This window comes from Methylocapsa acidiphila B2 (assembly GCF_000427445.1).
In the GTDB taxonomy this organism is placed as follows: Bacteria; Pseudomonadota; Alphaproteobacteria; order Rhizobiales; family Beijerinckiaceae; genus Methylocapsa; species Methylocapsa acidiphila.
Genome location: NZ_KE386496.1, coordinates 2433504 through 2548846 on the forward strand (window position 1 = coordinate 2433504; position 115343 = coordinate 2548846).

Sequence of the window (115343 nt, forward strand, 5' to 3'; positions counted from 1 at the left end):
AAAAGCCGCCGTTGCCGCCGCCGCCGCCGAGCGATTGCGCGAGAATGCCGAAGGAATTGGCGCTCACGGTCGTGATGTTGCTATAGCTCGAAACGAGAACGGGGCCGCCGGAGCCGCCCGTGCCACCCGTGCCGCCAAAGGCCACGGAAATCGAAGCGTCTGGCGCAATGCTGCCAGCAATCGCGAAGCCGCCATTGCCGCCGCCGCCGCCGATCGACTGCGCAATCAAGCCGGTCGAGTTCAGGCCTTCGGTAAAGATCTCGCCTTTCGTCGTAATGTTCACCGAGCCGGCGCTATTGCCGGAGCCGCCCTGGCCGCCGCCGCCGATCGCCACGCTGAAGACTGGATTTGCGCTAAGCGAGACGGCAAAGCCGCCGTTGCCGCCGCCGCCGCCGATCGACTGGCCGACGATGGCGGCTGAATTGTCGCCATAGGTATGAACGGTGTAGGCGGTCGCGAGGCCGACGTTAGCGTTGTCCAGGCCGATAGAAACGGTTCCGCCTTGGCCGCCGGCTCCGCCCGAGCCGCCAAAGCTGGCGCTAATGCCGGGGCCGACTGCAATCGAGCCGCCGCCGTTGCCGCCGCCGCCGCCGATCGATTGCGCGAGAATGCCCTGAGACCCGGCCGACGCCGCGCCATTTGTTCCAGTAAAGATATCGCCCGAATTCGTGACGTTGACTGCGCCGCCGTCGGCGCCGGCGCCGCCGTTGCCGCCCGCCGCGAAGAGACCGGCGGCTGTGCCGCCATTGCCGCCGCCGCCGCCGATCGATTGAGCGATGATGCCCGCCGCCAGCGCGCCCGCCGTCGTCAAGGTCCCACTATTGGCGACGCCAACCGTGCCGCCCTGCGTCGTGCCGGACCCGGTTCCGCCGAGCGCGACGAGGCCGCCAGCGCTGGCGCCATTGCCGCCCTGCCCGCCGATCGACTGCGCCTCGATCGCGATCGAGCCGGCGCCGAAGGTCGAAATCGCGCCCGTGTTGGTCACGGTGACGACGCCGCCATTGCCGCCGGCGTTTCCGTTGCCGCCCAAAGCGACGAGGCCGATGACAGTGCCGGCGGAGCCGCCGCCGCCGCCAATCGACTGGGCTAAAATGCCCTGCGCGGAGTCGCCGTGGGTTATGATCGTCCCATTCGCGGTGACTGTGACGGCGCCGCCATTGCCGCCTGTGCTACCGTTGCTGCCGCCCGAATAGAACAGGCCGAAACCGCCGCCGCCACTGCCGCCGCCGCCGCCCAAGCTGCGCGCCTGAATGCCGTAAGCCGCCTGGCCAAATGTCTCGATGAGCGTGTCCGCGCTTGTCGTGACGGTCGCGACGCCGCCCTGGCCGGCCGCGTTGCCGCCGCCGGGGCTGAACACGAGACCGCCGCCGCCGCCGCCGGCGCCGCCCGCGCCGCCCTGGCTGAAGGCGCCGACGCCGACCGAGTTGTCTCCGGTAGTGATGATCGTACCGCCAGTGAAGTGCGCGGTCGCATCGCCGCCGAAGCCGCCGGCGCCGCCATTGCCCGCGTTGCCACCGACAACGTAAGCGCTGCCGCCGTTGCCGCCGTTGCCGGCGAGGCTCGCCGCGGCGACGCCGGAATTGTTGGCGCCCGACGTGGTTGCGTTGCCGTTCAGGGTGACGCTAACGAGACCGCCATTGGCGCCGGCCGAGCCGTTGCCGGCGTCTCCGAAGACGTAGGAGTTGCCGCCGTCGCCTCCATTCGAGCCGCGCGACACGCCCTGGACCGCTGCAATGACTCCGTTTGGCGCACCCGCGCCCGGAGTGATCGTGAACGGCGCGCCAGCGACGTTAACCGTGAGCGTCGGACCGGCGTTGCCGGTTGGGCCGCCGGTCGCGGCGCCCGTGGAGACGCATTGGGTGCCGGCCGGGGCGCCCGAATTCACCGTGCATACATCGGGGCCATTTGTGCCTGGAATGATGGTGCAGTTGGTGGAAGGATTGCCCATAGAGTCTTCACACGTGGCGTGCGAGCTCGTGCCGGATCCCGGAGCGGCTCCGACGCCGGTGAGCGCCACCGAGCTAAGGTTTTGCGAAAGGGTGTTGACTTCGAGATCGTTGATCGGCGGCGATGAAAAAATCGCGCTTCCACCATTGGCGTCGCCGGTGCAAGTCTCGGTAGTTCCGTTTTGCGTGCACAGCGCCAGGGTCCGCGTCGGCGCCAGCATGGCGGTAAAACTGATTGCGCTGATCGCGGCGAGAATGACGTTGTATGATCGCGAGGGCTGGGAAAGCGCGACGGGCGACACACTGTCTCTCAGATCTAACGTCTGGCGCGATTTCATGACGCAACCCCCCGGTTGAAATTCATCTTTGAATAATGATTAGTTTGGTGCTGTCGAATGAATAAATACGTTAGAGCGATTCCACTAGCTCCTATAGGCGCGCCGAGGCGATAAACACGCTGCGTTGTAAAATGGCCACAACCACTTCATGGCCCTCCATCGCGTGGGAAATTGTTCCGCAAATTGGCCGCCGCTCCGCCAACGAGAAACAACGGCGATACGAGATTTCCGAGCAAAACGAGGCTGCCGCAGCGCAATTCGCTGCGTCAACCAAAGCAATAAGATCAGTTGAAAAAAGATCCTATCCGACTTTCCGCTCTACACCACGCGCGCGAACACAAGGACGTCGACTTGCCGCGCGCCGGCGCGAAGCAAGGCGCGAGAGGCCGCGTTAACCGTTGCGCCGGATGTCAGCACGTCGTCGACGAGAATGATTGAGCGGCCCTCGACGCGCGCCATCCGTTCGGCCGGCACGCGAAAAGCGCCCTGCAGATTGATGGCTCGTTGCGTGCGCGATAGCCCGACTTGGGAGGGCGTCGCCTTCACCCGCGCAAGGACAAAGGGATCGACAGGGACGCCGCTCGCCGCGGAGACGCCTTGCGCCAGAGCGTTGGCCTGGTTGAAGCCGCGCAGGAAAAGCCGGCGCCGGTGCAGGGGGATCGGAACCAGGAGATCAGCCTCCGCCAGAATCTCCGTCCCCGCCCGAGCCATCCAGGCGCCGAGCGGACGAGCGAGCTCGAGCCGATCGTTATATTTGAGGCGGTGGACGAGGCGCCGGATGGGACCGTCCTCGAAACGGGCCACCGCGCGGGCGCGGCCGTAGACGGGCGGGTCCGCCACCGCCTCCGGCGAGAGCAGGCCCTCGGCCCCGAGATCGACCGCAAAGGGCGTCCCGAGGCGCTCGCAATAAGGTCGCTCGATAAAGCGCGCCTGGCCCCAGCAGGAGGGGCACAATGAATCGGGCGCATCGGTGGCGGCGCGGCAGCTGAGGCAGGCGGGTGGAAAAATGAGGTCGAGCGCGGCGCGGCGACACAGGCGCAAAAACGCCCGGGCGCTTGCGGCGGAGCCGGTTCTGGCGCGCTCCCAACTCCATCCCAACGCCGAACGCGGAACAAGGAATTCCAGACTTCGGCCTGCCGCTTGTTCGGCCTCTTTGCCCTTATTCCGGTTCATGATCGATGTCTTGCCAGCCGATCGGCGTCCTCCGCCGGAGTTTTTGGCGGAGCTTAATCTTGTCTTGACTATCAACTAAAGTCAGCCAGTTTTTGTTAGCTAAATCTGAACTGGAGGGGAGGCGCGCCTTGGCGAGAAAACTCAGTTTGGCGGCGCTGATCCTTCTGGCCGCTGGGGCCTTCGGCGACTGCTGGGCGCAGGAAGGGAAATCGCCATGGGGCGAAGCGGCCGGATATTATCCCGGGCAAGCGCAAGGCATTCCCGCCGCGCAGCGGACGCGATGGCTCGAATGGATGCGGGCTCATGCCGGCGAGATCGACGCCATCGGCGCGAAGATCAATGCGATCAAGGCCGGCGGGCGGACGCCGGGCTGCTTCGGCCGGCCTCTCTATGATTGCGTCGCGAGCCTGGCCCAGACTCTTGTCGTCACCGATTGGTATCAGACTTCGCTCATGTTCTACGAGCCGCAGACGGACGTGAACGGCAAGCCCATTGTCCTGAAGGGCCTTCAAGTGACGACCTATCTGCCCGGCGTCAAAATCGACAATGCGACGCTGGACCAGAATTTTCTGAAAATCGGATTCTCCGAGGCCAATCTCGTCAATAGACTTGCCTTTGGCTTCGATGCGAGCGCGCGGACGCAAGAAGAATATGACCGGACGGGCGTCTTTGAGCTTTTTTCAGCTGTGGCCAAGGATCGCTGCCCGGCTGTGACCCGGAACGAGCTGGCGCGGTTTATCGAGAACAAGCTGAAGCCGGCCCTGCGGCCGGTCAAGGAGCGGCGTCTCGTTGGCGTCAGCGACGCCAAACGCTTAGATTCCCCCTTCGAATCATTTTGCGGCCGCGAGCTGCAATTGAGCGTGGCCGAGGCCCATTCGACCCGCTTCAAGAAGAGCGCAAATCCGACCGGCGAATTCGGCGGATCGGTGATCTATATTCGTTAGGACGCCGCCGATCGTTGCGGAGCGCGAAATCCCGTTTCAATCAGGCGAGCCTTTGCGCTAGAAACTTACAGTGTCCCCGTCGCCGACGCAGATTTTCGCCCCCGCCCTCTTCCGGCGCAGGCTCGCCCGCGCCAATGCGGCGGGCGTGGGTTCGGCTGACTTTCTCTTGCGCCGCGCCATCGCCGATGTCGACGAAAGGCTCGACGTGATCAAGCGCGACTTCGCCGCCATCGCCGATATTGCGACGCCCTCGCCCGAGCTGGCCCGGCGACTCGCCGCCCGTTTCGCGACGGCCGTAGTCCTTCGCATGGCGCCGGTCGCCGAACCTCCCGTCGGAGGGCTCGCGGGCGCCATTGTTGGCGACATTGAAGCCTTGCCGCTCGCCGCCGGCGCGTTCGACCTCGCGGTCTCGGTGCTGGCCTTGCAGCACGCCAATGACCTACCCGGCGCGCTAGTGCAGATCCGCCGCGCGCTGAAGCCGGACGGGCTTTTTCTCGGCTGCCTCCTCGGCGGGCAAAGCCTGCATGAATTGCGCACGGCGCTGGCGGCGGCCGAATCCGAGCTGTACGGCGGGCTCAGTCCTCGCGTCGCACCTTTCGCCGAAGTGCGCGACATGGGCGGCCTATTGCAGCGAGCGGGCTTCGCTCTTCCGGTCGCCGACAGCGAGCCCTTGACCGTGCGCTACGCCGATATGTTCGGGCTTATGGCGGATCTGCGCGCCATGGGAGGCGCCAATCCGCTCGCCGCGCGCCTGCGGCGGCCCTCGACGCGGGGCTTTTTCCAGCGCGCGGCGCAAATTTACGCGGCCCGCTTCGCCGATCCGGACGGCCGGATTCGCGCGAGTTTCGAGCTGATTTTTCTCTCCGGCTGGGCGCCGCATGAGAGCCAGCAAAAGCCGCTGCGGCCTGGCTCGGCGAAAATGCGCCTAGCCGACGCCCTCGGAACAACTGAAATCACGCCTCGGGAGTGATCCCGCAGGAAGCTTTACTGCGCCAGCTCCCAAGTGACCGAGACCTCGGTCCGCAGGGTCAGCACGCCCGGCTCGATCGGCACGGCGCTCGCCGCCTCGCGCGGCGCGGCCTTCGCGAAAGAGGCGGCCTGAGGCGGTCCGCCGCTGTAGGGCGGCGCGGCGATCTCCAAGACGCGCCCAAGCCGCACGCCAAGGCCATTCACATAGGAGGTCGCGCGGCGCAACGCGTCACGAATGGCCTCGCCGCGCAAGGCGTCATATTTCAACTCTTTCTGCTCGTGGTCATATTCGACGCCGCCGAAGCTATTGGCGCCCTTCTCCATTAACTTCTGGGCCAAGGCGCCAGCCTTGTCGATCTGTCTAACCCGTATGCGCAGGTCGTTGCGGGCGACATAGCCGCGCAGGGTCCGCTTGGTCAGCCGGCCATTGGAGTCATTTGTCTCGTCATAGACGGGGGAAAGCGTGACGGCGACGGTCCTGACGTCCCGCGGATCGATCCCCTGAGCCTTGATCTCGCCGATGATCGCCTGCGCCGCCCGCGCATTTTCGCTGGCCGCCTCCGCCGCCGTCGGCCGCTCCGTCTCGACCCCGAGCGAAATGGTCGCAATATCGGGAACGACCTCCGCGCTCGCCGTCCCGACGGTGGTGAGCGAAGGAACCGCATCCTTCAGGGGAACGCACTGCTGTGCGCCCGCCGCGGCGGACCAGAAAAGCAAACTCATCGCGGCCGCTGCTACGCGAAAGGCGGGAAGAAGCAAAGGCGGCATGAGGCGATCCTTACCGGGCGTGAGGCGCCCCTTCGAGCGATCTTTGCAGGAGCTTAGCCTATCTTTTTAACGCATTTGCGGACACCATGCGCGCTCTCCCGCCGACGAATTCTGGAGAAATTCGCCGCATCATGGTAAAAGCCGCCGATGCAGCCCCTTCAATTCGCTGAGCCCGCCTCCCCTCCGGCGGAGCCTTTAGACATTCCCCGCCGCTCGCTTGCCGGCGCAACTCGGAGGGAGCTCGCCTCGGCTCTCGCGGAGATCGACGTTCCCGAGCGTGAGATCCGCATGCGCGCCGCGCAGCTCTGGCATTGGATCTATCATCGGGGCGCATCCTCTTTCGATCCGATGCTGAATGTGAGCAAGCATTTGCGGGCGAGGCTCGGTGAGCGGTTCACCCTGGCGCGGCCCGAGGTCGCGGCGGAGCAGATTTCTCGCGACGGGACGCGCAAATGGCTGATTCGGCTTGCGCCGAAGGACGGCGAGTCCCGCGGCGCCGAGGTCGAATGCGTCTATATTCCAGACGTCGATCGCGGCACGCTCTGCGTCTCGAGCCAGGTCGGATGCACCTTGACCTGCTCATTTTGTCATACAGGGACGCAAAAGTTCGTCCGCAATTTAACTTCGCAAGAGATCATATCGCAATTGATCATCGCCCGCGAACAGCTTGGCGACTTCCCCTGTCAGGCGCCGCCTGAAGGGGCTCCCGTCCTCTCCGACGGCTCTCGCTTGATCTCGAATATCGTCTTCATGGGCATGGGCGAGCCCCTCTATAATTACGAAAGCGTGCGAGAGGCCTTGGCGGTCATGGCGGACGGCGACGGCCTTTCCGTCTCGAAGCGGCGGATCACGGTCTCGACGGCGGGGGTCACGCCGCGGATGGAGGAACTTGGCCGCGAGACCGGCGCCATGCTCGCGATCTCGCTTCACGCTGTGCGCGATGAACTTCGCGACCGTCTGGTGCCGCTCAACAAGAAATATCCCATCAAGGATTTGCTGCAGGCGTGCCGGACTTATCCCGGCGCCTCCAACGCGCGGCGCATCACCTTCGAATATGTGATGCTGAAGGGAATTAACGATTCCCCGGCGGAGGCTCGCGAGCTGGTGCGGCTTCTGAAGGGCGTTCCGGCGAAGATCAATCTGATCCCCTTCAATCCTTGGCCCGGCGCGCCTTATGAATGCTCCGACTGGCCGACGATCGAGCGATTCTCCGACATTGTCTTCAACGCAGGCTATGCGAGCCCCGTGCGCACGCCGCGCGGACGCGACATTTTGGCGGCCTGTGGGCAGCTCAAGAGCGAAACCGAAAAGCTGCGGGCGCGGGCGCTTCTGTCAGTCGACCCCTAATCAGCGCCGCGCTTCCGAGGCGCCGACAAAAGCCAGAAGCGCGAGACCTGTCGAGATGACCGCATTCCAGCCGGCGAGCGAGAGCCCGACGATCCGAATCGCGGCCGCGTCGCAGCGAATGACTTTCACGCGTTGCAGCTCGGCGAGAAAATCCTTGACTGAAGCTGCGTGATCGAGCGGGCCGGTGCAATCGGTCGGGCCCGGCCAAAATCCCCATTCGACGCCTGCGTGATAAGCGCCAAAGCCGGCGCTCGCAGCAAAAATAAAGCTGAGCCCGGCGAAGGCCGCCGCGAGTGCAGCGTTCCGGCTTGTGGCGGCGCAATAAACGGCGACGCCCGCGAGCGGGACGCCGACGTAATAGGGCAGCCGCTCCTTGAGGCAGAGCTCGCAAGGCGCATAGCCCGCGGCCTCGAAAATCCAGGCTGACGCGATCGATCCGGCCGCGATCAGCAGGATGGCGAGGGAGATGCGAAAGGTCGCGCGCGCCGGCATGGTTGCGCTCAGACTACGCGCGCGGCGAGCCAGAACCCGACGACGACAAGGATGACGAGGCCGAGCAGGAACCAAGCGAAATATTTATCGAGCAACGCCTTGATCGGCTCTCCATAACGTTGCAGGAGCACCGCGAGAATGAAGAAGCGCGCGCCGCGCGTGACCAAAGACAGCGCGATGAAGATCGGCAAGCTATAGGCGAGGAGCCCGCTCGTGATCGTGACCAGTTTGAACGGGATCGGTGTCAGGCCCTTCAAGAGGATGACCGCCCAAAACCATTGCTGAGACGACGCGCGCAATTCATCGAAGCGTGCGCCCAGGTGATAGAATTCGATCAGCCATTTTCCAACCGTTTCGAACAAGAGCGCGCCGATAGCATAACCGAGCACGCCGCCCGCGACCGAAGCGATGGTGCAGATCAGCGCATAGACCCAGGCCCGCTGAGGCTTGGCCAGCGACATGGGGATGAGGATGACGTCGGGCGGCACCGGAAAAAAGGAGCTTTCCGCAAATGCGATCGCGCCGAGCGCCAAAGGCGCATGGCGGCTCTCGGCGAGGCTCAAGGTCCAACGATAAAGCTTTTGAAACATGTTCTTCCGCTTGTCGGGCCGGCGAAGCCGTGAGATAGGCGGGTCGCGCCGGCCTGGGAGTCGGGAGTTCGTGTAGCGCGATTGGCGGCCGTAAGTCCATGACCGAGGCGATAAAGACAGGCGCGGGCGCCAGCGGTAGGGCGCCGCAAGCAAACCGTGCTATGACGAATTTGCGGCGCGCGGCCAATGTCTGTTACGGGCCGAGAGAGGATGCGGGACGACCGACGTGCGAATGTGTCGGCTGATCGGAATGGGCATGGTTCTCGGCCTCGGCGCCTTGGCGACTCACGGTAAACCTGCGTCGGCGCGGATGGCGCGCGCCTGGCCGGATACGATGCTCGCGCGAGTCGAGGCCCTCGCCCTCATCGAGACTCTGAATGCGACCCTGCTCGCCTCTCACAGCGCGACGACGACGCTCGACCAATGGTGCGCCAACCATAAATTGGCCGAGGAGCCGAAGATTCGGGCGCACCGCATGCCGGGAATGGAGAAACCGGTCACGGCCGAGCAGCGCGAGCGGCTGCGCGTCGGCGACGCCGAGCCCGTGAAATATCGCAGGGTCGAGCTCGCATGCGGCGATCATGTCCTGTCTGAGGCGGATAATTGGTATGTTCCAAGCCGGCTGAGCCCGGAGACCAATAGGATTCTCGAGACCACCGACATCGCTTTCGGACGCGCGGTGCTCGATATGAAGCCGATCCGCCGGACCTTCGCCGTCGAGATCTTATGGAAACCGCTGCCGGACGGATGGGAGCTCGCTCCGCCGCCGCCGGACTCGCCCGGCGCCGAGCTTTCGATTCCCTGGCGGCTTTTCCAGCATCGCGCCTTGGTCTTCGGCCAGGATCAACTGCCCTTTTCCGAGGTCAGCGAGACCTATACGAGCGAAATCCTGGCGTTCGGGCCTCCCCCGTGACAACGGACGTCCATCAAAGCGGGATCGGACCTAGATCGCCGATCGTCGCCGCGCCGGGCAAAAGGCCTCGCGCTTGCGCCTCGATCTTGTAATCGCTGCGGCTTCCCGAGATCTCGAAGAGATTATAGCCGGCGCGATGACGAGGCGCCCCACGAATAGCCGAGGCGGACGGCGCGCCAACGACAGGGATCGGACCCGCAGGTCCCTCAAGCCGCGTGACGCTAAGCTTGTGATTATGTCCGTGAAGGATGAGTTCGGCGCCGACCCGTCGCATCAGGGCTTCAAAATCGCGCGCGTCGGTGAGCCCCCGGGCGATGCTCGACGCCACGCTCCGCGGCGGATGATGAAGCATGATCACGCGGACGAGGTCAGCGTCCGCCGCCTGGCGCAGCAGCGTCTCGGCCGCCGCCAATTGCTCCCGCCCGAGGCGGCCCGAGGCGATGAAGAACGGCGTCGGCGCGCCGGACGAGAGGCCAATCAGGGCGACATGGCCGCGCACGCGAAGATAGGGGAATTGTCCGCCTTCCGCTCCGTCTCCCGTCGTCCAAGGCGCGAAAGCCCGCGCGAGATCCGGCATCGAGCCGCGCACATAGGCGTCATGATTGCCCGGCACGAAGCTGACGTCCTCAGCGGGACCGAGCGTTTCGAGCCAGCTCCGGGCGAGCTGGAACTCGGCCGGAAGCCCGATATTGGAGATGTCGCCCGTCATCGCCACGTGGTTCGGGTGATGCGCCTTGAGGTCGGCGACGATTTGCGCCAGCGCGCCCATGTCATGGGCGTGGCGTCGGCCGCTCTTCCAGTTCAAATAGCCGGTGACGCGCTTGCCGATAAGCTCGCGGCCGCGCGGACGCGGCATGGGTCCGATATGGGGATCGGACAGATGGACGATTCGGAAGCTCACGCGCGCCAATATGCGATCTCGCGCCCGCGCATCAAGACGCGCCGATGAGAATGCCCGCCGCCAGCACGATGGCGCCGCCGACGACGACTTGGAAAGCCGCCTTGAGGAAAGGCGTGTCCATATAGCGCGTGCGGATGAAGGCGATGATCCAGAGCTCAAAAAAGACGACGAGGCCGGCGATCCCGGTCGCGATCCAGAATGCGTTCGGCGTGGCGTCCGGCACGAGATAAGGGAGTGTGTGCCCGACGCCGCCGAGGGCCGTCATTAGGCCGCATATGCCGCCGCGCAGCACCGGCGAGCCGCGCCCAGTGATCGAGCCGTCGTCGGACAGGGCCTCGGCGAAGCCCATGCTGATCCCGGCGCCGAGCGACGCCGCGGCGCCGACCAGGAAAGTCTGCCAATTATTATGGGTGGCGAAGGCCGCGGCGAAGACTGGCGCCAGCGTCGAGACGGAGCCGTCCATCAGCCCGGCGAGCCCCGGCTGGACATATTGCAACAAGAAAAGCCGGTCGCTTGTCTTCGCCTCCTTGGCCCGCTCGCTCTTGGTCAGGATCGCGCTTTCGAGATTGGCGGCGATCTCCTCGTGGCTCTGCTCGGTCTCGGCCAGATCCGCCAAGAGCTTGCGGACGCCGGGATCCTGCGCATGCTCGGCGGCCTTTTTATAGAAGCCGTAAGCCTCCGCCTCGCGAAGCTCGGCCTCCCGCCGGATCGTATCGAGAGACAGGTTCTTGGTGAGCCAAACCGGCGGCCGCTTGATGAAGAAATTCACGTCGCCGCGCCGAATGGGCAGCAGAATCGAGCCGAAACGCTTCTCGTAGAGATCCATCAGCATCCGGCGATGCCCGGCCTCTACGGCCGCCATTCCCTCGAACACTTTGGCCGTCGCCGGATAGCGCTCGTGAAGATCGTCGGCGAACGCCATATAGACACGATTATCGTCCTCCTCCGACGCAATCGCCAGGGCGAGGATCTCGCGTTCGCTCAAATCGGCAAACCGTTTCACGCTCGCGCTCCGAAATTCATTGCTGGAATGACTCTAAACACTGCGGATTCATTTTTCCAGCTAGGTTTTCGTCGATTTTTGCGACGAGAGCGCGAAGCCGATCGGTCGGTCTGCGCTCCCGCGTCGCATCCTTCGCGTTTCCGCACAAGGTGCGCGGCGCATATGCGCTTCCCGGCCTGGATCACAATGGTTTAGAGCAGAGACGCAAGCGAGAAGCCGATTCCCGCTTTTCCTGATTCAGTTCAACTTGGCCCATGGCGGACCTTTCCCTCATCCTCAGTCCTCAGACCCCCGCCGATCATCCGGCGATCGAAAAGCTCGACGAGCGCGCATTCGGGCCCGGGCGATTCGCCCGCTCCGCCTACCGTCTGCGCGAGGGCGTCGAGCCCGACTACGCCCTGTCCTTCGTCGCCAGGGTCGGCACGCTGCTCGTCGGGGCGAACCGCATGACTCCGATCAGATGCGGCGATCAGCCAGCTCTGCTGCTCGGCCCGCTGACTGTCGATCCGGCCTTCCGCTCCGGCGGCATCGGCGAGGCGCTGGTCATGCGGTCTCTCGAGGCGGCGCGCGCCGCGGGCCATGCGCTTGTGCTCCTGGTCGGAGACCAATCCTATTATGGCCGCATGGGTTTTGCGCCCGCGCTCGAAGGCAAGCTCGAATTTATCGGCCCCGTCGATCCGGAGCGCCTGCTCTATTGCGAGCTCGTTCAAGGCGCGTTCGAAGCCGCCCAGGGAAAGGTGCGTCGCGCCTTTCGGCCGCGCTGAGAAACGGACGCTCAGCTCCCGCGTCGGTCTGGTTCGGCGCCCGAATTTTCAGCGCCGACTCCGCAATAGGCGCACTTTTTGAATGCTTGCGTTCGGACAACCAAGCTGACACATTCCTAAAGCTCGACCCAAGCAAGATCGGCCCGACCCATGAGCGAAGAAACGTCCGTCCTCGTATTCGGCATCGACGAACTCGCCTCGGCGGTCGCCCGGAAGTTGCATTTGGCCGGCCATGCGGTCGCGATCCACCAGCCTTCGCCGCCGACGACCCTTCGCCGACGCATGGCCTTCGCCGACGCCTGGTCCGACGGGGCCTGCACGTTCGAGGGCGTGGAAGCGCGCCGCGCCGATAAAACCAAGGATTTTCTAGCGGGCTTGCGCAGCGGAACCTTCATTCCGGTGCTGTGGCATCCGTTCGACGACGTGACGTCGCGTTGGCCCTGGGACGTCCTGGTCGACGCGCGACCCAAAACCGAGAAGCCCCGGCAAAAATTGCGCGACCTCAGCGATCTCACGATTGGCCTCGGCGCTGGATTCGTCGCCGGCGAAAATTGCGACATCGTCGTCGATAGCGGCGGACGCGACCCCGGCGCCGTGTTTCGCGCGGGCGCGGCTCCAGATCATGACCCGTATGAAGCGCCTTTCGCCGATGGAGTCATGGTCAGCGCGCCGGTTCCAGGGCTTTTCCACGGCTCCAAGCTTCTCGGCGAACCGGTGGAATCCGGTCAGATTTTGGGATTTATCGGCACAACCGCGGTCATGGCTTCTGCGTCTGGCCGGCTGCGCGGACTCGTGCGCGACGGCTCCGCTGTCGCAAAAGGCGCGGCGGTCGCCGAAATTGTCAGTTCTTCTCCCAAAGCCGAATTCGTCGGAATGACCCAGAGGGACCGATTGATCGCACGCAGCGTCGCTTTCGTAATCGAGATGGAGCGCGCCGGCTATACGCCGATTTCCTTCGAGAATTTCATTTAAGCAGACTTGAGAAAAAGCCGCTTTGAGGCGGCTCGCGGCGGGCGTCAAAAAATCGACGCGCGTAGCATTTCAGCGCCAAGTCCGGCGAAAAGAATGAAGCCGGCGTCGCGATTTGAGCGAAAGAGCCGCAAAGCGCCCGCTTTATCGTCGGGATCGGTTGATCGAGCCTGCCAGGCAAGATGCAAGGCGAAGCCGGCGCCCCCTAAATGCGACGGCCAGCCTGCCCCCGCGGCGAGAAAGCTGATTTCGACGAAAAGGACCGCAAGCGCGTAAAGCGCCGCGACCCCTGCCTGGACCCGAGCGCCGAAAAAACGCGCGGTCGAGCCTATGCCCGCGAGCAGGTCGTCCTCAATGTCCTGGAGGGCGTAGATCGTGTCGTATCCGATCGTCCAGAAGATCGCGCCGAGATAGAGACAAACAGGAGCGAAGGCGAGGGAGCCGAAGGCGGCGGCCCATCCCATCAGCGCGCCCCAGGCGAAGGCCGCGCCGAGCACCGCCTGCGGCCAGGACGTGATCCGCTTCATGAAGGGATAAATCGCGACAATCCCGAGCGAAGCGAATCCAAGCCAAATGGAGAAACCGTTGAAGCTCAGGAGAACGGCCAGGCCGACGAGGCATTGCGCCGCGAGGAAAATCTTGGCCGCCCCCGGCGAGACGCGGCCGGAGGGCAAAGGCCGGCCGCGCGTGCGCTCGACCTTAGCGTCGATCTCCCGGTCGACGAGGTCATTATAGGTCGAGCCGGCGCCGCGCATGGCGACCGCTCCGATCAAGAACAGAAGAAGATCGCGCCAATGCGGCCCCTGGTTTTGGCTGACGCTCGCGAGCGCGCTCGACCACCAGCACGGCAGGACCAAGAGCCACCAGCCGATCGGCCGATCAATCCGCGCCAATTGGAGGAAAGGACGCCAGCTCTTCGGGGCCGCTCGAAAGATGAACTGGCCCGCGACGGCGTCCGGCAGCGCCGGCGCGGACTCCAGCTGAGAGCCGTCGAGCCGATCGACGGTTTGATGGGCTCGGCGCGTCTTAGTCATGCTTTTGTGAAGCGCATCCCGGAGGAAGGAGCGAGCACCCCATCCAATCGGAACGCGCTCTTGCCCGCTAGAGAGGTCCGGTCGGCAGCTTCTGAGCCGGCGCCCCGCCAGCGCCGGTCGCCTGCTGCTGTTGCGCCTTCTTCATTTGCGCGGCGGCGGCGCAAGCCTGATTGGCGACCCCGCCCGTCTTCGAGCTGCTGGCGCTAATATTTTCCAGGGCCTGATCCGGGACCGCGCACCAATCCTTATTTTTGGTCAGATAGCTAACGAGGTCACGCTCAGCGGAGACCAGCGAGCGCAATTTGGGGCAAGCGGCGATCGGATCGAGCTGGCTCTTACCGCCCTTCGACAACTGATTGAGCTGGTCAATGATCGCTTGGCGCTTCTTGGTGAGATTGGCGATGTCTTCGTTGCAGTCGCCCGCGAAAGCGGCTCCAGAGATCAGACATGCGATCAAGGCCGCGCCAAGAACGGCGGCCGCGCGCGGGGCATGCACGAGCTTATCTGCGGTCATGATCCGAGCCTCTCGCTAGCATTTTTGACGCCATACCTTTTGTTTCTTAGCAAAGCTGCGCATCAGGAGGCAAGCGCGCCGCCAGAACGCCCTGTATCCGACGGATTATTGGCCGCCGCAGGACAGGTCTCCTTCTTCGCAATTCAATTGGGCGGCGAGATCCTTCGTCCGCTGGTCGGTGAGGCGCGTCAAGCACTCGGCCAAGACCAATGGGTGCACCGAGCCTTCCACGGTGCCCATGGTCTCAAAAGCGCATTCCTGATCGCGGAACGAGATCCATGTCTTCTCGACATTGCGAAGGCTCGCCCGTCCCTTCTCGGAGATTTTCTCCATCAGCTTTTGGTAAGTTTCGTTCAACTTTTTGTCGGATTTCTTGAAATCATTGCCGGCTTGCTCATTCAGTTCCGCCTGGCTCTGGGCGATGGCAGGAGATCGCGGCGTCGCGACCAAAGCCAGCAGAAGGCAACATGCGAGAATGCGACAAGTTTTCAACATCGGCGATGTCCTAAGCCCGCGGCGCGGAAAACAGCGATTGCGCCCCAGCAATATCCCTCGTCTTGAATCATTGTCCAGAAGAGCCTAGCTGACGACGCTCACAAGACGTGAAGAAAGACGCTGATCATGGGCTTCAAATCGCGCGTCTCGGCGATCGCCGGGCTCCCTTTTAGGATCATGCATGGCGCGCCATGATTTTACCACCCGCCGCCTCTATGTCGATGCCCCTCTTGCGCTTGGGGCCCGCGTCGATCTCGATTCGGGACAGACGAATTATCTCCGCAACGTCCTGCGTCTGCCCGACGGGGCCGAGATCCTGGCGTTCAACGGCCGCGACGGCGAATGGCGCGCGGAGATTTCCGCCGAGGGCCGCAAATCCGTGGCGCTCATTCCCAAGGAGCTGACTCGCGCCCAGGAGCCGCTCCCGGATCTGCATTATCTCTTCGCGCCGCTCAAACATGCGCGACTGGATTATATGGTCCAAAAGGCCGTCGAGATGGGGGCCGGCCGGCTCCAGCCGACGCTGACCCGTCGCACCCAGGCGGAGCGGATCAATCTCGACCGGATGCGCGCAAACGCCGTCGAAGCCGCCGAGCAATGCGGCGTCATCGCGCTCGCCGAGATCGCGCCGGCGAAGCGGCTCGAGGCTCTAATCGCCGAATGGGAGGCAGATCGCCTTCTCGTTTTCTGCGACGAAGATGCGCCGACGGGCCGCCCGATCGACGCCTTGCGGCCCCTGGCCGACGCCCGCGAGCGGCGTCCCCTGGCGGTGTTGATCGGCCCCGAGGGCGGCTTCGACGCAAAGGAGCGGGACATGCTGCTCGCCATGCCCCAGGCGATGCGTCTGTCTCTCGGGCCACGAATCTTGCGCGCCGACACGGCGGCCGTTGCGGCCTTGGCCCTGGTGCAAGCAGAGCTCGGCGATTGGCGCGAAGGGTGACTTAACGGATCATTAATTCGCCCCAATGTAGGCTCTATTAGACCCCGTCAAATCGGGAAGCGATTCGTTTAGGCATTACATGATCTCGCGCAAGTTTTTCGCCTTCATTTGCTCCACGGCGGCGGGCCTTCTCGGCGCCGGCGCGGTTGCACAGGCAAGCGACCTCCAATCGGGCGATTCGGCGCGGGCGAACGCCCAATGCGCCGCCTTCGGCCCGGGCTTCGCTGCGGTCGACGGCGCCGACGCTTGCGTCTGGGTCGGTGGCCATGTGCGCCTCGAGGTCGGCTCGCGCATGGCGAGCGCTCCCGACAATGGCTGGGCGTCGGGCGGGGCCACGCCGGCGGCCATGCGCGTCAATGACGACGATGCCGACACTAGGGCAAAGGCGCGCGAGCATATGCGCGTGCGCGATCGCGATCAGGCCAAATCGAGCGACGCCTATCGCTGATTGGACGGCCGGCTAAGCCCGGCTTGGAGCTCGTTCCGATTGCGCAAGCCGCGCGGACACGATGCCTCGTCTCGATCGCGATCTTCTCTCCCTACTGAAAAGCGTCAGAAAACGCAGTCTTCAAAGGCCGGCTCGACGCTCCCGCCCCAACTTGTCTTATAGGCCTCGATGAGACGCTCGGCTTCGGTGCGCCCGGCGGCGACCGCGTCGAGCGGATCGAGGAAATAGGCTTCGTCGCGGCTCAATGCGTCGCGCCGCCCCCGCGCGGCGAGTCCGGCGCGCGCGATCGCCAAGGCCTCGCGGGCGACGCCGCGCAGCGGCCGCCCGGCAACTTGCGCTTCGAGCCCGAGGCGCGGAACGTCCGCCCGCAATTTGTCGCGCGCCTCGGCGCTCCATCCCTTGACGAGATCCCAAGCGGCGTCGAGCGACGACGGCTCATAAAGAAGGCCTGTGAAAAAGGCCGGCAAGGCGGTCAGGAACGGGCGCGGCCCGACATCCGCCCCGCGCATTTCGAGATAGCGCTTCAGCCGCACCTCGGGAAAAATCGTCGAGAGATGATTGGCCCAATCGGAGAGGACGGCGCGCTCGCCCGGCAGGCGCGCGAGCGTCCCATTGAGCAAATCGCGAAAGTTCGAGCCCGCAACATCGTGATACAGGTCGTCGCGCTTGACAAAATAGAGCGGCACATCGAGGGCGTAGTCGACATAGCGCTCGAAGCCCATGCCATCCTCGAAGACGAAAGGCAGCATCCCGGTGCGGGCCGCGTCCGTGTCGCGCCAAACCTCCGCGCGCGCGGACAGGAAACCATTCAGCTTGCCGTCGGAGAAGGGTGAATTGGCGAAAAGCGCCGCCGCGAGCGGCTGCAAGGCGAGCGACAGGCGAAACTTCTTGACCATGTCGGCTTCGCTCGAGAAGTCGAAATTGGCCTGGACAGTCGAGGTGCGAAACATCATGTCGAGGCCGCGTTCGCCGACCTTAAGCATATAGCGGGCCATAATTTCATAGCGCTGCTTCGGCATGACCGGGGTGTCGGCGAGGCGCCATTTGGGGCTCATGCCGAGCGACAGAAACCCTATGCCGAGTGGTCCGGCTACGTTTTCGAGAGCGGCGAAATGCCGATCGAGTTCGGCCTCGGTTTCATGAATGGTCGACACGGGCGCGCCAGACAGCTCAAATTGGCCGCCCGGCTCGAGCGAGATCGCGCCGCCGCCCACCTCATCATAAAGCCCGATAACGTTGTCGCCGTCGCGAATTTCGGTCCAGCCGAGAGCGGCCTCCATCCCCTCGAGCAGGGCGCGGATTCCAGTTTCTCCCCCATAGGGCACCGGAGAATGATCGGCGCGGCGGAACGGAAATTTTTCATGCTCCGTGCCAACCCGGAAAGCTTCCGGCGGCTTCGAGCCGGCCTCGAACCAAGCGACAAGCTCATCGCGCGACGCGATAGGCGTGGAATCCGATACGTCGCGAGCCATTTCCAAACTTTCAGTTGCGCAATCGCCGTCCAGCCCGAACAGGCTGGGTCGAGACCGCGATGCAAGATCTGATCTCGATCCAGCCGCAAGGCTCCCGCGAGCCGCCGAAGCCGCGATCTGCGATCGAGCTTCGAGCCATCGCGCCGAGGTTTCCGAGCGAGAGGACGGACCTTGCCGATCCGCCGCCGGACGCTTCATAGGCGGGCGGGCGATCCGGCGCAATGAGCCCCCACGATCGAAGAGGCTTCCGCTGCGCCGACGCGGCGATTTCTCGACCCGGCCATGCTAAACGCCGGGGGCATGACAAGTTTTACGCCCCCCCTTCCGATCGACGCCGTCCTCGACGAGATCAAGGCCGCGCTCGCGGCGCGCGTCAAGGCGGTCTTGGTCGCACCGCCCGGCGCCGGCAAGACCACGCGCATCCCGCTGGTCCTGATGGACCAGCCCTTCGTCGCTGGCCGCAAGATCCTCCTTCTCGAACCTCGCCGCATCGCCGCGAGGGCGGCAGCCGAACGCATGGCCGCGACGCTCGGCGAGCGCGTCGGCGCGACCGTCGGACTGCGGGTGCGCGCCCAATCCCTGGTCTCGGCGCAAACCCGCATCGAGGTCGTGACCGAGGGCGTGTTCACGCGAATGATTCTTGACGACCCTTCGCTCTCCGGCGTCGCCCTGGTCATTTTTGACGAGTTTCACGAACGCTCGCTCGACGCCGATCTTGGCCTCGCCCTGGCGCTCGACGTCGCCGGCGCGCTCCGCGACGATCTGCGCCTCCTCGTCATGTCGGCGACGCTCGACGGCGCCCGGGTCGCGCAACTTCTCGACCAAGCGCCGGTGATTTTGAGCGAGGGACGCGCGTTCCCGGTCGAGACGATCTATCTCGGCCGCGACCCGAATGTCCGGATTGAGGCGGCGGTCGCCGCCGCGACCCTGCGCGCGCTCAGCGAGCAAAGCGGCTCCATTCTGGCGTTCCTTCCCGGCCAAGGCGAAATCAATCGCTCCGCCAGCCTTTTGGCCGAGCGGCTCGGCGATTCCGCCGTCGAGATCGCCCCACTTTACGGCGCGATCGACAAGGCGGCGCAGGACCGCGCGATCGCGCCGGCGCGGCCGCCACGTCGAAAGATCGTGCTCGCGACCTCCATCGCCGAAACCTCCCTGACGATCGACGGCGTCAGGGTCGTCATCGATTCCGGCCTGACGCGAACGCCGCGATTCGAGCCTGATCTCGGCTTGACGCGGCTGGAGACGGTTAGGGTCTCGCGCGCGGCCGCCGATCAGCGCCAAGGCCGCGCCGGACGCACCGAGCCCGGCGCCTGCTATCGCTTGTGGGAGGCGGAGGCGACCGGCGCGCTCGCGCCCTTCTCGACGCCGGAGATCCTTGCAGCCGACCTTTCCGGGCTTGTGCTCGATCTCGCCCTTTGGGGCGTTCGCGACCCATCGAGCCTTCGATGGCTCGATCCGCCGCCGTCTCCCGCCCTCAAGGAAGCGCGCGCGCTGCTGCGCGAGATCGGCGCCCTCGACGGCGAGGGCGCTCTGACCGATAAAGGCCGCGCCATCGCCGGGATCGCCGCCCCGCCTCGCCTCGCCGCCATGATCGTCGGCGCCGCTCAGGAAGGCGAAGCTCTCGCGGCCGCCGAGGTCGCGGCTCTGGTCGTCGAGCGAGGCCTCGGCGGCGATTCGCCCGATCTCGCCCTGCGCCTGGAGCGCTTTCGGCGCGAGCGCTCGCCGCGCGCCGAGGATGCGCGGCGTTTGGCGCGCGGCTTTTCCGCCCGCGCCGGCGGAAAACCGAGATCGCAAGCGCCATGCGAAAGCGCGATGGGCTGCGGCCTCCTGCTCGCCCGCGCCTTCCCCGACCGCATCGCCAAGGCGCGCGGCAAGCCGGGCGAGTTTTTGATGGCGAATGGCCGCGCAGCCCTGCTCGAGCCGCAAGAGCCCCTTGCGCGGGAACCGTTTCTCGCCATCGGCGAAATCGCCGGCCGGGCCGGCGCCGCGCGCATTCTGCTCGCCGCCGCGCTGGACTTGTCAGAGATCGAGAAAGTCGCGGGCAACCAGATCGCGATCGAGGATGAATGCGCTTTCGATCCTGAGCGGGCCGCGCTGCGGGCGCGTCGCCGGCGTCGGCTCGGCGCGCTGATTTTGAACGAGCAAAACCTGCCCGTCGCGCCGGGGCCGAAAAGCGCCCGCGCGCTGGCGGAAGGCGTCGCTGCCCTCGGGATCCACAGGCTTCCTTTCAGCAAGAGCCTGACTCAGTGGCGCGATCGGGTTCATTTTTTGCGCCGAAGCGAAGGCGACGACGCCTGGCCGGATCTCTCGGACGCGGCGCTCGCCAAAACCGCCTCGGATTGGCTTGCGCCATTCGTCGAAGACAAGACGGCGCTCGCCGAGATCGGCCCAGACGCTCTGGAGCAGGCTGTGAAAAGCCTTTTGCCATGGGATCTGCGCCGGCGCCTCGACGACGAAGCCCCGACCCATTTCGACACACCTGCAGGTTCGCGCGTCCCGCTCGACTATTCAGCCGAAACGGGGCCAACCCTCTCAGTCCGGGTGCAGGAGTTATTCGGCCTCACGCGCCATCCGGCCATCGCCAAAGGCCGGGCGCCATTGACGCTGGAGCTCCTCTCCCCGGCGTCGCGCCCGATCCAGATCACGCGCGATCTGCCGGGCTTCTGGAAGGGCTCCTGGGCGGCGGTGAAGGCCGAGATGAAAGGACGCTATCCGCGCCATTCATGGCCGGACGACCCGGCGGCCGCCGCGCCGACGACGCGCGCCAAGCCGCGCGGCGCATGATTACGGCTTCTCGCGCCGAGCGGGATGACGCCGAACCGCATCCCGATCCACATCACGGGACTCGACGTTGCGATGATTTCGAGTTCATCGCAACGTCGAGCTTCAAACCGAAGCGTCAGCTCTTGACCGGAGCCGTTCCGCGGCCGACGCCGGCATAGATAAAGTCGCGCCGCTCGAGCTCCGCCGGCTCATAGATATTGCGCAGATCGACGAGGATCGGCGCGGTCAGGAGCGATTTGATGCGGTCGAGGTCGAGCGCGCGGAACGCATCCCACTCGGTGACGATCACCAGCGCGTCCGCCTTGTCGCAGCAGGAATAGGGGTCGTAATAATAAGTGAGGTTGTCGAGGACATGGCGGGCTTGGTCCATGCCCTCGGGATCGAAGGCGTTGATTTGCGCGCCGCCATCCTGAAGCGCGGTGATGATCGAGATCGCCGGCGAATCCCGCATGTCGTCCGTGTTCGGCTTGAAGGTGAGCCCGAGCACCGCGATCGTCTTGCCGCGCACGGATCCGCCGAGCGCGGCGAAAACCTTGCGGGCCATGGCGCGCTTGCGCTGATCATTGACCGCAGAGACCGTCTCGACAATGCGAATCGGCGCGCCGAAATCCTGAGCCGTCTTGATCAAGGCCTGCGTGTCCTTGGGAAAGCAGGAGCCGCCATAGCCTGGCCCGGCGTGAAGGAATTTTGAGCCAATGCGCTTGTCGAGGCCGATGCCGCGCGCGACATCCTGCACATTGGCGCCGACCTGCTCGCAGAGATCCGCGATCTCGTTGATGAAGGTGATCTTGGTGGCGAGAAAGGCATTGGCGGCGTATTTGGTCAGTTCGGAGGTGCGGCGGCTCGTGATGACGAACGGCGCCTGGTTGAGGTAGAGCGGCCTATAGACCTCCTTCATAACGGCCTCGGCGCGCTCGTCGTTGACGCCCACGACAATGCGGTCGGGCCGCTTGAAATCGTCGATCGCAGCGCCTTCGCGCAGGAATTCCGGGTTGGAGACGACCGCGAATTCAGCGTCCGGACGGGCTTCGCGAATGATGCGCTCGACCTCGTCGCCCGTGCCGACCGGAACCGTCGATTTGGTGACGACGACGGTGAAGCCGTTGAGCCCCGCGGCGATGGCCCGCGCCGCTTGATAGACGAAGGTCAGATCCGCATGGCCGTCGCCGCGACGGGACGGCGTGCCGACCGCAATGAAAACCGCCTGCGCGCCGCTGACGGCGGCGGTGAGATCGGTCGAGAAGGACAGGCGCTGCTGGCGAACGTTATTGGCGACGAGCTCCTGCAAGCCCGGCTCGTAAATCGGCATCTTGCCGGCCTTCAGCGCTTCGATTTTTTTCTCATCCGTGTCGATGCAGCTGACAGTATGCCCGAAATCAGCGAGACATGCTCCCGAGACAAGGCCCACGTAGCCGGAACCGACCATAGCGATATGCATTTTTGACCCCCAGAAACCCAAGACGAGGGCAGCCTTAGCACGCCCCGAAGAAGACTTGAAGCAACCATGAGTTCGGACGTGTTACAGAGGCATGACAGAACTATCCTGGACGCGCAGTTTGCGGCGGCCGCGTCTCGGAGACTTGGACAAATCGAGCTAGACCATGTGTTCTGGCTGGGAGGGCCGCCCTTTTTTGCTACGTGCGTTGGCTCACGAGAACTTTGCGGCGAATCGATCCATGATCCTGAAGACGATCGACGGAGATCGGAAATTGGGCGCGGAAATGGGCCGAACGCGCTCTTCCGCCGCCGAGACTGCTGACAGAAAGGGCGGCTAGCGCATGGCGGGAACATTGCAACCGGATCTCTGCATCGTCGGCGGCGGCGCCAGCGGCCTCGCGCTCGCGGCCGCCGCGTCGTCCCGCGGACTGTCCGTCGTCCTCGTCGAAAGTGGCGAGATAGGCGGCGACCGCCTGGCGCAATGGGTCCCGAGCCTCGCCCTTTTGGCGGCGAGCCGCAGCAACGAGCCGAAGGTTGATTTCGCGCAGGCCCGCGCGCAAATCGCCGCCGCCGTCGCCAGGATCGCGCCGAATTATTCCGTCGCTCGGCTTGAAGCCTGGAACGTTCGACTCATCCGCGCGCGAGGACGGTTCACGCGCCCGGACACGCTCGACGCCGCCGGGACGACGATTAAGGCCGGCCATTTCGCCGTCGCGACAGGCGCCGGGGCCAAGATCTTGCCCGTGCAGGGGCTCGACTTGGTCAGGCCCCTGAGCTGCGCGGAGCTTTGCCGGCTGGAAGAGGCGCCAAGTCGGTTGATCGTGATTGGCGGCGATCCACAGGGGATCGCGCTGGCGCAAGCGATGCGCCGGCTCGGGGCAGAGGCGGTGATTCTGGCGCCCGAGAAGCTGCTGGCGCCGCTGGACGAAGAACTCGTCGCGCCGGTTCGAGATCAATTGGCCCGCGACGGCGTCCGTGTCCTTGAAAATATCAAAATTCACAGGCTGGAGCCGCTGGCGGACGGCCTTTGCGTCGTCTTCGTGCGCGCTCCAAACGGTGACGCCCCCCCAGCCAAGGTCGAGAGGGAGACGATCGAAGGCTCGCACCTCCTGATCGCCGGCGGGCGAATCCCGGTCGTCGAGGGTGTCGGCCTTGGGGCGGCGCGGGTGCGCTATGACGCCGCAGGCATTTGGGTCGATGCCGAACTGCGGACGCGAAACCGACGGATCTCCGCGATCGGCGCCGTCGCTAAAGGCCCTCGGTCGGCCGGCGCCGCCGACAGTCACGCGCAGATCGTCCTACGGTATCTCCTTCACCCCGGATTTCGGCTCCCCCTCGAGGGCGCGCCATTCCCTACGGTCGCCCGAACCATCATGACCGACCCCGAAATCGCCGTGACCGGCCTTTCGGAGGCGGAAGCGCGGGAGAGGCGGCGCGCCATCCGCGTGCTGCGCTGGCCCTTCTGCGAGACGGATCGCGCGCGCGTCGACGGCGCGGCGAGGGGTCATGTCAAGCTGATCACCGCCGCAAGCGGAAAAATTCTCGGAGCGGGAATCGTCGGACCTGCGGCAGGGGAGTTGATCAATCTCTGCACGCTCGCCATATCCAAGGGGATGAGCGCCACAGATCTAGCTTCGATCATGGTTCCCTATGCGTCGCTAGCCGACGCAGTGCGTCAGGCCGCCGCGGCGCAGGACGGCAATGAGCGGCCGGGGCTTGCTCGAGGCCTCTTGCGCCTGCTCGGACGGTGAAGGCTATGAGCGATCTCGCAATGCCTCCGGGCGATCGGCTGGCCGCGCCGACGGCGCGACGCGCGCGGGCGAGCCGCGTCCAGATCCGATTCGGTCTCACGACCCGGCTGCTTGTCCTGATGGCGGCTTTTGTGATGGTCGCGGCGACATTGATCTATCTGCCCGCCGTCGCCACCTTTCGTGACTTTTGGCTGCGCAACCGGCTCAGCGCGGCTTATACGGCTGCGCTCGTGCTCGAGGCGGCGCCGCACGCCATGGCGCCCGAGCACCTATCTCGGCAATTGCTCGACAGCGTCGGCGCGCGGATCATCGTTCTCAGCGTGCATGGGACCAAGCGAATCCTGGCCGCCAGCGAATTGCCCGCCGCAGTCGACGAAGTCTATGATCTGCGCGAACCGACTTTCTTCTCTTCCGTCGTCGGTGCGATCCAGACGCTCGCCGCGCCAAACGGCCGCTTTCTCACCGTCGTCGGCGAGGCGCCCATGGGCGGCGAATCGGTCGCCATCACCATGGAGGAGGGTCCGTTAAAGCGCGCGATGGCGGGCTATTCGCTTCGCCTTCTTGCAAATACGCTCGTCATGTCGGCAGTCGTGGCCGGCCTTGCGGCCGTCGCCTTCCATCGCATGATCTTGCGGCCGGTCCGACGCCTGACGGACAGTCTCGCCGGCTTCGGCGCCGATCCCGAAAACGCGTCCCGGATCATCGTACCGTCCGGCGGCAATCACGAGATCGGCGAAGCCGAAGCCGAGCTCGCCGTCATGCAAGAGGCGCTGGCGCGCGAGCTGAACCAGAAAAAGCATCTTGCCGCGCTGGGCCTCGCCGTAGCGAAGATCAACCATGACATGCGCAATATGCTGGCCTCGGCGCAGCTCCTCTCCGACCGTCTCGCCAATGTGACGGATCCACTAGCGCAACGGCTCGCGCCCAAGCTTGTCGCGACGCTCGATCGGGCGATCCGCTTTTGCCAGGCGACCTTGGCCTATGGCCGCGCCGTCGACGAGCCGCCGAAGATGCAGCGCTTCGCTTTGCGCCCGGTGGTCGTCGACGCCATCGAGAGCCTGGGCCTCGAGGGACGGACAAGCGTCGAGATCCGCAATGAGCTCGGCGAAGATTACGAAATCGTCGCTGATCCAGAGCAGATTTTTCGGGTGGTCATGAACCTTGTGCGCAACGCCGTCGAGGCGCTTCAGAGCGCGGGCCCTGCGCCGGAGCAAAAGGCGCTGGTTCGCGTCACCGGCTATTGGGAGCCGGAGGCTGCCGTGATTGAGGTCGCCGACAATGGCCCGGGGGTGCCTGCGGCCGCGCGGGCGAAGCTTTTCACCGCTTTTTTCAGCTCGAGCCGCGCCGGCGGAACCGGCCTCGGCCTCGTGATCGCGGCCGATCTTGTCCGGGCGCATGGCGGCGAGATCGCGCTTGTTCCACCCGCCAAGGATCAGCCTTTCGGCGCGCGGTTTCGCATTACCCTTCCGCAGCGGGACGCGAACGGCGCGGTAGAATCGCTTGATCGATGAAGGCATGCTTTTTAGGCTGCGGCGGACGTCCCGACGCCCAATCGAATTTCCGCACGCCATGCTTTCTTGGCAAAAGCGCTATTGCCAGGATCGCCCAGAGCCGGTAAACCACGCCTCGCTCGAACCGCGATCCAGGCTCACGCTCGGATCGACCGACTGGGTCGTGCGATCACGCCCGACCGTCGGAATTGGGGTCGCCACCAGAAGCGCCATATGCTTCAATGTCGGCGAGCGTCTTTTTCGTGTGGTCCGAGTGAAGCTCGGATGCGCATTTCAGGGGAAGACGTAAATCACAGGCGCCCGTAGCTCAGCTGGATAGAGCACTAGACTACGAATCTAGGGGTCAGGAGTTCGAATCTCTTCGGGCGCGCCAGTTTTATCAATGACTTGCTATATGGAGACCGTTTGAAAGCCAATTGATAAAACGGTTTTTCAAACGGTCTTTTGCGGGAGATCGACTGCGCCAGTCTTTAGGAATTCGTTTGGCTTTTCGCGTTGCGCAACCAAAGCCAATTCCCAACCCCGTGCCAAGGTTGGGGTCGAGGGTTTTGAATCCCTCCGCCCACTCTAGATTTTATCAAGAAAATCACGCAAAACCTTTTTCACGGACCAATCTGAGCGCCATTCAACGCATTTGAACGGAAATCGCCGGATAACGTGGCGCAGCTTGGCGGCATCGCGCAGTAGACAGCCTTCGCCCATCCTTCAGCACGCCATCGTCTTACGCCTATGCAGTTTTGCTCCTTGCCGCGATGACAGACGCCCGATCGTCGGTCGACTTGGCACGTCAACCTTCACAGCTGGCGGTGACCGGCGAACACGGGGGCCATGCAGGTCACTAGCCGTTGATGGTGAACTCTGGCATCCTCTGCCTTCCCATCGATTCGGAGCCCTTTTGATGCCGGATGAGATCCTGACCCTGGCGGAAGTGGCGCAGTTGCTGAAGGTCGCCGACAAGACAGTGTACACGATGGCCCAGCGCGGCGAGGTTCCCGCCTTCAAGGTCCGCGGACAGTGGCGCTTCAAGCGCGACGATCTCGACCAATGGATCGAGCAGAAGAAGCTATCCCAGCGCGACCACGACAAACCTGATGGCGGGCACGGATGAACCGACGTGTCCCCGATGGGTGCCGGCGATGATGACGACGGACTGCCAGGCGAAGTATTTCGCCTATGACCTCACGCGTCGGTATGCGCCTGACAGCGCCGAGCGTATGGCAGGCGCGGTTGCGGGCGCACAGGTCGATCTCAATCCGCATCAGGTCGACGCCGCGCTGTTCGCCTTTGCCTCCCCGCTCTCCAAAGGAGCGCTGCTGGCTGACGAGGTGGGGCTGGGGAAGACGATCGAGGCGGGCCTTGTCATCTCTCAACGCTGGGCGGAGCGAAAGCGCCGTATCCTGATTATCGCGCCGTCCAACCTGCGAAAGCAGTGGCACCAGGAACTGAGCGAGAAGTTCTTCCTCCCATGCGCCATCCTGGAATCGAAGTCATACAACCAGGCCATAAAGGGCGGTAACTACCGGCCGCTTGACCTTGATGGAACAGTCGTCATTTGTTCCTACCAGTTCGCACGGAGCAAAGCGGCGGACGTCCACGCCACCCCCTGGGATCTCGTGGTCATCGATGAGGCCCACCGCCTTCGTAATGTCTACAAGCCGTCGAATGTCATCGCGAACACCCTCAAGCAGGCACTCGCCCAGAAACAGAAGCTGCTTCTCACCGCGACGCCGCTGCAGAATTCGCTTCTGGAGCTTTTCGGCCTCGTCAGTTTCATCGACGAATATACGTTCGGCGATCTCAAGAGCTTCCGGGAGCAATTCGCGAACGCCGCACCCGACCGGGTCTTCAATCTCCTGCGTGAGCGGCTGAAGCCGATCTGTCATCGGACGCTGCGGCGCCAGGTCACCACTTACGTCCCCTATACGCGCCGCTATCCGATCGTCGAGGAATTCACCCCCGAGGACGGCGAGGACAAGCTTTACGATCTCGTCTCGGAATACCTCCGCCGGGACAATCTGCAGGCCCTCCCAGCCAGCCAGCGGTCGCTCATGACGCTGGTCCTTCGCAAGCTGCTGGCGTCCTCCACATTCGCGATCGCTGGCGCGTTGACATCGATTTCGCGCCGTTTGCAATCGAAGCTCGATGACGACGCGGCACTCGGCTCCGCCGAAGAGGATTTGGCTGAAGACTATGAGGCGCTCGATGAGACGGAAGATGAATGGACCGAGGATGACAAGCTCGAACCCCTGACGGCCGCTGACCGCAAAGCGATCGAAGCCGAGATCGCTGATCTGACGGGGTTTGCCAAGCTTGCCACCTCCATTGATCAGAACGGTAAGGGCAAGGCTTTGCTGAAGGCGCTCGGCGTCGCCTTCGCCAAGGCGGAGGAGCTCGGCGCCGCCAAGAAGGCGATCATTTTTACGGAATCGCGCCGCACGCAGGCATACCTCCTGCGCGTATTGGCCGACAGCCCGTATGCCGAGGGCATTGTCCTGTTCAACGGCACCAACACGGACGAGCGTTCGAAGGAGATCTACGCCGCTTGGTTCGCCCAACATCAGGGCTCGGATCGTGTCTCCGGCTCCCGCACAGCCGATATGCGGTCAGCGCTGGTGGATTACTTCCGCGACAACGGCCGCATCATGATCGCGACCGAGGCCGGCGCAGAAGGCATTAACCTCCAATTCTGTTCACTCGTCGTGAATTACGACCTGCCCTGGAATCCCCAGCGCATCGAACAGCGGATCGGCCGCTGTCATCGCTATGGCCAGAAGCACGACGTCGTCGTTGTAAATTTTCTCAACCGCAAGAACGAAGCTGATAAGCGCGTCTATCAGCTGCTCTCGGAGAAATTCAAACTCTTCGAAGGCGTGTTCGGCGCGAGCGACGAGGTTCTCGGCGCGATTGAGTCGGGCGTCGACTTCGAAAAGCGCATCGGGACCATCTATCAAAAATGCCGCCAGATGGATGAGATCAAGTCGGCATTCGACCAGCTGCAACTCGAACTAAGCCTTGAGGTCAACGAGGCAATGAGCCAGACGCGGCAAAAGCTGCTCGAAAATTTTGATGATGAGGTTCGCGAGAAGCTGAAGATCCGCGATGACGACGCGAAGGTCTATCTTGACCGCTTTGAGCATCTGCTGATGCGCCTGACGCAGCATGAACTGCGTTCGGATGCGGAATTTCGGAATATCTCTACGTTTGAGCTGCGGTCTCGCCCAGCGTGGACGAGCGCGCGCGATATCCCGCTCGGCCTCTATGAATTACCCAGGCGCTCGGGCGAGGCGCATCTCTATCGGCTGAATCACCCCCTCGGCGAGGCCGTTGTTGAGCGGGCAAAGGCGAGACAGCTCAACCCTGTGCAAGTCACCTTCGATTACACCAACCACGCGGGACGGATCAGCGCCCTTGAGCCTCTTCGCGGCCGGAGCGGATGGCTCAGTGTCTCAGCACTGACCATCGAGGCGCTCGACACGCCGGAAGACCATATCCTCCTGGCCGGAGTGGGGGATGATGGCACCCCCTTGAGCCGTGACGAGGCGATGCGCGTCCTGACGCTCTCAGCTTATGGCGGTGAATCGGTGGAGACGCCGGCGCCATTGGCCGACGATCTCAATGGAAGACTAGGCCTTGAGGCAAGCCAAATCCAGCGTGCCGTCTCAGAACGCAATGCGCGATTTTTCGGTGAAGAGGCCGACAAGCTGGATGGCTGGGCGGATGACTTGAAGGTCGGCCTGGAACGGGAGATCAAGGAGATTGATCGTCAGATCAAGGAGGCGCGGCGCGCCGCGACGGCGGCGGTGACGCTGGAAGAAAAGCTCGCCGGGCAAAAACAGATCAAATCGCTGGAGGCGCTTCGCAACACCAAGCGCCGCAACCTTTTTGAAGCGCAGGACGAAATCGATCGGCAGCGCGCAACACTCATTGCGCAGATCGAGTCGAAGCTAGAACAGAAGTCTGCGACTACTCCAATGTTCACGATCCGCTGGGTGCTTGCATGAGTGAAGACATGACACCATCACCACAGCTGGCCACGCGCAAGAAATCCACGGGGGAATTTGAATAGTGCCTGCGCTTAGTCCTCACCACATGTCTATGCTGGAGAAGGTCCTCGCGGCAGACTTCGTGCCACATCTACCGCCGCTGCTTGATGCCAGCAAGCCTGCTGACCAACAGGCGCGGAAGAACCTGTCTCGGGCGTTTGCCGGCTTCGCGATATCAAAACTCTGCGAAATTCCGCCCAAGGAGGCGGCAGCCTCAGTTGTCGACGATTTCGACGACTATGGGATCGATGCCGTCTACTACCACGCGGCATCTGAAACCCTTTTTGTTGTGCAGGCCAAGCTCAAGGCGTCGGAAACATTCAGTCAGGAAGAGGCGCTCGCGTTCTGCCAGGGAGTCCGCAAACTGGTCAGCCAGGACTTCTCGGGATTCAACGCAAACGTACTCAAGCGACAAACCGAGCTCGAGGACGCGGTCACGTCATGTTCGCAAATTGAGCTTGTGATTGCGCATACTGGTTCTGGGATAAGTTTGCATGCAAAGACAGCAGTAGCGGATTTGATCGCCGATGATACCCACGGTGAGGAACGTTTCAAGGGCTCGGTAACTGACTACGACGCAATCCGGGTCGTAGCAGATTTGCAGGCGGCGCAAGCCTATCCCCGCGTCGACGCTACACTGGTGTTGCAAGCCTGGTCATCCGAGGCAGCGCCGAGGCAGACGTACTTCGGTCTGGTGCGCGTTTCTGATCTCGTGAAGCTGCATGCAACATATGACAAAGCACTCTACGCGAAGAATATCAGAACTTTTTTAGGTCAAGCGACTGAGGTCAATGCGGCAATCCGGGGAACGCTCGCGAGCCAGCCGGAAAAGTTTATATATCTGAACAATGGCGTGACTGCACTTTGTGAGCGTATCGACCCGAAGGAAAACCGGAAGGCGGGCAAGCGGCTGAAGCTTACTGGTGTTTCCGTCATCAACGGGGCTCAGACAATCGCATCTTCTGCGCAGTTTGTCCAAAGCAACGCTAAACAAGATATATCCAGTGCGCGTGTCCTGATAACTTTGATCAAGGCTGATGGAGACAGCGAGTTCGGAAAGGCTGTCACACGGGCGCGCAACCATCAGAATCCGGTCCAGCTAGCCAATTTTGCCGCACTGGATGATGAACAGGAGCGCCTCCGCCGCGACCTCGCGCTATTGGGAATCCACTACGCCTACAAGGCTGAAGGCCCAGATTGTACCCACGATCCCAATCGCATTCGGATTGATGAGGCTGCGCATGCGCTGGCTCTGATGCAGCCAGATCCTCGGTTTGCAGTTTGGCTGAAGAAAGAGCCAGCGCAGCTTTTGGACACCGAACGCGATCCTTACAAGGCTATGTTTACGTCCAAGCTGACGGCGTTCCAACTGGCCAATGCTGTGCGGGTTTTTCGGTATCTGCAGAGGCGTATGGTGACAGAGGTGGCGACCGCCACTGGCGTAGAGAAGCTAACCTATAAGCATGGTGTGTTCGGCTTGGGCTTCATTCTGACGAAGCGGCTCGCAAAGGCCATTGATGGAGCCGTACTGATCGACAGCGCAAAGGTCTTAAGTGCGCTAAGCCTAGAATTTGATGCCCTTCGACAGGCATTGTGGACCGCCGTACAACCGCGCGCCGTGGCGAAGGGGCCACTAGCGCTTTTCCGAAATCAGGCTGAGGCGATCCCAATCCTTCGTGACACGATGATCGCTCACTACGGGTTGGCTGCAGACTCTGCCATTGCGCCGCTTAGGGCAAAAGTGACACCCGGCGAACTCTATCCGCAGGCCTTGTTCGCATACCTAGCGTCTAAGGCGCCGCAGATTGGGAATTTGACATGACCAAAAAGCAGAAGCTCGAACTGACATGGGTTGGCAAGGAGAACCGACCTCGGCTGGAGCCGCGCATCCTGCTCGAGGATACAGCTAAGTCATATCACGCGTCGCATCGTGTCGGTGACGACGACATTTTCGACAACCGACTAATCTTCAGTGACAATCTGCTTGCGCTGAAAGCGTTGGAGCAGGATTTCGCCGGTAAGGTAAAGTGCATTTTCATCGACCCGCCCTACAACACTGGCAGCGCATTCGAGCACTATGACGACGGAGTCGAGCACTCAATCTGGTTATCGTTGATGCGAGACCGTCTGGAGATTATCCGGCATTTGCTTTCAGAAGATGGTTCACTATGGATCACCATCGACGATAACGAGGCGCACTATCTGAAAGTTCTTTGCGACGAAATATTCGGCCGTCGTAATTTCGTTGCTAACGTGGTTTGGCAAAAGGCCTATACAGCTAATCAGACTGCAATGCACATCTCGAATGTGCATGATCATATTCTTATCATCGCAAAAAATACCGAAGTTTTCCGTTTAGGGAAAGTTTCAAGAACCGAGGACCAAAAGGCAAAATTTAGAAACTATGACAATGATCATCGAGGAGCATGGAAGGCTGAAAATCTATCTGCGGGTAAGTTTTATGCAGCAGGACAGTTTGAAATCACCGGCCCTACGGGTTTGAAATTCCTTCCTCCGAAGGGCCGCTACTGGAGGTGTAACGAGGAGCAGTACCAGCGCTGGCTTGCAGATAAGCGAATAACTTTTGGGCTTTCTGGCACCGGGCGGCCGATGCTGAAAAAATTCCTCTCCGAGATGGACGACGGCCTTACTGCTACAACGTGGTGGACCCATGAGGAGGTAAGCAATAACAAGCAAGCTAGTATTGATCTGAAAAATCTCCTGCCCGACATTCCGATATTTCAAAACCCTAAGCCGGAGCAACTTCTCAGCCGAATAGTTGAATTAGCCACGGATCCAGGCGACCTCGTCCTTGACTCCTTCGCGGGCTCCGGCACCACCGGTGCAGTCGCTCATAAAATGGGGCGGCGGTGGATCATGGTGGAGCTGGGCGAGCATTGCCACACACACATCATCCCGCGCCTGAGGAAGGTCATCGACGGCGAGGACAAGGGCGGTATCACCGCCGCTGTGGAATGGCATGGCGGGGGTGGGTTCCGGTATTTCAAGATCGCGCCGTCCTTGCTCGAGGTTGACCATTTTGGCCGGGAAGTTATCAGCAAAGCCTACAACGCTGAGATGCTTGCCGAAGCATTGTGCAAGCTGGAGGGCTTCACCTACGCCCCGAGCGATAGCGTCTATTGGCAGCACGGGGCATCGACTGAGCATGACTTCATCTACGTGACGACGCAGACATTCAGTCAAGAGCAACTCGCCCATTTGAGCGACGAGGTCGGGCCGGATCGATCCCTGCTCGTGCTCTGCTCCGCGTTCCGGGGCAATCTGGCAGCGTTTCCGAATCTCACGGTCAAGAAGATTCCCAACCATGTCAGAAGCCGCTGTGAGTGGGGCCATGACGACTACAGCCTGAACGTCGAGAACTTGCCTAAAGCTCCGCCGAAGGTTCCGAAGATGGACGCGCGAGAGGGAGAACTGTTTGCCGGGCTGTCTAAGCGGCAGACTGACCTGTTTGGCATTGAGGGGGGCAAGTGATGAACCGTCATGTCAACGCCATCGCCGGCCGCCTGAGCCTTCGCCCGCCGCAGCGGCGCTCGCTCGAAATTCTCGACCGCATTTCCGAGATCGTTCCTCCGACGAAGGGGGGTGACCTGGACGCGGCGCTCGCGGCCATTCGCAGTGAGTTCCCAACCGTCGTGGACTTTGAGCGCGAATTTCCAAGCCTTTGCTTCGCGCTCGCCACAGGTGTCGGAAAGACCCGCCTAATGGGCGCGTTCATCGCTTACCTGCATCTCGCGCACGGTCTGAACAATTTCTTCGTGCTGGCCCCGAACCTGACGATCTACAACAAGCTGATCACCGACTTCACCCAGAACACGCCGAAGTACGTGCTCAAGGGCATTTCCGAGTTCGCCATCTCGCCGCCGGTCATTACGACCGGCGAGAACTATGAGAGGCAGATCGCGAGCGGCGGAAGCCTGTTCCCGGTCACGATCAATATTTTCAACATCTCGAAGATCAATTCCGAGGTCCGCGGCGGGCGGTCGCCGAAAATCCGCAGCTTCAAGGAGGAAATCGGCGAAAGCTACTTCGAGTATCTCGCCGGTCTCGACGACCTCGTTCTTATCATGGACGAATCGCACCGCTATCGCGCGTCGGCCGGCATCCGCGCCATCAATGAGCTGAAGCCGGTTATCGGCCTCGAACTGACGGCCACGCCCTTCGTCGAGACATCGCGCGGGCCGGTCCCGTTTCAGAACGTCATCTTCGACTATCCGCTTGGGAAGGCGATGGCCGATGGGTTCGTGAAGGAGCCGGCAGTCGTCACGCGGGAGAACTTCTCCCCGATCGGAAAATCGCCAGAGTCGATCCAGCAGATCAAGCTCGAAGACGGGGTGCGCCTGCACGAGAGCGTCAAGGTCGAGTTGGAAACCTATGCGCGCCAGGTTGGCGAACGCATCGTCAAGCCGTTCATGCTGGTCATTGCCCGCGACACGACACATGCCGCCGAGCTGATGCAGCTCATCAAATCCGACAGCTTTTTCGAAGGCCGCTATACGGACAAGGTCATCCAGGTCGATTCCAGCGTGAAGGAAGAGGAGACGATCGAGCGTCTGCTCAAGGTCGAGCACACGGAGGAGCCGACGGAGATCGTGATCCACGTTAACATGCTCAAGGAAGGTTGGGACGTCACCAACCTCTATACGATCGTGCCGCTGCGCGCCGCCAACGCCCGCACGCTCATCGAGCAGTCGATCGGGCGTGGCCTTCGACTGCCCTATGGCAAGCGGACCGGCGTGACGGCCGTGGACCGGCTGAACATCGTGGCGCACGATCGCTTCCAGGAAATCGTCGACGAGGCGAAGAAACCTGACTCGGCGATCCGGCTCCAGCAGGTGATCCTTTCCAACGATCAGCTTCAGCAGAAGACGGTCACCGTCGTCTCCCAACCGCAACTTGCCTCGAAACTGGGGATTCAGTCTGACGGTGCGGCGCCTTCAGCGGCGAGCGGCTTTCACGAGGCGCAGTCGGTTTTCAACGCCGATGAACAGAAGATCGCCAAGATCGCCTACGACGTGATCCGGAAGTTTGAGACGCAGCCGTCACGGTTGCCGAGCGTCGGCCATCTTCAGAAGCCCGAGGTGCAGGCGGCACTCCTTCGCGAGGTCGAGAGCCAGTACCGGCCCGCACAGATGGAGTTGGATGGAATCTCAGGCCAACCCGACCTGGCCGCGATTGTTGCGAAGACCGCTGAAATCGTCGTCCAGCAGACCATCGACATCCCGCGCATCCTCGTGGTTCCGAAGGGCGAGGTGAAGTCGGGGTTCCGGCCGTTCACTCTCGATCTCGCTCGTATGAGGTATGAGGCGCCGAATGAAACGCTCTGGGCGGCCCATCTGCGGACTGGCCAAATTGATCGGATCGGCGTGGGTGCCGGGACGATCGACGAACAGCGTCTTGAAGATTATGTGGTCAGCGGGCTCATCGACTTCGACGACGTCGCCTACGACGAACACGCCGACCTTCTCTATGACTTGGCCGAGCAGGTCATCCGTCATTTTCTTTCATATCTCTCGGAAGAAGATGTGCGGAAGGTGCTGCGGCTCCATCAGAAGGAGATCGCCTGCTTCGTCCATGTCCAGATGCAGAAGCACTTCTGGCAGGACACGCAGGTCGCGTACGACGTCGTGATCACGCGAGGTTTCACTGAGCTTCGAAACAGCGCCTATACCGCCGCCGCTGACGAGGCGCCCCTCGATTTTCGTATCTCGCCGTCCGACAAAAGCAACATGTCGCGCTACCTGTTTGGCGGGTTTTCCCGCTGCCTCTACCCGACCCAGAAGTTCCAGTCCGATGCCGAGCGAAAGCTCGCAGTCGTGCTGGAGAGAGAGTCGCTCAAATGGTTCAAGCCGGCCAAGGGCCAGTTTCAGCTGTTCTATCGTAGCGGCATTGAGGACCTGGAATACCAGCCGGATTTCGTCGCCGAGACGGAGACGCGCATTTTCATGCTGGAGCCAAAGGCGTCGAATCAGATGGCGGTTCCGGATGTTCTCGCAAAACAAGAGGTTGCCATCGAATGGTGCCGCCGAGCGACTGATCACGCCGCAACCTACGAGGGAAAACCATGGACCTATGTGCTCATTCCTCACGATGCCATTGCTGAGAATATGACGCTTGAGGGGCTCTCCCGGCAGTTTGCGGCGAAGGGGGGCGTTCACACCATGGAGCGGAGCTAACCCCGCTCGGTGAGGAAGCCCTCGCCAATTCCGCGGCATTATATGGCTATCAAAGTATTTCGCTTCGAAACGTCGCATTTGCGGAAACATCGCCGCTTTTTTGCCCAAAAAAAGATGCGGCTGCCTGCTCAGGTGACGCTTGCGGACCCCAATGATTCGGAAGGTTGACGCATGGTCAAACTTGTATCGATCTCGCAGGCGCTTCTGGTAGCCGAGCATCTCAGCTTCAGTCGCGCGGCGCAGGTCCTCGGCATCCAGCAATCCGCGGTCAGCCGGCGGGTGCGGGCGCTGGAGGACAAGCTCGGCGTTTCGCTGTTTGAGCGCGACGCGAGCGGAATCCGGCTGACAGAGGCCGGGCGCCGGTTTCTGGACCGGTCGCGTTCGGCGCTGGCCGAGATCGATCACGCCGTGAAGGGCGCCGCCAATGCGGGATGCGGCGCCGAGGGCGCACTGAGCATCGGGATCCTGTCGTCGCTTTCGCGCGGTTTCGTGCGTGAGTTGATTCGCACCTATCGCGAAACGCATCCGGCGATCGCCATCGATATCGTCGAGGGCTCCGCCAGCGAGCACCTTGCGCGTATAAGCGAGCGTCTGCTCGACATCGCTTTCGTCACCGGGACGCCCTCGGCGCTACACTGCGATACCCTCGTCCTGTGGGAGGCACGCGTTTTCGCTGCCCTGCCGGCGCGCCATCGCCTCGCCAAGGAAGACGCGGTCGGTTGGGAGGGGCTGAAGGACGAGCGCTTCATCGTCAGCCGGGACGCGCCCGGCCCGGAGATCCATGACTATCTTGTCCGGCGACTGGCGGATTTTGGGCACAGCCCATCTGTGGAGCGCTATGACGTCGGCCGCGAAAGCTTGATGCATCTGGTTGCGCTTGGCTTCGGCATCAGCCTCGCCAGCGAAGCGGCGACCGCGACGCGCTATCCCGAGGTCGTCTTTCGGCCGCTCGCAACCGCGGAGGATATATTGCCCTGCAGCGCGGTCTGGTTGCCGGTCAACGACAATCCGGCGCTGCGGCGCTTCCTTAGCCTCGCCCGGTCGATGTCCCTGGGCCAGCCGGCTCCGCGGGCGCCTGCGGCTTCATGACATTCCGCATTTTGGCGAAGGCGCGATCGCTGGCGATGAAGCGCGCCAATATGGGCGCGATCAGCCTGGCCGGCTGATTGATGGGCTGTCCGGTTTCTTGGGCAAGCGCATCGGCATAGGCGACGAGATCGCGATGGACGGCCGCCGGCAATTCAACGGTCAGCTTAACGGGCTTGTCATCGGCGATCGCGCCGAGTTTCAGCTTGGCCATCTGTCACTTCCTCAGCCTTGATAGGGCTCGAGCACAAGATCCCGATTGACAATCACACGCACGGGGAATCCCGGCCGGATCGTCAGGGTCGGCTGGATGTTGAGATTGCGGCCGACGATCTGCTGACCGGTCTGATTGAAGCTCTCGGACGCTCCGCGACGTATGGCTTGCGTCAGATCGTTCTGGCTGCCGCTCGTGCCGACCTCCGATCCGACGCTGAGCAGGGTCGAGAGCAAGGCCGCCTTGAACAGGGCGCCCCAATGATCGTCGACCTGATCCTCGAGCCCGGAATAGCCCGCAGTGTCCGCGCCCGGCTGGCGCTCCAGCACGATCGACTTGCCGTTGGGCAGGATGAGCCGGGTCCAGACCAGCAGCACGCGGGACTGGCCGAAGGCGACCTGGCTGTCATAAATGCCGATCAGACGCGCGCCCTGCGGGATCAGCAGCGAGCGGCCGGTCGGACTGTCGTAGACGTTCACTGAGACCTGGGCGGTGATCTGGCCAGGAAGATCGGAGCGAATGCCGGTGATCAGTGCGGCGGGAATGACCGTGCCCGCCTGCACAACGTAGGGCGATGCCGGCTCGGCCAGCCGGTCGGGACTGGTGGTGCGGCGATCCACCGAGGCATTGACGAAAGCGAGCTTGCGGTCCTGGCCGTTCTGCGCGAAGGCGGCGTCGGTCGAGGGCTGCGCGGTCTGAGCTGCTATGGCGCTCGAATCTAAAGGCGCGCCAGACGCCAGCGTCGGTGCGGGCAGCTCGCGGATGTTCGTCGATGCGAACAGGCGGCTGAGCAGCGCGGCTTCGATTTCCTGAGCGCGGCGCTGCGCTTCGGGGTCGACGGCCGGCGCGCCGGGAACGACGGTGTTCTGAGCGCCTCCCGCATTGAGCATCGGCCGGCCGAGATCGCCCGGTAGCGGCGGCCCGAGTTGCGGGGCCGACCGGGGAATGCCGGCATAGTCGCGCGGCAGGCCGGCGAGACCATCGGCGGTGGTACGATGATCGGTGCTGTAAAGCTCTTCTGGAGCCGCCCCACGGCTGCGGTTATTCTGCAAGGCCCAGAACACAGCGCCGAAAACGGCGACGAGGGCGACCGCCGCGCCGCCGGCCAGCACCTTGCGCGACAACCGAGTGACCCGCGGCCTCGCAGGCCGCAGACGCAGCGCCTCGCCGGGATCGCCGGCCCGTTGCGCCGGGTCAGCCGCTTCCTCTTTCCGGTCCTCGCTCACTTATGATCTCCCGTCCGTGCGGGAGATGCGAACGGTCTGCAGGTGATCGCCGCCAAGGCGCAGCTCGGCGGCGCCGAACAGACGGTCGACGACATAGTAGTTCTGGCGGACGCGATAATTGACGAGCTGGCCGTCGCCCTGCGGCCCGATAACGAACAGCGGCGGCGCCTCGCCCTGCGCCAGACCGCGCGGCATCTCGATATAGACCTTGGAGCCGTCGTCGAAGGCCGAAAGCGGCCGCCAGGGCGGAGCATCCCCCGTGATCTGATAGCGGAAGCGAAGCCGGGACACGTCGATGCCGGCGTCGATCGGGGCCGCGCTCGCGGCCGCCGCGTTCTGGCGTCGTAGCGCGATGAGCTGGTCTTCGGGATACTGCCAGGAGACCGAAGCCATGTAGGTCTGCTCGGTCGAACGCAGCTCGAGGAGATACGTCCGTCGATCGGTGTTGATGACGAGATTGGTCACCAGGTCCGGCCGGGTCGGTTTGACCAGGATGTGAACTTTCTTCGTCGCGCCCGCGCCGCTCTCGGTGTCGCCGATGATCCATCTGACGGTATCGCCGGCGGCGACGGGGCCGGATCCTACGAGCTGCTCGCCGTCCTGCAGCGCGACGTCCGTGACCTCGCCCGGCGCCGTATAGACCTGATAGAGGGCTCCACCCGAGAAGGGATAGACCTGCACGGCGTTGATGAAGCCGTCGCGAACCGGCTGCACGCGCGCGGCGGCGTTGGCCTGTTTGACGCGGACCGTCGGATCGCCCGGCTCCGGGGGAGCCTTGCCGCCAGGCAGAGGCTTCAATTGGCCGGGGAGCGGCAACGGCTTTCGTAGCTCCACGATCTGCACCGGGCCTGGCCGATCGGTCTGAAGAGTCGCGGGCTCGGCCACGTCGTCGAGCGCGATTTCCGGCGGCTTCTGAAGTTGCGCGCAACCGGCGAGCGCGGAAGCGGAAAGCAGTAAAGCCGCGAGGGCGTCTCTACGAAAAGCCGGAAGAGCGGGATTACGAAAAGACGGCTTCATTGCCCGAGCTCCTTCGACCAGTTGATGGCGTTGACATAGATGCCGAGCGGGTTCCTGCGCAGACGATCGGCGTCGTGTGGGGTCTGGAGCACGACGGTGAGGATGGCGGTCCAACGCTCGGTCGCGCTGAGGCTGCCATTCTCGTAGCGGCGCTGGATCCACGCGACGCGGAATGAGTCGGGCGAGGCGCGAATGACGCTGGAGACTTCGACGGAGATCTGGGCCTTGCCGAGATTGGCGAAGGGATCGTTGGTCCGCGCGTAGTCATTGAGCGCCGCCGCGCCGCGATCGGTGGTGAATTCATAGGCGCGCAGCCATTGCTTGCGCAGGATGATCGGATCGGCCGGCAGGCCGCGCACATCCTCGATGAAGTGCGCGAGGTGATAGGCGATCTGCGGATCGGTCGCCTGATAGTCCGCGCTGGCCGGCGCGATCGCCTGAGCCTGGCCGAGCTTGTCGACCTGCACCACCCAGGGCGTGATCGTGCCGCTCGCCGATTGCCAGATGAGACCGCCCGCGAGGCCGCCTGAGAGGATCAGGCAGCCGAAGGCCATCAATCGCCAGTTCTTGGCCTGGACGCGGGCCGAACCGATCCGTTCGTCCCAGACCTGGGCGGCTTTCTGATAGGGCGTCTCTGGCTCGGGGGTTCGCCCGTAGCGCACGGATGGTCGTCGGAACATGCTCATTCCCCTTCGGAGAGATCGACGGAAGCGCCGCTGCCGCCGCCATCACCGGATTTGACTGCGTGGGCAGCCGTTGAGGCGCCATGGCTGATGGTTTGCGAGCGTCTCATCCGCTTCGCCCACTCGGGCGGACCGGCAGTCGCCGAGGGACCAGCCGAGGGCGTGTCCCCGGCCGCTTCCCCCATCGCGGCCCGCCCGCCGGCTTCGAAGCTCGACTTGACGTTGGCGGCGGCGCGGCGCAACGGGCTGATGATCGCCTCCGCGCCGTTGGAGAGCCCGGCTGTCGCAACGCCGGATGCGCCCCCTGCGCGATAGGCGGCGGTCGCGCCGCCGGCGATAGCCGCGCCGCCACGGGCGGTTCCCGCGATGGCGCCACCGACAAGGCCGGCGCCGCCCGCGGCGAGACCGGCTCCGGCGACGACGATGCCGCCAGCCGCGAGGCTCGTGCCGACGGCGGCGCCGGCGCCGAGCTGCGGTCCGCCCGAGACAATGCCGTTGGCGATGCCGGGTCCGAAGATGCCGAGACCGAGCAGCGACAGCGCGGCGAGCACGATCGCCATGGCGTCGTCGATCGAGGGCTGCGCGCCGCCGAAGCCAGCTGTGAATTGGGAGAATAGAGTCGATCCGATGCCGACGATCACGGCGAGCACCAGTACCTTGACGCCCGAGGAGACGACGCTGCCGAGCACGCGTTCGGCGGCGAAGGCGGTCTTGCCGAAGAGGCCGAAGGGGATCAGCACGAAGCCGGCGAGCGTCGTCAGCTTGAATTCGATCAGCGTGACGAAAAGCTGGATCGCGAGGATAAAGAAGGCGAGCAGCACCATCATCCAGGCGAACAGCAGCACCGCGATCTGGATGAAGTTCTCGAAGAACGAGACATAGCCCATGAGGCCCGAGATCGAATCGAGGATGGGTCGGCCGGCGTCGAGGCCGACCTCTGCGATGCGGCCGGGGCGCAGAAAATCCGCTTCCGCCAATCCCGTCCCAGACGCCTTCAGGCCGAGCCCGGCAAAACTCTCGAAGACGATGCGGGCAAGGTTGTTCCAGTTGCCGATGAGCCAGGCGAAGACGCCGACGAACAGCGTCTTCTTGACGAGTCGCGCGATGATGTCGTCGTCGGCGCCCCAGGACCAGAAGAGCGCGGCCAGCGTCATATCGATCGCGATCAGCGTGGTGGCGATGAAGGCTACTTCGCCGCCGAGCAGGCCGAAGCCGCTGTCGATGTATTGGGTGAAGACCGCGAGGAAACGATCGATGGCGCCCGTGCCGCCCATGACTTACTTGTCCTCCGATTTGGGCTGATCGGCCGACACCGTGCCGGGCGCGCCGTTCGGCGGCGGGTTCGGGAACATCTGAACGGGCGAGCGTTCGGAGGGTTGAGCGCCCAGCCGGAGGAAGCGGCGGCGATTCTCGGCCCAGGCGCGTAGGCAACCAGCATCGTGCGCCCCGGCTTCGCCAAGAAGCTGGCAACGGCTCAGCTCGGCCCGGAGGGGATCGCCGTCGACTATGACCGTCGACGATGAGGAAGGGGCCGCTGGCTTTGGATCGCCGTGTTTGATCTGAACCGCGGTCACGGCAATCGCGAGCATGACGAAAGCCATCGCCGCGATCCGCGCCGCCATCGTCGGATTCAGTCGCGTCGTCATTGGTGAAACATCGTGACGGTCGTGGACTGATAGCTCGTCCCCGGCGTCAGGAAGCGGCGAAGCTGTTCTTTGGCCTGATCCTGGGCAGCGGCTTGCTGGGCGGCCTGAAGACTCTGCGCCCGACCTTGGGCGGCCACGGTTGCCGTCAAGTCCGCGAGCTGCTGGGCCTGAAGGGCGAGGATCTGATTGCCCGCCTGAGCCGCCTGAAGTGCGCCCGTCGCCGACTGGCTCGACGTGACCAGCGCCGACATCTGCGTGCGGTTCGTGTCGAGATTTCCTACGACGCCAGCCTGGACGCGCAATGCGTCCTGTAGACCGGCGACCGAGTTCTGCCAACGCTGTTGGGCGTTGGCGATCAGCGCCTGATTGGACTGGCTGGCGTTCGCGCTTCCGTAGGTGGTCTGGAACGCGCGGTCGATCTGCTGAACGTTATAGGCAATGTTCTGCGCCTGGGCGAGGAGCTGCTGGGTCCTCTGGATCGACGATTGAAGCTGTTGCAGCGAGGAATACGGCAGGCTCGCGAGATTGCGCGCCTGATTGATCAGCATCTGCGCCTGGTTCTGAAGCGAGGTGATCTCGTTCGTGACCTGCTGCAACTCGCGCGCTGCGGTCAGGACGTTCTGGGAAAAATTGCTGGGATCGAAGACGATCATTTGCGCGAACGCTGGCACCGCCAAAGCGAGCGATAGCGCGAGCGCGGTCGACGCCGCGAGATGACGCGGACGGATACGAATCATGGCTGGCTCTCCAGGTTCCCGAGGTCGGGGATGAAATCAGCCGCCCAGCCTGCATCGCGCAGGCGCAGCCAGGCGGACGTGAAGCCGTCGCGGCCATGCTCGGCGAGCAGGCGCTCGATGGCGGCCTGATCGGTCTTCGAGGACGCGGCGGTGAAGGCCAGCGCGACGTCGCCAAGCCCCAATTCGAACAGGCGATTGCCGCGCCGCGACTGGCAGTAGTAGTCGCGCTTCGGCGTCGCGCGGGCGAGGATCTCGATCTGACGATCGTTGAGGCCGAAGCGGCGATAGATGGCGGCGATCTGCGGCTCGATCGCGCGCTCGTTCGGCAGGAACAGGCGTGTCGGGCAGCTTTCGATGATGGCGGGCGCGATCGCGGAGCCGTCGATGTCCGACAGCGATTGGGTGGCGAAGACGACGCTGGCGTTCTTCTTGCGAAGGGTCTTCAGCCATTCGCGGAGCTGGCCGGCGAAGCCCTCGTCGTCAAGCGCGAGCCAGCCTTCGTCGACGATCAGCAGAGTCGGCCAACCGTCGAGACGGCCTTCGATGCGGTGGAAGAGATAGGCGAGCACGGCGGGGGCGGCGCCCGTGCCGATCAGGCCCTCGGTCTCGAAGGCCTGCACCCTCGCATCGCCGAGACGCTCAGTCTCGGCGTCGAGCAGGCGGCCATAGGGACCGCCGAGACAATAGGGCTGCAGGGCGCGCTTCAGCGCCTGCGATTGCAGCAGCACGGAGAGACCGGTCAGCGTACGTTCCTCGGTCGGCGCGCTGGCGAGCGAGGAGAGCGCGGACCAGAGGTGATCTTTGGCTTCCGGCGTCACGCTGACCTTCTCGCGCGTGAGGATGCCGGCGATCCATTCCGCCGCCCAGCCGCGTTCAGCGACGCTGTCGATGAGCGCCAATGGCTGCAAGGCGACAGGCTCGGTCGCATCCGCGGACAGGGCGCCGCCGAGATCGTGCCAGTCGCCGCCCATGGCGAGCGCCGCGGCGCGGATCGAGCCGCCGAAGTCGAAAGCGAAGATCTGGGACCAGGCATACCGGCGGAACTGCAATGCCATCAGCGCCAGGAGCACAGACTTGCCCGCGCCGGTCGGCCCGACCACCAGCGTGTGGCCGACATCGCCGACATGCAGGCTGAAGCGGAACGGGGTAGACCCTTCCGTCCGCGCGAAGAACAGCGGCGGCGCCTTGAAATGCTCATCCCTTGACGGGCCTGCCCACACCGCCGAGAGCGGGATCATGTGGGCGAGGTTCAGGGTTGAGACCGGCGGCTGACGAACATTGGCGTAGGCATGCCCCGGCAAAGAGCCAAGCCAGGCTTCGACCACGTTGACCGTCTCCACCATGCAGGTGAAGTCGCGGCCCTGGATGACCTTTTCGACCAGCCGCAGCTTCTCGTCGGCGATGCGCGGATCATCGTCCCAGACCGTGACGGTCGCGGTGACATAGGCCTGACCGATCAAGTCGGAACCCAACTCCTGGAGCGCCGCGTCCGCATCCATGGCCTTGTTGTGGGCGTCGGTGTCGAGGAGCGTCGAAGCCTCATTGGTCATCACCTCCTTGAGGATCGCCGCGATCGACTTCCGCTTGGCGAACCATTGCCGACGGATCCTGGTCAGCAACCTGGTCGCATCGTTCTTGTCGAGCATGATCGCTCGCGTCGACCAGCGGTATGGGAAGGCGAGCCGGTTCAGTTCGTCGAGGATGCCGGGCGTGGTCGCGGTTGGGAACCCAACGACCGTCAGCACGCGCAGATGCGCGGCGCCCAGCATTGGCTCCAGCCCGCCGGTCAGCGGCTGGTCGGCGAGCACCGCATCGAGGTACATCGGCGTCTCGGGGATGCGGACGCGTTGGCGCTTCGTCGACACGCAGGAATGCAGATAGGTCAGCGTCTCTGCGTCATCGAGCCAGCCGCTCTCGGGCATGAAGCCCTCGACGAGTTGCAGCACGCGGTCGGTGCGGGCGATGAAACCGCGCAGCACCACGCGCGCGGCGGCGCGCTCGGTGCGCGCGCGGCCCTCATAGAGGAAGCGCTCGGCGCGGGCGGCGTCTTCTGCCGGCGGCAGGTAGAGGAAGGTCAGGAAATAGCTCGACTCGAAGTGGACCCCTTCTTCCTCGAACTCGGCCTTGCGTTCGGCATCGACCAGCGCCGAAGCCACGTCGGGAAAGCGGCTCTCCGGATAATGGAAGGCTGGATGACGCTGGGCCTCGACGAAGACGGCCCATCCCGAGCCCAGCCGGCGCAAGGCGTTGTTCAGCCGGCCGGCGACGGCGACGAGTTCCGCCGGAACGGCGGAATCGAGATCCGGCCCCCGAAACCGCGCCGTGCGCTGGAAGCTGCCGTCCTTGTTGAGGACGACGCCTTCCCTGACGAGCGCCGCCCAGGGAAGAAAATCCGCGAGCCGGGTGGTGGGGCGGCGATATTCGGCGAGGTTCATCATCGGGCGACGTCCATGATGTGCGGCCTCAGACGGTCAGATGACCGGGGATGCGCAGATGCCGGCGCACCACTTCGACGAACATCGGATCGCGCTTCGCCGCCCAGACGGCGGTCGCGTGGCCGACGACCCACAGCAACAGGCCGGCGATCCAGAGGCGCAGACCGAGGCCAAGAGCTGCGGCCAGCGTGCCGTTGAGGATCGCCACGGCGCGCGGCGCGCCGCCCATGAGGATCGGCTCGGTCAGCGCGCGGTGGACCGGGACCACGAAGCCGGGGACGGGCTGCTCGCCAGTGAGGTCTTGCATCAGATCAGGGCCCCGCCGCCGAAGGAGAAGAAAGACAGGAAGAAGCTCGACGCGGCGAAAGCGATCGAGAGACCAAAGACGATCTGGATCAGCCGGCGGAAGCCGCCCGACGTGTCGCCAAACGCCAGAGTGAGGCCGGTGACGACGATGACGATCACCGCCATGATCTTGGCGACCGGCCCCTCGACCGATTGCAGGATCTGATTGAGCGGTTGCTCCCACGGCATGTTTGAGCCGGCGGCCCAGGCGGGGATGCTGGTCAACGTGACGAAGCCGACGGCGGCGACCGTCGCGATATGCTGGCGGATGAGGAATGGTCGACGGATCATGACGGGTCTCCTGCGCTTGAGAGGGCATAGTCGCCGGCCGGTCCCAGCCCGGTGACGTGGACGAGTTCGGCGAGACGGCGCTCCGAGCCGCGACCAGCGAGCACGGCGACCACATCGATGGTCTCGGCGATCAGCGCGCGCGGAACGGTGACGACGGCTTCCTGGATGAGCTGCTCGAGGCGGCGCAGCGCGCCTATCCCTGAGCCGGCATGGATGGTGCCGATGCCGCCGGGATGGCCGGTGCCCCAGGCCTTCAGGAGATCGAGCGCCTCGGCGCCCCGCACTTCGCCGATCGGGATTCGGTCGGGGCGCAGGCGCAGCGACGAGCGCACAAGATCGGAAAGCGAGACGACGCCATCCTTGGTGCGGAGCGCCACGAGGTTTTGCGCCTCGCATTGAAGCTCGCGCGTGTCCTCGATCAGCACCACGCGATCGGCGGTCTTGGCGACCTCGGCCAGAAGCGCATTGGTGAGCGTCGTCTTGCCGGTGGAGGTGCCGCCGGCGACCAGAATGTTTTTGCGCGCGGCAACCGCCGTGCGCAGAATCGCTGAATGCGCCTGGCTCATGATCCCGGCGGCGACATAATCGTCGAGGGTGAAAACGGCGACGGCAGGCTTGCGGATCGCGAAGGCCGGAGCGGCGACAACGGGCGGCAGAAGCCCCTCGAACCGCTCTCCCGTCTCGGGCAATTCCGCCGAGACGCGCGGCGAACCGGGATGCACCTCCGCGCCGACATGGTGCGCCACAAGCCGGATGATGCGCTCGCCATCGGCGGCGGAGAGGCGCTCTCCCGTGTCGGCGAGACCGCTGGACAGCCGGTCGATCCAGAGCCGCCCGTCGGGGTTCAGCATCACTTCGACAATGGCGGGGTCTTCGAGGAAGCTGGCGATCGCCGGTCCGAGCGCCGTGCGCAGCATGCGCGCGCCACGAGATATCGCCTCGGACTGGAAGGAATGAACCGCCACCTGCGTCCCCGGTCTTGCGGGCTGCGACGGGCGGCCCTGGATCGGGGATGATTAGAAAAGGCAGGACCTCGGGCGGCGCAACAACGCTATCAGAGGCGTAGGGCGCTGGCGGACAAAGACAGGGGGGTGGCGGAGTTGCTCGGATTTATTCATCATCGATGGTGGCCGAATGGATGATCTCTTTCGTTGTCGCAGCGGACATCGGCCTAGTTGCGAGTGACTCCTCCGTTTGACCCTCGGGCCCCGTTCGGGCCACGCGGGATGGTGATCGTGTCGCGCCGATTGTCGTCGTTTAGCTAAGCAGCGCTGCTCCCCATAAAGCGGACACCGCAATTGGCGGGATGAACAAGGCCGTTTCGGGTGGAAACCTGCCTATCGCAGCTCAAGTTTCGATGATAGACTAACCGCGCGTCGAAAGCATTGGACTAATAAGCATGTCTAGAAGCAACAGGTCTATGTTTCAATGGCTTTTTCCTATCGGGGAAGGTGAAGGACCAAGACGCCGAACGACAATCGCCGCCTTTTTCATCGGCATGACACTGCCCGCCATCGTAGACCTACTAGTCCAGCACACGGAGCAGTCCCTTCCTGGTGATTTGATGCAGTTGGTTGTCTCCGTCACAGCCGGAGCTGTGTTGACACTGCCACCGCTATTCTTCTTCTGTAAACCAAGGGATCCGGCCTTGAAATGGCCAACAGTTGTAATTGGCTTGGGTTACATAATGATGGCGGTACTTTATGCGCTGAAAATTCTCAGTACTTTGAATGTACAAGGTGCCGTGTTGTTTACTACAAAGATTGGATATGATCCATTAACCGATGCTATTTCATCAATGATATTTGTCTATGCGTGGTTTTTGTTCTCACAGACAGAACCAGATCAGGGAACTAAAAGAACCGAACGTTTCATGATTTTCGTCATGTCCCTAGCTGTTCTCGTAAGCGGTGCATGGAAGTTTTTTGGCGACTGGCGTGACGATCAGCAAATGATCGCGATCGCTAGACGCGCACTGAATTTCAGTAACGGTGCAGTTTTCCTTTGCTTATACACTCAAATGCTTCGGATATTACCGCCACCAGATCCCATCAGCCGCTTTATTATTCTTCTCTATGGCTGCGTTCAGATTGAAGCAGATATTCGAGATTGCTTAGGCGCCTGCTCAAACTTATCAGAGGACGCGGCTGCCATCATCGTCGGTTGGATCCTTGTGATGGGGAAAGTTTTATTTGCCCTTTATGTAGTCTACTGTTTTCTTGAGGCCAAGCTTATAAATAGAGACTATGGGAGTTCCCTAAGTGAGGTCGGTGTTACTCGTCACTGATTCGATCTATCCGAAGACCAAAAGGCATATCGAAAAAATCCGGTCTCTAATTGGAGACGATCGACTTTCTGTCTTGTTGATTCGGGATAAGGGAGATCCTTTTTTTCAAAGAACGGGCGAGTACCTCAGCGATCTCGAAGTGTTGATCGAGGAGGTCGACTCACTAGAATCGCTTTACCGGTTTTTCGCGTCGAACACGACGCCAGCTGACGAAATATCTGTCTTGGCGCTGAACCAATCCGCCCTCCTCCCGGGATTGGCAGTGTTGGCGGTGCTGGGGCGATCGTTTCGACCCGGAATACTGGAGTCGTGTGACAAAGGTATCATGCGGTCCAGGCTTCAACCGGTTCCGAATCTAAGATTGGACCACTACGTCGTTCTTGGCGACGACGTGCCACCAGCACGCGCGCCATTTGAGCCAGGCCCCTACATTGTGAAACCCTGCCTTGGTACGAGCAGCCGCGATGTTTACCGGGCACAGAGTTGGGACGAGATCCGCCGGGTCATTCCCCTCTGGCAGGGATCCTGTAAATGGCTTCCTGACTGGATCGGAGCGTTGCTAGGTCTGACAAGGCCTTCAATTGGCGCGTTTATCGTAGAGCGTTTCATCGAGGGAACCGAGTTTTCAGTTGACGGCTGGATCGGTGATGACTTCGATGCGATTGTACAACAAAAGCTTTGGACTTTTGAACAGCCATTCTTTGGGGATGGCCTCACAATTTCTCCTCCTGCCTGCTCTGCCTGTCTGCCGGCGGATTACAATGCTCTGAAGACTCGCGAGGACAACATTGTTTACTTTGCGAGATCCATTCTCGAGGCAATTGGGTTGCGGAATGGCGTCTTCCACATCGAAGGCCGCGAATGTCGATCGAGCGGTGCGCTGCGCCTGATCGAGGTGAATCCCCGCGCCCCAGGCGGATCGTTATGGAGATCCGCTCTCCTGCGAATGAATTGCGACCTCGAATTGATGGATGCGGCGCTTCAGCTCGGTTACCCTTACCCAAAGTTGGCGGACGCTCCCGCTAAGCACGTACTGCATTATCCATTTTACGCCATGCAAAGCGGAACGCTACAGGACTGGGGTGGTCTGGACGGACCCTTCAGGCTGCCTAACCTCAAGATCGACAAAGTCGCCACTTTGAAGCAATCTTTCTACTCAGATCGCGTTCGGGAAGAGGCTTACCTTGCTTTTGCGGTGACGCACGATGACACTCTTGAGGCTCTCCTGGCTCAAGGACAAGAGATCCTGCGTCTTCGTCGCCCACAAATCCTCCAAAACCCACTCATGGGGACCTAGTGCGAGAGCCACGCGCTCCGCTCCGTGTGCGATTTTTATCGAGCGAACGCCGCCATTTTCGCCCAGTGCGGTCTTTCCGTATAATGAATGAGCGATGCTAAGCTGAAAGATTAATCTGATCCAACGGATGGTTAGACTAGGGTCGGACTTGCCCTCGCAATTTTCACGACCCGACGTCTGCTTGTTGCCCTTGGGCACTCCAAGCGGCCAATCTAGTTTCGGGCTGACCCGGTCCAAGATCGCCAATCATCTTTCCTCGCCTGTCTTGCCCTCTACATCTTGCGGAATCTCATCGAGCAGGCTTTGGCCCTTCTGCAGCCGTCGGCCGAGCGCCTCGATGAAGCCTTCGTAGCGCTCACGGCCCTTGATCTGAGCGGCTGCTTGCGCATCGCTTGGCAGCGGCGGCGTGATCGTCAGCCAGAAGCGGATGAACAGCGCCAGCGTCTCGGTCGAGATACCGACATTGCGTTCAAGCCGCTGGACCTGCCGGGACAGCCGGTCGAGACGGCGGGTGAAGGCGGCCTCGCGGAGATCGACGCCGTCCGGTGACAGGAACGATGCGACAGCGGCCTCAACGATGGCCGAGCGCGACAGGCCTTTGCGGTCGGCAAGATCCGCGATCTGCTTCAATAGTTCCGGCGGAAAATAGACGTTCATCCGGTCGCGCATAGGCCATCCTTCACAATTCGAGGCCGTCGCCGGGATCGAGCGAAGCCTGACGCGCGAAGCCGCGCATCTGCTGGCGGAGCACTCGGGCCTGACGCACCGTGTCTTCCGGTTCATCGTCGATGACGGCGAATTCCTCATGCGGCGGCGGGTTCGCCGTCTCCTTTACGATCGCCACATGATCAGGCAGTTCGGGCTCCCGGCGCAGGCCGCCATTGGCGGCGTCCTCGGCTTTCTCGAACTCGGTGATCAACGAGATTGACGGCTTTTGTGGCGCGAGCGCGGACCAGCTATCGGGCATTGGCGGCTCTGATGTCGGGACGGGCTTGGGCGGCGGCAGCACGCGCTCGGTCAAGCGCTTGTCCTCAAAGTATCGCGCCTTCTTTGCCCGGATGGGCGGCGTGCCCGCGAGCATGACAATCTCGTCGGCGGGCGGGAGTTGCATCACCTCGCCGGGCGTGAGCAATGGCCGTGCGGTCTCGGACCGCGAGACCATGAGATGCCCAAGCCAGGGCGAGAGCCGATGCCCGGCATAGTTCTTCATCGCCTTCATTTCGGTGGCGGTGCCAAGCGCATCTGAAACGCGCTTGGCGGTGCGTTCGTCGTTGGTCGCGAAGCTCACGCGGACATGGCAGTTGTCGAGGATCGAATTGTTCGCGCCGTAGGCTTTCTCGATTTGGTTCAGCGACTGCGCGATCAGGAACGCCTTGAGGCCGTAGCCCGCCATGAACGCCAGAGCGCTCTCGAAGAAATCGAGCCGGCCGAGCGCGGGAAACTCGTCGAGCATGAGCAGAACGCGATGACGACGATTCCTGGCGTGCAGGTCCTCGGTCAGCCGCCGGCCGATCTGGTTGAGGATTAGTCGGATCAGTGGCTTGGTGCGGCTGATGTCCGAAGGCGGGACCACGAGATAGAGCGTCGCTGGGCGATCGTCAGCGATCAGGTCGGAGATGCGCCAGTCGCAGCGGCGTGTGACCTGCGCGACCGCGGGATCGCGATAGAGGCCCAGGAACGACATGGCGGTGGAGAGGACGCCGGAGCGTTCATTGTCGGATTTGTTCAAAAGCTCCCGCGCCGTGGACGCCACCACGGGATGCGGCCCCGCTTCGCCCAGATGCGGCGTGGTCATCATCGCCTTCAGCGTCGTCTCGATCGGACGCTTCGGATCGGAGAGGAAGGCGGCGACGCCGGCCAGCGTTTTATCCGCCTCGGCGTAAAGGACATGCAGGATGGCGCCGACCAGCAGTGAGTGACTGGTCTTCTCCCAATGGTTCCGACGCTCCAGCGAACCTTCGGGGTCGACCAGCACGTCGGCGACGTTCTGGACGTCGCGAACCTCCCACTCGCCGCGGCGAACCTCGAGCAAAGGATTATAGGCGGCGGACGCCGCATTGGTTGGGTCGAACAGCAGCACGCGCCCATGCCGCGCGCGGAAGCCGGCGGTCAGAGTCCAGTTCTCTCCCTTGATGTCATGGACGATGGCCGAACCCGGCCAGGTCAGCAGCGATGGGACGACGAGGCCGACGCCTTTGCCGGAGCGCGTTGGTGCGAAACACAGGACATGCTCCGGCCCGTCGTGCCGGAGATAGTCCCGCTCCAACCTTCCCAGGATGACGCCGTCCGGACCGAGCAGCCCGCCGCTCTTCATCTCGGCGGGCGTCGCCCATCGCGCCGAACCGTAGGTCTCGACGTTCTTCGCCTCGCGGGCGCGCCAGACCGACATGCCAATGGCAACCGCGATCGAGATGAATCCGCCCGAAGCTGCCATGTACGCGCCCTCGACGAAGATCGACGGGGCATAGGCGTCATAGGCGTACCACCACCAGAAGAAGGCAGGCGGCAGATAGACCGGCACGCCGCGCGCCAGCTCGAACCATGGTCGGCCAAGCTCAGGCTGGAAGCCGAGCCGCCACGCCGTCCACTGCGTCGCGGTCCAGATTGTGACGAGCACGATCAGGAAGACGACGGTGATTTGGCCCCAGAGGATTTTGGTGGCGGACAGCGCTTGGCTCCTTGATAGCGAATGTCATCAAGGTCGGTAGTCAGCGCCACGGATTACAAGATGTCTCAGTTGCAGATCGCAGGTTCGACGGCGGCAGCGAATAGATACAGGGAATGGCGTAAAAGGCCCGGAGATCGCTTGCGGACTCAAGGCGGAAATTCGGCTCACCGTTCTCGATGGACGTTCGTGAAACTTCTCGGACATAATAGTCGTCCGCTTTCGGGAAGGCCGGTGTCAGAACGATAGGCCTCGGCCTACAAATCGATTCAGAACATCCGCGACTGCTTCTTCGCCAAAGCCTGTGTTGAAGACCGGCTTCCTGGGCAGGATCAGCAGGGAAATGGTGGCGTCGTAGCGGTCGGCGAAAATGGTCATCTCGCGAACGGGTTCGAAGCGCCGCCAGACGCCTGGACCCAGTTCAACGCCGACCGGTCCTGGTTGGGCCGCGGGGCCCAACGCCGCAAGGGAGCCGCCGGGCAGCTCCATGCCCGTCTCGAAGAAGACGCCGGACTTCTTCGCGGCGTCGCTGCGCCGGCCCCAAAGGACGTTGCCGTCGCGGGCGTAGATCAGGACGGCGCGCTCCTCGGTGAACTGGATCCACTTCAACGCCGCGGCCGTGAAGGAGACACGGTAGCGATCCGCGCAATGGCCGAGCAGGTCGAGCGTCATGATCTGATCGGCAATCTGGGCCCGATAGTCGGTGATGGGCATCAGCAGATAGGAGGCGAACTCATCGGCCTCCTTCTCCAGCCGGCGAGCCGCTGCGTCGGCATCGAAGCCCAAGACGGCTTGGGCGGAGCATTGGAATCCCATCGCGCGAAGATGGCGATGGTTGAGGTAATGCCCAAGCTCGTGACCGAGGGTGAAGTTGATGCGGCCCAGTACGTCGACCTCGGGATTGTAGAGGATCGCCCATTCGCCGCTCTTGGGCAGAGGAAACAGAGCGCCCTCGAAGGCCTGGCCGACAGGGGCGGCCTTCACGTCTCGGATCGGATCCGGGAAACGTTTAGAGTACTCGAGCGCGATCGTCCGCACATCGACGGGGAACCGATCACCCCAGACGGTGACCAGGAAGTTCGCCCAGGCGATGGGAGAGGTCGGCTCGCGCATGCTCAATCGTCATCCAGCAGTTTCAGGATTTCGGCGATCTTGGTCTTCACGTCCGGACTGGCACCCTGGTACTTGCGGAAGAAAGCCTCGTCCCGCTCGTCGACCGTGGCTTCCGTACGATTCTTGTCCAACAAGTACTCCGGCGTGACGCCGAGCACGGCGGCGATCTTGTTGATCTTTTCGGCCGATGGCCTGGCCGTAGGCTTATTCTCCAATTCCCAAAGGTAGCTCTTGCTGGCTTCGGCCTGCGCAGCGAGCTCCTCCAGCGACAGGCCCTTTTCCTTTCTCAGTTCTCGAAGTTTTCGCCCCATGGCGGATGACGGCATAGACGCGCTCCATGGCTACATCCGCGTGGCAGGCAGCGGACAAATTCGGTATACCGACCATTATCGTACTTGACAAGCGGATTTCAGAATACCAATATAAAACCGTTCGGCACTCCGAATGGCGCGGTGCCGGTCAGAGTATCCGCGGAGATCCATTATGAGCATCATCGAGATTGCCGACGAAGCCCCGGCTAAGCCCGGGGACCATGAAATCGACGTCGCTAACGACCGCTTCGAAACGCGGACGTTGACCTTGGAGCCCGCCCACGCGACCGGGCAGGGTCTGATCCAGGCCTTGGGGTACGAGCCGGCCGAGGCCTACATCGTACTGCGCTACCGGCCCGATGGGTTTCTCGAGGAGATAGGTCTGGAAGAGCCGATCGATCTGACCGAGCCGCGCGGGAACAGCTTCTTTGTCAACGAGGCCTCGGAGATGGCCAATCTGGCCATCGGAGGGGTGCGGCTCACCTGGACGCAGAGCGTGGTCACCGGTTGGACAGTGAGGCATCTGGCCCGCCAGGCTGACAGCGATCTCGAAGTTGTCTTAGAGCGTGAGAATGAAGCCCCGGTCGTCATCGGGGATGAGGACGAGGTCCGGCTCAGTCGTCCTGGCCTGGAGCGGTTCCATCTGCGTCCGCCCACCGAGGTCACCATCGAAGTGAACGGCCAACCCGTGAAAATCCGCCGCGGGCGTCGCACCGGCGGGGAAATCAAGGCGGCTGCCATCGACCAAGGCGTGAAGATCCAAGCCAGCTTCACCCTCTCCGCGGATTTGCCCGGCGATTCCAAGCTGATCGGCGATACCGATCACGTGCGGATCAAGGGCGGCGAAAAGTTCCTTGCCATCGACGACCACGATGACAGCTAAGGAGGCGGTCATGAAGCCGGAGGTCGAGAAAGCGGTCGCGGCTATCCAGAACCATTATGCGTCGCTGTGCGTGGAAGTGTTTGAGAGCGCCTGCGGCGGCGCCTATGTGCTGATCCACGAAGTTCCCCTCGGGTCGCCTTACGCACAGGCGACAACCTGGATCGGCTTCTTCATCACCAACGCCTGCCCGTTCGCCGATACCTATCCTTTCTACGTTCGGCATGACCTGTCGCGGCGGGATGAGGCGGCGCTAAAGGTTCCCCTGCACATCAACAACAGCTGGGCGCCCCAGCTGCCCGGCTTCACCGCGCGGCCGGCCGTCATGGTCTCTCGCCGCCAGAACCACACCCATTGTTGGGGTCTCGAGACCCCGCTCCTCAAGCTGCAGAAGGTGATCGCGTGGATGCTCAAGCAATAGGTTGTGGTTGGTCGCTGCGCATGACGCAGTTCCTCTACGATGATCTGCACGCCCATCTGTTTCCAGGCGACGGAGACGAGCACGGCGCCGTGATTGAGGCGGGCCTAGCGACACTCGGCGGTCGTCAGGTGTTGCTGGCGCGACGGCTCTGGAAAGCGGCCGGCGGAGTCGATTGGTTGCCAGGCACGCGCGGCTATCGAATGATGCCAGCCGCCTATGTCACCCGCCGCATTCGAGATTGCCGCGCCCAGAGGCTCGTCTATCTCGCCGTCCACAATCACGGCGGACGAGGATCCGTTGCCTTTTCTAGCGTGGATCTCGCGACGCACGAGCGCGGATTTCCGGCGCTGCTGGATGTGATGAAGGGGGTTCCAGTCGGCGCCTTGGTATTCGCCGAGGACGCCATCGCCGGAGATATCTGGACGTCCGACGGCCGACGGCATGTCCTGCAAGAGGCCGTCGTGGTGGGACCTACGCGGCGACGGCTAACGCCGGTGCCGGATCTCCACGGCTATGGTGTCGATACGCGCTTTGACCGTCAGGTCCGCCTATTCGGCGAGCGCGGTCAGGCGGTCCTTGGCAGAGCCAAGATCGCGATTGTGGGCCTGGGTGCGCGCCGACAATTAAACTGTCCGGTTCAACGACAACTATCTTGGCCGGTAAGGTCGTCCGCCAGCGCCGGTTGAAGGGAGGGGCGAGCCCCCGACCGGAGATCGGCGCTGGCGGACGACGGCGCTGTTAAACTCCCTTCTGGGGGCATCTGCCGCTCGGCGTCGAGGGTGGTATCGCGGCTCAATCAACCAAAGATTGAGCTCGATGCCGAACCCTCATATTTCCGACAGACAGGTGATGCGCTACATGGCTTCGCGTTCACAGCACCATAATCAGGCAGCCGCCGCGGCAATGGCCGGCATCAGCGAGCGCTCAGCGCGCCGCATTGACAAAGATCCGCGTTTTCCGTCCCAGAAGAAGCAGCCGCGAACTTGGCGAACCCGCCCGGATCCACTGGAGACTGTCTGGCCGCGGGTTCTGGAGATGCTCAAAATCCCCGGCATCATGGCGGTGACGATTTTCGAAGAGCTCCAGGATGAGCTCGGCGCCGAGGTTCTCCCAGACAGCGTCCGCCGGACGCTTGAACGCCGCATCGCCAAATGGCGCGCCCTTCACGGCGCGGACAAGGAGGTTTTCTTCCCTCAACGCCATGATCCCGGCCGCCAGGCATTGTCCGATTTCACCGTCGCCGACAGCCTCGGGGTCACCATCGTCGGCGAGCCCTTGCCGCATCGCCTTTATCATTTCCGGCTGGCCTTCAGCGGTTGGGAGCACGCGCAAGTGATCCTTGGAGGCGAGAGCTTTTCAGCCGTCGCCGAGGGGCTGCAAGATGCGCTTTGGAAGCTCGGAGGCGTCCCGGAAGAGCATCGGACCGACTCGCTGTCGGCCGCCTTCAAAAATCTTGACCGTGACGCCCAGCTCGATTTCACCAAGCGTTATGACGAGCTGTGCCGGCATTACGGCATGAAGGCGACCCGTAATAATCCAGGCGTGGCCAATGAGAACGGGAGCATCGAGGCGGCCAACGGCCATATCAAGATCCGCCTCGACCAAAGGCTCCGGCGGCGGGAGAGCCGAGATTTCGTCAGCCTTGAAGCCTACCGCGCCTTTGTCGACGGCGTCTGCAGCCGTTACAACGCCCGTTGCGCGACGCTCGTCGCGATCGAGCGCGAGAAGCTCGAGCCCTTGCCCAAGCGCCGGACGACCGACTTTGCTACGGTGACGGTGAAAGCGACGCGCAATAGCACCATCAATGTCGATCGAGTCATCTACTCCGTCCCGTCTCGCCTGATCGGACACATGATCGAGGTGCATCTCTTCGACGATCGGCTTGAATGTTTCCTTGGGCCGGATCCGGTCATGCGCATGGCGCGGGTGAGAACGGACGGCAAGCGCGCCCACTCCATCAATTATCGTCACCTGATCGGCTCGCTCCGGCGCAAGCCGCAAGCCCTTCGATATCTCGTCTATCAAGAAGCTCTCTTCCCGAGCGCCCCATATGCCCGTTCGTGGGCGGCTCTCGACGCCGGCTTGGCCCCCAGGCATGCATGCCGAACCATGGTCGGATTGCTCGTTCTGGCAGCATCCGGCGAAGCCTGCGAGACGGCTTTGGCCGCCCGGCTCGACGCCATCCTTGACGCAGGCCTGCTACCCGACCTCGGCGAGCTCAAAAAGGAATTCCAGACCGCGCCACATCAGTCCCGCGACGTCACCATCCCTCCGCCAAACCTCGATGACTATAATCTGCTGCTGCCTTCCGCGTGCGAGGTGCGGCCATGACCGACACGACCATTCTTCCTTCCTTGCTGGCCACCCTTCGGCTGCCCAGCATCGCCCGCAATTGGAAGCGGATCACCGAGGTCGCCAATCGAGATGGATGGTCGGCCGAGAAGCTGCTTGCCACGCTGATGGAGATCGAAGTCACCGAGCGGGCGTCACGGCGCATCCAGCGCTATCGTGATCAGTCCGAAGCGCCAGCCGGAAAAACCTTCGCCAGTTTCGACTTCAAGGCCGCGCCGGGCGTGCGCAAGCAGCACCTTTTGGCGCTGGGCGCCGGCGGAGACTGGATCAAGGATGGCGACAATCTCTTGGTTTTTGGTCAAAGCGGCACCGGCAAAAGCCATGCCCTGGCGGCCATATGCCATACGCTCATTGATGCTGGAACCCGGGTTTTATTCAATCGAACCATCGACATCGTTCAACGGCTGCAGATCGCGCGCCGTGACCTCTCCTTGGTCAGCGCCCTCGAGAAGCTCGACAAGTATGATCTCATCGTGCTCGACGACCTCTCGTATGTTCGAAAAGATCAAGCCGAGACCAGCGTCTTGTTCGAACTCATCGCGCATCGATACGAACGCCGCAGCATCGCCATCACCGCCAATCAGCCATTTTCGGCTTGGTGCGAGGTTTTTCCAGATGCCGCAATGACCGCGGCGGCCGTCGATCGATTGGTCCATCACGCAACCATCATCGAGATGAATGGCGACTCTTACCGAAAGCGCTCCGCTGTCCGCAGAACAACGAAGGAAGAACCCGGCGCATCGGAATAGCCATGCGCGGCCAAACACCCTCGCATGATGGAAACATAATCGCCGGCCACAGAGCGTCTGCCAACATAAACCCGTGCTTTGATCAGCGACAGTTAATGTAGTTGTCGCTGCGCTAACCTGTTGCCAAACGACAATTAGATTGATACCTCTATCAGCGCTACTCGACGATGGCCCCTGCCGGCCAGTTTAATTGTCGATGACCGGCCATCATAATTGTCGTGTGTCAGCCTGGGTGGCGTTGGCACCTTGCTCGCCGAGTACTTGGGTCGTTTGGGGGTCGGCGAGATCGTCCTGGTCGATCCAGACTATGTCGATCCCACCAATCTCCCGCGCTTGGTGGAGGCAACAAGTTGGGACGCCATGAGCTGGCTCGTCGCTCCGAATCGCCCATCGTGGATCCGCGCCGTCGGTCGGCGTCTCGCCACGCCGAAGGTGCGCCTGGCTACCCGGATCATCCGAAAGGCGAATTCGCGAGTCCGGGCCCGGCCGTTTCAGACGGATATGGAAGATGCGGCGGCGCTCGAGGCGATCAAGGGCTGTGACTACGTCTTTCTCGCTGCGGACAGCCATAGGGCACGGCTGCTGTTCAACGCGCTGGTCCATCAGTTCCTGATCCCCGGCGTGCAGCTTGGCTCGCGCATCCGGTCCGACGCCGCGACCGGCGCGTTAGAGCATGTGCACACCGTGGTCCGATGGGTATTGCCTGACTGCGGTTGCCTCGTCTGCAACCAGGCGATCAATCCGGCGCGCCTGCAGGAAGAGAGCATCTCGGCCACCATGCGGGCGCGTCAGAAATACACTGACGATCCCGATATCGTAGCGCCTAGCGTTATCACTTTGAACGCCATGGCGGCCGCGCAAGCTGCCAACGACTTCTTGTTTTACATGACTGGCCTAGCTCGCCCTGACGCCTTCGACGGCTATGTGCGGTCCCATCCGTTGCGCCGCCGTCTGGAGATGCTGGTGCCACGCAAGGATACGGCTTGCCCGGACTGCGGCGCCTCGAGCGAAAGCCGGTTTGCGCGCGGCGACTGCGCCGCGTTGCCTTTGGTTGATTGACCGACCCCTTGTCAGGTGACAGCTAGAGTACGTTCGTCGTCCAAAGCCCCGACTTTATGAGGAAGTCCAGGCTGCGCAGGCGTTCAAGCCGGTCTGATAGCCGTAGGACGCGCCGTATACAGCTCAGCGCAGTCCCTCGTTGCGTCGGGCCAAAGGAACGCAAATTACAATGACACCTTGACGCGAATCTTTTGTTCTCTATATGTTCTGACACCAGGCCATGCGGATGTTGGAAAAATGCACGATTCCAAAATCAAATATTTTGATCGGCCGAGTTGCAGACACTGTAATCACAAGTGGTTGCCGGGCCATGGCAAAGTTGATGGTGTTGAATACTGCAATAAATGCTCAGATAATCGCAAGGTCCACGCCAATTCGGTCTTGGAAAACCGGATATTGAAAGCTTCAGATTTCCTTGGAAATTATCTCTTGCCGCGGCGAATGAGGCCAGGCCGCTAAGTTTGAGATTCGAAGAATTTCGTCAATTCCTTCAGAGCAGCGCTTCTTGTTAGCGGCTTCGTTGATCCGCCAAGTGTGCGGTTGATACCGCTTCCCAATGGCTCGCTCCAAGCCTTCCATTTGGACTTCTTGGGTATTGAGATATCCCATACCACTGAGATTTTCCGTGTTTTCGAGTTGCGTTGCCACCGCACTTCAGTCGGCCCAACTACGCAAAGCCAGCTCGGTTGCGAGGGAAGCGAACTTAGCGCCGCGAAGACGTCGGTCGCCGTCTGGTGGCGCTGAACGGGATCATCGCGAAGCATCTTTCTGATCGGGCGACGCCAATCGGCTGGAATATGTGGCAACCAGACGAGTGAATCGGCGTATCTGCCGTTAGCGACGACAGTTCTTGGCGTCGACCCTTGTTCATACCATTGACGGCCATGAAGGAGTCGATACAGCGTCATGCCTAACGCCCAGATGTCAGTCTTAGCGCTGGTGCCGTTTCCCGCCCAAACTTCCGGGGCAATGTGGTCGGCGTATCCAGCTTGCGAGCCATAACCAAGAATGAGATTGTCTGTGACAAGACCGAAATCTCCGAGCTGGGCAACCCCCTTCGAGTTGATTAAGAGGTTCCCCGGCTTAATGTCTCGGTGGAGCATTTCGCGGCTATGAAGTGCCTGAAGCCCTGACGTAATCTCCGTTGCCACCCTCAAGACCTTATCGATCGATATGGGTCCATTGTCGTATGGTTTCTGGAGAGAACCACCGCTGCAATACTCCATTACACAGAGCATCGCATCGTCCTTGTGTTCACCCAAGTGGTAAACTTGCACGACATTGCGATGGGTCGCCTTTTTGAGGTGCTGAGCCTCCTTCAGCAAATTATCTTTTCTCTTCTGCCATTCTTCGGGCGATTCCGTTGCGTCCCGAGCGATCACTTTGACGGCAACTTCCCCGTGAACGGGGTCGTTGGCAAGAAATACGTCCCCGAAATGACCCGAGCCGATGTGCGTACCCATTTTAAGATTGGAGGTGAGGACTGTCATTACCTAGTCCTTTGCCGCAAGCAGTAGCAGCGCAGCATCACGACTGCCTGCTCTTAATGCCACGCCCGCGATCGCCGTCGTCCAGAAGCCGTCGTCTCTTACATACTCGTCGAATTTGCGCGAACCAAATGTCTTGCTGATCTGAGCCTTCGCAATGGTCGAGACCTCCGTCGCTGACGCGGCGGCAGCCATGACAACGCCCCGAAGTTCGGCGGCGTCTAGATGGCTTTTACCCGAACCGCTTTGGGATACTGCGCTGGCTTTGATGACGACACGGCCTATCTTGTGGTTGGAGATATAGTCTGAGACCTGGCCATGTACGACCGCGTACGCTGCGGCCCGGTCGCCCTTTTGAAGTTTTAGCGTCTGGTCAGACTTTATCAGCAATGGTTTCCCTGTTTCCACTGAAGCATCTACCAGCGTGATTCTGTCGCCCGAAACGGCGATACCTACCCAACGTTCCAAAATAGGTTCCTCCCCAAAGCTGTTTATGGCTCAGTTCGCCCTTTTCGCGAAGAGGGGAGTGGCGCATTAGGAGGCTATTTCATTTCGCCAGCTGGCGAGGGGGAAAATTGGTGCGAAGGCGTCGGACTGTCAGGCGTTTCGCGCTCACAGGCCCCCTTTTCGCCGCGGAGGATAGTGCCGGTTCGACGCTCGCCGTCAAGCAACGCTAGGGAACGTCCGCTCATAGGTTAGATTCCAACGTCGGCAACTGGTGCATCTCGGCTATCGGTACGTTTGATCCCAAGGTCCGGAAACAACCCAACTGCGCCATTCTGGAGCATTTACAATCCGAGCCCCCGTTTCCGTCCGAAGCTCCATTCAATTCCACCGCCGTCCTTCGCCACGCCGGCGACATGGCGGCCTAGCTGCCTCTCCAGCGGCGGCGCCCAGGGCACGAGCTGGAAGCCGAGTCCATTGTCGATCATCGCGAATCGGCCGGAGGAAAGCGTTAGGCGCTGCCGACATGTGCCGGAGACATGCTCACCAGCGGCCGACTGGACATAGGGCAACCCCGTCTCGGCCGACAGCTTGGCCCCGGCGGCACTCAGTTCGCGCCTTCGCAGCGTGTCGAGGAGATCACGCTGAAGGATGACGCGCCGGCCCTGCCGACGCGCGAGCCCTTCGTCGGCGAGATGCTCGGCCCGAGCCGCCATCGCGTCGCGCACCTCCTGTCCGAACCCGCCCATGGAGAGCGGCATCGGCTGACGCTCGACCAGCCGATGATCGAGCCATGTCGCGCCCGGCGCCGTCACTTGCTGGGCGAGGTCGAAGTCCGAGCGATTGGCCAGCACCAGCGTTGGCTGCCGGTCGTCGGCGCCCTCGAAACGGCGCACCTCGACGATGCCGCCGATCGACGGGGAATGATCGAAGGCCTCGACCCCTCGGAAACGGACATGGTGGGCGCGGCCATCCGTGCCGTCGATCACGGCATAGGCTTCCCCAGTCAACTCATCAAGGAGGCCCTTGTCCATCAGCCGGCCGATGATCGGGGAAGCCGCCGCGCCAGTTTCGATGACATAGTCGCCGATTCCGCGGTCCAGCCCTCGTTCGGTGAATGCGCGGTGCATGGTCTTGATGATGTCGCCGCGCATGCCGAGGTCGCGCAGGCTGCGTTCAGCTTCGAGCCCGACCATCCATTCGCCTGGACCGGCGGGTGCCGCGAGCCCCATCTTCTCCAGATGCTGGAGCCGGCCAATCATCAGACGGCGGGTTTCGGGGTCGCTCGAACCCGGATGGTCAGCGCGCAGGTCGATATAGCCGGTCTCGTCGGCGGCAATTCGGATCTCGGCATCGAGCCGCGTCCAGCGCTCGGCGCCGACCTCCCGCTCGAGCGCAGAGCGGATCTGGAGCTCGGGCTTGGGACCGAGTTCGATCGATGCAAGCTCCTCGGCCCGAGAGCGCAGACCCCGGCTGATATAGTCGCGGGAGATCACGAGGTCCTCGCCGTTTTGATCAACGCCGCGCACCAGAAGGTGAACATGAGGATTGTCGGTGTTCCAGTGATCGACGGCGACCCAATCGAGCTTCGCGCCAAGATCGATTTCCATCTGCCGGGCGAGGTCCCGGGTGAAGGCTCTGAGGTCGGTCATCTCGGCCGCATCTTCGGGCGAGACGATGAAGCGGAAGTGATGCCGATCATCCTGGCAGCGGTCGGCGAAGGCGGCATCATCGGCGCCGTCGGTCTCGGCATCGAACATGCGCGCCTTCTCGTCGTCCCGGGTGACGCCCTCGCGCTTGAGATAGGAGAGATGCGCCGACATTGGAGCGGAGCGGAAGCCACGGCCCTGATGACGCGCGATCCGCGCCTTCACCATGACGCGGCGGCCGGCCCTGAACAGGCGGTTGCGGCTGAAGGCGATCCGGCCGCGGCCGAAAGTGGAGCGACCCAAGCCGCCGCGCTTGCCGGCGCCGGTCTGGGACGCCTGATGGCCAGCCTTCTTCGCGGCGCGCAGCACCTGATTGATGAAGCTCTTGGGCCTGCCCGCGCGGGCGCCACGGATGCGTCCAGGCCGGATGCGAAAATCCTCGCCGCTGCCGCTCATTGGCGGCCGCCGAACTGTGGGAGGTATGGGGCAGTGCCGCAAACCTCGTTGAAATCGTTGATCTTATGCCATGGAGCGGCACACGACCCGACCGACCGGCACGGAGAAAGACAAGCCCTATCAAGGGCTTGGATGGCGACCGGAGAGCCGCTTTTATCTTGCCGTCTTTTGGTCGTGCGCCCCTGATCTCTGTAAGCGTCCGGTTCTCGCACATCGAATTGGGGGTGCGTTGGCGGTCCATTTCGGGTTCCTTCGTGCATTGGAGGATCTCCGGTGGCGTCGAAACATTTTGAGAACAAAGCTCGGCAGGCGTGGTGGTCGGTCCACATCGAGGCATGGCAGCGGAGCGGCCTCGACCGGACCAAATATTGTCGCCAGCATCGGTTGACGAAGCATACGTTCGATCGCTGGCTGCGGTATCTGGAAGGCGAGGAAGCCGCACGTAAAGCGAGGGAACTCCCGCAAGAACAGCGTCGTCAGCGCCGCCGTCGAGGCGCCTCTCCGCTGTGCACGTCGAAGCGGTCGACCGCCGTCCAGGCGTTCTGGGCGATGCATGTCGAAGCGCTGAACTGGAGCGGATTGGCCGCCGCCCATTACGCCGCCGCGCATCGGATCTCGGCCCACAGTCTGCGCCGCTGGCGCGATCTGCTGGAGTCCGGCGAGGTGGAGGTCGACTGGCGCGCCCGTCTTCATCCGAGCGCCCGCCCGCCAATAAGCACTAGTGCTAAGGGTAGTGCTAACGATTGCGCGGCCGAATCCGGCTTGACAGCCGCATCGGACGATGATCCGCGGACGCCAGAAAAGCAAACCCGCCGCAGCTTCAGCGCAGAAGAAAAGCTGGCGATCGTGCTGGAAGCCGAACGCGCCGGCGAGACGGTATCGTCGGTCGCACGGCGGCATGGCGTGGTTGCTAGCATGTTGTTCCGGTGGCGCGCCGACCTCAGCTTCGGCAAGAACAAACGCGCGAAGCTGGCAGCTGTGAAAATGGCCGATGGCCAGACCAGCACATTGGCTGCGCCGCTTGTGCTGCATAATCTGTTGCAGCCGCCCGACGGCATGACGGCAGTCGAACTGGGTGACGGGCGTCGCGTCTTCGCGCCGATCGGCAGCGATCCGGAAGCCGTCCGGCAGCACGTTCTCAACCGGGAGGCGGCGCGATGATGATCATTCCGGCCGGCGTGAAGGTGCATCTGGCGCTGGGCTACACCGACATGAGGAAGGGCATGGACGGGCTCGCGATGCTGGTTCAGGATACGCTGAAGAAGGATCCGTTCTCGGGCCATCTGTTCGCCTTCCGGGGAAAGAGGGCGCAGATAATCAAGATCCTTTTCTGGGACGGAAACGGAATGTGTCTGTTCACCAAACGGCTCGATCAGGGCGGGTTCGCATGGCCCCGGATGGCAGGCTTCGAAGGCTCCATTACTCTGTCTCCAGCACAACTCGCCATGCTGATCGAAGGCATCGACTGGCGCATTCCCGAGCGCGTCTGGAGACCGGCGATCGCCGGTTGAAAAAGTGCCAAATCCCGAGCCGCTCAAGGCACTATTGCTTGGGAAACAAGGCGCCTTGAAGTAGAATCGGGCATGCGGCTCGATCTCGAAAACCTGCCCTCCGACGTGGACCTCCTGCACCGGCTCGTGCGCGAGATGGCGAGCGTCGTCGAGAGCCGCGATGGCGAGATCGAACGTCTCCAGTCCATCATCAAGAAGCTCCAGCGGGCGCAGTTCGGCCGCCGTTCCGAACGCCTTGATCCCGATCAGCTGGCGCTCGCGCTGGAAGACCTCGACAGCGACATCGCCCGCATCCGGGAGAGCCGTCCGAGCATCGAGAAGCAACCATCCGAGCGGCCATCCCATCGCAAGCCGCTGCCCGATCATCTGCCGCGCGAGGACGTTCTGCTCGACATCGGCGACGCGGTTTGTGCGTGCTGCGGCGGCGTGCTCCATGCGATGGGCGAGAGCGTCAGCGAGATGCTCGACTGGGTTCCGGCGCAGCTTCGCGTGATCCGCGTCACCCGCCCGAAATATGCATGCCGTGTCTGCGAGACGGTGGCGCAGGCGCCCGCGCCGGAGCGACTGATCGCAGGGGGCCTGGCGACGCCGGCGCTGATCGCGCAGGTGTTGATCGCCAAATATTGCGATCACACGCCGCTCTATCGGCAGTCGCAAATCTTCGCCCGGCATGGCGTCGATCTGGCGCGTTCGACGCTGGCCGGATGGGTCGGCGGCGCCTGCTGGTGGCTCGAAGCTCTGCACGAGCGGCTGTGCAAGAACGTGTTCGCCTCCGACCATCTCTTTGCCGACGACACGCCGGTTCCGGTGCTCGATCCGGGCCGCGGACGCACCAAGACGGGGCGGCTGTGGGTCTACTCGCGTGAGCAACGGCCGTGGGCCGGACCCGAGCCGCCAGCGGCGGTCTATCTGTTCGCACCCGACCGCAAGGCTGAACGGCCGGCGTCGCATCTCGAGCGCTTCAAGGGCGTGCTGCATGTCGACGGCTATGCCGGCTTCGAGCGATTGGCCGCCAACGGCGACATCGCGCTCGCCGCCTGCTGGGCGCATACGAGGCGCAAGTTCTACGAAGTCGCCGAGGCTACGGACTCGCCCGTGGCGGCCGAGGCTTTGCGCCGGATCGGCGAAATCTATGCCGTCGAGGCGGAGGTGCGCGGACAGTCGCCGGCGCATCGGTTCGCGGCCCGAAGGGGCCGATCGAAGCCTGTCGTCGATGCCCTGCGCGCCTGGCTGGAAGCCCAGCTTCCGCGCATCCCTGGACGAAGCACGTTGGCCGAGGCGATCCGCTACGCGCTCTCGCGTTGGGATGGCCTGACCCGATTCCTGCACGACGGCCGCGTCGAACTCGACACCAATCCGGTCGAACGCGCGATCCGTCCCGTGGCGCTCGGCCGCAAGAATCATCTGTTCGCCGGCAGCGATGGCGGCGGCGACCGTTGGGCGATCGTCTGCTCGCTGATCGAATCCGCCAAGCTCAATGGCGTCGAACCCTACGCCTACCTCGCCAACGTGCTCCAGAGCATGGTCAATGGACATCCCATCAACCGGCTCGACGAACTGCTGCCGTGGGCCTGGAAAGCCGGAAATCCTGTCAAGACCTGACGTCATGTGCAAACTCCGGACGCGTACTGATCTCTTCCCCCCACCGCCAAGCCTGCGATGAAGTCCGCGAGAACCCGGTGGGACGCGCCGGCGCTCATCGCACTGGCTCCCGGGCAGAGACTTGCACGAAGAGGCTGTCCGAACGCGGCACGAGGGCGGACACATCGACAACGCGACGGCTGTTGGACGGGTGGTTCGGTGGCGCCGGAGGCGATGCCTGGTCGACGGCCGGCGCGCTGTCATCTTGCCCGATAAAGAGCGGCGCTGCTGTCCATGATCGCGCCGCGGTGGCGACAAGAACCGTGTGATCGATGCGGTCATCGTCGATCAGAGGCGCGAGTCCGGCGACATAGGCCCGCGTCTCGGCCGGCAGCGGTCGACCGGTCGCCAGATGGTTTTCATATCGACCAGGACCGGCGTTATAGGCGGCCAGAAACCCCGGCGATCCGTAGCGATCGTGCAGTTCCCGGAGGAAGGCCGCGCCGGCAAGAATGTTGTCGCGCGGATCGTATGGATTCGCGCCGAGACGGAGACGGACGCGCAGAAGCATCCAGGTCGACGGCATGATCTGCATCAGGCCCATCGCGCCTTTCGGAGAGGTGGCGTGGACATCGCCCCGGCTTTCGGCGCGCATGACCGCGCGTATCCACGATGCCGGAACGCCGAAACGTAGCGAGGCTTCGGCGACGAAGGCCCCGTAAGGATCGGCAAGGCGCGCCACAGAGGCCGGGTCGCTTTCCGCGTATGCCGGCGACGCGAACGGCGTTGTGATTGGCGCGCTGACCATCGCGATGGCGACGGCAGCTATGGCCGCTCTTCTATTCAGAAGCCAGTCTCCGGTGGGATGTGAGCGGGCCGCCGAGCGCGCATCCGAATGAGCGCCGACTTGTGGCCGCCCCTGACCAACGCCGCGCGCAATTGCGTCCATCGCGCCGATCGGCACTAAGGTATTGATCAACTGCCAATCGAACAAAGGAATTGGCCTTACGCGACATGGGCGCCGGGCGAGAGGTGAGCGAACGTGCATGACGTCATGCTCGCTCTTCGCGCTTCGGCGGACGGTTCCAGAGGAGATGAAAACGCGATCCCTTCGCCTCGGCCTGGAACAGGTTGGCGCGGATCGGCTGGGTGAAGACCGGATCGTTGATCAGCAGCGAGACATACGCTCCGGCCTTCTCGCCGGTGCGCTTCCAGCCCGCGCCGACCTCGGGGCCATCGGCGCTCGCGCCGTGGTGAATCCGGAAGTCCGGCGCATTCTCGCCATCGCCAGAATTGGCCGGAAAGAGAGTGAGTTCGACGTCGAGCGTGAGCGTGCGAAGTCCGCCGGAATAGCCGTCGGCCGTGCGTGTGAACGTGCCGATATGAGCCATCGAGATGTCCTTTCCTTAGCGGTGTTGCGGCGGCATCACTGGGTTGCGGCGCGCCACACGAAGCGGCCGTCGCCCTCTTCGTCGGTCCAGAGAGGCGCGGCGCTGCCGATGATCGAACTGGCGGGAAGAGGACCGAAATACCGCCCGTCCAAGCTGTCGGGGACGCCCGGGTTCATCAGAAAAACTTCGCCCAGGCGGAGCGTCCGGCATCCTTGCCAGGTGGGGAGATTACGCCCACGACGGTCACGGGCTTGCGCCTCGCCGACCTCGACATGATCGATGGTGATGCTGACCCCGTCGCGGCAGACGGTCTGTCCTGGCAGGCCGAGAACGCGCTTCATCAGCGGCACGCCGCGCGGCAGGTAGCCGCCATCGGCGAGTAAGCTTGCGGTCGGTTCCGGCGGCATATCGGCGACCAGCTCGGTGTCGTCGAGGGCGCCTATCGGTCGCAAGGCATAGAGACCGACGGGCACGCTCGCGCTGGCGTTCCAGATGAGCTTCAGTGGTGGATTGACAAACGCGGCGCCCGTCGCCGCCATCGCCGAGAGAGAGGTCGCCACGACCCATCCGAAGCTGGTCATGGCTGCGCCCTCCGCCGCAAAAGCCAGGCGTCGTGCTGCGCGCGCGTATAGGCCCGCGCCTCATACCCGGCGGTCAGACGGCTGTGGAGGTGGCGCCAGTGCTCAGGCGCGGCGTCGCTCGGATCGACGCCGATCGCCTCCACGCCATCGACCGCCTGCAGCACCCGCTCGACCTTGGGCCAGCCATCTGCGCGCAGCAGGATCTCGCCGCCGGGGCGGACGAAGGGCAGCGTCTGATAGGGTTCAGCCGCGCCGACGGCGCGCACGATGTCGATGCGCGAGACGACTGTTCCGAAGTCGTTGGAGGCCCAGCGAACGAAGGCGAAAATGCTGCCGGCCCGGAAACTGATGACGCGCCGGCGATGGTCAAGGATCTTCTCTTCGACGTACTGGCCGAAGCGAATCCAGTGCTCGATCTTCTTCTCGACCCAGGTCAGTTCGACATGAGTGAGGGTATCGGACGGGCTGATCGCGAGCGTCCCGTCACGATGCGCGGTCGACGGCGCGGCGTTATTCATGATGCGTCTCCAAGGCTTTCGGGGAATTCGCGCGCGAGCAGTTCGCGCAGCATGTCGGCGACGGTGACGCCGCGCCGGAATGCGGCGACCTTGATCCGCCCACGCAATTCAGGCGTGACGTCGATCGTCAGACGAGCGGCAAAAACATCGGCCTTCGCCGGAGCGGCAGGCAGCGTTTCCGACGCCTTGATCCAGCTCTCGGGGTCGCCGGGGCGGGAAGCGAAACCGCGTCTTGAATCGCGGCCGGTCACCGGGCGATCCTCCCGACCTCGGCGGCGAGCGCTGCAATCTCGCGGGCGGCTGGACTGTTCGAATCGAGATCGGAGACAAGGCGGCCAGTGCGAGCGGCATCGGCGAAGGCGACGCGCTGGCCGATTGTGGCCGCGAGGAGCTGCGGCTCGTGGCCGGCCAACATCTCGGCTGTCTCGCGAGCGATGATCGTGCGCGCATCGCAGCGATTGAGTACGAAGCGCGCGCCGAGCTGGGGGCGGAAGATCCGCGCCTCGTCGATCAGCTTCAGCGTCTCGCCGGAGGCCCAGCCATCGAATGGCGACGGTTGGGCCGGGATGAGGACCAGATCGGCTGCGAGCAGCGCCGAGCGCATCAGGCCGGCGACGCGGGGCGGGCCATCGATGACGACATGGTCGGCGGCGCGAGCAAGCTCGGGCGCTTCGCGATGCAGGGTATCGCGGGCAAGGCCGATGACGCTGAAGAGCCGCGGGAGTCCTTCGCGCGCCCGCTGCTCGGACCAGTCGAGGGCCGAGCCCTGCGGGTCAGCGTCGATCAGAGTGACGCGCTGTCCTTGCCGAGCCCATTGGCCGGCAAGATGCAAAGCCAGCGTGGTTTTGCCGACGCCGCCCTTCTGATTGAGGAGCGCGACGATCATAGCGCCCCTCCAGGCTTCGCGGAGAAGGGAAGCTCTGATGCGCTCGACGAATCGGATTGAGATGTAGAAACGGTTTTACGGAAAGACGTGCGTTGCGCCTGGTCCTGATCGTATCGTCCCTCCGTCCCGGCATGCGGGTCGGAGTCGTTTTCCTCAGGCGTCGCGGCAGCAGTATAGTTAGATTCTTTGTTAGACTCTAAGTTAGGGGCGCGAATTTCATTTGTACGCCCGTGGCTTAAGTGCGATTCGGGTTCCCGATAGCACGAGGGTCCGGTTCCTGATGGCACGATAGTCTCGGTTCCCGATAGCACGAGCCCGTCCACAGGTTGTCCACAGGGCACCGGCTCGAAGGCGAGCAGTACGCGACCGCCTGCTTCGACTTCGACGCATAGGGCGTATCCGGGCAGCGGCTGGCGGCGGATGATGTCGCGCAGCTCGAAGGCGAAGCGCTTGAACGGCGACAAGCTGCCGGACTTCAGGTGAAGGTGGCGGAAGTCGAACCGCCAGCCGGCGCGCTGCCGGCCGCCATGCTTGCGGACCAGGCGATAGAGCCAACGCTCCAGTCCTCCCGTCAGAGTGAAATAGGCCCGGTCGATCGTCAGCACGAGCGCGTCGTCAAGGACGGCGCGGTAGAACCAGTCGGGCACGATCAGTTCGACGCCGCCGGGATGGCCATGGCAGTCGGCGCGCTCCGTCCATTCGTTGATCCAGGAGAAGCGGTGCATCCGCCGCTCAGTCGGCTGGCGGAGCGATGTCGCAACCGTGGTCGATTGCAGCCGATCGAGCGCCGCCTTGAGCCGCTGATAATCGCGCAGCGAGGTGCCGCGGCCGATAAAGGTCAGGATCTCATAGGGCGTCGCCGCCATCAGACGGGATGTGCGAAGGCCGACGTCACGCGCTTCCACGATCTGGGAGGCGGCCCAGATCAGAACATCGGCGTCCCAGATGGTCGCCATGCCATGCTCGGGTACGGCCTCGACCCGGATGGCGATATCGCCCGAGCGGAAGTCGATCGGCGTCGTGCGGTGGGACTTGGCGAGACTGAAGAAGGGGTAGGCCATGAGGTCCTGAGCGTCTCGCGGCGCGAGATCGCCGGGGAGTGCGCGGAACAGCTCGAGCTGCTCCCGTTCCGATCTTGGGCGATGTCGCGTCGACATGATGGGAGCGGCCGGAAGGATCAGCGGCGCGGCTGGCCGGCGTAGGCCGGCGAGATGGAAGGATGGCGCTTGGCAGGGAGCACCTGACCGCCGCCCGGATCGGAGGTCGAGGCCTTGGCGCCGAGCTCGACCCAGGCCTGCAGGTCTTCCAGCCGATAGACGACGCGGCCGCCGAGCTTGGAATAGCGCGGGCCGGTGCCATAGGTGCGGTGCTTTTCGAGCGTACGCCCCGAAAGGCCGACGAAGCGCGCGGCCTCGGGCGTGCGCAGATAGCGTGGGGGAAACTGGGTCGTTGCGGCGGACATGATCGAGCCTCCGTGATGCCTTGGAAGGCCGCCGGGCATGGGCGGCTGCTGGCGATCACGGTGGCGAAGAAAGGCCGGCAAGGGGGATGGCGAAGATGAGGGGCGCCGAATTCGCTACCCCGTGCGGGAGGGCGATCTTGGGCGCAGATCGGTCACTCTCGTCGGCGCGGCCCGAGGAGATTGCGGTAGCCTCCGCGCATCATGGCAAAGCCGGTGCGCGCCAAACGGATGACCGTGTCGCGGATAGACGCGGTCTTCCAGGGTTCGGAGGCGATGCGGCTTGGGTCGAACAGAGCTTCGGCGATGGCCCGATAGCTGGCGCCATCGAGCCGGCCATCGAGCGCGCGCAAGGCCGCGACCAAACGATCGGCTCGACGAATCGGAGGACGAATCGGAGTTGGCGGCGTTCGAAGCCGACCGTGAGCCATAAGTCGCCAAAAGCGCAATGCAGCCTCGGCGCGTTGCGGGGCGCTCGCGTCGAGGGGGACGACCGCGGCCAATGGCGCGACGTTCCCCGGCGGATCAGGCGCCCAGAGCTGGTGGATCGTCCCGTCTTGTCTGACGATCAGATGCGCACCATCTTCGGCGTCACGCCGCACGACGTCGCCTGACAAGTCAGCTAACGAGATGGTCGTGGGTCTGGCGCCATCTGGCGCCGCCGTCAGGACGACGACAGACGCCAATTCGTCGGGACGCCAGAAGACGGGCGACTTATCAGCGCGTTGGTTTGGATCGGCCAGAAAATCGCAACCCCCAACACCAGGCTGGGCCGGCGGCGCCGTCATCGGCCTCGGCGCGAGCGGTCTCGTAGGCCGTTCGATAGTCGGGGTTGCGCCGCAGGAACTCCCAAGCAAGGCCCGGGGCTTCCATGGTTGTGGCGTAGTCATAGGCGGTGCGAGACCGCCAGTCCTCCCTGAACATTGGTTTGTCTCCGCTTTAGCGAATCACCGGATGCCTTGGATTGTGACGGTCGATTTGTGTCGTCAATCGGGAGCTTTGCTGGACAGGAATCGGCATAGCGTCATGCCGAAATCGGCTCGGTGGTTTTCAGGGTCGACGTAAAATCTCAAGCGTGCATTTGAGGGGAGGCTGACGTTGGAGCCGCCGCTCACCGCACTCAGCGCGGCGATCGAAGCAGCTCGCGATAGCCGTGCTCGGTCAGCCAGCGAGCGCGCGCCAGATGTGTTTCATGGGCTCTTCGGGCTCGAGCGGGCTCGCGCGCCGGGTCGAGGCCAAGCACGATGCGGGCGACCTCTTCCCAAGGCGCTCCCTCGGACGCCGCGTCGAGCAGCCGAAGATAGGTCGTCAGATGCATTCGATCATAATCGGTCACCTGCGCCTCAGACGGCGCAAAATCGGCGACCGACGAAGTGGGTGCGGGGCTCACGGTCTTGGGTTCCCTTGGCGAGGACCGGCGGTATTTAGGATATTAGCCGAAGAACTTTTCAAAAGTTCAACGAGACAGAGTGGCAGGCGTCGATACACATTATCCCGGCCATCGTCGATGATACATATTATAGTGGATAAACCTCATAGTGTGTAACCGTCCAGCCTGTCCGCATGGACATGCGGCGATTGGTTGGACGGAACGTGAAGCGCGTCAGGCTTGAGAAGGGCCTGACCCAGGAGCAATTCGCCGAGCGGTCTGGCTTCACCCAGCAATATCTGAGCGATCTCGAGCGCGGTCGCCGCAACCCGACGGTCGTGACCCTGTTCGAAGTCTCTCAAGCTCTCGGCGTCGAGCCCGTCACGCTGGTGACGCCGGATGAAGAGGCGCTGGCAGGAGACGCCCAACGTGTGAAGCCCAGGAAGAATTGATCAGCCGCAAACCGGAAAGGCGGAGAAACGCAATTCCGGCTGGCCGTGCTCCATCCTTGCGGCAATCGATTTCCTATTGGCGCATCCTGGACGCGGGGGCCGGCGTTCCTCACCGATTCGCAAGAGAACCCCCGCCCGGTTTCCCGAGCGGGGCGTCGCAGCGTGCGGCTCATTCGCCGTTGGCCTTGCGGCCGCGGGACCAGATGAGGGTGTAGCCTTCGCCGTCCTCGTCGTCGAAGAGGTTGGCGTAGATCGGCGCGATGAAGCTCGGATCGTCCAGCTTGACCGAGAGATAGTCGCGGCCCTCGTTGGAGCGCTTCGACCAGGCGGCCCCGATCTCGGCCCGGCCGACATAGATCCGATGGCTGGGGGCGTTGTCGTTGGCTCGGTTGGTCTCGGGGACGATGCGAACGTTCCTGGTCTGGACGCTCAGGGTGACGATCTCGCCCTGGAACTCGCTGCCGGACTTCTTGAAGGAACCGATGTTGGCCATGATGCTTCTCCTTGCCTGTTTCGAGCCCGCGACCACCGCGGCCTCGATGGCGATCGGGAAGCCGAAGGCGATCGACGACGCACCCGCAGCTCGGGGTCCCCGTCGCGCTTGCGCGATGGGGTGAGCCGGGCCGGAGCGCAGCGGAGGATGGCGGCGGTAGACTTTCTTGCCTCGCGAGGAATGGGCGAACCGGGGTCCCCGCGCGACTTGTCGCGTGGGGTGGAAAGCCCAGGGGAAGAAAGTCGATCCGTCCGCCGTTGCGTCTCAGGCGATCGAGGCGTAGCCGGTCTTCGGCCAGATCAAGCCATGGAGAGGCCGTGTGGTCCGCGCCCCGAACAGCATCCTCGGGAGAAGACGTGGCGGACGTCGATTGAGCAAGAGGCCCGGCTTTCCATGCGAAGAAAAGGAAACTTTGGCGTTCCGAAAAGATGACGTCACGACCCGGCAATCCGTACAAACGGCGACCCTACCGACGGAACCTCTCCCTGTCGGCCTGGAGGCGCTGGCCAACACGAGCGTTGCTGGGACCGTGGCATTCCTGTTACGCGGACGAGCGGTCATCGCTCTGAAATCCAACCGACCTACGAGCGGCGTTCGCACCATTGCGAAGGCGATCCGCCCAATCGCCAGGGTCGCCGCGCCGGCGAGAACGCCAACAACAAGCGCGTCGATGACGCACGAGCCGCTGTGGAAGGCGGCGAGGCCTGCGGTCAGGCCCGCGAAGAACGGCGGCGCGTAGACTGCGAGCGTGAACAGCAGCGAACAAAACAAACCGAGGCCAAAGACGCTCAGGACAATGCCGATGATGGTCATGGTGATCTCCGTGACAAAGGGTCAAACGGGCGCACCTTCTACCACAACCGCGTTGCTTTCGTCAGAATAGCGGGCGCGGGGTGCAGTGGCAACAAGGTATTGAAACACGCCAAATCCGTAGAACCGAGTCTCCCACACACGACTACAGCGCGGAGGATAGCCATCGATCTATAGCAATTTTTGGAACTGCCCGTTCGCTCCAAGCCAATCATCGAGGCAACGAAGCTATCGTTCGAGGTGCGCCTTGAATCATTGTATGGCGCTCAGATTTCCTCGGCAGTTGAGAGGGGCGGGCTGGTTCCTTCACGTAAACCGGCTGCGGTTACATTTTTCTCGGCAGTGTAGCTTGGCTTCAGTTTCGGCCAAAGGTACCGGACCGCCCGCGCGTATAGTCGACCCAAAAAGCGGATGTCCAAATTCACGAAACACATCTCACCCGCCTTCGTTAGTGCCAGCCCTCCTGCCACTTCGGCCGGAAGTTCATCAGAAAGTCCCGGAAGTGCGGTCGCTTCAACAACCCAGTCCCGGCTCAACGCGCCCGCAAAGTCATCAGACAGAGTTCGCAAAGACTGGAGAAGGTGCTTCCGCAGCAACGTTTGCGGCTGAAACGTGTGGAGGCACATGGTAAACAACTCAGTCACTTGTGTGTTGTCTGCATCAAACTTTGGGTCTCCTGCAGCCATCTCTAGGTTTTCTTGCCAATTGACGCACCCAACCAATCCCACCGCAGTCAAATAGCTCTGTATAGAGTCATGAAAGAATCGGACTGTGTGGGGATTTCCCGGGTCAGCTGGATTGACTTCTGCGGCTACGACGAGATCAGCTCCCATCAGCGCAGACAGAAGCTCTTTCGAGTCCTGCGAGGCGGTTGCAAATCGTATTCGCCGCTCACCAGTTTCCCAGTAGGTATCCAAGCAAAACTGCACGGCAGCGTCAGTACTCACCCCTTTGTTGGCCAAAATCTGATTAACGGCGGCGGCGTAAACATCCCGTATGGACTGCATTTCCGTTCCACGAGCCAAAAGTGCTAGACGAATCAGGATTGGCAAATAGGTGCCATCCTCGTCCCGACACGCGGCCCTGACCTCTGGAGTCAGATTGTCGAAGGACCTCCCGTAGGCCTTCACAAAATCTCTCAAAGTCTCATCGCTTAGCCTCTCAGGCTCGATCACTATCCACGATGCAGCCGCCTGCTCAATCACCCCAATGTGGGCTTTGCTCGGACGGGTAGATAATAGTAACGGGACTGTCATGCCGAAGGTGGCGAAATGCTCACGCAAAGTCTTAGCCGTGACTGTCGATTCTGTCAGCCCGTCAAGAACAAATAAAAATGCACCCGATCTTGCACTCGCTCGCAAGAGCGAGTCAGAGAAGCCGTCTTGTCCCAACGATTCTCGCATGCGGTCGTAGAGCGTAACTCCGTCCCCATCGCAGATAACGGGGATTGGCGAACGAGGATCTTTATTAGATCTTTCAACCATTAATCTTAGGACTTCTCGGACCAGCGCGCTCTTTCCACGACCGCCCGGAGCCTCAAGGATAATGCATGTCCGCTCATCGGAACGGTCAGCTGAAAAGGCGTTGCATATCCGCTCTGCTGGTGAAGCAGCGTCCCCCTCTAAGTCTATGTTGCTACTTTCCTTGATTCTAATCGGAACCGGCGTGTAACTTTCACCGTTCGCCTGCTGGCGCTCCCTCTCGATTCGATTCAGAAGTCGAGCGGAGTACGCAGCAAACAGCCTTCTTCGAACTGTGGGAATTGACGTGGCAAGACCTGCAAAGGGCCGGAATGGATCGAGGGGTTCAAGTTCTCTGAACAGCGTGGGCGACATTAGCCCCAGAACCGACCCCGCCAAAAGCGAGGCCCCGAGCAAGCCCACAAGGACGCCTGGATCCAAAAAGTCCTTTCCGACCCAAGGCGCGCCAATGGACCCAATGTAGAGGACGTAGCGGGTGAAGGTCTGCGGGCTTCCAGCAAGCCGCTTGGTGACCAGAGCGACAAAGCAGATGGCGAAAAAGACTAATACAGCGCGAAACCAGGGTCGGGCGAGAAGGGGCTCAGGATTCGTAAAGACAACTCCCGTCCAAGTCCACGATACGTTCGTGCCAAGCGGGTCCGAAAGAGTAACTCGGATCGAAGCCGCGCGGCCGTACTCGATGCGAGCCTTTGGGTCTGAGTCTTGCCCGGCGACGGCTTGAGCGAGAGGATACCTCTCTTCACCATTCGTCAGACTTGGCGTTACCCACTTCCGTTGGTGACCAGAGCCTTCTTCAGTGATAACAACCTGAAATGTTGCTTGGTCGTCTAGCAAACCCTCGACAGGTCTTGGGCCGAATTTGAGATCTCCGGAATCGCTGTTCGGTGCAAACGATATCGGACCGTCTGGAAGTGAACCAGTTGTGAGAGTGCTCCCTCCTAGTTGCAGCGCGGGACCAGGCATGCTCGCTTTCATGTCGATCAGGTAGAGCCCACCTCTCACATCGTTTGCGAACGCGTGCCGTCCATCGCGCAACGGAACAACGTCGGGCAAGTCAAGCTGATGTTGGAAAAGTGGTTGTCCGGAATTTATTGGCGCTCCTTGGCTTCGGTCCCAGTTAATGATTCCGCGCCCAGCGGCGTCATCCACATAGTTAATTAGCCAAAGGTGCCCAATGTCATCTGGCACAACCGTTGGCGCAACGAACCGGTTGACATCCTTCTCATCGTGACTCGCCAACAAGGCAAGGTGACCTATAGTTCCTGCTTCGAAATGGAATGCAAAGTCACGAGCACGAACGACAAAGGAGTGACTCGTTTGGTCCGGGAATACTTCAACAACGCCGCCTTCCATAGGATCTTGCCAAGGTGCTAAATCAACACCTAATTCGATCGTCTTCCCGACCTCTTGCACAGGTTTATCCCGCGGCAAATATATGACGTGCTGATCGTCGAGGTTTACCCCTAGCTGTGCAAGGTAACCGTCCTTTCCGAGAACTACTATGTTGTCTACAAGCGTATCCTGGAGCGCTGGGATTGGTGTGATTGAATTGGTGCCGGCGTCGAACAGCGAAGCCCCGCGCAAGGGTGACAGCGACTCCTTCCGGCCGCCCCAACGAGGGGTCGGGAAACCAATGGCCCTTGTGGCGTCAAATGGGCGTAGGGTCATTTGTGACGGCGGATTAAGCTCCAGCGGGAGGTAGCTAGCCGTCGCGGAGGCACTTTCGAGAGTCTTTTGGACGTCCACGAAATAGACAGAGGTGAGACCAGATCGGAGCCAAAAACTTCTAGCGTCGGGTGTGGGTATGATCTCAGTTATTCCATCGTGTCCTGTGGCCTGTAGTGCAGGGCCGAGAGCTAGTCTAATCGGTATGGCGCCTACGCGGGGATCTACGAGGTAGCAGTGCAGCTTATTGCCCGCATCGATAATGCCAGCGGTCACAAGCGTCGAGCCAACAACTCGTTCATCTCGATTACCGAGAAACTCAACCTTCCACGGTCCATCCAGTTTCGTGTGGCCATTCGCAAGGAAGTAGTAGTCATTCTTAAGCCAAACGGTTCCCTTCTCCTGACTAGGCTCCCGCTTTTCGGCGTGAATCCAGGTACCTTCCGAAGTTTGAAAAGTTCGAATCTGATCATAACCCGGCGGCAGTAGAAGTTCAGAATGGGAATCTCCTGACGAGAGCCCTACCAAATATGCATTAGAGGGCGCTGAGGTAGTCCCGTCGTCTACAATTACAAGGCCACGGCGTTTGTCGCCGGCGGGAAAGATTCCCCAGCGGGGTTCGATGTTCGGCAGGAACGGTGTCTGCGCATTCAGCGTGCGCCCAGACGAATCGAGGAGCCAGACGCCCTTTTTTCCGACCTCCCAAGCCCATGCGTGTGTTCCATCCTCAACCGCACTGACGCGCCAGCGTCCGCCTCTTATCTTCGATACGAGCCATCCAGATTGAGAAAACGTCACCTTCTCCTTGTCGGAAGTCGCCGGTCGGCAAGCAGACAGGCCGATAAATGCCAAGAAAGCTACGGCTGCAACCGTCAGGCAAAGGAGACGTTTGTGGCGCGTCATTTTTGCGCAGACCTTCTGAACAGGGTATCCCCGACACGTTTAGGTCGGCTCCCGGACCCAAGGGAGAGAGTAGCCGAAGCTTTGGTACCCCGGAAGCGTCGAATGCGCGTCGGTCTGCGACCCTAGCCGAAAGTGTTAGCGGTCTTGCTTGCCTGGGCTTGGTGCTTCGGGGTGGTTGGCCTCGGAAGGCTTTTACTCGCGTAGCCGACGCTGAGAGCCGATCTTTGGGTCGGTTTGGGAACAGAGGCAGGAGGTGCACCGACATGCGACCCCGCGGGACGACTATCCAGAACGGCCTTTGCGCGCGCGGCGCGGGTGACGCGTCCGGATCTATGATCGTGCCTTTGTGACGCGCCCCTCGCTGAAGCGCCACACCGGGATGCCGAGCATTCGTGCCTTGTCAGCGAGGTTCTCCTGAATGCCGGTGCCGGGGAACACCATGACCCCGATCGGCAGGACGTCTAGCATCGCATCGTTGCGCTTGAAGGGGGCGGCCTTGGCGTGCTTGGTCCAGTCGGGCTTAAAGGCGATCTGCGGCGCCTTGCGGTGGGCGGCCCATTTGGCGGCAATGAGTTCCGCGCCCTTCAGTGATCCGCCGTGCAGCAGCACCATGTCGGGATGCTTGGCGTGGACGCGGTCGAGCTTGTCCCAGATCAGGCGATGATCGTTGAAGTCGAGCCCGCCGGTGAAGGCGATCTTGGGTCCTGCGGGCAATAGCACCTCGTTTTCGGCCCGGCGCCTGGCGGCGAGGAAGTCGCGGCTGTCGATCATGGCCGAAGTCAGATTGCGGTGGCTGACCTTCGATCCTGAGCGCGGCCGCCAGGCCGAATGCATATGGCGCTCGAACTGGTCGGCGGCCTGGTCGCGGAAGAACTCCATGCTGTTCCTGCGCTCGATCAGCGTCTGTCCTTCGGCGGTGAGGCGTTCGAGTTCGACCGAGCGGATCTCGGAGCCATCCTGCTCCTTCTGGCTGCGCTTCTGTGCCTGCTCGTTGTCGTCGAGCTCGCGCTCGATCCGGCTGGTGGCGCGGCGGAAGAGGTTGACGGTCGACCAGAGCAGGTCTTCGAGATCGGGTTCGAGGCGGGTGTCCGCAAGGGTGACGACCAGGGCGTCGAAGATGTCGGCCACGGCGCCAGCGATGGTGCTGCCTTCGGGAAGCGGTCTCGGGTCTGGTTCGTCCTGGAAGGGGCGATAGCCGTAGAGCTGGAGTTCGGCGAGGACGTGATCGGTCGTGGATGAGGTGTGCGGCGGCTCGTAGCCGGTGTCGTCGTGTTCGGTCGTCATGGTGCTTTCCTTCGTCGGATCGACCGCGCCCATCGCGGCCTTCATGGTGACGAAAGGCGGCGGGCGGACCGGGCCTGCACCGCGCAGCGAAGCGGAAGCGGCCGAAGCAAAGCGGAGGATGGCGGGGGCCGGCTATTTTGCCTCGCGATGTAAAGGCGGGCTTGCCCGCCGACGGGAAATAGTCGGCCATCCGCCATTGCCGGGCCGGGCCGTTTGCCGCAAGGGTCGCCCTCTCAGAAGGCCGTGGGCGCGGGCCTCTCCGACAAGGCTGGAAAGCACCACGCCCGAATCCGAGATGAGACCGGCACCCCGGCAGACATCATTTCCCGTGCCGCTTCATGTCGCCAATTCCATGAAACGAGCGACGTCTTCCGGAGCGATCTGCACCCGCAACGCTGCCCGTAACGCATCGATGCCGAGCGTGCGGAGATCCTCGTTGAAGTCACCCAGTCGTGGCGACAGGGCTATCGCCTCGATCCCAGCCTCGGTCGCCCGGTCGATCAGGCTCGCCATGGCGCCGTCCCCGGCCGGATCGTTGTCGCGGGCGATGTAGAGCCGGCGCAGTGTCGCGGGGAACAGGATGGCGGCGAGGTGTGCGGCCGAAAGAGCGGCCACCATCGGCATGGTCGGCACGACGCATCGAAGCGACAGCATGGTCTCGATCCCTTCACCGGCCGCCAGGCAATCGCGCCCCACATCGAAACGAACGGCGTTGCCCAGGAGGTTGCCCATCGCTCTTCTCGGCGTGTCGATCGCCGCCTTGTCCCGCCTCAATGGGTCGAGCCAGGTACGATGTGCCCCGGTGATCTTGCCGTCGAAATCGGTGACGGCTGCGATCATCGCCGGCCAGGTCTCGGTCGGGGAATGCCGATCCGGACGGTAGTAGCAGCGTGGGTGGAAGCGGAGACTTCCGGTTCCGTGCAAAGCCGTAATGCCGCGTTTGCGCAAATACGCTTCCACGACTGTGCCCGTAATCGGCTGCGCCATGGCGAAAAGACGGCGTGCTGATTCCGGTGATCCCGCCGGTGCGGACGATGTTCGCCGGTCATGGTCTGGCTCCGGCGCCGATCTTGGTAGGCTGAGAAAGCGCTGAGCCTCATTGGCGACGTCGCGGAATTCGACAAGGCCGCGGTTCTCGCGGACGACGTCGAGGAGGTCGCCGTGATCGCCGGTTGCCGCGTCGGTCCATTTGCCGGCCGCACCCTTGCCGGATTCCAGTCCTTTCAGCCGGACGAATAGGGAGCGACCGGGCGCATTGCGAACGTCGCCAACCAGCCAGTACCGGCCCTCGCGGCGGCCGTTGGAGAGATAATAACGGCACACCGCTTCGGCATCGCGCGCGAGCCGGTGCGCCAGTTCGGCGGCACCGAGCGCCATCGTCACGCCGCCGCCCGCTCGGCGACGCGCGCAAGCGGATAGCGTTCCAGCACCTTCGCCAGGATCGCCGGGCCGGCCGCGTCGGTCGGGACGAACATCCTGAGCTTCCACGAGATGATCTCATGGAACAGGCCGTAGGCTCGCAGCCGGTCACGCATGGCGTCGGTGAAGCCGGTCAGTTCGATGCGGTTGGCGCCCATGACGCGGACGCGGCGAAGCTGAAGCCCTTCGGCAAGATCGAGGATGGTCCTGCCATCCATAAGCGCGGTGAAGGCGTCATCGGCCGACAGATTCGACGGGCCGGTTTCAAGCGCGCTGGCCACCCATGGCGGGGATACCTTGCGACCGACGATGCGTTCGCCGCTATCGGTCTGGAGCCGATAGACCCGGCTCGACTCGTTGGGGAGACGCTTCCAGATCGGCAGCAAGAGGCCGGCGACGATATGGATCTCGCTGTCGGTGAATTCCGGCACATCGGCGAGTTCGGCCGCCCATGCGCGGGCGAAGCTTTCGCGGTCGGCTTCCCGCCAATGCGTCTGTGGCATCATCGCCAGCGGCATGGCGGGATGCTCCATCGGCCGGATGAGCCGTACGCGGCGTTCGACCTCGCCATCGTCGAGCATCAGACTCGGCGCGGTAACCTGCACGGCGGCGCGGCCCGACTGGCTGTTGACCAGCAGCAGGGCGCGGGGATCGGAGAGCCGGCCCAGCGCCTCGTCGAGCGTGACCGGTCGGTTGCGCTCGCGCCGCGTGATCGTCAGCAGGCGGGTTTCCGCCGAGGTGCCGCGGTGGGTGTAGATGGTCTGCCGGCCGGTGACGACGAAGCTCTCCGCCGTCAGCGTCTCCAGCCCGACGTCGTAGGTTCCCGATGCGATCGCGCCCTCGATACGGGCGGTCAGGAGCTGTTCGAACGCCGTGAACAGGATGTTCTGCAGGTCGATGGTCAGCGCCAGCAGCCGATTGAGGAAGGTGGTGATCGGCGGCAACTCGTCGCGGATGCCGTTGGTGTCGGTGAGCTTCAGCCCCGTTGCGTCCTCGAACGCGCCCAGCGAGCACCCTTCGACCTTGCCCATGACCAGCAGGACATAGAGCTGGCGCAACGCGTCGCGCGCGTAGTGGCTCTCCAGATTGTCCTCAGGCCTGAACAGGCCCTGGCCGCCGGTCTGGCGCTGGCCCTTGGTGATGGCGCCGAGCGTGTCGAGCCGGCGGGCGATGGTCGAGAGAAAGCGCTTCTCGGCCTTCACGTTCGTCGCGATCGGCCGGAACAGCGGCGGCTGCGCCTGGTTGGTGCGGTTCGTGCGGCCAAGCCCCTGAATGGCGGCGTCCGCCTTCCATCCGGCCTCCAGCAGATAGTGGACGCGCAGGCGGCGGTTCTTCGCCGACAGTTCCGCGTGATAGGACCGTCCGGTGCCGCCCGCGTCCGAGAAGACGAGGATGCGCTTGGCGTCATCCATGAACGCCTGCGCATCGGCGAGATTGGCCGAACCCGCGCGGTTCTCGACGGCGAGGCGATCGACGCCCTCCGATCCGCATCTGCGGATGATCCGGCGCGAGCGGCCCGTCACCTCGGCCACCATCTCCGTGCCGAAGCGCTGAACGATCTGGTCGAGCGCGCCATGGACTGGCGGCAGCGACACAAGCTTCTCGATCAGCCGGTCTCGGCGGGCGACGGCCTCGCGGCTCTGCACGGGCTGGCCGTCGCGATAAACCGGCCGAGAGGAGAGATTGCCCTCGCTGTCGGTGAACGGCTCGTAGAGCTGGGTCGGGAAGCTGTGCGCCAGATAATCCAGCACGTATTCGCGCGGAGTGATGTCGACCTGGACGTCGCCCCATTCCTCGGTTGGAATCTCGGCGAGACGGCGCTCCATCAGCGCCTCGCCGGTCGAGACAATCTGGATCACCGCGGCATGGCCGGCCGTCAGATCGCGCTCGACGGCGGCGATCAGCGAGGGCGTCTTCATCGCCGTGATGAGATGGTTGAAGAAACGCTGCTTGGCGCTCTCGAAAGCCGAGCGGGCGGCGGATTTGGCCTGCGCGTTCAGCGTGCCCGTTTCGCCGGTGACGTTGGTCGCCTCCAGCGCGGCGTCGAGGTTATTGTGGATGACGCTGAACGCGCCCGCATAGGCGTCGTAGATGCGGATCTGCTCGTCGGTGAGCCGATGCTCGAGCAGCTCATATTCGACGCCCTCGTAGCTGAGCGAACGGGCCGCATAGAGGCCGAGCGCCTTCATGTCGCGCGCCAGGACCTCCATCGCCGCGACGCCCCCTGCCTCAATCGCCTCGACGAACTCGGCCCGCGTGGCGAAGGGGAAGTCCTCGCCGCCCCAGAGGCCAAGCCGCTGGGCATAGGCGAGATTGTGGACGGTGGTCGCGCCGGTCGCCGAGACATAGACAACGCGCGCGTTCGGCAACGCGTGCTGAAGCCGGAGTCCCGCACGGCCCTGCTGCGAGGCGGCCTGGTCGCCGCGTTCCCCTTTGCCGCCGGCCGCGTTCTGCATGGCATGGCTCTCGTCGAAAATGATCACCCCATCGAAATCGGAGCCCAACCATTCGACGATCTGCCGGACCCGTGAAACCTTCTCGTCGCGCGCGTCGGTGCGTAGCGTGGCGTAGGTGGTGAATAGGACGCCTTGCTCCAAACGGATCGGCGTCCCCTGACGGAAGCGCGACAGCGGAGTCACCAGCAGCCGCTCCTGGCCGATCGCCGACCAATCGCGCAGGGCGTCCTCGATCAGCTTGTCGGATTTCGACACCCAGACCGCGCGGCGGCGGCCCTTCAGCCAGTTGTCGAGCAGGATGCCAGCGACCTGGCGGCCTTTTCCGGCGCCGGTGCCGTCGCCGAGAAACCAGCCGCGGCGGAAGCGGACGGCGTTTTCAGCGTCGTCGGGCGCGGCCGACACGATGTCGAAGGTCTCGTCCACCGTCCACGATCCGGCGAGATGACCGCAATGGGCTTCGCCGGCGTTGATCACGCTTTCGAGCTGGGCGTCGGACAGCATGCCGTCCGCGACGACATTGGCGGGCAGGTGCGGCCGATAGCTTGGCTTGGGCGGCGCCACCGACGCCATCGCCGCCGATTGCACCAGCTTGGTGGGGTGAGCCTGAGAGCCGGGAATACGGATCGACTGCAATCCGTATCCTTCATAGAGCGCCTCGGTGATGTGACCGCCCTCGACCGGCGTCCAGTCGATGGTTTCATAAGTCAGCTCAACCGCCTCCGGCTCGGGCGTCGCGGCCGGGACGGAGGAAGGGCGTGGCGCAACGCGCGGCGGTCGTGCGGCGGCGGGACGAACCGTGGCCCGGGTGATGACCGGCGTGGCGAGCGGGAGCCTTGGCGGAACAGAATTCGCGATCCAGCCAAGCAAGGTTGCGGCATCGGGGGCGCAACTGTGCAAAGCCGGAAACGCCGTAGGATCGGGCGCGGGCAGACGGTCGATCACGGTCAGGCGCGTGTCGATGGTCGTGCCATGCTTGGCATAGACCGATCCATCGATGGCGGCCGAGAACACGATGCGCCCGCGCTCCTGCAGCCGGATGAAGGCATCGGTCCACATCGGATTGTCGGGCCCGCAGTTCGTGCCGGTGATCGCGACCAGCCGGCCACCCTCGGCAAGACGCGCGAGCGCCGAGCCGACATGGCGCAGGGCCGCGTCGGCCATGCGGCGATCAACATTCGCGAGCGCAGAGAACGGCGGGTTCATGAGCACCACGCTCGGAACGACGCCGGCGTCGAGGTGATCGTGGATGTGCGCGGCGTCAAAGCGGGTGACGGCGATACCGGGGAACAGATGACCCAGCAGCCCGGCGCGCGTCTCGGCCAGCTCATTGAGAACGAGCGACGCGCCGGCGAGCTCGGCGAGGATGGCGAGCAGCCCGGTACCGGCCGAAGGTTCCAGCACGAGATCGGCGCGCGTGATCGCGGCGGCGGCGCTGGCCGCGAGGCCGATGGCGATCGGCGTCGAGAACTGTTGAAGCGCCTGGCTCTCCTCGGAGCGGCGCGTGTGGGTGGGAAGAAGGCCCGCGATCTTGGCCAGCATCGGCAGCATGGCGGCGGGAGAGGCAGTCCGCGCAAGCATGGCGGGGCCGAACTTGCGCAAGAACAGAACGGTCGCCGCTTCGCAGGCATCGTAGGCGGTCTTCCAGTCCCAGGCGCCATCGGCGTCGGAACCGCCGAAGGCGGAGACCATCGATCCCCGGAGCGTCGGTGCATCGACACACTGGCCGCGTTCGAGATGGGGAAGGATGATCCGCGCAGCATGAGCCAGCGCGTCGGCGGTCGCCGGAGCGGGCGGCGCGACCGGGAGCGGCGCGGCCGCAAAAGCGGCCGTGGAAGCGGGATTCGTCGTCATGAAGGGAACCTCGGGAGAGCCGGAACGGGTCGAACCGAGGGGCGCTCTCTCTCGACCCCAACGGCTCAAACCCGTCCCGGCAATCCTCTCCCTCTCGGGACGTCCAAGAAGAAAAGGGCCCGGCGCTGGGCGCCGGACCCTTTGATGTCGCCCGGAAGAAAACGCCTGCTCACCCCGGGGGATCGACGAGCCGGTAGGACCGGCTCTTGATGTTGGGAATCCGATAGAGGCTGCTGGAGCCGTGCGCACGAAAGAGCACGGTGCGATGGCTGCGCGGGTTGGCGATGACCTCCAGCCGCTGGAAGCTTCGGCCATCGGCAAAGCAGAGCGGTTCGTCGAAGACGATCACCTGCCCCGCGCACGGGCTCGGCTTGGCGGCCTTCGCGCGGCGGGCGGCGATGTTTTCGCGGCAGCGGGCTCGCCACTGCAACGCATATTCGCGGTCGGTCGGCGTCAGCAGATCAAGGATCTGTTCGGGGCAATCGCACTCATACGGAACCATCGATTCTTCCATATCCTTGTAGCCGAAGATGTAGCCCTGGGGGTCGCGCGGATTGTATCGAACGAGGCAGATGGCGGCCCAGACCTCGCGCGCACCGGTGGCGATGCGGACCTGTTCCACGGCGGCATAGTAGACGCGCATGCCGACCAGCGCCGAGCGCAGCACTTTCGATACCGCGTCAGGACGCTCGGAGGTGAATTGGGCGTCGAGATATTGGCGCGGGCCGGAATGGCCCTTGAGGGATGTCATGTAGAGCCAGCCCATGGCCGTCTCCTTTCGATGGGGATGAAGACGGTGCGCGCGGGGAGCGCGGCGTCGGGGTGGGTTTGAAAGTCCCTGCGATCAGCTGACCGGAGCGAGCCGTTGTTCGGCTTTGCGGATCGCCGCGAGAGCGGCGCGAAAATCGGCGGTGCCTTGCTCCTCCGACAGGTCGCTGCATTCGACGACGGCGAGACAAGCGGCGTGGATGTCGGCATCATTGACCGCGTCGGCCGTAAGACGGGTGAGCGTGGGATCGGCCTCGATTTTGTCGATCTGTCGCCTGACGGCGTCTTCGCGGATGCGGAGCAGAACATGCACGCCGTCATCGGCGGCATCTCCATCCTTCTCCGCGAGGAAATCCTCGAGGATGTCGTTGGTGGATTTGCCTACAATCGCGTCCGCCGTGATCAGGACCGCCATGCCGCCGAAGCCGTCGGGCCGCATCTTCGAGCAGGTGAAAGACGAAACCGCGGTGACGTAGCGGAGCGTGGATGAACGCCGGACGATGTCCTGGAAGATGAACTCCCAGGACGTGCCGCTGAAATCGATCTCGATCTCGGTGTCGTCGGTGGATGCGACCGCCACGCGCTCGGCGATGTACGTGGTCGCCGTGCTGTCGATTCCCGCGGATGCATCGAACGCCGCACGAAGTTCGTCGATCGAAAGCCCGATAGCGTCGGTCGGACCGAGAGATGTGTGGAAGTACACCGCCTCGCCATCCGGCTCGGCATCGAAGATGAGGCTGAGCACGAGACGTTCGAGCGGCGTCATGTCGGCGATCGGGATCGATTGCTGAATGACGGTTGGTGAGAAGTGGTCGGCCATGTCGGGTCTCCAGAAAGGCGAAAGCCCGGCGCCCCTTCGACAGGCTCAGGAGGCCGGGCTCTTCGTTGGGTTGACGTGGAAGAGTGATCAGCTGGCGGCGGCGAAGGGATCGACGTCGCGATGGATCGGCTGGGCCCGGCCCATCCATGGCTCGGGGCGGATGCAGCGCACCCAATCCGCGAAGCTCGGGATGAAACCGAGGTCCTCGCGCACATGCTGCTCGCCGATCAGCCGCACCGGCACCACACGGCCGGTCGAAATCGTGATTGTCGGGCCAAAGAAGCGCTCCAGCATGAAGATGCCTTCGGCATGATGGCGTAGCGCTCGGTGCCGGAAATCAGCGGTGATGGCTTTCGACTCGTCGAACCACTGATGCAGCGGCAGATAATCCTCGGGCGCGCCGCCCCATTTCTTCACCGAGGAAAGCGCGTGATGATAGCAATGTCCCATTGTCGCCTCCTCAGAATACGTGCTGGGAATAGTCGGACTCCATGTGCCGCTCATTGTAGTCGAGCGTGATGGTCCGATCGGCGACGTCGAAGATGAAGTCGCCATAGGCCCCGTCGCTGTTCTCCCAGCCGTCGTGGGTTTCCTGGAGAAAATCGTAGGCAAGCCGCTCGATTGCGTCGCGGACGGACATCACCGTCCGTTCGGGCTCGGCGTGGCCCCAGACGGCGGCGGCGATCTCGACATTGCCCGGCGGCAAGGCAGCGACCTCGTCGCCGGCCTTGGCTTCGATGTCCTCGATCTGTCCGCTGTCGCCATAGCCGTCGAAACGGACGGTGACGATGGTGAGGCCGGCAGCGGCGAGCGCATCGAAGACGACCGCCTTGTTCGCGGGACGCAGTTCGGCGTTGAGGCGATCATGCTCGCCGCGCTGGACATCCCAATAGGTGAGCGTCGGGGCGGCTGTTGGGGTGATGGGGGACGGCTCGGTCATGGCATGGCTCCGAAAGCGAGAAAACCCGGCGCGATGGCCGGGCTTTCGGGTGGAATTGGGTGGAGAAACGGGTGCGGGGCGGCCGAAACCACCCCGCATATCGACAGTCACTCGGCCGCGACCATGTGCGCCGGCTCTTCGTCGGCGTCGGCGGACGCTTCGTCCTCGTCCCCCGCGAGGAAGTCCGGCAGCGCCTCGGACTCGCTGGTCGACTCGTCGGCGACGGGCGCGACCTCGACGAGACGCAGCGGCTCCGGCAGCCAACCCGTGCCGGCAAGCAGCCGCTCGGCCTCCTTGGCCATGTCGGTCTTCTTGAGGTGGTCGATGAGCTGCGCCGACTGCTCGCCCTTGGCCTCGCGCACGGCTTCGAGGATGCGCGCCTTCGGAACCCGGCCGAGATAGTTATCGACGGTCGGCGCCCAGCCGGCGGCGGCCAGGTCGAGATTGACGGTCCGGGCGAGCTGGTCGCCATGCGCGAAAGCGTCCGGACGCCGGTTCCACGGCTCCTTCACAACATTGACGGTGAGCGAGGCGCAGTGGGCCAACAGCGCCGACTGGCTGTCGCTGTCGAACGCCGTCAGCGTGTCCCACAGATCTGCCGGCGCTTCCGGCAACTGCTTGGCCCATTGCGCGTGCCGCGCATCGATCGCCTTGGCCGAAGCCGTCTCCGCCAAACCCGGCGCCTGGGCAGAGAATCCGGAGTGCTTCGCCGTGATCTCCAGGCAGGTGTTCGAGGCATAGCGGTAGAAGGCGTTGAGGCAGAGGGCGTGCAGCACCGCCTGGAAGGCGATGTGAGGACCGTTCGCCAGCGCATCCCGCAGCGCCAGGGTGCGATGGGCGGTCAACTCTGTCACCAGCCGATCCGAGAGCGGGCGGATGGTTTCGTCTTCCTCCGGCGTGTCGATCTCGGAACCCGTCGGCGCGCCGCCGATGGTGATGACGGCCCGCTGGATGGCGCCGCTGGCGGTGGCGGCGGTTTCCGGCGCATCACCATCGCCGCCCTGGACCGGCTCGACCGGCGCTTCGTCCTCGGGGCGAACGAAGCCGCGTTCGATGTGCAGCGCCCCCTCGCTGTCGATGCTGACGAAGATGCCGGCGCGAGCGATCTCGGCCGGATCGTAGCGGACGGGCCGGTTCTCGAACGCCGCGATGGCGGTCTCGATCTCGCCGAGGCGCTGATCGACCTCGTCGGGCAACTCGTCGGCTTGCGCGTATTGCTCCTCAAGCGCGTCCTGTTCGGCTTTCAGCGCGGCGAAGCTGGCGTTCTCGTCTTCGGTGAAATCGACAGTCTCGCCAGTGAGGCGGCGCAGACCGGCGGCGTGGCCATAGGGGAAGTCGGTGGCGACCGTGATCCAATTCCAACCCTCGGCCCGCAGCGTCTCGGCCTCGGCCTGGAGCTTCTCGGTCACCAGCCGATCGAGCAGCGCCGGATCCTGCAGCCAGCCGCCATCGTCATGCTGGAAGAGGTCGCGCATGATCGCGCCGCCGGCGGCTTCATAGATGTCCATGCCGACGAATCGCGCGCGGCGGTCGGAGGCCCGGACCGCGCCCTCGGTGAGTTGGCGGCGAATCAGGTACGGCTCCTTGTTGTAGGCGCGCGATACGGCGTCCCAGACCTGTTCCTGGCGAGCGTGGTCGTTGGTGACGGAGAACGCCATCAACTGCTCCAGAGTCATGCCGTCCTCTGCATAGATGTCGAGGAGCTTGTCGGAGACAGCGGCCAGGCGCAGGCGCTGCTTCACCACGGTCGGGGTCACAAAGAATCGCGCGGCGATCTCCTCGTCGCCAAGGTCCTTATCGCGCAGCGCCTGGAAGGCGCGGAACTGGTCGAGCGGATGGAGCGCGACGCGCTGGATATTCTCGGCCAGCGAATCCTCCTCGGCGATGCCGCCCTCGCGCACCACGCAGGGGACCGGCGCGGTCTTCGCCAGGCGCTTCTGCTTGACCAGCAGTTCGAGCGCCCGGAAGCGTCGGCCGCCGGCCGGGATTTCGAACATGCCGGTCTCCCGGCCTTCGGCGTCGAGAACCGGCCGGACGCTGAGGCTCTGCAAGAGCGTGCGTCGGGCGATGTCCTCGGCCAGTTCCTCGATCGAGACGCCGGCCTTCACGCGCCGGACGTTCGCCTGGCTGAGCACCAGCTTGTTGAAGGGGATGTCGCGCGAGGCGCTGAGAGTGATCTTCTGAACGGCGGTAGCCATGTCGGATTCTCCGCGACGGGCGGCCGAAAGACTCTCTCTCGACCTCCAACCCGTCACGAAAAACCCGGCCTTCCTCTTCCTCTCTTTGAGGCCGCAAACCCGGAAAGCCGCGGAAGCGGAAAGGCGGCTTTCCGGAGACCCGGACGGAATCGTCACGCCGCGTCCCGCTCGTCCGTCATCACATTGGCCTCGATATGGTCGGGCCGGAACGCCAGTAGATAGTCGGCTGCCTTCGACGCGGCGCTGGCGGCGCGGACGATGGCGCGGTCATCCTCCCGCAGCACTTCCAGCCAGGACCCGAGGTAATCGGCATGGCGCACGGTCGGCATGATGCCGAGCGAAGCGCACACGAAGGCACTGGTCATCTCCGCGACGAGCTCTTCCTTGGCGTAGAGGGCGGAGCCAAAGGCGCCCGATAGATCGCGTGCCAGCCGCGAGGGATGTCCGACCCAGTGACCGATTTCGTGCAGGGCCGTCCGGTGCCAGTTGATCGGCTCGAAATAGGCGTCTGGCCGCGGCACTTGGATGTAGTCGTTGGCTGGGCTGTAGAAAGCGCGGTCGCCGCCGATACGGAAATCGGCGCCGGTTGCGCCGATCAGGGCCTCGGCCTGGGGCAGGATCATGCCCTCGGGCACGGGCGGCGGCGCGGTGATCAGCCCGTCGGGAAGGTTCTCACACTGATCCGTGTTGAACACCGTGAACCGCTTGAGGAACGGGATGGCGCCAGGCTCGTCGCCGTCGCGTTCGGCCCGCCGGCGTTCGTCCTCTGGCGTGAAGCGATCGGCATAGACGACTGTCGTGCCGTGCTCGCCTCTGCGGACGTTGCCGCCGAGGCTCAAGGCTTGGCGGAAGGTGATCCAGCTTTGGCCGACGAACCCTCGCTCAATGACCGCGCCCCACAGAATGAGCACATTCACGCCGGAGTAGCGGCGCTGTGTTGAGGCGTTCTTCGGCATGGCGAGCGGCGCCTTCGCCGCCGCCGTCCCCCAGGGCTGGACCCAGGGCACACGACCGGCTTCCAGTTCGGCGATGATCTTGTCGGTGATTTCGGCATAGAGGCTCGTCCGGTCCTGGCCGGAACGGGCGCGAGCGGTGTGTCTGGACATCGCGGATCTCCGCGACGGGCGCCGCGAGCCTCTCTCGCGACCTTCAACCCGTCACGGCAAACCCGGTCCTCACTCTCACTCTATTTGGCGACCGGCTAGTGTGGGCGGTCGCGACGTTGCGACGCCAGCACCGCATCAGGGGCGTTGCGGGGGGCTCCCCGCAGAAGGGGTCGGACGAGACGCCCCGTGGCTCGTCCGCAGGGGAAGGCTTTCCCCTCCCGACATGCTTTAACGAAACCTCTTCTTCTTTTCGAGCAGAGGACTTATCACCGACGACGTGGATTGCGGTGTAGGCTTAGAGATCCGTCAGGTGCTTGGCGATCCTGTCCGAAAGCTGGGTGAGCTTTTGGTTCTTCAGGATACCGATGAAGTCGGAACCAGAGACGCGTCTTGCTGAGATTGCGCCGCCCATTCGCGAGGGACGTTAGGGTCAGGTCTGGGTCCTTATCACGGCGTCGACGATATCGGCGCTGGGAAGATGGCTTTCCGCGAGCACCACGAACGCGGCCGCTGTTGCCCGCTCAGTGACGATACCTTTGGCAAACTGAAAGATGGCAAATCTCGCGGGCCTCGTCTCGTCGAATGCTTATTTCCCAAGGAATTGCCCGACCGTGTCAAATACCTGTTAAAGGCCAGAGGCATGTCGGAGGACGTGTCTGCGGACTAACGCTCTTGCTCTAATCGGCTGCCGAACGAGAAGGTATGTGCTCGCTCTGCCGCGCTTTTGCTCGAACATCGGCATCAACGCTTTGCCTAGGTCGCGTTGACAAATAGGATTCCCATTAGGGCAAGTTTTTGATTCAAGGTCGCTTTCGGAAGGAGGCGGACTTGATTCGGGGATTGATGTCGGATGAGGAATGGGCCTGTTTTGAGCCCTTCGTGACGGTTCGCGGCGCGCATAGCGGGCGACGGCCGAAGGATCACCGCCTTGTTCTCGACGGGATTTTCTGGCTCGCCCGCACCGGAGCGCAGTGGCGGGACCTGCACGAACATTTCGGCAAATGGTCGTCGGTCTATCGGCAGTTCCGGCGCTGGACGCTTGCCGGATTGTGGGAGCTCCTGCTGGAAGCCCTGAACGAGACCGAGGGCGTTGGCGAGAGCGTCCAGATGATCGACTCGACCATTATCCGGGCGCATCAATGCGCAGCCGGCGCTAAAGGGGGACTCCGCGTCAGGGTCTTGGGCGCTCAAGAGGTGGCTTCACGACTAAAATTCACCTCCGCACCAACGGCGAAGGCTTGCCGATAGCCGCAGGGATCACGGCAGGCGAAGTCTCGGATTATTCGGGCTTTGACCCCTTGATGGAAGCGGAAGGACCGGAAGCCAAAGTCCTGCTTGCCGATCGCGGCTATGATTCTGATCATATTCGCGAAACGTTGGAGGAAAAGGGCGCGGCGGCGATCATTCCGACGCGCCGGAACCGCAAGGTGCAAATCCCGGTCGATGGCCACATCTACGCCTTGCGCAACCGCATCGAGCGCTGCTTCAACAAGCTCAAAAACTCTCGAAGGCTGGCGACCCGCTACGATAAAACCATCGCCAGCTATCTCGGGTTCGTCCATATCGCTGCGATCAGGATTTGGATGCGCGCATTTGTCAACAGGACCTAGGGGAGAAGTCTTCTGTTGCCTCGAGAAGCGTGCGGCGAGTGACGCCGCGGCCAAGCCAGCGGTGAAGGAGATCGTTCGTGTTGACCGCATCGCCGAGCGCCGCGAAAATCACGGTGCTGATCGCTTGTTGCTGACTACGGAGGTGATTCTCCAGCAGCTTATGACGGGTAATGTAACCGGCGTTCACACCTGGAATGGCGTGATTCATGAGAAGACGCGCATCAAATTCAGAAACGCCTGCCATCGTTGCAAGTGTACGATAACTTTGACGAAGATCATTTCCCCATTTGGACAGCACGTCACGATCTTCTTTCTGTTCCACTAAGTGTCCGACAGCACTATTTGCGGGGAATACCCACTTTTCGGCATTTGCAGGATACATTACTCGGCCGAATCGGAGAGCGCGGCTAAGGCAAAGGATCATTTCGCGCGACAGAGGAATGTCGAAAGCGCGTTTCGAACCGCCTTTCGGCTTCGGGATGCGCAGCATGCGGCGCCTTAGATCGATATGCTCCGGCTTCACTTCCTTCAAGGCGGCTGGACGGCAACCCGAAAGGAGCGTGAAGAGATGGAACTCACGTCGAATCGGATTGTCCATGGGCGCGAGCTGAAGGAGCCAGCCCTTAACGTCGGTTGCGCCCAAGGCAGTGTCACGCCGCTTTTCTCCGTTCCAATCAATCGCATTGACTGGGTTATTCGCTGGAAGTTCTCTGTTGGTCTTAAGGGCATGATTATATATTGCGCGGAGAGTCCGCATGCTTCCATTGGCGATGTAAGGGCCGTTGCTGCGGGTAATTGCGTCATGCTTCCTTGAAACCTGCCCCGGATCGTCAGCCAAATCCTTCAACGGAATATCCAGCCATTCTACGAAAATGCGTTCAACGTGGTCCCTATAGCTATCTATGGTGCCTTCGCTTCGGCCTTTGCGGACCATATGTGCGTCGCGATACCGCTCCCAAGCAGCCCGAAGCGTCACGCCAGTCGGTTGCGCGGCTGCGATTCTCGATCCGTCTGAAGAGTTCTCAGAGCGCTTCGCACTGTTTGGGTGCAGCCCGCGGCTAATCTGGAGAAGATAATCGCGTGCAGTCGCGCGAGCGGCGCGCGTCGAAACCTCACAGACATCCCCAATCGAAACCCTGATCGTCGAAGTCCTTTTTCCGCCTTGTCGCAGATCTCCTTGAACCGTAAAGGTCTTTTTCCGTTTTCCAACAACGACAAAAAAGCCTTTTAGCTCTGTATCGCGGGCGAGATACCAGCCGGATTCTGGGTTGGGTAGGCGAGCGATTGCCTTATCATTTAGGAGCAAACGGATGTCAGTCATTGTCGCTTCTAAAACGGTTTTCGGATTTTAAAACGGTATTAAAACGGTTTTGGCGAATCAAGGAGTTCTTTGGCCCATGTTCGCCAAAATACGACTGGATACGAAAGGTAGTTGAAAATAAGGTGATTTCTAGGGTTTCAGACCTAAGAGTCGTATAATAGGCGGTTCAGGCGAAATGTCCAAAATGAACTACGAATCTAGGGGTCAGGAGTTCGAATCTCTTCGGGCGCGCCAACTTCCACCGATTCCCCTCCATATTACGCTATAGCCGCTGAACATAAGCACTCGTATTTGGCAGAGGCCCGCCGTATGCTAAAGAGCATAAAAAGGCGGTGTTCGGCGGCGGAAAAGTTCGAATCGCTTTCGGTCGAGTGATTGCCACAAGAATGCATTGCGGCCTGCTATGGCGGGAACGCGTCTTCGCTTGAAGCAGGCAAGAAGCGGTCAGGGCAGGTCTGCGCTCGTCATCAAGTCGGCTCTCCCAGATGCTCCCGCATCCAGCGGGCCTCCTCGGTAGCGCTGCGTCCAAAATGCTCACGAAAATCACGGCTGAACTGGGCAGCACTCGCATAGCCGACTTGGGCTGCTACAGTGGCGATAGAGCCATGGTTGGATGCGATCATAAGGCGCGCTTCGTGCAGTCGCATCGCCTTGACGTAGCGGACTGGAGATGTGCCGGTCAGGGCCTTGAAATGGGCGTGATAGGACGGAACACTCATACAGGCTTCTGCCGCCAGTTCCGGGACGGAAATGCCCGCGGTAAACGATGCGCGAATGCGAGCGAGGCTTTCCACGATCCGGCCGGCAGGCCCCCGGTGACGCAGGGCCGCCCGAAGAGCGCCCCCCTGAGGCCCGACGAGGACCAGGTAATGCAGTTCCCGCAGAATGCCGGGTCCGAGGATCGCGCATTCGTGCGGGTCCGCAAGCGCGCTCATCGTTCTGCGCAAGAGATCTCGCAACTTCGGAGACAAGGGACTTGAGACAAGGCTCCGAGCGTGCTCTCGCGCAATATTTCCCCCGTCTTCAAGCATCACAGCGATCTCGGCAGCGAGATGCAGGTCGAATTCCACGTAGAGTGCTAGCAGTGGCATTTCAGGATTGGCTTGCGACGCCATGCGGAATGGCACTGGAACCGACACGCCGAGGTAGTGATCGGCATCGTAGCGATAGATTTGCCCATCCAGGAAGCCCTGCTTCGCGCCTTGCAGCACAAAGACCGCCCCGGGTCGATAGAGAACCGGCACATCCTCCAGAACGGTTTCAGACCGTAAGATGCGCATGCCACCCAAGGCCGTAGGGTTGTATCCAGGGCGCGGTGCGAGCTTGGATGCCTGCCAGGCAAGGTCGTCAGGTTTCATAGGATTGATCAATTTTATCAGAGGATCCGCGCTGTTTGGCGGGTCCATCTCAGATTATTTAGCAATTAATCGAAACGCACAAGCAAGGCCCAATCATGACAACCAAGACTTTCTTCATTACCGGTGCCAATTCGGGCTTCGGGTTTGCCATCGCCGGGGCAGCGCTGCGGGCGGGACACAATGTGATCGGCACTATTCGTTCCGAGGAGGCACGCAGCTCCCTGCTCGAGCGACTTCCAAAAGTCCACGCAGTATTTTGCGACATCACCGATTTCGACCGCATCGAGGGGATAGCTCAACAAGCCGAGACCGATTTCGGCCCTGTCGACGTCCTGATCAACAATGCCGGTTACGGGCACGAGGGGGTGCTGGAGGAATCTCCGTTGTCCGAGATGCAGCGCCAGTTCGACGTGAATGTTTTTGGCGCCGTCGCTGTAGCCAAGGCATTCTTGCCACGCTTCCGCCAGAGGCGTTCGGGATTTGTCGTCAACGTAACCTCGATGGGTGGCCTGATCACAATGCCGGGGATCGCCTATTACTGCGGCAGCAAGTTCGCGTTGCAGGGCATATCCGAAGTCATGCGTGCGGAGATGGCACCGTTTGGGGTGCATGTAACCGCGCTTTGCCCAGGCTCTTTCCGCACCGACTGGGCGGGGCGCTCCATGGTTCGCACAGAGCGCTCAATCGACGAGTACGACATGCTCTTTGATCCGATCCGCGAGGCGCGGCAAAAAAAGCACGGCGCACAGCTCGGTGATCCTGAAAAGCTTGTTGAAGCAGTCCTGACCCTCGTTATGTCTGAAAATCCTCCGCCTCAACTGCTTTTGGGCAGCGACGCACTTAGTCTTGTTCGTAATCGGCTTCAGGCGATGCTCCGTGAGATCGACGACTGGGAGAAATTCACCTGTTCCACGGACGGCTGAAAGCCAATCAGGTAGACCGCTGCAAGCCCCACCCAAGCGCCTATAAGCTTTGGGCTGGGGTTGCGGATAGATGCGCTCAAGCTGCCCTACGAACTTCCCGACCTGCTTCGCTGACGATGGCCCGATCCCCAAAGATCTGGCCAACCTGCTGGCCTTGCGAGGGTTCAGATGAAGCGAACGATCGCTTTCGAGGGCCTTCTCACACACCGAACGGCTACAATGGGGCGCCAATCCGCCGAAGACCTCCTATCAACGAGCGCTCAAAGGCCGCCAATTCTATGCCCAGCCACCTTTGGTACGTAGCACGACGCTACAGCTTAATGGCGGAGCGCGCGGGATTCGAACCGGCTTCGAGGAGGGCTATAGCGTAAACGTAGTTATCATCTTCACCCGGTACAGTGCGCCAAACTCATCAACGACTTCAGATGATTGCCGTACCGAATTGGCAATTGGCGCGGCAATTTCGGTTGCCGAGCCGGCGTTGTGAAGTCGCCGTCAAGATGCGCAGATGACTTTATGACCCGTGGCTAGCCACGCCGGCTTGACCAGCTCGGCCGAGCGCAGAGCTGCAGGCTCGCGGGAGGCGGCTCTTTGGGGGCGTTTTTGAACGCCCCCAACGCTAGACGGTTGAAACTGCGCTCGCAATTGCAGCCCGGGCCCAACAGATCGCGACAAACGCTATCAAGAAGCGCGCGGTCCGCGCGTCGCGCCGCCTATCGCCGGATCGCTAAAGCTGTCCTGGCCGTTTTCGACGTGACCGGCCAAAACCTGCGTGAAGTTCCCCGCTGCGTTGATCGCCACGGTGAGATCATACCAGCCAAAGGTCTCACGCAGATCGAAGCGCCTGGTGAAACTCGCGCCTGGCGGCAGCCCCATGACGAGCCTCCTGCCGGTGTAGACGTCGGTGATCGTCACGCCGCCGACGGTTGGTCCCTGGTTGGCGACCGACACGGCGATTTCGTGGCCGCTCGCTTCATAGCTGGAGTTCACCACGAAATCGTCCTTGCTCGACGTCGAGCCGACGAATTTGCGCAAGAATCCATTTGGACCATGAACCGAATAGGAATAATCGCCATTGAGAGCCCAGCTATCCGACAGAGACGCGCCGGCGCCGACCGTATAGCTTCGAGGGGTGTCGCCGGCGCGGCCTGAACGGACCTGAAAGCACACGCCGACGTTGCAGGCGTTGCTGAAATTGATCGTGAACGCTCCGTTCGCGTGATCGACATGCCCCGTCGCGTTCATCACATAGGGCAGCGCGCGCGCGCGGCGCAGGCCTGGCTCTTGTGACGGTAGGCTCTGAGTCGCCGGAGGAAGCGGGATGTAGTTGGGATGACGCTGATTGTCCGGCGGAACATAAGCTGTCGTGCTCGGCAACGCGGGAACCGCCTGATTAGGCGTCGCGAAATTAAAGGCCGTCGTCAAATCACCGCACACGGCGCGGCGCCACGGCGAGATATTCTGCTCGCGCAAGGCCGCGTTGTTCGGGCCAAAGCGCTGCTCGATGAAGCGGATGATCGAGGTATGGTCGAACAGCTGCGAATTGACGAAGCCGCCTTTGCTCCAGGGCGAGATCACCAGCATGGGGACGCGCACGCCGAGACCATAGGGCCCGGCCGGATAGTTAGCGACGGGATAGTCCGCCGAGCCGGTGAACAGCTCGCCGGTCGTATCTACAGTCGACTTGCCCAGATCCGACGAAATCGGGACGGTCGGCGGCACCATATGGTCGAAAAAGCCGTCATTTTCGTCGTAGCAGATGAAGAGGACGGTCTTGCTCCAGACGTCCGGATTGGCGGTCAATGCGTTCAGCACCTCGGAAACATACCAGGCGCCGTAATTCGGCGGCCAGTTCGGATGTTCGGTATAGGCTTCCGGAGCCGAGATCCACGAGACCTGCGGCAGGGCGCCGTTCGCGATGTCGCTCTTGAATACGTCGAACAGCGTTCCCTTCGCGCTGATATTGGTGCCGGTCTTGGCCCGATCAGCCAGGGGCGTGCCCGCCGCAGCGTTCTGGTACTGGAAGAAATAAAGCAGCGACGTATCGCCGTAATTGCCGATATAGGGGTTCGAGGTCCACCCCCAATAGCCGGCGGCGGTCAGGCCGAGGCCGACGTCCTGATAGATTTTCCAGGAAATGCCTGCCGCCTGCAGCTGCTCGGGATAGGTCGACCAGCCATAGCCCTTCTCGGCGTTATCGATGACCGGGCCGCCGCCAGCGCCGTCATTGCCGACATATCCGGTCCACATATAGTAGCGATTCGGATCGGTCGGTCCCATGATCGAGCAGTGATAAGCGTCGCAGATAGTGAAGGCGTCGGCCAGCGCATAGTGGAACGGAATATCGTCGCGCTTCAGATAGGCCATGGTCAAGGCGCTCTTGTTCGGCGCCCACTGATCATAATTGCCCTGGTTCCAGGCGGCGTGCCCGCTGGTCCAATCGTGCGGCAAGTCGGCCAGGAACTGGAGCCCGAGATTCGGCGCGGTCGGATGGTACGGCAGCACTTCGGAGGCGCCGTTGGGCTGATGCCAGACTGACTTGCCAGACGGCAATGTGACCGGATGCGGATCGCTGAAGCCGCGCACGCCGCGCAGCGCGCCGAAATAATGGTCGAACGAGCGATTCTCCTGCATCAGGACGACGATATGCTCGACGTCGGCGATGGTGCCGGTCAGGTTGTTGGCGGGAATCGCCAAAGCCCGGCCGATGCTCTCGGGCAGCGCCGCTGTGGCTGCGGTCGCGCCCATGAGGCGCAGGAAATCGCGGCGATCGCTTGTGGTCATGTCGGTCTCAACGGTCCGGGGTTGGCGTCGGCGGCCAGACATAACCCCACGATTCGACGAAGCGATAACCATCGCATTACAGTTACGTTAAAGCTTGATGAGTAATTGACGACATAAGCCGGTTCAACCCGTATAAAACCAATGTCGGACTTCGTTCTGGATCGAATGGCTTCGTCGATCGTCTCGATATTTGCCTCTCGATAATTTGCGCCGCGAGGCCGCAGGCCGCTTCCTCAGCGCCGGCGGCTCTATCGCGTCACCGAAAATCAATGTATCGGGACCCCAGCGAGACTCAGCCTCTTTCCGTCTCGCTCGTCCCTCAGGAGCACCTTCGTGAGCCGTCCTCCGCTTCCCCCTTTTTCGGCAGAATCGGCGGCGCAGAAAGCGCGCGTGGCCGAGGACGCCTGGAATTCGTGCGATCCGGCCCGCGTCGCGCTCGCCTACACGGTCGACAGCCGCTGGCGCAATCGCGCGGAGATTTTCGAGGGACGCGCCGCGATCGAGGCTTTTCTCACCCGCAAATGGGCGCGCGAGCTCGACTATCGCCTCGTCAAGGAGGTTTGGGCGTTTCACGAGAACCGCATCGCCGTGCGCTTCGCCTATGAATGGCGCGACGACAGCGGCCATTGGTTTCGCAGCTATGGCAATGAAAATTGGGAATTCGACGAGCATGGCTTGATGCGCAGGCGCATCGCCAGCATTAACGACCTGCCGATCGCAGATCGCGAGCGCAAGTTCCATTGGCCGCTCGGCCGGCGCCCCGACGACCACCCTTCCCTGTCGGAACTCGATCTCTAAATTGAACGCCGCCGCCGAACGGCGGCGAATGTCGGCCGTTTCCGCGTCGCCGGAGTCGTCCGCGCTTTCTATTCCGGCGCGGTAGGCCTTCGCAGCTTGGCCATAGCATTTTGGCCGCGCGGCGAGAAGATCGGCGATCTTGTATATGTCGGTTGGGTAAGGCTTTAGTAGATTCCACCGAGTTGCGCGATGCGTTCCGCCATTTCATGCGCGGCGATGAATTGATGCCGCAGGGCGAGGTCGATCGAACCGGCCGAGCGCGCGTTCAAAAGCTCGTTCAACGCCGTTTTGACGCTGGACTTCAAATCATTCAGCATCCCGCGCGGGGGGCCTGCTTGTCGTTTCGCCGATTTTTGTCTAGCCAGGCCCCTTAAATCTGACGTATCAGGATTGATCGTATTTTTTATTATATTCCGAGGGGCACCGGAGGAAGACCAGCGAAAGCGCCTCTCGGCTTATGGCCGTGGCGAAGGCCCGCTCCAGCAAAGAGGACGTTCGCCGCCTCGCCAATTCGCGATTTGGCGAAAGGTTCATTACCCCCGGCCTCGACGCCGACGCGGATGGGGGGAATCGCTCGGATTTGACTATGCCCCCTCGCTCCCCCATCTTCCGGCGGCGACGCCGACCGCTGATAGCGACGGGACGGAGGCCCGACGCACGCCCGTCATAGTTTCGTTATTTCACGCAAGACCGGACCCTATCGAACGGCCTGCGCATGTGAGGACCGCTGTCTATGAATGTCGTCATTGTCGAGTCGCCGGCCAAGGCCAAGACCATCAATAAATATCTCGGCAAGGACTATTTGGTTTACGCTTCCTATGGCCATGTCCGCGATTTGCCGGCGAAGGACGGCTCCGTCGATCCCGACGCCGATTTCGCCATGCTGTGGGACGTCGATTCCAAATCCGCCAAACGCCTATCCGACATCGCCAAGGCGGTGAAGGATGCCGACCGCGTGATCCTGGCGACCGACCCGGATCGCGAGGGCGAGGCGATTTCCTGGCATGTGCTCGAGGTCCTGAAGGCGAAGCGCATCCTCAAGGACAAGCCGGTCGAGCGGGTCGTCTTCAACGCGATCACCAAGGCCGCCATTCTCGACGCGATGAAAAATCCGCGCCAGATCGATGAAGCTCTGGTCGACGCCTATCTCGCAAGGCGCGCGCTCGATTATCTGGTCGGCTTCAACCTGTCCCCGGTCCTCTGGCGCAAGCTGCCGGGCGCGCGCTCGGCTGGGCGGGTCCAGTCCGTCGCCTTGCGCCTCGTCTGTGACCGCGAACTCGAGATCGAAAAATTCGTCTCGCGCGAATATTGGTCGATTCTGGCGCATTTGAAGACTGCGGCGGGCGCACCCTTCGTCGCGAGGCTCGTCGGCGCCGACGGCGAGAAGATCACGCGGCTCGACATTGGCTCGGGCCCGGAAGCGGAAGCCTTCAAGGCCGCCCTCGAGGCGGCCAAATTCTCGGTGGCGAGCGTCGAGGCGAAGCCGGCAAAGCGTCATCCATGGGCGCCGTTCACCACCTCGACCCTCCAGCAGGAGGCCTCGCGCAAACTCGGCTTCGCGCCGGCGCGGACCATGCAGCTCGCCCAGCGCCTCTACGAGGGCGCCGAGGTCGACGGCGAAACCGTCGGCCTCATCACCTATATGCGAACCGACGGCGTAGACCTTGCGCCAGAGGCGATTACGAGCGCCCGCGCCGTGATCGGCAAGGAATTCGGCGCCGCCTATGTCCCGAAGGCGCCGCGCAAATATACCGTAAAGATGAAGAACGCGCAGGAAGCGCATGAGGCGATCCGCCCAACTGATCTCGCCCGGCTGCCGGCCAAGGTCGCGCGCGCCGTCGAGCCGGACCTGGCGCGGCTTTACGAGCTGATCTGGAAGCGCACCATCGCGAGCCAGATGGAATCCGCCGAGCTCGAACGCACGACGGTCGACATTCTGGCCGAAGCCGGAACGCGCCGGCTTGATCTGCGCGCCACCGGCCAGGTGATCCGCTTCGACGGCTTTCTGAAGCTTTATCAAGAAGGCCATGACGACGAGGAAGACGAAGAGAGCGGCCGCCTGCCCGAAATGCGCAACGACGAAATCCTGACCAAGGACAGGATCGACGCAAGCCAGCATTTCACCGAGCCGCCGCCGCGCTTCACTGAGGCGACGCTGGTCAAGCGGATGGAGGAGCTCGGCATTGGGCGGCCCTCAACCTACGCCTCGACTCTCGCCGTCCTGCGCGAGCGCGACTATGTCCGCATCGACAAAAAGAGGCTCTATCCCGAGGACAAGGGCCGGCTCGTCACCGCCTTTCTCGAGGCATTTTTCACGCGCTATGTCGGCTATGACTTCACCGCCGAACTCGAGGAAAAGCTCGACCGCGTGTCGAACCATGAGATCGACTGGAAACAGGTTCTGCACGAATTCTGGGCGGATTTCTCCGGCGCTCTCGCCGGCACAAAGGATTTGCGCACGACGCAGGTGCTGGACAGCCTGAACGAAATTCTAGGCCCGCATATTTTTCCGGCCAAGGCGGACGGATCGAACCCGCGCGCCTGTCCGTCCTGCAATGACGGCCTACTCTCGCTGAAGCTCGGCAAGTTCGGCGCCTTCATCGGCTGCTCAAACTATCCCGAGTGCAAGTTCACCCGCACCCTGGCCAATGCGGAGGCGGCCGGCGCGGTCGAGGGCGAAAGGCCCGGCGTCAAATCACTGGGGTTCGACCCCGAGACCGGCGACGAGATCACTCTGCGCGACGGGCGCTTCGGCGCTTATGTCCAACAAGGCGAAGGCGAAAAGCCGAAACGCGCCTCGCTGCCGAAGACTCTCGCGCCCGGCGATTTGAGCCTCGATCAGGCGATCGGACTTCTTTCCCTGCCGCGCGAGGTCGCCAAGCATCCCGAATCCAAAGAGCCGATCCTCGCCGGGATCGGCCGCTACGGTCCCTATGTTCAGCACGGCAAGACCTATGCGAATATCGGCAAGAATGAAGATATCTTGAGCATCGGCGCCAATCGCGCGATCGACCTCATCGTCGCCAAGGAAAGCGGCCTCACCGGCCGGCGCTTCGGCAAGTCCGAGGGCGCGGCGGCGCGATCGCTCGGTGAGCATCCCTCGGGCGGCGAAGTCACCATCAAGGCCGGCCGGTTCGGCCCATATGTCAATCACGGCAAGATCAACGCCACCTTGCCGCGCGAGGCCGACCCCACCACATACACGCTTCAAGATGCGCTGGCGCTGCTCGCCGCGAAATCGACTGGCGACCGCGCCGTTCAGGGCCGCCTGCTCGGCGAGCATCCGGCGGGAGGCGCGATCACGGTCCGCGAAGGCCGTTTCGGCCCTTATGTCAATTATGGCAAGATCAACGCGACTTTGAAAAGCGGCGCCTCTGCCGATGCGATCACCCTCGAAGAGGCCATTCGACTGATCGAGGACAAGGAGGCGGCCGGAGGCGGCGCGAAAAAGAAAGGCGCTCCCGCCAAGAAATCGGCTTCCAAAGAGCCCGCGCCCAAGAAGACGGCGGCTAAATCTTCGCGAAAGACCGCCGCGAAGAAGGATGAGGCGGCGGCTGACCGCGAGCCGGCCTTTGATGAAGACGAGACGCCGCCCTTCGAGCCAACCTCTCGAAGCGAGGCGCCGCCGCTTTCGTCCAGACCCGCCGCGAAACCGGCGGCCTCAAAAACGAAGGCGACGACAACGAAGAAGGCCAAGCGAGCGTGAAAAAAGGCGCCGGCGCAATTGAGCCCGGCCAATGCGACAGCGGTCTCGTGCCGCCGCAAGACGAGGCGAGTCCCGCTGCGCTCCCCTCGCAGGCGGATATTCTCGCCTTCATCGCGCGAGAGCGAGAGGCGCTTGGCGAAAAAGCGCCCGCCAAGATCGGCAAACGCGAAATCGCCCGCGCCTTCGGGATCAAAGGCGCGGACCGGATCGCGCTCAAGCGTCTCTTGAAAGAGATGGAGGCCGAGGGCGCGATCGAGCGGCGGCGCAAGACGTGGCACAAGCCGGGCGTCCTGCCGGCGATCGTCCTCGCCGATATTTTCAGTCGCGACCGCGACGGCGATCTTTTGGCCGCCCCGGTCGAATGGGACGCGACAGAGGGCCCGCCGCCGAAGATCCTGGTTTCCATTCCACGCCGGCAAAGGCCCGGCGCGCCGGCGCCCGGCATTGGCGACCGCGCGCTTTTGCGCGTCGAATTTCTGCCAGAGGCCAAAGCCGGCGAGCCAGCCTATACGAGCCGCGTCGTCAAGCTTTTGCCGAAAGCGAAATCGCAGATCCTCGGCGTCTTCCGCGCCCATCCGGGCGGCGGCGGACGCATCCAGCCGATCGATAAGAAAAACGCCAATCGCGGCGAGCTCCAGGTGCTTCCGGGCGGCGAAGGCGAGGCCCGCGACGGCGATCTCGTCGCCGTCGAGCTGCTTCGCTCCGGCCGTCTCGGCCTGCCCACGGCGCGGGTGCGCGAAAGGCTCGGCGCGGTCGACAGCGAGAAGGCGGTGAGCCTGATCGCCATCCATACGCATCAGATTCCGAACGTCTTTCGCCCCGAGACGATCGCCGAGGCCGAGCGCGCCGCCGCCGCCGCCATGACCGGCCGTGAGGATTGGCGCGCCCTTCCGCTCGTGACCATAGACCCGGCCGACGCCAAGGATCACGACGACGCGGTCCATGCCGAGAGAGACGACGATCCAGCCAATCCGGGCGGCTTCGTCTTGCGCGTCGCCATCGCCGACGTCGCGGCCTATGTGAAGCCGGGCGCGGCCCTCGACCGCGAGGCGCTCGACCGGGGCAATTCGGTCTATTTTCCGGACCGAGTCGTGCCCATGCTGCCGGAGCGAATCTCCAACGATCTCTGCTCTCTGCGCCCGCACGAGGATCGCCCCGCGCTCGCCGCGCGCATGGTCATCGCGGCGGACGGCCATAAGCTTCGCCATAGCTTCCACCGCATCATGATGCGCTCGGCCGCGAAACTCTCCTACGCCCAAGCGCAGGCGGCGATCGACAGTCGGCCCGACGCCACGACAGCTCCGCTCTTGGATTCGGTCCTCGCGCCGCTCTACGACGCCTATAAAGCCTTGAAGCTCGCGCGCGACAAACGCGGGCCGCTTGATCTCGATCTACCCGAACGCAAGATCATCCTGAACGATGAAGGCAAAGTCGACCGCGTCGTCATCCCGCCGCGTCTCGACGCGCATCGGCTGATCGAGGAATTCATGATCCTCGCCAATGTGGCGGCCGCCGAGACGCTCGAGTCGCGCGAGCGGCATTTCATCTATCGCGCGCATGACGAGCCTTCGATCGAAAAACTCAATAATCTCGCCGAGTTCCTGGCCTCGATCGGCATTAAGCTCGCCAAGGGCGAGGTGATGCGGGCGGCGCAATTCAACGGGATTCTCGCCCGCGTCAAGGGCACGGACAATGAGCATCTCGTCAATGAAGTCGTGCTTCGCACCCAGGCCCAGGCGGAATATATCGTCCAGAACTACGGCCATTTCGGCCTCAATCTGCGACGCTACGCCCATTTCACCTCGCCGATCCGCCGCTACGCCGATCTCATCGTCCATCGCGCCTTGATCTCGGCCCTCGCCCTCGGCGGCGACGGCCTGCCCTCCTCGATGCAGGTCGAGCAATTGGCCGAGATCGCGGCGCGGATCTCCGCCGCCGAGCGCCGCGCCATGGCGGCCGAGCGCGAAACAATCGATCGGCTGATTGCGGCGCATCTTTGCGATAAGATTGGCGCGACATTCGAGGGCCGGATTTCGGGCGCGACAAAGGCCGGGCTTTTCATCCGGCTGAGCGAGACAGGCGCCGACGGATTCATCCCCGCCGCCATGCTTGGCGACGATTATTTTCGCCACGATGAGACCTTGCACGCGCTGATCGGCTCCCGAACAGGCAAGATGCATCGGCTCGGGGACGTCGTCACCGTCCGGCTCGTGGAGGCAGCGCCTCTTGCGGGCGCCTTGCGATTCGAACTTCTGAGCGAAGCGCCTCCGCGCATGCGGCCGCGCGGCCGGACGGAACGGCCGAAGCCGTCCGTCAATCGCCGCGCCAAATCGAGAGCCTGATCGAAAAGGAGCATCCCATGCCGACGGACGGTCTGGCGACCCTGCCAAGCGCATATTCCGCCGACGATACCATCCGCCGGCTGGAGGCGGCGATCGAGGCCCGCGGCCTCGCCATTTTCGCCAAGATTGACCATGCGGCGGGCGCCGCCGAAGTCGGCCTGGCTTTGCGGCCGACCTTTTTAGTGATTTTCGGCAATGCGCGCGCGGGCACGCCCTTGATGCAGGACAATCAAGAGATCGGCATTGACCTTCCCTTGAAGGCGCTCATCTGGCAAGACGCAGCGGGAAAGGCCTGGGTCGGCTATAATGATCCGGCTTGGCTTGCGGCGAGGCATCGTCTCGGCTCCGAGACCGCGCCAGCCGCAGAGGCCCTGGCGCATGGAATCGCCGCCCTGGCGAAGGAAGTCGCCGGCTGCTGAGATTTCAACATGGCTGCGCGTCCATTCGTTTAATTTGTCGAGGAGTTCCCGCTGATGTCCGCACTGGACCTGCCCATCTTTGCGCCGAAGGGCGTCGATCGTCCGCGCCGCGAGGCCTGGCCCTCGATTCGGCGCGGCTTCAAGGGCCGTTGTCCCGCCTGTGGCGAAGGACGAATGTTCAACGCCTATCTCAAGGTCAATGACGCCTGCCCGAATTGCGGCGAGGAATTGCATCATCACCGCGCCGACGACGCCCCGCCCTATATGACGATCTTCGTCGTCGGGCATATCGTCGGGACCTTAATGCTCCTGACCGAGGAATTTTCGCCGGACGCCCCGATCTGGCTTCACGCCATGGTCTGGCCGACGCTGGTCCTCATCCTCTCGCTCTGGCTGCTGCCGATCATGAAGGGCGGCCTCATCGCCCATCAATGGGCATTGCGCATGCATGGCTTCGAGGCCGCCCCGGCTCAAAAGGATCGGGTCTCGGCCGCCTAACAAACGGTTGCCCCGGCGGGGCGCTGAAAAAGGAAAGCGATCCTGGCCCGGCGAAACTTCAAAGCTCGCGACCGCAAGATCAATTGGATCGCGACGCCCGGCTCCACCAGCGCGCTCGCCTGCGCCATCGCCAGCGTTTCCATTGTCGGCGTCGGTCTCTCGTTGACCATCGCGCTCATCGCGGTCCGACTCGCCGAGCAAGGCTATAGCGCCCGCGCAATCGGCCTCAACACCGCCGCCGCCGGGGTCGCGACCTTGGTCGGAGCCGCTTTCGTTCCGGGCCTCGCCCGCCGGATCGGCGTCAAGGAGTTGCTTTTCCTCTCGCTGTTCGTCTCCGTCCTTTGCCTTGCGGTCATGGCGCTGACCCAGAATTATTGGGCGTGGCTCGGCATTCGCGCCATTTTCGGCCTCGCACTGACCGCGCTCTTCGTCGTCAGCGAATTTTGGATCAACGCCATCGCGCCGCCCGGGCGTAGGGGCTTCGTCATTGGCTTTTACGCTTCGAGCGTCGCCCTGGGCTTTGCCGCCGGCCCGACGCTCCTCGCCCTCGTCGGCACGGCGACCGCGGCGCCTTTTCTCGCCGCCATCGCGCTTTTCGCCTTGGCGGCCGCGCCGATCGTCGCCAACAGCGCCGCCGCGCCGCATATTAAAGACGCGCCCTCGGCCTCGATCCCGGCCTTTATCCTCGCCGCGCCTATCGCCGCGCTCGCCGGACTCCTGCATGGCGCGATCGAGACGGCCAGCATGGGCCTCCTGCCCGTCTACGCCCTGCGCGCGGGGCTCGCCGCCGAGACCGGAGCCGTCTTCGTCACGCTCTTCGCCTTCGGCAATGTCTTGGCGCAAATGCCGGTCGGCTATCTCTCGGATCACATGGATCGGCGTAAATTATTGGTTCTCATCGCGCTTTTGAGCCTAGGCGGCGCGCTCGGCCTGGGCTTTCTCGGGCCGACGAAGCTCATTCTATTCGGCGTCCTGCTCACGCTTTGGGGCGGGGTCGTCGGCAGTCTCTACGCCGTCGCGCTCGCCCATCTCGGCGCACAATATCATGGCGCCGATCTCGCCAACGCCAATGCCGCCTTCGTGATGCTCTATGCGCTCGGCATGCTGGCCGGCCCGCCGATCGTCGGATTTGGGCTGGATCTGCTGGCCCCGGCCGGGTTTTTCGTCAGCGTCGCGGCGCTGCTCGCGCTTTATCTAAGCGTCGCCAGGTGGCGCGCGCGCAGCCAGCGGGTCAATTCATAAGTCCGGGCCCTCGGCTGAGATTCGTCCATGGTTTATGCACGCTGAAGACGATTGATATAATTGAGGGATGTCGCAGCACAGAAATTTCGAGCCTTGCACGCATATTGCCGCCTTGCGTCATGGTCGGGACAAGAAACTAAGACCCTCGCTATAGGTTCAGATTGTGCCCTTGCGATGATGCACGCCGCTCTTGCAACAAATTAAGGCGCAATGGCAAGTCCTAGCGCGCGGCGCCATGCCGCGCCGAGCGCTATTGGACCTCTTTTCGTCAAGGCCCCGCCAGAAATATAACACAGTTATTTTGCCATAAATCTCATATAGAAGAACGCTGACTGTTCCAATGAAACGGTCACATTAGTCAATTGGTTAAGGATCTGGGCCATGAAAAGCAAACTTCGCAGCTGCCTGTCAGCAGGCGGCACGAGGCTAATCTCGCTCAAAAAATTGGTGAAAGTTGCGCCATTACTGTTGGCGGCATCTCCTGGGATCTGCAACGCCGATCCGCGATTCGATGAAGAGGGGCTGCGACAACATTGCGCCGAGACATATCATCGTGATAGCGACTATGCGAAATGCGTTATGCGCGGTTTGCGGTCGCCCCAGGTGAACAGTTTTCTCGATCACGATCCCGCCTACAAGAAGCAGCCCTTTGTCGGGTCGCAATCCTCGTCAACGACGGATTAAAACCGGAGCCGCCAAGGCGGAGCAAAACCAGGCGGTCGCCGCGGACGGAAAGCGCGATATGCTGCCTCCTGCGCGGTGGTGAGGGCCGGCGCTTCGCAAGGCATATTCCGATCGGATCGAATCAATCCTTCGACCACGAATATGCCTAAGCATTTAAAATTGGAGCAATTTCTTATTGTTCGCATGACTTCATGCGATCAGAAATCGCTCTGGTCTCGACGGCCGGGACGTTCAGGAGGCGCGGCTTTCCGCGCCTCCGAATCAGCGGATCGGCCGCCACGCCCTCCGACGCGACTTTACCTGCGACGAGCGGCGTATTTTCTGAACCTGCCGCTCAAGCGGAAGCAACCGCCAAAGAATTTGAGCTCATCCGCTTGCTTCGCTCAAATTAGCCGATGATCGGTTATAATTGATGGCCGTAATCCAAAGCTTGATGCGTTTGGAAAAAGTTCAATCTTAACCAGGGCCAACGGCGCAGGATTTCTTGACAAGCCGGGCGCGATCCGTATGGTCGCGGCTTTCCCGGAATCCCCCGAGCCTGCGGGCGGGGGCCGCGCGCCTTGCGCCGCACTGAAGGACGATTGAGAGATGGCCAAGGCCGCGATGATCAAGATCAAGCTCCTGTCGAGCGCCGACACGGGCTATTTCTATGTGACCAAGAAGAACGCCCGCACCAAGACCGAGAAGCTGTCGTTCAAGAAATACGATCCCGTCGTGCGCAAGCATGTCGAGTTCAAGGAAACCAAGATCAAGTAGGCGTTGCGCCCCAGCCCGCGCGCTTGGCGAGTTCCGCGAGATAGGCCCCCCGCGCCTGCGGCAAGGGCAGGCCGCGCGGTCCGAAAAGATCCCGCATCAGGAAAAATTCGGTCAGCCTGAACCCGTCGCGAATGTCGTCGGGCGGCGGACTTTTTGTCGTCGGCTCAATGCGCAAAAAAGCCGGAAGCGGCAAAAGCCGGTTACGATAGGGCTCGCCGGCCGCCCGCGATACGGCGCGGCCAGATTTCGGCGAGACATAGACGAGATCCGTTTCGACGCCGGTCGCGGCGCATTGCGCAAGATCGAGGCCGAATCCCGTCTCCGTCAGAATCGCCGCCTCGAAACGCACCAGAAGCTGCGGCAGATCGTCGGTATCCTCGACATGGTCGGCGATGAAACAGGCCGTCTCATAGAGCGCCGGATGCGGATCGCGCTCGGCGACGAGCCGCAGCAGGGCGCCGACAAGGCCGATCGCATGCAAGGCTTCCGCGCTCGCCATTAGCCGCGCTGTGCGCAAAGTCGTCGGCTCGACAGCAAGCAGGCCGAGATGCTCGTCGAGCCGCGCGCGCCAGACGAGCAAGGCGCTATTGCCCGCTTGCAAATAGGGTTGCATGCGCTTGGCGCGTCCGCCTTTGACAAGGCCCAAATGGCGGCCATGGGCGCGGGTCATCGCCTCGAGGATGACGCTTGTCTCCCCATGCTTCTTCACCCCGATGATCAGGCCCTCGTCCCGCCATTCCATGCAGGGAGTTCACCTTTCCTCCGGCCGGCCGCCGGACGGAGCGATGCGTTACGGCAGGAGCACGACCGCTCCGGTCGTCTGACGACCCTCCAGCGCGCGATGCACATTGACCGCGTCGTCGAGCGGATAGGTCGCGCGCAAGGGAATATCGACCGCGCCGCTGGAAATCGCGCGGAAGAGATCGCGCGCGCCCTTGTCGAGATCCTCGCGTTTCGCCGTGTAGGTATGGAGCGACGGGCGAGTGGCGAAGAGCGAGCCTTTCGCCGAGAGGAGATTCATGCTGAAGGCCTCGATCGGCCCGGAGGCCGAGCCGAAGCTCACGAAAAGGCCGAGCGGCTTGATGCAGTCGAGCGAGGCCGGGAAAGTGTCCTTTCCGACTCCGTCATAGACCACGTCGCAGAGCTGGCCTTTGGTGATGTCCTTCACGCGGGCGACGAAATCCTCGTCGCGATAGAGGATCACATGCTTGGCCCCGGCCTTCTTGGCGAGCTTGGCCTTTTCCGGCGAGCCGACCGTGGCGATGACCGTCGCGCCGAGCGCCTTCGCCCATTGGGTGAGGACGAGGCCGACGCCGCCCGCCGCCGCATGGATGAGGATCACATCGCCGGCCTTCAGCTTGAAAGTGCGACGCAGCAAATATTGCGCGGTGAGCCCCTTGAGGAGAATCGCCGCCGCGGACTCGTAGGATATGGCTTTCGGCAGCTTGACGAGGCGGGAGGATTCGACGAGCCGCTCCTCGGCATAGGCCCCGAGCGTCGCGACATAGGCGACCCGATCGCCGATCTTGAAATCCTTGACGCCTTTGCCGACCTCCACCACTTCGCCGGCCGCCTCATTGCCGGGCGTGAAGGGAAGCGCGGGCGCCGGATAGGCCCCGCTGCGGAAATAAGTGTCGATGAAATTGACGCCGATCGCATGGTTGCGGACGCGAACCTGGCTGCGCTCAGGACGCGCGAGCTCGATGTCCTCGATCCGCATAACCTCGGGGCCCCCGAGTTCATGAACGCGGACTGCCTTTGTCATTAGGTCTTGCCTATTTGAAGCGAGATGCGCCCGAGTCGCCGTTTCGCGGCTCGACGCGCCCGCATATATCATGCGGCGGTTCACCTGCGCTGACAAGTCGCCGCCCGCCGCGCGCTGAAGCGATAGCGCCTAGCAGCGATCTGGAGCGATCGACCGGCTCGGCGTTAGGCCTTGGCGGACTCGTCCTCGACCACCAGCGTGGCGGCGATCTCGGCCTCGCAGACCAGCGTCCCATCGACCAATGCGCGCCCGGCGTACCACCACATATTGCGGCGATGATTGGTCTTGGTCATGTGAAACTCGACGCGGTCTCCCGGCGTGACCGGCTTGCGGAATTTCGCTTTATCTATGCTCATGAAATAGACCAATGGGGCGGCCTTGCCAGCAAACGCATGCGCATGAATGCAAATGGCGCCCGCTGTTTGCGCCATGCCTTCGATGAGCAGCACGCCCGGCATGATCGGGCGCTCGGGAAAATGACCCTGAAACTGCGGCTCGTTCACGCTGACATTTTTCAGGCCGATCCCGAATTCATCGCCTCTCGCCTCGATGATTCGATCAATCATGAGGAAGGGATAGCGGTGCGGCAGCAGCTTCAAGAGCCGCTGAATATCGATCGTTTCAATCGTCGTGGACGCAGCCTCGGTCATCGTGCAAGCAATCCTATGTCGTTTTCGGCGACGGCCAACAGCGCCGGGCCGCGCCCCAGCGAGGTCGATCATCCTGTAGAGGAAAATGTTGCGGGGCTCCACCGTCTTGATGGATCGAAAGCGAAAGCGGCCGCGCTCTGCCGCCGAATTCTAGCCGCCCTCCGAATCGTCCGACACAACGCCGGACCGCGCCGCGATCCACGCGCCCGAGCCGACTCGCGCGTGGGCCGAGAGGCCGGCCTGCGGGCCGATCGAGACGAAATCCCCGAGCCGCGCGCCAGCGCCTATGCTCGCCTTGGCCTCGATGATGCAATAGCGTCCGATCGCCGCCTCTCCGGAGATCTGCACGAGCGCGCCAAGAAGAGCTCCTTCTCCAATCACGGTATCCCGCAGGCCGCCGCGGTCGATCGTCGAATTGGCGCCGATCTCGACATTATCCTGAATGATGACGCGGCCAATTTGCGGCGCTTTCGCGCGCTCGTCCTGGCGCTGACGCGGCTCGAATTCCTGGAGAGCGCGGCCAGCCTGACCGACCCTGGCGCCGGGATCGACAATCACGCGATTGCCAATCAGCGCATGCGTGATCGCCGCCTGGGCTCCGATCGAGCAATCGCGACCGATCCGGACATCAGGCCCGATGGCGACGCCCGCCGCGATGATCGTGCCCGCGCCTATTTCCGCGCGCGGCCCGATCACGACGCCCGGATCCACAATCACGCCGGGCTCGAGCCGCGCCTCTGGATGAACTGACGCACCGGGATTGACGCCGACCGCCGCGAACAAGGACTCTGGTCGAACCGCGGCCGGATAGAGCCTCGCCAAGGCGCGCGCAAAGGCGCGCGCTGGATCATCGGCAATGAGCGCGATCACGCCGTCCGGGACGCGATGAGCGTCGCGCAGCTCGACGAAACAGGCCGTCGCGCGCGTCGTCTCGAGCGAGGCGCCGGAGCTGAAACGATCGGCGTAGGCGAGGTCGCCGACATCGGCCTCGTCGAGGGGCGCCGCGCCAGAAATTGGAATCGATAGGTCGACCCTGGCGTCGGCCCTCGCGTCGGCGCAGGCGAGGATTTCGCCGAGCGAAAACTGCCGCTCACGGGAAAAGAATGCCGGATTGCTCATGTCGGGCCCTGAGAGCCTGATGAGGTGAGGCGTCCGTTTCAGGCCTAGAACGACTTCCCGCCGGATGGAGCCATCCGGTCGACGAGACATCGCTCAAACAGCCGAAGCATAGCCAACTTTTCGATCGACCGAATCGGCCCAATCGCTCCTATCGGACCATGCAAAAGGCGGCGTGGGAATTGGTCCCCGCGCCGCCTGTCGCGAGAATTGTCAGAAGGTGGTGCCGCCAGTGAAGCGGAAGAACTGCGTCTGGTCATATTGGCTCTTTGTAAGAGCCTTGGCGAAGTCGAACCGAATCGGCCCCATCGGCGACGCCCAGATGATCGACCCGCCGACTGAGGTGCGGATGTAAGGACTGTTGGAGCCGACGGCGATGCAAGTGCCCTGCGTGTAGTTAGGCGCGACATTATTCGGAGTGCAAACGCCATCCGAGCTGAAATTCCACTTGCCGCTATAGCCGAACAAAGTTCCCGCGTCCGCGAAAATCGCCCCCTTCAAGCCGAGATCTCTCGGAAGGCCGAAGATGGGAAACTGCACTTCCAAACTGGCGCCGACATATTTGGTGCCGCCAAGCGCGTTGCCCGACGTGTTGCCGTAGGTCGCGGCATCCGACACGTCGCGCGGGCCAATGCCGTTCGGAGCGAAGCCGCGGACGAGGCTCGGCCCCATGTTGAAATTATCGACGATGCGCAGCTGGCTCGAGCCCAAACTTTGAATATCGCCGGCCTGAAGATGGACGAGACCGACGATCTGATCTGCGATCTCATGATAGTAGCGCAGGTCGCCCGTGCTGCGGACAAAGTGGGACTGGCCGCCGGCGCCGGCCACATCCTGGCGCAGTTCGGCGTACATGCCGCCCGACGGCGATTTATTATTGTCGAGCGTATTGTAAGACAGCGTGTAGCCAACCATCGAGGTAAGGACATTGCCTTGCGCCTGCTTCAGCGCCAACGAGGCCTCGCCATTGGTCAAGCAACTATTCCAATAATTCACACTGGTTCCATTGTATCCAGGCGTCGTGCCCCAAATTGGGTACTGACAATCGTTATAGGGATGCTTGTAATCATTCGGGATGGTTATGTCGGTGTTGTAGATCGAGTAGCGCGGCGAGAAGGTGAGCTCTTCCGTTATGGGAAGGCCCAGGCGCAAGGTGCCGCCGGTCACGAAGCTGCTGTAGTAGGAATATTGCGAGACGTCAGACTTCTTGGCGTAGACGTCAAAGCCCGCCGCCATGCGGTTGCCGAGGAAATAAGGCTCGGTGAAGCTGAAGTCGACGCCGCGGGAATGCTGGCCCTCGGAGACGGCGAGCTTCACATATTGGCCCCGACCCATGAAATTCGTCTCGGTCACCGAGACCTCGGCGACGAATCCGTCGGACGTCGAATAGCCGCCCGACAAGGACAAGGCGCCCGTCGCCTGATCTTCAACGTCGACGACAATAATCACCCGATCCGGCGCCGAGCCTGGTTCGTTGGTGATCTTCACCCTCTTGAAATAGCCGAGATTATTGAGCCGCCGCTCCGCCCGCTCCACGATGACGCGATTATAGGCGTCGCCTTCGCCGAGATCGAACTCACGCCGAATGACATAGTCGCGCGTCCTCGTGTTTCCGCGGACCACGATCCTCTCGACATAGACCCTCGGACCTTCGTCGATGACGAAGGCGATGGTGACGGTGCGGGTCGCCGGGTCGCGGTCGCCGCGCGGATGCACTTGCGAAAAGGCGTAGCCGCGCCGCGCGACCTCCTTGGTCAAGGCGTCGACGCTCTTCTCGACCATATCGCCATTGTAAATTTGGCCGGCGGACAGGCGCAACAGCGGCAACAAAGACGCGCCGTCGATATCGGCTATATGCGATTCCACGACGACCGAAGCGATCGAATATTGAACGCCTTCCTCGACGGTGATGGTGATGATGTAGCCGCCCTGCGCAGGATCATATTGCGCATCGGAGCCGACGACGCGGAAATCCGCATAGCCGTTCTTCAGGTAGAACCTGCGGATGAGCTCGAGATCGGATGCGATCTTGTCCGGATCGTAAACGTCAGACGTCTTGATGAAGGACAGGAAATTCATCTCTGTCGTCTGCATGAGATCGCGCAACTTGCCCGACGAATAAACGACGTTGCCGACGAAATTGATCGCCTTGATGCCGGTCTTTTCGCCCTCATCCACGGTGAAGACGACGTCCAGCCTGCCGTTCGGCAGATCGACTGTGCGGGCGGTGACCGACGCGGCGGAACGGCCGGAGCGGCGGTAAATATCCTTGATTCGCTCGATATCCGCGTCGACGGTCGCCCGGCTGTATGGACCGCGCGACTTCGACTGGATCTCAGCCTGAAGCATCTCGGTCTTGACCTTGCTGTTGCCCTCAAACGCGACGCGGTTGATGATATTGTTTTCGGTGACCCTGATGACGACGCGGCCGCCCTCGCGCAGCACCCGCACATCTGAGAAAAGGCCGGTAGCGTAAAGATCCTTCACGCCCTTATTGACGGCGGCCTGATCGGACCCGGTGAAATAGCTGGCGATGGTTTCGCTATCGATGCGCTTGTTGCCCTGCACGGAGACGCCTTCGGCGGCGGCTCCCGAAGCAAGCGCGGCCAAACAAGCGACCGCCAAAGCCGTCGCGACGAACCGGTTCAAAAATCTACGCATGAACTGCATTGTGAAACCGGTCCTCACATTCCTCGACGTCGGTTGGCGGGCCGCACGGCGAGTGAGTTGCATCAACTGGCTTTATTCCAGAGGTCAAGGCGCGGATTGCACGCCTCTTCCCAAGCTCAGCTTCTACAGCGTTTAAACCACGCCGCAAATCAAGATTGAATTTGATGAG

At 62.7% G+C, this 115343-nt stretch carries 99 protein-coding genes, 1 tRNA gene and 2 pseudogenes; 40 read left to right on the forward strand and 62 right to left on the reverse strand.

Annotated elements, in window-relative coordinates; translation table 11 throughout:
* Together METAC_RS23700 and METAC_RS0113955 are read right to left on the reverse strand one after the other, a co-directional pair.
* Nucleotides 1-2248, reverse strand: a pseudogene (locus METAC_RS23700) (hypothetical protein); the annotation flags it as partial.
* A 354-nt stretch (nt 2249-2602) separates the two neighbouring features.
* Nucleotides 2603-3457, reverse strand: a complete 855-nt coding sequence (locus tag METAC_RS0113955) for a ComF family protein (RefSeq protein WP_084143649.1) — start codon at nt 3455-3457, stop codon at nt 2603-2605.
* Nucleotides 3458-3585: 128 nt separating this feature from the next.
* On the opposite strand from METAC_RS0113955, the gene METAC_RS0113965 reads away from it, so the two are divergent.
* Nucleotides 3586-4401 (forward strand): hypothetical protein, encoded by an 816-nt coding sequence (locus METAC_RS0113965; RefSeq protein WP_026607520.1) that lies wholly within the window; start codon nt 3586-3588, stop codon nt 4399-4401.
* 70 nt (nt 4402-4471) lie between these two features.
* Nucleotides 4472-5371 carry a methyltransferase domain-containing protein gene (locus tag METAC_RS0113970; RefSeq protein WP_026607521.1) on the forward strand — a complete coding sequence of 300 codons (900 nt, stop codon included), beginning with the start codon at nt 4472-4474 and terminating at the stop codon, nt 5369-5371.
* 14 nt (nt 5372-5385) lie between these two features.
* On the opposite strand, the gene METAC_RS0113975 is transcribed toward METAC_RS0113970, so the two are convergent.
* Entirely contained in the window at nt 5386-6138 is a 753-nt protein-coding gene (locus METAC_RS0113975; protein ID WP_036255601.1) for an SIMPL domain-containing protein, read from the reverse strand.
* Nucleotides 6139-6285: 147 nt separating this feature from the next.
* Here METAC_RS0113975 and rlmN point away from each other — a divergent pair, with 147 nt between their 5' ends.
* Entirely contained in the window at nt 6286-7485 is a 1200-nt protein-coding gene (gene rlmN / locus METAC_RS0113980; protein ID WP_026607523.1) for a dual-specificity RNA methyltransferase RlmN, read from the forward strand.
* On the opposite strand, the gene METAC_RS0113985 is transcribed toward rlmN, so the two are convergent.
* Both METAC_RS0113985 and METAC_RS0113990 read right to left on the reverse strand, forming a co-directional pair.
* Nucleotides 7486-7977, reverse strand: a complete 492-nt coding sequence (locus tag METAC_RS0113985; RefSeq protein WP_026607524.1) for a disulfide bond formation protein B — start codon at nt 7975-7977, stop codon at nt 7486-7488.
* Nucleotides 7978-7985: 8 nt separating this feature from the next.
* A complete protein-coding gene (locus tag METAC_RS0113990; protein ID WP_026607525.1) occupies nt 7986-8567 on the reverse strand; it encodes a YqaA family protein in 582 nt (193 codons plus the stop codon).
* 232 nt (nt 8568-8799) lie between these two features.
* Between METAC_RS0113990 and METAC_RS0113995 the strand changes: the two genes are divergently transcribed.
* Nucleotides 8800-9480, forward strand: a complete 681-nt coding sequence (locus METAC_RS0113995) for a hypothetical protein (protein ID WP_245257488.1) — start codon at nt 8800-8802, stop codon at nt 9478-9480.
* Nucleotides 9481-9493: 13 nt separating this feature from the next.
* Here METAC_RS0113995 and METAC_RS0114000 read toward each other — a convergent pair whose 3' ends face one another.
* Together METAC_RS0114000 and mbfA are read right to left on the reverse strand one after the other, a co-directional pair.
* Nucleotides 9494-10381, reverse strand: a complete 888-nt coding sequence (locus METAC_RS0114000) for a metallophosphoesterase family protein (protein WP_026607527.1) — start codon at nt 10379-10381, stop codon at nt 9494-9496.
* Between the two features lie 31 nt (nt 10382-10412).
* Entirely contained in the window at nt 10413-11384 is a 972-nt protein-coding gene (gene mbfA, locus METAC_RS0114005) for an iron exporter MbfA (RefSeq protein WP_026607528.1), read from the reverse strand.
* Between the two features lie 254 nt (nt 11385-11638).
* On the opposite strand from mbfA, the gene METAC_RS0114010 reads away from it, so the two are divergent.
* Nucleotides 11639-12148, forward strand: coding sequence for a GNAT family N-acetyltransferase (locus tag METAC_RS0114010; protein WP_026607529.1), 510 nt, complete (start codon nt 11639-11641; stop codon nt 12146-12148).
* 150 nt (nt 12149-12298) lie between these two features.
* A complete protein-coding gene (locus METAC_RS0114015; RefSeq protein WP_026607530.1) occupies nt 12299-13120 on the forward strand; it encodes a hypothetical protein in 822 nt (273 codons plus the stop codon).
* 44 nt (nt 13121-13164) lie between these two features.
* On the opposite strand, the gene ubiA is transcribed toward METAC_RS0114015, so the two are convergent.
* From ubiA to METAC_RS0114030, 3 genes are all read right to left on the reverse strand, one after another.
* On the reverse strand, nt 13165-14151 hold the full coding sequence (gene ubiA, locus METAC_RS0114020; RefSeq protein ID WP_051335579.1) for a 4-hydroxybenzoate octaprenyltransferase: 987 nt from the start codon (nt 14149-14151) through the stop codon (nt 13165-13167).
* A 67-nt stretch (nt 14152-14218) separates the two neighbouring features.
* Nucleotides 14219-14665, reverse strand: coding sequence for a hypothetical protein (locus METAC_RS0114025; protein WP_026607532.1), 447 nt, complete (start codon nt 14663-14665; stop codon nt 14219-14221).
* Between the two features lie 105 nt (nt 14666-14770).
* Entirely contained in the window at nt 14771-15160 is a 390-nt protein-coding gene (locus METAC_RS0114030) for a lysozyme inhibitor LprI family protein (protein ID WP_026607533.1), read from the reverse strand.
* 181 nt (nt 15161-15341) lie between these two features.
* Here METAC_RS0114030 and METAC_RS0114040 point away from each other — a divergent pair, with 181 nt between their 5' ends.
* Nucleotides 15342-16100 (forward strand): 16S rRNA (uracil(1498)-N(3))-methyltransferase, encoded by a 759-nt coding sequence (locus tag METAC_RS0114040; protein ID WP_026607534.1) that lies wholly within the window; start codon nt 15342-15344, stop codon nt 16098-16100.
* Nucleotides 16101-16179: 79 nt separating this feature from the next.
* Complete coding sequence (locus tag METAC_RS23705; RefSeq protein WP_036255604.1) at nt 16180-16548, forward strand: hypothetical protein; 369 nt, start codon at nt 16180-16182, stop codon at nt 16546-16548.
* Between the two features lie 104 nt (nt 16549-16652).
* On the opposite strand, the gene METAC_RS0114050 is transcribed toward METAC_RS23705, so the two are convergent.
* A complete protein-coding gene (locus METAC_RS0114050; protein ID WP_026607535.1) occupies nt 16653-18020 on the reverse strand; it encodes a glutamate--cysteine ligase in 1368 nt (455 codons plus the stop codon).
* 300 nt (nt 18021-18320) lie between these two features.
* Here METAC_RS0114050 and hrpB point away from each other — a divergent pair, with 300 nt between their 5' ends.
* Entirely contained in the window at nt 18321-20804 is a 2484-nt protein-coding gene (hrpB, locus tag METAC_RS0114060; protein WP_026607537.1) for an ATP-dependent helicase HrpB, read from the forward strand.
* Nucleotides 20805-20919: 115 nt separating this feature from the next.
* On the opposite strand, the gene METAC_RS0114065 is transcribed toward hrpB, so the two are convergent.
* Nucleotides 20920-22242 (reverse strand): UDP-glucose dehydrogenase family protein, encoded by a 1323-nt coding sequence (locus METAC_RS0114065; RefSeq protein WP_026607538.1) that lies wholly within the window; start codon nt 22240-22242, stop codon nt 20920-20922.
* 340 nt (nt 22243-22582) lie between these two features.
* Here METAC_RS0114065 and METAC_RS0114075 point away from each other — a divergent pair, with 340 nt between their 5' ends.
* The 9 genes from METAC_RS0114075 to METAC_RS23720 all read left to right on the forward strand — a co-directional run bounded on the left by METAC_RS0114075 (nt 22583) and on the right by METAC_RS23720 (nt 36829).
* Entirely contained in the window at nt 22583-23992 is a 1410-nt protein-coding gene (locus tag METAC_RS0114075) for an FAD-dependent oxidoreductase (protein WP_026607539.1), read from the forward strand.
* Nucleotides 23993-23997: 5 nt separating this feature from the next.
* Entirely contained in the window at nt 23998-25503 is a 1506-nt protein-coding gene (locus METAC_RS23710; protein WP_084143652.1) for a sensor histidine kinase, read from the forward strand.
* Nucleotides 25504-25799: 296 nt separating this feature from the next.
* Nucleotides 25800-25876: transfer RNA gene (locus METAC_RS0114090), tRNA-Arg, on the forward strand.
* Nucleotides 25877-26401: 525 nt separating this feature from the next.
* Nucleotides 26402-26611, forward strand: a complete 210-nt coding sequence (gene mads1, locus METAC_RS0114095) for a methylation-associated defense system helix-turn-helix domain-containing protein MAD1 (protein ID WP_026607541.1) — start codon at nt 26402-26404, stop codon at nt 26609-26611.
* 28 nt (nt 26612-26639) lie between these two features.
* The gene (locus tag METAC_RS0114100) at nt 26640-29504 is read left to right on the forward strand and encodes an SNF2-related protein (RefSeq protein WP_036256542.1); all 2865 of its coding nucleotides are present in this window, start codon (nt 26640-26642) and stop codon (nt 29502-29504) included.
* 94 nt (nt 29505-29598) lie between these two features.
* Nucleotides 29599-31368 carry an AIPR family protein gene (locus METAC_RS0114105; protein ID WP_198017219.1) on the forward strand — a complete coding sequence of 590 codons (1770 nt, stop codon included), beginning with the start codon at nt 29599-29601 and terminating at the stop codon, nt 31366-31368.
* Nucleotides 31365-33038 carry a site-specific DNA-methyltransferase gene (locus METAC_RS0114110; protein WP_026607544.1) on the forward strand — a complete coding sequence of 558 codons (1674 nt, stop codon included), beginning with the start codon at nt 31365-31367 and terminating at the stop codon, nt 33036-33038. The genes METAC_RS0114105 and METAC_RS0114110 overlap by 4 nt, the downstream gene beginning before the upstream one ends.
* The gene (locus tag METAC_RS23715) at nt 33038-35740 is read left to right on the forward strand and encodes a DEAD/DEAH box helicase (RefSeq protein WP_036255607.1); all 2703 of its coding nucleotides are present in this window, start codon (nt 33038-33040) and stop codon (nt 35738-35740) included. Before METAC_RS0114110 ends, METAC_RS23715 begins: the two co-directional genes overlap by 1 nt.
* Nucleotides 35741-35911: 171 nt before the next feature.
* Nucleotides 35912-36829, forward strand: a complete 918-nt coding sequence (locus tag METAC_RS23720) for a LysR family transcriptional regulator (protein WP_051335583.1) — start codon at nt 35912-35914, stop codon at nt 36827-36829.
* On the opposite strand, the gene METAC_RS0114130 is transcribed toward METAC_RS23720, so the two are convergent.
* The 11 genes from METAC_RS0114130 to trbB form a co-directional block, all read right to left on the reverse strand.
* Entirely contained in the window at nt 36768-37040 is a 273-nt protein-coding gene (locus METAC_RS0114130) for a DUF2274 domain-containing protein (protein WP_026607545.1), read from the reverse strand. The two genes, METAC_RS23720 and METAC_RS0114130, sit on opposite strands and share 62 nt — an antisense overlap.
* A gap of 11 nt (nt 37041-37051) precedes the next feature.
* On the reverse strand, nt 37052-38200 hold the full coding sequence (locus METAC_RS0114135) for a TraB/TrbI/VirB10 family type IV secretion system protein (RefSeq protein WP_425338933.1): 1149 nt from the start codon (nt 38198-38200) through the stop codon (nt 37052-37054).
* A 66-nt stretch (nt 38201-38266) separates the two neighbouring features.
* Nucleotides 38267-39283 carry a P-type conjugative transfer protein TrbG gene (gene trbG, locus METAC_RS23725; RefSeq protein WP_051335584.1) on the reverse strand — a complete coding sequence of 339 codons (1017 nt, stop codon included), beginning with the start codon at nt 39281-39283 and terminating at the stop codon, nt 38267-38269.
* Nucleotides 39280-39963, reverse strand: coding sequence for a conjugal transfer protein TrbF (trbF, locus tag METAC_RS0114145; RefSeq protein WP_026607547.1), 684 nt, complete (start codon nt 39961-39963; stop codon nt 39280-39282). The genes trbG and trbF overlap by 4 nt, the downstream gene beginning before the upstream one ends.
* Nucleotides 39964-39965: 2 nt before the next feature.
* Nucleotides 39966-41240, reverse strand: a complete 1275-nt coding sequence (gene trbL, locus METAC_RS0114150; RefSeq protein WP_026607548.1) for a P-type conjugative transfer protein TrbL — start codon at nt 41238-41240, stop codon at nt 39966-39968.
* Nucleotides 41241-41243: 3 nt separating this feature from the next.
* Complete coding sequence (gene trbK-alt, locus METAC_RS23730; RefSeq protein WP_245257489.1) at nt 41244-41588, reverse strand: putative entry exclusion protein TrbK-alt; 345 nt, start codon at nt 41586-41588, stop codon at nt 41244-41246.
* A 20-nt stretch (nt 41589-41608) separates the two neighbouring features.
* The gene (trbJ, locus tag METAC_RS0114160; RefSeq protein WP_026607549.1) at nt 41609-42349 is read right to left on the reverse strand and encodes a P-type conjugative transfer protein TrbJ; all 741 of its coding nucleotides are present in this window, start codon (nt 42347-42349) and stop codon (nt 41609-41611) included.
* The gene (gene trbE / locus METAC_RS0114165) at nt 42346-44787 is read right to left on the reverse strand and encodes a conjugal transfer protein TrbE (protein WP_026607550.1); all 2442 of its coding nucleotides are present in this window, start codon (nt 44785-44787) and stop codon (nt 42346-42348) included. The genes trbJ and trbE overlap by 4 nt, the downstream gene beginning before the upstream one ends.
* Nucleotides 44788-44812: 25 nt before the next feature.
* Nucleotides 44813-45091 carry a VirB3 family type IV secretion system protein gene (locus tag METAC_RS0114170; RefSeq protein ID WP_026607551.1) on the reverse strand — a complete coding sequence of 93 codons (279 nt, stop codon included), beginning with the start codon at nt 45089-45091 and terminating at the stop codon, nt 44813-44815.
* Entirely contained in the window at nt 45091-45420 is a 330-nt protein-coding gene (locus METAC_RS0114175) for a TrbC/VirB2 family type IV secretion system protein (protein WP_026607552.1), read from the reverse strand. The genes METAC_RS0114170 and METAC_RS0114175 overlap by 1 nt, the downstream gene beginning before the upstream one ends.
* Entirely contained in the window at nt 45417-46385 is a 969-nt protein-coding gene (gene trbB, locus METAC_RS0114180) for a P-type conjugative transfer ATPase TrbB (protein ID WP_198017221.1), read from the reverse strand. Before trbB ends, METAC_RS0114175 begins: the two co-directional genes overlap by 4 nt.
* A 455-nt stretch (nt 46386-46840) precedes the next feature.
* Between trbB and METAC_RS0114185 the strand changes: the two genes are divergently transcribed.
* Complete coding sequence (locus METAC_RS0114185) at nt 46841-47707, forward strand: hypothetical protein (protein WP_026607554.1); 867 nt, start codon at nt 46841-46843, stop codon at nt 47705-47707.
* Entirely contained in the window at nt 47691-49004 is a 1314-nt protein-coding gene (locus METAC_RS0114190; RefSeq protein ID WP_156898222.1) for an ATP-grasp domain-containing protein, read from the forward strand. The genes METAC_RS0114185 and METAC_RS0114190 overlap by 17 nt, the downstream gene beginning before the upstream one ends.
* A gap of 246 nt (nt 49005-49250) precedes the next feature.
* Here the strand turns inward: METAC_RS0114190 and METAC_RS0114195 are convergent, their stop codons facing one another.
* The 4 genes from METAC_RS0114195 to METAC_RS0114210 all read right to left on the reverse strand — a co-directional run bounded on the left by METAC_RS0114195 (nt 49251) and on the right by METAC_RS0114210 (nt 53108).
* Nucleotides 49251-49673, reverse strand: a complete 423-nt coding sequence (locus METAC_RS0114195) for a ribbon-helix-helix domain-containing protein (RefSeq protein ID WP_026607556.1) — start codon at nt 49671-49673, stop codon at nt 49251-49253.
* Between the two features lie 10 nt (nt 49674-49683).
* Nucleotides 49684-51672 (reverse strand): conjugal transfer protein TraG, encoded by a 1989-nt coding sequence (locus tag METAC_RS0114200; protein WP_026607557.1) that lies wholly within the window; start codon nt 51670-51672, stop codon nt 49684-49686.
* A 234-nt stretch (nt 51673-51906) separates the two neighbouring features.
* Entirely contained in the window at nt 51907-52782 is an 876-nt protein-coding gene (locus tag METAC_RS0114205; protein ID WP_026607558.1) for an ImmA/IrrE family metallo-endopeptidase, read from the reverse strand.
* Between the two features lie 2 nt (nt 52783-52784).
* Nucleotides 52785-53108 (reverse strand): helix-turn-helix domain-containing protein, encoded by a 324-nt coding sequence (locus METAC_RS0114210; protein ID WP_026607559.1) that lies wholly within the window; start codon nt 53106-53108, stop codon nt 52785-52787.
* A gap of 157 nt (nt 53109-53265) precedes the next feature.
* Here METAC_RS0114210 and METAC_RS25875 point away from each other — a divergent pair, with 157 nt between their 5' ends.
* The 6 genes from METAC_RS25875 to METAC_RS23750 all read left to right on the forward strand — a co-directional run bounded on the left by METAC_RS25875 (nt 53266) and on the right by METAC_RS23750 (nt 58554).
* Nucleotides 53266-53976, forward strand: a complete 711-nt coding sequence (locus METAC_RS25875) for a multiubiquitin domain-containing protein (RefSeq protein WP_198017222.1) — start codon at nt 53266-53268, stop codon at nt 53974-53976.
* 10 nt (nt 53977-53986) lie between these two features.
* Entirely contained in the window at nt 53987-54394 is a 408-nt protein-coding gene (locus METAC_RS25270; RefSeq protein ID WP_051335585.1) for a hypothetical protein, read from the forward strand.
* Nucleotides 54376-55080, forward strand: coding sequence for a hypothetical protein (locus METAC_RS23745; RefSeq protein WP_156898223.1), 705 nt, complete (start codon nt 54376-54378; stop codon nt 55078-55080). The genes METAC_RS25270 and METAC_RS23745 overlap by 19 nt, the downstream gene beginning before the upstream one ends.
* Before the next feature lie 130 nt (nt 55081-55210).
* Nucleotides 55211-56725: an IS21 family transposase gene (gene istA / locus METAC_RS0114230; protein ID WP_026605503.1), complete on the forward strand. Its 1515-nt coding sequence runs from the start codon at nt 55211-55213 to the stop codon at nt 56723-56725.
* Complete coding sequence (istB, locus tag METAC_RS0114235; RefSeq protein ID WP_026605502.1) at nt 56722-57495, forward strand: IS21-like element helper ATPase IstB; 774 nt, start codon at nt 56722-56724, stop codon at nt 57493-57495. The genes istA and istB overlap by 4 nt, the downstream gene beginning before the upstream one ends.
* A 213-nt stretch (nt 57496-57708) precedes the next feature.
* Nucleotides 57709-58554, forward strand: coding sequence for a ThiF family adenylyltransferase (locus METAC_RS23750; protein ID WP_084143656.1), 846 nt, complete (start codon nt 57709-57711; stop codon nt 58552-58554).
* Nucleotides 58555-59009: 455 nt separating this feature from the next.
* Here the strand turns inward: METAC_RS23750 and METAC_RS0114245 are convergent, their stop codons facing one another.
* From METAC_RS0114245 to METAC_RS0114255, 3 genes are all read right to left on the reverse strand, one after another.
* Nucleotides 59010-60044, reverse strand: coding sequence for a serine/threonine-protein kinase (locus METAC_RS0114245; RefSeq protein WP_026607561.1), 1035 nt, complete (start codon nt 60042-60044; stop codon nt 59010-59012).
* A gap of 3 nt (nt 60045-60047) precedes the next feature.
* The gene (locus METAC_RS0114250; RefSeq protein ID WP_156898224.1) at nt 60048-60509 is read right to left on the reverse strand and encodes a hypothetical protein; all 462 of its coding nucleotides are present in this window, start codon (nt 60507-60509) and stop codon (nt 60048-60050) included.
* Nucleotides 60510-60829: 320 nt separating this feature from the next.
* Complete coding sequence (locus METAC_RS0114255; RefSeq protein ID WP_026607563.1) at nt 60830-62590, reverse strand: relaxase/mobilization nuclease domain-containing protein; 1761 nt, start codon at nt 62588-62590, stop codon at nt 60830-60832.
* 273 nt (nt 62591-62863) lie between these two features.
* On the opposite strand from METAC_RS0114255, the gene tnpA reads away from it, so the two are divergent.
* The 3 genes from tnpA (at nt 62864) to tnpC (ending at nt 65703) form a co-directional block, all read left to right on the forward strand.
* Nucleotides 62864-63751 carry an IS66 family insertion sequence element accessory protein TnpA gene (gene tnpA, locus METAC_RS27460; RefSeq protein ID WP_026607564.1) on the forward strand — a complete coding sequence of 296 codons (888 nt, stop codon included), beginning with the start codon at nt 62864-62866 and terminating at the stop codon, nt 63749-63751.
* Nucleotides 63748-64101, forward strand: coding sequence for an IS66 family insertion sequence element accessory protein TnpB (gene tnpB / locus METAC_RS0114265; RefSeq protein ID WP_026607565.1), 354 nt, complete (start codon nt 63748-63750; stop codon nt 64099-64101). Before tnpA ends, tnpB begins: the two co-directional genes overlap by 4 nt.
* A gap of 72 nt (nt 64102-64173) precedes the next feature.
* Entirely contained in the window at nt 64174-65703 is a 1530-nt protein-coding gene (gene tnpC, locus METAC_RS0114270) for an IS66 family transposase (protein ID WP_026607566.1), read from the forward strand.
* Between the two features lie 94 nt (nt 65704-65797).
* Here the strand turns inward: tnpC and METAC_RS0114275 are convergent, their stop codons facing one another.
* From METAC_RS0114275 to METAC_RS0114320, 11 genes are all read right to left on the reverse strand, one after another.
* Nucleotides 65798-66424 (reverse strand): lytic transglycosylase domain-containing protein, encoded by a 627-nt coding sequence (locus METAC_RS0114275; protein ID WP_245257490.1) that lies wholly within the window; start codon nt 66422-66424, stop codon nt 65798-65800.
* Between the two features lie 310 nt (nt 66425-66734).
* Entirely contained in the window at nt 66735-67073 is a 339-nt protein-coding gene (locus METAC_RS0114280; protein ID WP_026607568.1) for a DUF736 domain-containing protein, read from the reverse strand.
* Between the two features lie 35 nt (nt 67074-67108).
* A complete protein-coding gene (locus METAC_RS0114285; protein ID WP_026607569.1) occupies nt 67109-67654 on the reverse strand; it encodes a S26 family signal peptidase in 546 nt (181 codons plus the stop codon).
* Nucleotides 67651-68172, reverse strand: coding sequence for a DUF2840 domain-containing protein (locus METAC_RS0114290; protein WP_026607570.1), 522 nt, complete (start codon nt 68170-68172; stop codon nt 67651-67653). The genes METAC_RS0114285 and METAC_RS0114290 overlap by 4 nt, the downstream gene beginning before the upstream one ends.
* The gene (locus tag METAC_RS0114295; protein ID WP_026607571.1) at nt 68169-68423 is read right to left on the reverse strand and encodes a hypothetical protein; all 255 of its coding nucleotides are present in this window, start codon (nt 68421-68423) and stop codon (nt 68169-68171) included. Before METAC_RS0114295 ends, METAC_RS0114290 begins: the two co-directional genes overlap by 4 nt.
* A complete protein-coding gene (gene parA, locus METAC_RS0114300; RefSeq protein WP_026607572.1) occupies nt 68420-69058 on the reverse strand; it encodes a ParA family partition ATPase in 639 nt (212 codons plus the stop codon). The genes METAC_RS0114295 and parA overlap by 4 nt, the downstream gene beginning before the upstream one ends.
* Nucleotides 69055-70215, reverse strand: a complete 1161-nt coding sequence (locus METAC_RS0114305) for a replication initiator protein A (RefSeq protein ID WP_026607573.1) — start codon at nt 70213-70215, stop codon at nt 69055-69057. The genes parA and METAC_RS0114305 overlap by 4 nt, the downstream gene beginning before the upstream one ends.
* A gap of 20 nt (nt 70216-70235) precedes the next feature.
* Nucleotides 70236-70520, reverse strand: a complete 285-nt coding sequence (locus METAC_RS0114310) for a helix-turn-helix transcriptional regulator (RefSeq protein ID WP_026607574.1) — start codon at nt 70518-70520, stop codon at nt 70236-70238.
* Nucleotides 70521-70672: 152 nt separating this feature from the next.
* The gene (locus METAC_RS0114315) at nt 70673-71305 is read right to left on the reverse strand and encodes a DUF2285 domain-containing protein (protein WP_051335589.1); all 633 of its coding nucleotides are present in this window, start codon (nt 71303-71305) and stop codon (nt 70673-70675) included.
* Nucleotides 71235-71441: a transcriptional regulator domain-containing protein gene (locus tag METAC_RS27465; protein WP_425338914.1), complete on the reverse strand. Its 207-nt coding sequence runs from the start codon at nt 71439-71441 to the stop codon at nt 71235-71237. The genes METAC_RS0114315 and METAC_RS27465 overlap by 71 nt, the downstream gene beginning before the upstream one ends.
* 196 nt (nt 71442-71637) lie before the next feature.
* Nucleotides 71638-71907 (reverse strand): DNA -binding domain-containing protein, encoded by a 270-nt coding sequence (locus tag METAC_RS0114320; protein ID WP_026607576.1) that lies wholly within the window; start codon nt 71905-71907, stop codon nt 71638-71640.
* 203 nt (nt 71908-72110) lie between these two features.
* Between METAC_RS0114320 and METAC_RS0114325 the strand changes: the two genes are divergently transcribed.
* On the forward strand, nt 72111-72338 hold the full coding sequence (locus tag METAC_RS0114325) for a helix-turn-helix domain-containing protein (RefSeq protein ID WP_245257491.1): 228 nt from the start codon (nt 72111-72113) through the stop codon (nt 72336-72338).
* Nucleotides 72339-72507: 169 nt separating this feature from the next.
* Here the strand turns inward: METAC_RS0114325 and METAC_RS0114330 are convergent, their stop codons facing one another.
* The 12 genes from METAC_RS0114330 to METAC_RS0114390 all read right to left on the reverse strand — a co-directional run bounded on the left by METAC_RS0114330 (nt 72508) and on the right by METAC_RS0114390 (nt 90532).
* Nucleotides 72508-72831, reverse strand: a complete 324-nt coding sequence (locus tag METAC_RS0114330; RefSeq protein ID WP_026607578.1) for a DUF736 domain-containing protein — start codon at nt 72829-72831, stop codon at nt 72508-72510.
* A gap of 264 nt (nt 72832-73095) precedes the next feature.
* Nucleotides 73096-73644 carry a hypothetical protein gene (locus tag METAC_RS25280; RefSeq protein ID WP_051335590.1) on the reverse strand — a complete coding sequence of 183 codons (549 nt, stop codon included), beginning with the start codon at nt 73642-73644 and terminating at the stop codon, nt 73096-73098.
* A gap of 263 nt (nt 73645-73907) precedes the next feature.
* Nucleotides 73908-76706 carry an NACHT domain-containing protein gene (locus METAC_RS0114345; RefSeq protein WP_156898225.1) on the reverse strand — a complete coding sequence of 933 codons (2799 nt, stop codon included), beginning with the start codon at nt 76704-76706 and terminating at the stop codon, nt 73908-73910.
* Between the two features lie 1314 nt (nt 76707-78020).
* Nucleotides 78021-78974, reverse strand: a complete 954-nt coding sequence (locus METAC_RS0114350; RefSeq protein ID WP_026607580.1) for a DUF2493 domain-containing protein — start codon at nt 78972-78974, stop codon at nt 78021-78023.
* A 336-nt stretch (nt 78975-79310) separates the two neighbouring features.
* Nucleotides 79311-80351 carry a DUF7146 domain-containing protein gene (locus tag METAC_RS0114355; RefSeq protein ID WP_026607581.1) on the reverse strand — a complete coding sequence of 347 codons (1041 nt, stop codon included), beginning with the start codon at nt 80349-80351 and terminating at the stop codon, nt 79311-79313.
* A 2-nt stretch (nt 80352-80353) separates the two neighbouring features.
* On the reverse strand, nt 80354-84700 hold the full coding sequence (locus METAC_RS0114360) for a strawberry notch-like NTP hydrolase domain-containing protein (RefSeq protein ID WP_026607582.1): 4347 nt from the start codon (nt 84698-84700) through the stop codon (nt 80354-80356).
* A gap of 169 nt (nt 84701-84869) precedes the next feature.
* The gene (locus METAC_RS0114365; protein WP_026607583.1) at nt 84870-85466 is read right to left on the reverse strand and encodes a DUF6927 domain-containing protein; all 597 of its coding nucleotides are present in this window, start codon (nt 85464-85466) and stop codon (nt 84870-84872) included.
* A 78-nt stretch (nt 85467-85544) separates the two neighbouring features.
* On the reverse strand, nt 85545-86234 hold the full coding sequence (locus METAC_RS23765; protein WP_245257492.1) for a hypothetical protein: 690 nt from the start codon (nt 86232-86234) through the stop codon (nt 85545-85547).
* A gap of 141 nt (nt 86235-86375) precedes the next feature.
* Complete coding sequence (locus METAC_RS0114375) at nt 86376-86738, reverse strand: DUF6915 family protein (protein WP_026607584.1); 363 nt, start codon at nt 86736-86738, stop codon at nt 86376-86378.
* Nucleotides 86739-86748: 10 nt separating this feature from the next.
* Nucleotides 86749-87228 carry a DUF6878 family protein gene (locus METAC_RS0114380; RefSeq protein WP_026607585.1) on the reverse strand — a complete coding sequence of 160 codons (480 nt, stop codon included), beginning with the start codon at nt 87226-87228 and terminating at the stop codon, nt 86749-86751.
* A gap of 107 nt (nt 87229-87335) precedes the next feature.
* A complete protein-coding gene (locus METAC_RS0114385; RefSeq protein WP_026607586.1) occupies nt 87336-89426 on the reverse strand; it encodes a ParB/RepB/Spo0J family partition protein in 2091 nt (696 codons plus the stop codon).
* Between the two features lie 152 nt (nt 89427-89578).
* Nucleotides 89579-90532 (reverse strand): ArdC family protein, encoded by a 954-nt coding sequence (locus tag METAC_RS0114390; RefSeq protein ID WP_026607587.1) that lies wholly within the window; start codon nt 90530-90532, stop codon nt 89579-89581.
* Nucleotides 90533-91375: 843 nt separating this feature from the next.
* Here METAC_RS0114390 and METAC_RS25885 point away from each other — a divergent pair.
* Nucleotides 91376-92134, forward strand: a pseudogene (locus tag METAC_RS25885) (IS5 family transposase); the annotation flags it as partial.
* Here the strand turns inward: METAC_RS25885 and METAC_RS0114410 are convergent.
* Together METAC_RS0114410 and METAC_RS0114415 are read right to left on the reverse strand one after the other, a co-directional pair.
* Nucleotides 92129-93463, reverse strand: coding sequence for an integrase arm-type DNA-binding domain-containing protein (locus METAC_RS0114410; protein WP_026607590.1), 1335 nt, complete (start codon nt 93461-93463; stop codon nt 92129-92131). The pseudogene METAC_RS25885 and the gene METAC_RS0114410 sit on opposite strands and share 6 nt — an antisense overlap.
* Before the next feature lie 467 nt (nt 93464-93930).
* Nucleotides 93931-94821 (reverse strand): AraC family transcriptional regulator, encoded by an 891-nt coding sequence (locus METAC_RS0114415; protein WP_026607591.1) that lies wholly within the window; start codon nt 94819-94821, stop codon nt 93931-93933.
* 95 nt (nt 94822-94916) lie between these two features.
* Here METAC_RS0114415 and METAC_RS0114420 point away from each other — a divergent pair, with 95 nt between their 5' ends.
* The gene (locus METAC_RS0114420; RefSeq protein WP_026607592.1) at nt 94917-95744 is read left to right on the forward strand and encodes an oxidoreductase; all 828 of its coding nucleotides are present in this window, start codon (nt 94917-94919) and stop codon (nt 95742-95744) included.
* A gap of 681 nt (nt 95745-96425) precedes the next feature.
* On the opposite strand, the gene METAC_RS0114425 is transcribed toward METAC_RS0114420, so the two are convergent.
* The gene (locus METAC_RS0114425; protein WP_026607593.1) at nt 96426-98528 is read right to left on the reverse strand and encodes a phosphocholine-specific phospholipase C; all 2103 of its coding nucleotides are present in this window, start codon (nt 98526-98528) and stop codon (nt 96426-96428) included.
* Nucleotides 98529-98861: 333 nt separating this feature from the next.
* Here METAC_RS0114425 and METAC_RS0114430 point away from each other — a divergent pair, with 333 nt between their 5' ends.
* Nucleotides 98862-99326 carry a nuclear transport factor 2 family protein gene (locus METAC_RS0114430; RefSeq protein WP_026607594.1) on the forward strand — a complete coding sequence of 155 codons (465 nt, stop codon included), beginning with the start codon at nt 98862-98864 and terminating at the stop codon, nt 99324-99326.
* 164 nt (nt 99327-99490) lie between these two features.
* Here the strand turns inward: METAC_RS0114430 and METAC_RS26510 are convergent, their stop codons facing one another.
* Entirely contained in the window at nt 99491-99643 is a 153-nt protein-coding gene (locus METAC_RS26510; RefSeq protein WP_156898226.1) for a ferritin family protein, read from the reverse strand.
* Between the two features lie 416 nt (nt 99644-100059).
* Between METAC_RS26510 and topA the strand changes: the two genes are divergently transcribed.
* The 7 genes from topA to rpmG all read left to right on the forward strand — a co-directional run bounded on the left by topA (nt 100060) and on the right by rpmG (nt 108973).
* Entirely contained in the window at nt 100060-103032 is a 2973-nt protein-coding gene (topA, locus tag METAC_RS23770) for a type I DNA topoisomerase (RefSeq protein ID WP_036255616.1), read from the forward strand.
* 47 nt (nt 103033-103079) lie between these two features.
* Nucleotides 103080-105374, forward strand: a complete 2295-nt coding sequence (rnr, locus tag METAC_RS23775; protein WP_084144004.1) for a ribonuclease R — start codon at nt 103080-103082, stop codon at nt 105372-105374.
* A gap of 17 nt (nt 105375-105391) precedes the next feature.
* On the forward strand, nt 105392-105793 hold the full coding sequence (locus METAC_RS0114455; protein ID WP_026607595.1) for a DUF302 domain-containing protein: 402 nt from the start codon (nt 105392-105394) through the stop codon (nt 105791-105793).
* Nucleotides 105794-105847: 54 nt separating this feature from the next.
* A complete protein-coding gene (locus tag METAC_RS23780; RefSeq protein ID WP_051335592.1) occupies nt 105848-106291 on the forward strand; it encodes a DUF983 domain-containing protein in 444 nt (147 codons plus the stop codon).
* Between the two features lie 126 nt (nt 106292-106417).
* Nucleotides 106418-107533: an MFS transporter gene (locus METAC_RS23785; RefSeq protein ID WP_280643033.1), complete on the forward strand. Its 1116-nt coding sequence runs from the start codon at nt 106418-106420 to the stop codon at nt 107531-107533.
* Nucleotides 107534-107914: 381 nt separating this feature from the next.
* Nucleotides 107915-108217, forward strand: a complete 303-nt coding sequence (locus METAC_RS0114480) for a hypothetical protein (RefSeq protein WP_156898227.1) — start codon at nt 107915-107917, stop codon at nt 108215-108217.
* 588 nt (nt 108218-108805) lie between these two features.
* Nucleotides 108806-108973 (forward strand): 50S ribosomal protein L33, encoded by a 168-nt coding sequence (gene rpmG, locus METAC_RS0114490; protein ID WP_026607598.1) that lies wholly within the window; start codon nt 108806-108808, stop codon nt 108971-108973.
* Here rpmG and recO read toward each other — a convergent pair.
* The 5 genes from recO to bamA form a co-directional block, all read right to left on the reverse strand.
* Entirely contained in the window at nt 108966-109715 is a 750-nt protein-coding gene (gene recO / locus METAC_RS0114495; protein ID WP_026607599.1) for a DNA repair protein RecO, read from the reverse strand. The two genes, rpmG and recO, sit on opposite strands and share 8 nt — an antisense overlap.
* Nucleotides 109716-109763: 48 nt before the next feature.
* Nucleotides 109764-110738 (reverse strand): quinone oxidoreductase family protein, encoded by a 975-nt coding sequence (locus METAC_RS0114500; protein ID WP_026607600.1) that lies wholly within the window; start codon nt 110736-110738, stop codon nt 109764-109766.
* Nucleotides 110739-110902: 164 nt separating this feature from the next.
* Nucleotides 110903-111388, reverse strand: coding sequence for a 3-hydroxyacyl-ACP dehydratase FabZ (fabZ, locus tag METAC_RS0114505; RefSeq protein WP_026607601.1), 486 nt, complete (start codon nt 111386-111388; stop codon nt 110903-110905).
* A 150-nt stretch (nt 111389-111538) separates the two neighbouring features.
* Nucleotides 111539-112507 (reverse strand): UDP-3-O-(3-hydroxymyristoyl)glucosamine N-acyltransferase, encoded by a 969-nt coding sequence (locus tag METAC_RS23790; protein ID WP_084143666.1) that lies wholly within the window; start codon nt 112505-112507, stop codon nt 111539-111541.
* Between the two features lie 210 nt (nt 112508-112717).
* The gene (gene bamA, locus METAC_RS0114515) at nt 112718-115174 is read right to left on the reverse strand and encodes an outer membrane protein assembly factor BamA (RefSeq protein WP_026607602.1); all 2457 of its coding nucleotides are present in this window, start codon (nt 115172-115174) and stop codon (nt 112718-112720) included.
* Between the last annotated feature and the right edge of the window lie 169 nt (nt 115175-115343).

Excerpts from the sequence above, each read along its gene's own strand:
- METAC_RS0113955 (WP_084143649.1), bottom strand. The coding sequence starts at position 3,457 with ATGAACCGGAATAAGGGCAAAGAGGCCGAACAAGCGGCAGGCCGAAGT.
- METAC_RS0113975 (WP_036255601.1), bottom strand. The coding sequence starts at position 6,138 with ATGCCGCCTTTGCTTCTTCCCGCCTTTCGCGTAGCAGCGGCCGCGATG.
- rlmN (WP_026607523.1), top strand. The coding sequence starts at position 6,286 with ATGCAGCCCCTTCAATTCGCTGAGCCCGCCTCCCCTCCGGCGGAGCCT.
- METAC_RS0113985 (WP_026607524.1), bottom strand. The coding sequence starts at position 7,977 with ATGCCGGCGCGCGCGACCTTTCGCATCTCCCTCGCCATCCTGCTGATC.
- METAC_RS0113990 (WP_026607525.1), bottom strand. The coding sequence starts at position 8,567 with ATGTTTCAAAAGCTTTATCGTTGGACCTTGAGCCTCGCCGAGAGCCGC.
- METAC_RS0113995 (WP_245257488.1), top strand. The coding sequence starts at position 8,800 with ATGTGTCGGCTGATCGGAATGGGCATGGTTCTCGGCCTCGGCGCCTTG.
- METAC_RS0114010 (WP_026607529.1), top strand. The coding sequence starts at position 11,639 with ATGGCGGACCTTTCCCTCATCCTCAGTCCTCAGACCCCCGCCGATCAT.
- METAC_RS0114015 (WP_026607530.1), top strand. The coding sequence starts at position 12,299 with ATGAGCGAAGAAACGTCCGTCCTCGTATTCGGCATCGACGAACTCGCC.
- ubiA (WP_051335579.1), bottom strand. The coding sequence starts at position 14,151 with ATGACTAAGACGCGCCGAGCCCATCAAACCGTCGATCGGCTCGACGGC.
- METAC_RS0114025 (WP_026607532.1), bottom strand. The coding sequence starts at position 14,665 with ATGACCGCAGATAAGCTCGTGCATGCCCCGCGCGCGGCCGCCGTTCTT.
- METAC_RS0114030 (WP_026607533.1), bottom strand. The coding sequence starts at position 15,160 with ATGTTGAAAACTTGTCGCATTCTCGCATGTTGCCTTCTGCTGGCTTTG.
- METAC_RS0114040 (WP_026607534.1), top strand. The coding sequence starts at position 15,342 with ATGGCGCGCCATGATTTTACCACCCGCCGCCTCTATGTCGATGCCCCT.
- METAC_RS23705 (WP_036255604.1), top strand. The coding sequence starts at position 16,180 with ATGATCTCGCGCAAGTTTTTCGCCTTCATTTGCTCCACGGCGGCGGGC.
- METAC_RS0114050 (WP_026607535.1), bottom strand. The coding sequence starts at position 18,020 with ATGGCTCGCGACGTATCGGATTCCACGCCTATCGCGTCGCGCGATGAG.
- hrpB (WP_026607537.1), top strand. The coding sequence starts at position 18,321 with ATGACAAGTTTTACGCCCCCCCTTCCGATCGACGCCGTCCTCGACGAG.
- METAC_RS0114065 (WP_026607538.1), bottom strand. The coding sequence starts at position 22,242 with ATGCATATCGCTATGGTCGGTTCCGGCTACGTGGGCCTTGTCTCGGGA.
- METAC_RS0114075 (WP_026607539.1), top strand. The coding sequence starts at position 22,583 with ATGGCGGGAACATTGCAACCGGATCTCTGCATCGTCGGCGGCGGCGCC.
- METAC_RS23710 (WP_084143652.1), top strand. The coding sequence starts at position 23,998 with ATGAGCGATCTCGCAATGCCTCCGGGCGATCGGCTGGCCGCGCCGACG.
- mads1 (WP_026607541.1), top strand. The coding sequence starts at position 26,402 with ATGCCGGATGAGATCCTGACCCTGGCGGAAGTGGCGCAGTTGCTGAAG.
- METAC_RS0114100 (WP_036256542.1), top strand. The coding sequence starts at position 26,640 with ATGATGACGACGGACTGCCAGGCGAAGTATTTCGCCTATGACCTCACG.
- METAC_RS0114105 (WP_198017219.1), top strand. The coding sequence starts at position 29,599 with ATGCTGGAGAAGGTCCTCGCGGCAGACTTCGTGCCACATCTACCGCCG.
- METAC_RS0114110 (WP_026607544.1), top strand. The coding sequence starts at position 31,365 with ATGACCAAAAAGCAGAAGCTCGAACTGACATGGGTTGGCAAGGAGAAC.
- METAC_RS23715 (WP_036255607.1), top strand. The coding sequence starts at position 33,038 with ATGAACCGTCATGTCAACGCCATCGCCGGCCGCCTGAGCCTTCGCCCG.
- METAC_RS23720 (WP_051335583.1), top strand. The coding sequence starts at position 35,912 with ATGGTCAAACTTGTATCGATCTCGCAGGCGCTTCTGGTAGCCGAGCAT.
- METAC_RS0114130 (WP_026607545.1), bottom strand. The coding sequence starts at position 37,040 with ATGGCCAAGCTGAAACTCGGCGCGATCGCCGATGACAAGCCCGTTAAG.
- trbG (WP_051335584.1), bottom strand. The coding sequence starts at position 39,283 with ATGAAGCCGTCTTTTCGTAATCCCGCTCTTCCGGCTTTTCGTAGAGAC.
- trbF (WP_026607547.1), bottom strand. The coding sequence starts at position 39,963 with ATGTTCCGACGACCATCCGTGCGCTACGGGCGAACCCCCGAGCCAGAG.
- trbL (WP_026607548.1), bottom strand. The coding sequence starts at position 41,240 with ATGGGCGGCACGGGCGCCATCGATCGTTTCCTCGCGGTCTTCACCCAA.
- trbK-alt (WP_245257489.1), bottom strand. The coding sequence starts at position 41,588 with ATGGCGGCGCGGATCGCGGCGATGGCTTTCGTCATGCTCGCGATTGCC.
- trbJ (WP_026607549.1), bottom strand. The coding sequence starts at position 42,349 with ATGATTCGTATCCGTCCGCGTCATCTCGCGGCGTCGACCGCGCTCGCG.
- trbE (WP_026607550.1), bottom strand. The coding sequence starts at position 44,787 with ATGATGAACCTCGCCGAATATCGCCGCCCCACCACCCGGCTCGCGGAT.
- METAC_RS0114170 (WP_026607551.1), bottom strand. The coding sequence starts at position 45,091 with ATGCAAGACCTCACTGGCGAGCAGCCCGTCCCCGGCTTCGTGGTCCCG.
- METAC_RS0114175 (WP_026607552.1), bottom strand. The coding sequence starts at position 45,420 with ATGATCCGTCGACCATTCCTCATCCGCCAGCATATCGCGACGGTCGCC.
- METAC_RS0114185 (WP_026607554.1), top strand. The coding sequence starts at position 46,841 with ATGTTTCAATGGCTTTTTCCTATCGGGGAAGGTGAAGGACCAAGACGC.
- METAC_RS0114195 (WP_026607556.1), bottom strand. The coding sequence starts at position 49,673 with ATGCGCGACCGGATGAACGTCTATTTTCCGCCGGAACTATTGAAGCAG.
- METAC_RS0114205 (WP_026607558.1), bottom strand. The coding sequence starts at position 52,782 with ATGCGCGAGCCGACCTCTCCCATCGCCTGGGCGAACTTCCTGGTCACC.
- METAC_RS0114210 (WP_026607559.1), bottom strand. The coding sequence starts at position 53,108 with ATGCCGTCATCCGCCATGGGGCGAAAACTTCGAGAACTGAGAAAGGAA.
- METAC_RS25875 (WP_198017222.1), top strand. The coding sequence starts at position 53,266 with ATGAGCATCATCGAGATTGCCGACGAAGCCCCGGCTAAGCCCGGGGAC.
- METAC_RS25270 (WP_051335585.1), top strand. The coding sequence starts at position 53,987 with ATGAAGCCGGAGGTCGAGAAAGCGGTCGCGGCTATCCAGAACCATTAT.
- istA (WP_026605503.1), top strand. The coding sequence starts at position 55,211 with ATGCCGAACCCTCATATTTCCGACAGACAGGTGATGCGCTACATGGCT.
- istB (WP_026605502.1), top strand. The coding sequence starts at position 56,722 with ATGACCGACACGACCATTCTTCCTTCCTTGCTGGCCACCCTTCGGCTG.
- METAC_RS0114245 (WP_026607561.1), bottom strand. The coding sequence starts at position 60,044 with ATGACAGTCCTCACCTCCAATCTTAAAATGGGTACGCACATCGGCTCG.
- METAC_RS0114255 (WP_026607563.1), bottom strand. The coding sequence starts at position 62,590 with ATGAGCGGCAGCGGCGAGGATTTTCGCATCCGGCCTGGACGCATCCGT.
- tnpB (WP_026607565.1), top strand. The coding sequence starts at position 63,748 with ATGATGATCATTCCGGCCGGCGTGAAGGTGCATCTGGCGCTGGGCTAC.
- tnpC (WP_026607566.1), top strand. The coding sequence starts at position 64,174 with ATGCGGCTCGATCTCGAAAACCTGCCCTCCGACGTGGACCTCCTGCAC.
- METAC_RS0114280 (WP_026607568.1), bottom strand. The coding sequence starts at position 67,073 with ATGGCTCATATCGGCACGTTCACACGCACGGCCGACGGCTATTCCGGC.
- METAC_RS0114285 (WP_026607569.1), bottom strand. The coding sequence starts at position 67,654 with ATGACCAGCTTCGGATGGGTCGTGGCGACCTCTCTCTCGGCGATGGCG.
- METAC_RS0114290 (WP_026607570.1), bottom strand. The coding sequence starts at position 68,172 with ATGAATAACGCCGCGCCGTCGACCGCGCATCGTGACGGGACGCTCGCG.
- parA (WP_026607572.1), bottom strand. The coding sequence starts at position 69,058 with ATGATCGTCGCGCTCCTCAATCAGAAGGGCGGCGTCGGCAAAACCACG.
- METAC_RS0114305 (WP_026607573.1), bottom strand. The coding sequence starts at position 70,215 with ATGTCGACGCGACATCGCCCAAGATCGGAACGGGAGCAGCTCGAGCTG.
- METAC_RS0114310 (WP_026607574.1), bottom strand. The coding sequence starts at position 70,520 with ATGTCCGCCGCAACGACCCAGTTTCCCCCACGCTATCTGCGCACGCCC.
- METAC_RS0114315 (WP_051335589.1), bottom strand. The coding sequence starts at position 71,305 with ATGACGGCGCCGCCGGCCCAGCCTGGTGTTGGGGGTTGCGATTTTCTG.
- METAC_RS27465 (WP_425338914.1), bottom strand. The coding sequence starts at position 71,441 with ATGTTCAGGGAGGACTGGCGGTCTCGCACCGCCTATGACTACGCCACA.
- METAC_RS0114330 (WP_026607578.1), bottom strand. The coding sequence starts at position 72,831 with ATGGCCAACATCGGTTCCTTCAAGAAGTCCGGCAGCGAGTTCCAGGGC.
- METAC_RS25280 (WP_051335590.1), bottom strand. The coding sequence starts at position 73,644 with ATGACCATCATCGGCATTGTCCTGAGCGTCTTTGGCCTCGGTTTGTTT.
- METAC_RS0114350 (WP_026607580.1), bottom strand. The coding sequence starts at position 78,974 with ATGACGACCGAACACGACGACACCGGCTACGAGCCGCCGCACACCTCA.
- METAC_RS0114355 (WP_026607581.1), bottom strand. The coding sequence starts at position 80,351 with ATGGCGCTCGGTGCCGCCGAACTGGCGCACCGGCTCGCGCGCGATGCC.
- METAC_RS0114360 (WP_026607582.1), bottom strand. The coding sequence starts at position 84,700 with ATGACGACGAATCCCGCTTCCACGGCCGCTTTTGCGGCCGCGCCGCTC.
- METAC_RS0114365 (WP_026607583.1), bottom strand. The coding sequence starts at position 85,466 with ATGGGCTGGCTCTACATGACATCCCTCAAGGGCCATTCCGGCCCGCGC.
- METAC_RS23765 (WP_245257492.1), bottom strand. The coding sequence starts at position 86,234 with ATGACGCCGCTCGAACGTCTCGTGCTCAGCCTCATCTTCGATGCCGAG.
- METAC_RS0114375 (WP_026607584.1), bottom strand. The coding sequence starts at position 86,738 with ATGGGACATTGCTATCATCACGCGCTTTCCTCGGTGAAGAAATGGGGC.
- METAC_RS0114380 (WP_026607585.1), bottom strand. The coding sequence starts at position 87,228 with ATGACCGAGCCGTCCCCCATCACCCCAACAGCCGCCCCGACGCTCACC.
- METAC_RS0114385 (WP_026607586.1), bottom strand. The coding sequence starts at position 89,426 with ATGGCTACCGCCGTTCAGAAGATCACTCTCAGCGCCTCGCGCGACATC.
- METAC_RS0114390 (WP_026607587.1), bottom strand. The coding sequence starts at position 90,532 with ATGTCCAGACACACCGCTCGCGCCCGTTCCGGCCAGGACCGGACGAGC.
- METAC_RS0114410 (WP_026607590.1), bottom strand. The coding sequence starts at position 93,463 with ATGACTGACATCCGTTTGCTCCTAAATGATAAGGCAATCGCTCGCCTA.
- METAC_RS0114415 (WP_026607591.1), bottom strand. The coding sequence starts at position 94,821 with ATGAAACCTGACGACCTTGCCTGGCAGGCATCCAAGCTCGCACCGCGC.
- METAC_RS0114420 (WP_026607592.1), top strand. The coding sequence starts at position 94,917 with ATGACAACCAAGACTTTCTTCATTACCGGTGCCAATTCGGGCTTCGGG.
- METAC_RS0114425 (WP_026607593.1), bottom strand. The coding sequence starts at position 98,528 with ATGACCACAAGCGATCGCCGCGATTTCCTGCGCCTCATGGGCGCGACC.
- METAC_RS26510 (WP_156898226.1), bottom strand. The coding sequence starts at position 99,643 with ATGCTGAATGATTTGAAGTCCAGCGTCAAAACGGCGTTGAACGAGCTT.
- topA (WP_036255616.1), top strand. The coding sequence starts at position 100,060 with ATGAATGTCGTCATTGTCGAGTCGCCGGCCAAGGCCAAGACCATCAAT.
- METAC_RS0114455 (WP_026607595.1), top strand. The coding sequence starts at position 105,392 with ATGCCGACGGACGGTCTGGCGACCCTGCCAAGCGCATATTCCGCCGAC.
- METAC_RS23780 (WP_051335592.1), top strand. The coding sequence starts at position 105,848 with ATGTCCGCACTGGACCTGCCCATCTTTGCGCCGAAGGGCGTCGATCGT.
- METAC_RS0114480 (WP_156898227.1), top strand. The coding sequence starts at position 107,915 with ATGAAAAGCAAACTTCGCAGCTGCCTGTCAGCAGGCGGCACGAGGCTA.
- rpmG (WP_026607598.1), top strand. The coding sequence starts at position 108,806 with ATGGCCAAGGCCGCGATGATCAAGATCAAGCTCCTGTCGAGCGCCGAC.
- recO (WP_026607599.1), bottom strand. The coding sequence starts at position 109,715 with ATGGAATGGCGGGACGAGGGCCTGATCATCGGGGTGAAGAAGCATGGG.
- METAC_RS0114500 (WP_026607600.1), bottom strand. The coding sequence starts at position 110,738 with ATGACAAAGGCAGTCCGCGTTCATGAACTCGGGGGCCCCGAGGTTATG.
- fabZ (WP_026607601.1), bottom strand. The coding sequence starts at position 111,388 with ATGACCGAGGCTGCGTCCACGACGATTGAAACGATCGATATTCAGCGG.
- METAC_RS23790 (WP_084143666.1), bottom strand. The coding sequence starts at position 112,507 with ATGAGCAATCCGGCATTCTTTTCCCGTGAGCGGCAGTTTTCGCTCGGC.
- bamA (WP_026607602.1), bottom strand. The coding sequence starts at position 115,174 with ATGCAGTTCATGCGTAGATTTTTGAACCGGTTCGTCGCGACGGCTTTG.